Source organism: Novosphingobium sp. BL-S-32 (assembly GCF_056857055.1).
Window position 1 is genome coordinate 2,375,422 of sequence record NZ_CM166476.1, and the last position, 114,681, is coordinate 2,490,102.

Below are 114,681 nucleotides of genomic sequence, written 5' to 3' on the forward strand. Positions count from 1 at the left end.
ACGACGGCGTCGCGCTGGCGGCGGAATAACGGGATCCGGGCGGAGCCACCGCACTCCGCCCTTCCTGCCTTCCGCCCGCACGAAGAATTCACCCCAAGAGGGATTGAACCATGAACGACCTGACCAAGTTCACCAACCAGATGGCGAAGCCCGAGACCTTCGATCAGATTCAGATCGGTCTCGCGAGCCCCGAGCGTATCCGCTCCTGGTCCTTCGGCGAGATCAAGAAGCCGGAAACCATCAACTACCGTACGTTCAAGCCTGAGCGTGACGGCCTCTTCTGCGCCCGCATTTTCGGTCCCGTGAAGGACTACGAATGCCTTTGCGGCAAGTACAAGCGCATGAAGTACAAGGGCGTCGTCTGCGAAAAGTGCGGCGTCGAAGTCACTGTCACCAAGGTGCGCCGCGAGCGCATGGGCCACATCGAGCTGGCCGCACCGGTCGCGCACATCTGGTTCCTGAAGTCGCTGCCTTCGCGCATCGGCCTGCTGCTCGACATGCAGCTCAAGCTGCTTGAGCGCGTCCTCTACTTCGAGAGCTACATCGTCATCGAGCCGGGCCTGACCCCGCTTGAGAAGTATCAGCTCCTCACCGAAGACGAGATGCTCGACGCGCAGGACGAGTACGGCGAGGATTCGTTCTCGGCCGGCATCGGCGCCGAGGCGGTGAAGCACATGCTCATCAACCTCGACCTCGAACAGGAGCGTGCGGACCTTCTCCAGGAACTTGAGACGACCAAGTCGGAACTCAAGCCCAAGAAGATCATCAAGCGTCTCAAGGTCGTGGAATCGTTCATCGATTCGGGCAACCGTCCGGAGTGGATGATCCTTGACGTCGTTCCGGTCATCCCGCCAGAGCTGCGCCCGCTGGTGCCGCTGGACGGCGGCCGCTTCGCGACGTCGGACCTCAACGACCTCTATCGCCGCGTCATCAACCGCAACAACCGCCTGAAGCGCCTGATCGAGCTGCGCGCGCCGGACATCATCGTCCGCAACGAAAAGCGCATGCTTCAGGAAGCTGTCGACGCCCTGTTCGACAACGGCCGCCGTGGCCGCGTCATCACCGGCGCCAACAAGCGTCCGCTGAAGTCGCTGTCCGACATGCTGAAGGGCAAGCAGGGCCGCTTCCGTCAGAACCTTCTGGGTAAGCGCGTCGACTATTCGGGCCGTTCGGTCATCGTGACCGGTCCGGAACTCAAGCTGCACCAGTGCGGCCTGCCGAAGAAGATGGCGCTCGAGCTGTTCAAGCCGTTCATCTACGCCCGTCTGGACGCCAAGGGTCTTTCGATGACCCTGAAGCAGGCCAAGAAGTGGGTCGAGAAGGAGCGCAAGGAAGTCTGGGACATCCTCGACGAAGTCATTCGCGAGCACCCGGTCATGCTGAACCGCGCACCGACGCTTCACCGCCTCGGCATCCAGGCGTTCGAACCCGTGCTGATCGAAGGCAAGGCGATCCAGCTGCACCCGCTCGTCTGCTCGGCCTTCAACGCCGACTTCGACGGTGACCAGATGGCCGTCCACGTGCCGCTCTCGCTGGAAGCCCAGCTGGAAGCGCGCGTGCTGATGATGTCGACCAACAACATCCTCTCGCCGGCAAACGGCAAGCCGATCATCGTGCCTTCGCAGGACATGGTTCTCGGCCTGTACTACCTGTCGATGGACCGCATCGGCGAGCCGGGCGAGGGCATGAAGTTCGCTGACATGGCCGAAGTGCACCAGGCCCTGTTCACCGGCGCTGTCACGCTGCACTCGAAGATCGAGGCCCGCGTGCCGCAGACCGACGAGAACGGCGAGCAGTACATGAAGCGCTTCGAGACCACTCCGGGCCGCATGCTGCTGGGCGAATGCCTGCCGAAGTCGCACACGGTGCCCTTCGATGTCGTCAACCGCCTTCTCACCAAGAAGGAAATCGGCGACGTCATCGACCAGGTCTACCGCCACACCGGCCAGAAGGAGACGGTGCTGTTTGCTGACGCGATCATGTCGCTCGGCTTCCGCAACGCGTTCAAGGCCGGCATTTCCTTCGGCAAGGATGACATGATCATCCCGGATTCGAAGGAAGCCCTGGTGAACGAGACCAAGGAACTGGTTGCCGACTACGAGCAGCAGTACCAGGACGGCCTCATCACCCAGCAGGAAAAGTACAACAAGGTGATCGACGCCTGGAGCCGTTGCGGCGACCAGGTGGCGAACGCCATGATGGAAGAGCTGAAGGCTCAGCCGATCGATCCCGAGACGGGCCGCATGGCCCAGATCAACTCGATCTACATGATGAGCCACTCCGGTGCGCGTGGTAGCCCGGCGCAGATGAAGCAGCTTGGCGGTATGCGCGGCCTCATGGCCAAGCCGTCGGGCGAGATCATCGAAACGCCGATCATCTCGAACTTCAAGGAAGGTCTGACCGTTCTTGAATACTTCAACTCGACCCACGGCGCCCGTAAGGGTCTGGCCGACACCGCGCTCAAGACGGCAAACTCGGGTTACCTGACCCGCCGTCTGGTCGACGTGTCGCAGGACTGCGTCGTCGTGATCGAAGATTGCGGTACCGAGCGCGCGCTGGAAATGCGTTCGATCGTGCAGGGCGGTTCCACCATCGCCTCGCTCGCCGAGCGTATCCTGGGCCGTACCCTGGCCGAGGACATCGTCGACAAGGACGGCAATGTCGTTGCCGCCAAGGGTCAGCTTCTCGACGAAGCTGCCGTGGCTGCGATCGAACTGACCGGCCTTCAGGCTGCCCGTATCCGTTCGCCGCTGGTCTGCGAAGCCCAGCAGGGCGTGTGCGGCAAGTGCTACGGTCGTGACCTTGCCCGTGGTACCCCGGTCAACATCGGTGAAGCTGTCGGCGTCATCGCCGCGCAGTCGATCGGTGAACCGGGCACGCAGCTCACCATGCGTACCTTCCACATCGGCGGTGCCGCGCAGCTTAACGAAACCAGCCACCTGGAATCGATCTGCGACGGTAAGGTCGAGTATCGCGACATCCCGACGATCGTCGACAAGCGCGGTCGCCGCCTGTCGCTCGCCCGTAACGGTGAAGTCGTGCTGTTCGACAGCGAGGGTCGTGAGCGCGCAATCCACCGCGTGCCTTACGGTACCGTGCTGCTCCACACGAGCGGCGCAAGCGTCAAGGAAGGCGAACGTTTGGCTGAGTGGGATCCGTTCTCGCTGCCGATCATCACCGAATCGTCGGGTACCGTGAAGTATCAGGACCTGATCGATACCCGCACGCTGACCGAGCAGGTCGACGATGCGACCGGCATGACCAGCCGCGTCGTGACGGAAGACCGTTCGTCACGCACCGCGAAGAAGAAGGAGGACCTGCGTCCGCGCATCACCCTTCTCGACGAGGGATCGGGCGAAACCGCGCGCTACATGATGGCGCCGGGCACCACGCTCTCGGTCGAGGACGGCCAGACCGTCGAAGCCGGCGACATCATCGCCCGTGCTTCGCGCGAAGCCGCCAAGACCCGCGACATCACCGGCGGTCTGCCGCGCGTTGCCGAACTGTTCGAGGCCCGCAAGCCGAAGGACAACTCGATCATCGCCAAGGTCTCCGGCCGCATCGAGTTCGTGCGTGACTACAAGGCTAAGCGCAAGATCGCGATCATCCCGGAAGAGGGTGATCCGGTTGAGTACCTGATCCCGAAGAGCCGCGTGATCGACGTGCAGGAAGGCGACTTCGTCAAGAAGGGCGACAACCTGATCTCGGGCTCGCCCGATCCGCACGACATTCTGGAAGTCCTCGGCGTCGAGGCTCTGGCAGAATACCTCGTCGCGGAAATCCAGGAAGTCTATCGACTCCAGGGCGTGAAGATCAACGACAAGCACATCGAAACGATCGTTCGTCAGATGCTGCAGAAGGTTGAGATCACGAACGGCGGCGACACCACGCTGCTGCCGGGCGAAGAAGTCGACTACGAGGAAATGTTCGAGATCAACAGCAAGCTTCCCGAGGGCAAGATGCCCGCGGAAGGCAAGCCGATCCTTCTCGGCATCACCAAGGCCTCGCTGCAGACCCGTTCGTTCATCTCGGCCGCGTCGTTCCAGGAAACCACCCGCGTGCTCACGCAGGCGGCGGTCGAAGGCAAGAAGGACACGCTGATCGGTCTCAAGGAGAACGTGATCGTGGGCCGCCTGATCCCGGCGGGTACCGGTGCGGGCATGAACCGCATGCGCGTGGCGGCCACCAGCCGCGACGCCGCCCTGCGCGCGTCTTACCGTCGCATGCAGGAATCGCTCATCGCTGCCAATTCGGCGGCGGAAGAGCATGCGGCCGAACTGGCCCAGGGCCCGGAAGCGGCGATCGGCAACGATCCGCTCGCCGTGGTCGAGGGTGAGACCCACGGTCTCGACGCGGATGCGGGTGATTACCTGATCCAGTCGGACGAGCAGACCGAAGGCGGCGAGGAAGCATAAGCTTTCCCACCTGCTGACAGGCACACGAAAGGCCCCGCCGGAGCGATCCGGCGGGGCCTTTTGCTTGGTGCTGGCGCGGCATTTGGCATGGTTACGCGAAAGTAACCCTCGCGCCTCTAAGGGAATGTCCTGAGATACTAGCAGGGCGCCAAGCATGGCCTGGAATTTCGGACGTACGGAAAAGAAGGGGCGCGAAGCCGGCGAGGCCGCGAACGCGATCGGCGCCGAGGATGCGCGCAATTTCTGCCGGGCGGTCGAAGGGATCGACGGGCTAGGCCTCTGGGCCTCCGACGCCGAGGGCCGCATCCGCTATCTTTCGGACAAGGCCCTGTCCCGCCTGCCTGCTGCCATTCCCGTGATCGGCAGCCCGCTGGCCGACATCTTCCAGACCTTCGACGATGGCGCCGGTTCGGGCCGCAGCCTGCGTTTCGCGTTGTCCCGCCGCTCGCGGTTCGAGAAGCTGGCAGTCTGCACGGGCGAGGGCGCACAGCGGCGCTGGTGGCTGCTTTCGGGCGAGGCGCAGACCGACGAAGGCGGCCGGTTCGACGGCTTCTGCGGCCTCTGCTCCGAAATCACCGACGAGCGCCGCATTGCCGAGGAAAACTCGCGCGAGGCGATGCACGATCCGCTCACGGGCCTGCTCAACCGCCGCGAGATGGCCCGCATGCTCGACCGCACCTTGCGCGCCTACAAGGCGCAGGAACGCCCCTGCGCGACGCTGCTGATCGATCTCGACCGCTTCAAGCAGGTCAACGACACCCTCGGCCATTCGAGCGGCGACGCCCTGCTGCGTCAGGTCGCCGAACGGCTGACCACCATCGTCGGCGATGCCGAGCGGATCTGCCGCCTCGGCGGTGACGAATTTCAGATCCTCGTCCCCGATGTCGAGGATCGTGGCGATCTCGGCGCCTTGGCCGAGCGGATCATCGCCATGCTCTCGCAGCCCTATTCGGTGGAGGGCAACCGCTGCATCATCGGCGCGTCGGTGGGCATCGCTATCGCCCCGTTCGACGGGCGCGATGTGGACGAACTGGTGCGAAATGCCGATCTCGCGCTCTATGCCGCCAAGCATGGCGGGCGCGGCCGCTTTCGCTTCTTCTCGCGCGAGTTGCTGACGGCGGCCGAGGATCGCCGGATGCTGGAGGAGCATCTCCACGATGCGCTGGCAAAGGGAGAGCTGGAACTCCACTACCAGCCCATCGTCGCGGCGGGCACCGATGTCGTGACCGGCGCCGAGGCGCTGATGCGCTGGAACCACCCGGAGAAGGGCGTCATCAGCCCTTCGCAGTTCATCCCCATCGCCGAGGAATCGACGATGATCTGCCAGATCGGCGAATGGGCGCTGCGCACCGCCTGCCGCGATGCCGTGGACTGGCCGGGCGATCTGCGCGTGGCGGTCAATGTCTCGCCCCGTCAGTTCACCGATCCCGGTTTTCCCGGCATCGTCGCCAATGCGCTGGCAGCATCCGGGCTGGCGCCGGAGCGGCTCGAACTGGAAATCACCGAGGGCGTGTTCCTGGCCGAAGGCGCTGATACCGATGCACGGTTCCGGGCGCTGAAGGCATTGGGCGTAAGGCTTGCGCTGGACGATTTCGGCACCGGCTATTCCTCGCTCGGCTACTTGCGCACCGCGCCGTTCGACAAGATCAAGATCGACCAGAGCTTCGTGCGCGGCACCGCCGAGGCGGGTGCGCGCAACAAGGCGCTGATCGCCGCCATCGTCGCCATGGCCAAGGCCATCGGCATGGAGACCACGGCGGAAGGTATCGAGACGCTGGACCAGCTCGCGATGCTGCGCGAACTCGGCGTCAGCCACATCCAGGGATTCATCTACTCGCAGGCGATCCCGGCCGAGGCTTTCCTCATGGCTGCCGGACAGCCCCATTGGGGTATCGCGCCCAGCGGCCCGGCCCGTCAGCGGGACGAGCGGATCTCGATGTTCCGCTGGATCGGCGCGATTCACGAGGACCACTATTACCCGGTGGTCCTGCGCAATATTTCCTCCACCGGCGCGCTGATCGAGGGTGTGGAGGATGTGCCGCTCGGCACGCGGTTCGTCGTCTATTTCGGCGAAGGCCAGCTCGAAGTGGCGACCGTGCGCCGCGCGATGGGGGAGCAGATCGGCGTCGCCTTCGAAAAGTCACTGGTAAGCGATGGCAATGGCGGCCTCTGCACGCGCACGCGGATCTCGCCTTATGACCTGATCAACGCCGGGCTGCCGGCGGACTTCGAAGTAACCACCACCCGCACGCCGATTGCCCCGCGCGATGGCCGGATCTCGATCCCCGCCTTCACCTCGACAGTGGGCCGCAAGGCGATTCAGGGAACGCTGTAAGCTTCTCGACCGGGCGCCGACGCCTGCCGACGGGCGACATGGCCTCTCGCGGAAAGACGGGCGATAAGTTGGCCCCCCCCCGTTCCCGCAAGGCAGCACTCTATGGACACCCCTGTTTCGAAAGTCGCCCGTGCCGCGCTCGTCTCGGTCGCGGCCATGGCCGGTTTCGTCGTCTGGTGCGGCCTTGCGGGATTTGGCGGGGCGATCTAGCCGCCACTGGCTCCGAGCGTCATATGCTCGCCCTCGATCCTGACGTTGCCGACGTGGGAGAGGAACGACTGGCCGAGCAGCGAGACATCCAGTCCCGAGGGCACGATTGCGGCCTGAACGTCATGCGCTTCCAGCCCGCCCAGTTCCATGCGCCCGATGCTGACCGGCACGCCGTAGACCGTCCCGTTGGCGCCGCGCCCGATGGGCATCAGATCGCTGTCGTTCCAGTCGAGCCCGATGGCGCGCGCGTCGTTGCCGGTCAGCGCGACGATGGTGGCGCCGGTATCGACAAGGAAGTGGGTGCGGCGCTGCTCGACATCGGCGTCGGCATAGAAATGCCCGTCAGGCGCGCGGGAAAGCACGGTTTCACCGGCGAGCCACGCCTTCTTGGCTGAACTGTCGTCGTGGCGGGTGGCGACTTTTGCATGATCGCTTCCACCGGCCTTGAGACCGGGCGCGATCCAGCCGACGAAGGCGACCGTGCCGACCAGCAGGAGGATAGGGCCCATGCGCATGGGCCAAGGCTAGGCGCGAAGGCTTAAGCGGCGGTAAAGCCGGCCTCGTCGCCCTCGTGATCGGCGGCATAGCCGTGATGCAGACCCGTCGCGGCCAATGCTGCCATCTGGCCGACCAGCAGGGCATCCCACGCCATCAGCCCCCAGACCAGCCATTGCGGCCGATCCAGCGCGGCAATATGGTCGGCGCGGTGCAGCGTCTGGAGCAGCAGCCAGACCGGGCCGATGTGAAGCAGGATCCGCAGCGCCTTGGCCCAGCCGCTGCGATAGGTGGCGACCAGCCCGGTTTCACGGTCGCCGAGCAGGCCGCCCACCATCAGCACGAGCCCGGGCAGGCTGGCGAGCGTCAGCGCCATGCCAAGCGTCGCTTCCGTCGCTGGCGAGAGTCGCGGTCCAAACATGCCGGGCAGCGAAACCGCGACCTGCACGAACAGCCCGAGCAGAACCTGCTTCCAGCCGATCCCGGCAAGGCTCCAGCCCCGAATCCCGGCACTGCGGTTCGCCCAGAACCGGGCGCCGACCAGCACCGCCAGAACCAGAGCCGCGATCTTCAGCACGCCGAAATTCGTGCGCATCGGATCGAACGCGAGGCTGGCGAAAGCATCCTGGCTGGCGAACATGCCGAGCCGGATTTCCACCGCGTGCTGCGCGAATTCGGGAAGCACCGCGATCAGCGGCACCAGCGGCGCCAGGCGCCACAGACGCAGCGAATCGCGCAGCGTCACGCCGATACTGGCAAGCTCACGGCTCAGGCGGTTCATTCGGCGGCCTGAGCTTCCCCAGCCGCGTTCGCCGCCTCGATCTCGGCCGCCTTGGCTTCGACCAGCTTGACGATGTGGTCCAGCATGTCCTCGGACTGGACGACATGGTCGGTCACGCCCGAAAGGTAGACCATGTGCTTGCCGTTGCCGCCGCCGGTCAGGCCGATGTCGGTTTCGCGGGCTTCGCCGGGGCCGTTGACGACGCAGCCGAGTACCGAAAGCGAGAGCGGCGTCTTGATGTGCTGCAAGCGGTCTTCCAGCGCCTCGACCGTGCGGATCACGTCGAAGCCCTGACGGGCGCAGCTGGGGCAGGAGACGACGCGGACGCCGCGCGTGCGCAGGCCGAGCGCCTTCAGCATCTCGAAGCCGACGCGCACTTCCTCTTCCGGCTCGGCCGAGAGCGAGACGCGCAGGGTATCGCCGATGCCCGACCACAGCAGCATGCCCATGCCGATCGAGGACTTCACGGTGCCGCCGATGAGGCCGCCCGCTTCGGTGATGCCAAGGTGCAGCGGGCAGTCCACCGCGTCTGCCAGCCCCTGATAGGCGGCAACGGCGAGGAACACGTCGCTGGCCTTCACGGCCACCTTGTATTCGTGGAAATCGTGGTCCTGCAGCAGCTTGATATGGTCGAGCGCGGATTCGACGAGCGCTTCGGGGCAGGGCTCGCCGTACTTTTCCAACAGGTCCTTTTCGAGGCTGCCGGCATTGACGCCGATGCGGATCGCACAGCCGTTGGCCTTGGCTGCGCGCACCACTTCGGCCACGCGTTCGGACGAGCCTATGTTGCCCGGATTGATGCGCAGGCAGGCCGCGCCTGCGTCAGCCGCCTCAAGCGCGCGCTTGTAGTGGAAATGGATGTCCGCGATCAGCGGCACGCGGGCTTCGCGCACGATCTCGCGCATCGCCGCCGTGCTCTCCACATCGGGGCAGGAGACGCGAATCAGGTCCGCCCCGGCATCCTCGCAGCGGCGGATCTGGTCGATCGTCGCCTTGGCGTCGGACGTCAGGGTGTTGGTCATGGTCTGCACCGTGATCGGTGCATCGCCGCCGACGGGGACATTGCCGACCATGATCTGGCGGCTCTTGCGGCGCTCGATGTCGCGCCAGGGACGTACGGATGACATGGCGCTTCTATAGTCGTTCACGGTGACGGTTTGAAGCGCGATTACGGTCGGCCCGGATCTATGCGGCGCAAAACGAAGAAGGGGGCGAGACCTTGCGGTCTCGCCCCCTTCCAATTCTTCACGCCTTGGCGTGCGCTCAGGCCAGAGCGGCCTTCAGCGCATCGGCCAGATCGGTGCGCTCCCAGGGGAACAGGTCGCCCTCGGGCTTGCGGCCGAAGTGGCCGTAAGCGGCGGTCGGGCCGTAGATCGGCTTGTTGAGGCCGAGGCCGACGCGGATGCCGCGCGGGGTCAGGCCGCCCAGCTTGTCCGCCGCGACCTTGGCGATCGCCACTTCCAGATCGGCATCGGCAACCGAACCGGTGCCGTGGGTGTCGACATAGAGCGAAAGCGGGGCCGACACGCCGATGGCGTAGGACACCTGGATCGTGCAGCGCTTGGCCAGACCGGCCGCAACCACGTTCTTGGCGAGGTAGCGGGTGACGTAGGCGGCCGAACGGTCGACCTTGGTCGGATCCTTGCCCGAGAACGCACCGCCGCCGTGGGGCGAAGCGCCGCCGTAGGTGTCGACGATGATCTTGCGGCCGGTGAGGCCGGCGTCGCCGTCAGGGCCGCCGATTTCGAACTTGCCGGTCGGGTTGATGTGGAATGCGGTTTCGTCGGTCACGAAGCCCTTGGGCAGGATCTCGGCCACGACCTTCTTCACATAGGCTTTGAGTTCGGCGTCCTGGGCACCTTCGTGGTAGCCGGGCTTGTGCTGGGTCGAAACGACGACAGCGGTCGCTTCCACGGGCACGCCGTTTTCGAAGCGCAGCGTGACCTGGCTCTTGGCGTCGGGCTCCAGGAACGGTGCGGCGCCCGAGTGACGGTCGGCGGCAAGGCGCTCAAGGATCTTGTGGCTGTAGTCCAGCGTGGCCGGCATGAGGTCCGGCGTTTCGTCGCAGGCGAAACCGAACATGATGCCCTGGTCGCCCGCGCCTTCGTCCTTGTTACCGGTCGAATCGACGCCCTGCGCGATGTCCGCGCTCTGCGGGTGCAGGTGGTTTTCGAAGACGAGGTCCTGCCAGTGGAAGCCGGCCTGTTCGTAGCCGATACGCTTCACGGTTTCGCGGACGACGGTCTGGATCTCTTCCTGTGCGCCATCTTCCCAGTGGCCATCGGTATCGATCATGCCCTTGCCGCGCACTTCACCCGCCAGCACGACGCGCTGGGTGGTGGTGAGCGTTTCGCACGCGACGCGCGCTTCGGGATCCTTGGAGAGGAAAAGATCGACGATAGCGTCGGAAATCTGGTCCGAAACCTTGTCGGGATGACCTTCGGAAACGCTCTCGGAAGTAAAGACGTAGCTATTGCGCATCTGGACACCACATATAAAGAAATCTTTATGTCCCCCCGGGTCTAGCCTCCCCGGCGGCGGAGCGCAATGCCCGAAACCGCAATCGCCAACAGAACTGCGGCAAGCGCCAGCGGCAAGCGATTGCCCCAGCGCGCAAAAGGCGTGGCTTCGTGGGCGGGCGGGATCAGTCCGTCGATCCGGCCGGCCTGATGCCAGGGCACGTAGGCGCGGACCAGACCGTCCGCGTCGATCACCGCGCTGACGCCGGTGGTGGTGGACCGCATGATCGGCAGGCCTTCCTCCATCGCGCGCAGGCGGGCCTGGGCAAGGTGCTGCGGCGGGCCCCAGCGGCCGAACCAGCCATCGGTGGAAGGATTGAAGATATAGTCCGGCCGCACGCGCGGATCGACGATCTGGCCGCTGAAGATGATCTCGTAGCAGATCTGAATCCCGGCCTTGCCCCAGTCACCGAAGTCGATCGTGCGCGGACCCGGGCCGGGCCAGAAGTCCAGCGCGCCGGGCACGAGGCGGGTGGCGCCCAGCGGTTCCAGCAGCCAGCGCAGCGCAAGATATTCGCCGTAAGGCACGAGGTGCGCCTTGGAATAGGAGGCGATGAGGTTGCCGTGCCCGTCGATGGCCGAGACCGAATTGCGCGCGGCCACTTCCTCATCGTCCTTGATGACGAGGTCCACGGCGCCGGTCAGCAGCAGGCCGTAAGGGCCGATCACCCGGCCGATGCGGCGGCGCGCAAGCACCGGATCACCTGCATACGTGTAGATGCGGTAGAGGTAGGAGGGATAGCCGTCGCGAATGTAGTCGCCCAGGCCCGATTCGGGCCAGAACACCACGCGCTTCTCGCCCGGCCGCCGGGGCAGCGAGAGGCGGGCCATGGTGTCGAAATTGTTCTCGAAATTGCGAGGATCTTCGATGAATTCCTGCCGGATATCGGGCTGGATCAGGGTGAAGCGAATCGCGCCTTCCGCGCGCGCGGCCCACGGGTCCGGCCGGGTCATCAGCATCGTCAGCGGGGCATAGACCGCCAGCACCGGCAGGACCCACGCCCATCGCAGGGCGCCCCGCCCGCCCAGCGCGAGCCGGACCAGCAGGCCGGGCAGGGCGGCCAGCAGCACCAGCACGCCGGAGAGCCCGTAGGTGCCCGTCCACGGGGTTATCAGGGCCAGCCCCCGCGTGTCGAAACCGCCCAGCAGCGCCACGCCCAGCGGGTTCCAGGCGAAGCCGGTGAAAAGCCACGCCCGCAGCCATTCGGCGACGATCCAACTGCCCGCGAAGGCCAGTCCCAGCACTGCGAAAGCCCCCGAGGCGCCTTTTGCCCCGGCTTTGTCCCGGTCCAGCTTCAGCACCAGCCAGCCGCCCGCCACCGCCAGCGCGGGGAAGAGCGCGAGGTAAAGCGAGAGGAGGAAAACCGCGATCATGCCCAGCCATGCGGGCATCGCGGCCTGATAGGTGAAGGCGGTTGCGATCCAGTTGTTGCCGAGCGTGAAGTGGCCCAGCCCGAAGCACCAGCCGATGAAGAAGGCGCGTTTCCAGCTAGGTGCGCAGGCCACCAGCTCGATCAGAATGGCGATCCCCAGCAGGGTGAGCGGCCATAGCGCCAGCGGCTGGAACCCACAGGCGGCGATGGCGCCGGCCAGAATGGCGGCAGGGCCGGTCACCAGTTTGCTCACAAGGCGCGGGTGCCGGGCCAGGATGGGGCGGCCGGATTCGGCCGGTACGGATTTCACGGCTGGGCCTCGCGGCGAAGGAGTTCCTTGGGCGAGGCTATGTACGGTAGTTGCCGCGCGGCGCAAGCGATCTCCGCATACGGACTTGCGCGGCCATCGCCCGAACAGAAACGGCCCGGGATCCACCTTGGCGGAACCCGGGCCGTTTCTGTTGGCGGCAAAAGACGCGGAACTTAGGAGTTCACGGCCTCAAGCGTGCTGTCACCAGCCTCGTCCGCAGGCGGCGTGGCCTTGCGGGTGCGGCGGCGGCGGGGCTTTTCCTCGGCCTTGGCGGCTTCGGCATCGGCTTCGGCGGCTTCGTCCGTGCTCGGCTGGGCCTTCTTGCTGGCCTTGGCCGAGATGGCCGGGGGCAGCGTGGAAGGATCGAGCGCAGGCTCGACGGCGGCTTGCGGGGCAGCTTCCACGGGGGCGGCATTGCCGTCCGCTTCGGCGGCTTCACCGTCCTCGCGGCGGTCGCGGCGCGGCTTGCGCTGCTTCAGACCGCGATTGCCACGGGGTTCGCCGCGAATGTCGCGAACGAAGGGGTTTTCGGCCGGTTCGTAGACCGAACGTTCGCCTTCGCTCTCGCCTTCGTTGCCGGCGGTTTCGATGCTGTCTTCGGCCGGAGCCTCGACACGCGGCGCACGTTCCTGACGCTCAGGGCGGTCCTGACGTTCGGGACGGTCCTGGCGCTCGGGGCGTTCCTGACGCTCCTGACGTTCGGGCCGATCCTGACGCTCCGGACGGTCCTGCCGTTCGGGGCGATCCTGACGTTCCTGCCGTTCAGGGCGCGGTTGGCGGTCCTGCTGATAGCTGCGCTCGGCCGTCGATTCGAAATCGCCGTAATCGTCGCCGTACTCGTCCGAATAATCGGGCGTGCGATCGTCACGACGGGGTTGGCGCGCGTCGTCCTGACGCTGTTTCTGGTCGGCCAGCACGCGGAAATAGTGATCCGCGAACTGAAGGTAGTACTCCTCCGTCACACGATCACCGTTGAGGTGGGAATCGTGGGCGAGCTTCCTGTACTTCTCCAGCAGCTGCGGCGCGTTGCCGCGTGCCCTGCTGTCGATCCGGTTCGTTTGCTGACCGCCCTGCGGGCGATTGTTACCGCGGCCGCGCCGACGGTTATTACCACGATTATTATTCAAGGATTATTTCCTCAAAACCCTGGGTATCGGCCGGATCCCATCGGGCCGAACTGCCGTACGTCACAAGATCACGGAGCGCCCCCGCGTGCCGTGACTTCCACCTCTGCCGTGCCGTGCAGCGTTGCTGCCGCGACTGTCATGCAAATGATGGAGATGAAGCGTCCGCATGGGAAATTCCATCCATGTGCCGCTTCGCCTTAATCCTTAGGCATTCCGGCGCCGGATTCCAAGCGGAATCTCACGCGCCTGTTGAAAACTCCAGCACGCGAGGGCGATTTCCAAGGTCGCGGTGCAAACGACTGGAAAGACCGGCTTCGCGCCCGATCGCCGCGACCGACTCGGCCTGCCGATAGCCGATCTCGACCAGCGCGACGCCGCGCGGGGCGAGCAGGTGGGCCAGCTGGGGCACCAGGATTCGATAGTCGTCCAGCCCGTGTTTACCCGAATAGAGCGCGCTGGCCGGCTCATAGGCGGCGACCGAGCGATCCAGCGCGACAGTGGTCTCGACATAAGGCGGGTTGGCGAGGATCAGGTCGAACGGACCGCCCAGCGCGTGGTCCCAGCCGGCGACGTGCCAGTCGGCCAGGGCCATGCGGGCGCGTTCGGAAAGTCCCAGCACCTCGGCATTGCCCGCCGCGACCGCAAGCGCGCCCGGCGAGCTGTCTATGCCCACCCCGCGCGCCTCGGGCAGATTGGCGAGCACCGCCAGCAAGAGTGCGCCCGATCCGGTGCCGCAGTCGAGCACGGTCCGGGCATCGGGCCGGGCAGCGAGCGCGGCCTCGACCAGAACTTCCGAATCGCCGCGCGGGATCAGCACGTCCGGGCCTACCGCGAAGGGCAGGCCGAAGAATTCCTGAGAGCCGGTGATGTAGGCGACCGGCTCGTGCCCGGCGCGGCGCTCGACCAATGCCGCGAAGCCTTCGGGCGCAGGGTCGCGCATGCGGGAGAGCAGCATGGACGAGCGCGTGGTGCTCAGTGCGTGCGCCATCAGCACTTCGGCGTCGAGCCGGGCGGTGTCGCTGGTTGCCGCGAGGCGGTCCGCGGCCTCGCGGATGGCTTCGCCGACGGTGGGGCCGAGGGCAGGGGAGGGCTCAATCATCCTTCGACAGGCTCAGGATGAGCGGTGAGTGTGGTGCAGGCGAAGAAATAACCAACCATTTTCAAGCCCGCTCGCCCTGAGCTTGTCGAAGGGCCAAGCACAACGCCAGCCCGGTCAAGCATCCATGGCCGCAAGGCGCTTGGCCTCGTCCTCGGCGATCAGCGCGTCGACCAGTTCGCCCAGACCCGGACCTTCGAGGACCTCGGGCAGGCGATGGAGCGTCAGGTTGATGCGGTGGTCGGTCACGCGGCCTTGCGGGAAATTGTAGGTGCGGATGCGCTCCGAACGGTCGCCCGATCCCACCATGGCCTTGCGCGCCTCGGCCTCGGCACCCTGCGCCTCGTCGCGCATCTTCTCGTAAAGACGCGCGCGCAGGACCTGCATCGCCTTGGCCTTGTTCTTGTGCTGGCTGCGCTCGTCCTGGCAGATCACGACCAGCCCTGACGGCAGGTGGGTGATGCGCACGGCCGAATCGGTGGTGTTGACGTGCTGGCCGCCCGCGCCCGAAGCGCGGTAGATGTCGATCTTGAGGTCCTTGTCGTCGATCTGGACATCGACCTCGGTCGGTTCGGGCAGCACCGCGACGGTCGCGGCCGAGGTGTGGATGCGTCCGCCCGATTCGGTGACCGGAACGCGCTGCACGCGGTGGACGCCCGATTCGAACTTGAGCTTGGCGAAAACGCCCGAGCCCGAGACATTGGCGACCACTTCCTTGAAGCCGCCGATGTCGCTGGCGTTGACGCTGATCATCTCGACCCGCCAGCCCTGTTCGGCGGCATAGCGCTCGTACATGCGATAGAGGTCGGCGGCGAACAGCGCGGCCTCGTCGCCGCCGGTGCCGGCGCGGATTTCCAGCATGGCCGGGCGCACGTCTGCGGTATCGCGCGGGAGCATGGCGATGGCGAGTTTGCGCTCGGCTTCGGGCAGCTCGGCCTTGAGACGGTAGACCTCCTCCTCGGCCAGCGCGCGCATGTCCGGGTCGGGATCTTCGAGGGTCTGGAGTGCTTCCAGTTCGCCGCGCATCGACACGATTTCGGCAGCGATGCGGGCCACGGGTTCCAATTCCGCATAGTCGCGGCTGGCGGCGACGAAGGCGTCGCCTTCCAGTGTGCCGGACGCAAGGCGCGCCTCCAGTTCGGCGAAACGGGCGCCGAGCTGGCCGAGGCGGGCGTCGGAAATGGACATCAGGTGGCTCCCACGCCGATTTCGATCCGCACTTTATCCGTCATCCCCGCGAACGCGGGGATCCCGCTTGTTCTGGCCGCGTGGCGCAAAGGAAGCGGGGCCCCCGCATGCGCGGGGGCGACGGCATTGTATGTCGCTTTGGTGTGTGTTGCGTCAGTCGAGAGGAGGTCAGCCGAAATCACGGGTGGACCGACTGGAGAACCTGCTCGACCGCGAGATATTCGGCGGTCGGCTCGGCGGCGCGCAAGTTGGCGACCGGCTGGCCGTCCTTCGTGCCGAACGAGATGAGCACTTTCGCACCCATCTTCACGGCCTTGTCGAAGCGCTTGCGCGGGCTGCCGGTGGCGATCATCTCGGCGTCGAGGCCCTGGAAACGCAGCGCGGTGATGACCTTCTGCGCATAGGCGAGCGCGGCATCGTCCTCGACCGCCAGCACCACGGTCAGCGGCGTCTCGGCCAGCGTGCCCGCATCGGCGACCAGCATCGCCAGACGCTCGATCCCCGCCGCCCAGCCGACGGCCGGGGTAGCCGGACCGCCGAGGCTTTCCATCAGCCCGTCATAACGGCCGCCGCCGAGCACAGTGCCCTGCGCGCCAAGACGGCTGGTGACGAATTCGAACGCCGTGTGGCGATAGTAGTCGAGCCCGCGCACCAGTGCCGGGGCGCGTTCGTAGGCTACGCCCGCCGCGTCGAGGCCCTGCGTCACCGCGGCGAAGAAGTCCTGCGCCTCGGCCGAGAGGAAATCGTCGATACGCGGGGCGTCAGCCACGAAGACCTTGTCGCGCGGATCCTTGGAGTCGAGGATGCGCAGCGGATTGCGCTCAAGGCGGTCCTGCGAATCCTCGGACAGATCGGCCTTGTGGGCGCGGAAGTATTCGATCAACGCCGCGCGCCAGCTGTCGCGGCTGGCCGCATCGCCCAGCGTGTTGAGCTGGAGCGTCACGCCTTCGGAAATCCCCAGTTCCTTGAGGAGCTGGTCGGCAAGCACCAGCAGTTCCACGTCGGCGGTGGGTTCGGCCGCGCCGATCAGTTCGGCGTCGATCTGGTGGAACTGGCGATAGCGGCCCTTCTGCGGGCGCTCGTAGCGGAACAGCGGACCGTGCGTGGCGATCTTTGCCGGGGCGAATTGCTTCCAGCCGTTGGTCAGATAGGCGCGCGCGATGCCGGCGGTGAATTCGGGGCGCAGCGTGAGCGGGTCACCGCCGCGATCCTCGAACGAGTACATTTCCTTGGATACGACGTCGGTCGTCTCGCCGATCGAGCGGGAGAACACGGCGGTATCCTCGAACACCGGCATTTCCGCGCGGCGGAAGCGGTAGAGCTTGCGAATGCGCTCGAACGTCTCGACGACATGCGCGAAAGCCTCGGCGTCTGCGCCGAAGATGTCCTGGGTTCCGCGGATCGCCTGAGGCGTCTTGGTCGATGTGCTGCTCATAACGCGCGCGCTTAGCCCGATTGCGGCGGCGGGGAAAGTGGCTGCGGTGCAAGCGGGCAATTGCGCGTGGAAATAGGCGGGCCCTGTCCTCCCCGGCACGGGGAGGTGGCAGCCCGCAGGGCTGACGGAGGGGAGTCGCGCCCTCACGCGACCGTTGCGTCGTGGCATCCTTCGACAAGCTCAGGATGAGCGGGGCGTAGTTCCCCATCCCCTCGAATGGATTCCGCTCATCCTGAGCTTGTCGAAGGACCGAAAATTACCGCACCCGCTCGACCGGAACGCATGAGTGAATTGGATGGTTGCCAAATCCCGCAACAGCCGCAAAGAATGGCGAAATGAAATATCGTACCGCGGTCGTCACGCTCTTCGCCCTCCTTTCCGTCTCCACCCCGGCGCTGGCGCAAGCTTCGGCGCAGGAGTCTGCCACGCGCACGACTCCGATGGCGCCCGCGCTGCCCGATCCGCTGCCCGCGGCGCAGGACAAGCCCTATGCGGGCACGATCACGCTCGACATCGATGCCAGCGACACCGTGCGCGGCGTCTATAAGGTGACGCAGCAGGTCCCAGTCGCCCCCGGCACGCGGAACCTGATCCTGATCCAGCCGAGCTGGCTGCCCGGCAATCACTCGCCCACCGGCCCCTTCGCGCTGCTGGCGGACATCCACTTCTTCGCGGACGGCAAGGAAATCACGTGGCAGCGGGACACCGTGGCCGTGAACGCCTTCCACCTCGACCTGCCCGCCGGTACCCAGATGGTGACGGTGAAGTTCGTCCACACCTCGCCGGTGCAGGCCAAGGAAGGCCGCATCACGATGACGCAGGAAATGCTCAATCTTCAGTGGGAGAAGATGAGCCTCTATCCGGCCGGCTACTACACGCGCGGGATCACCTTCAAGCCGACCGTCAAGTTCCCGGCGGGCTGGACCGTCTACACCGCGCTCGACGGCAAGGCCCAGCAGGGCGACACGGTCACCTGGAACCCGATCGATTACGAACGCCTTGTCGATTCGCCGATCTTCGCCGGCAAATATGCGCAGAGCTGGGATCTCGGCCACGGCGTGAACATGAATGTGGTGGCGGATGAGCCCAAGCTGCTCGGCATCAAGCCCGAGAACATGCAGACTTATCGCAACCTCGTCTCGCAGGCGCTGTTCACGTTCGGCGCCCGCCACTTCGACCATTACGACTTCCTGCTGGCGCTGACCGACCGCATGGGCGGCATCGGCCTCGAACATCACCGTTCGAGCGAGAACCAGATGGAACCGCGCGTCTGGGTCGATTGGGACAAGATGGACTGGGATCGCAACGTGATCCCGCACGAGTTCACGCATAGCTGGAACGGCAAGTACCGCCGCCCGGCAGACTTGTGGACGCCGGACTTCCAGCAGCCGATGCAGAACACGCTGCTCTGGGTCTACGAAGGTCAGACGCAGTTCTGGGGCTACATCCTCGCCGCGCGTTCGGGCGTGCAGACCAAGCAAACCACGCTCGACACGCTGGCCGGTGCCGTTGCCCGCTATGCCGAGGCGACGCCGGGCCGTGGCTGGCGTTCGGTGGAGGACACCACCCACGCACCGATCATCAACGAGCGCCGCCCGCTGCCCTACACCTCGATCACGCGCACCGAGGACTACTATGTGGAAGGCGCGCTGACCTGGCTCGAAGCCGACCAGATCATCCGTCAGGGTACCAAGGGCGCCAAGGGCCTCGACGATTTCGCCAAGGCCTTCTTCGGCGTGCGCGATGGCGACTGGGGCGAGCTGACGTACAACTTCGACGATGTCGTGAAGACGCTGAACGGCGTCTACCCCTACGATTGGGCCAGCTTCCTTAAGACCCGCATCTACGCCACCAACCAGCCGGCGCCCACCAAGGGCATCGAGATGGCCGGCTACAAGCTGGTCTGGAAGGACACCCAGAACGCCTACGAAAAGGGCCTCGGCGATTCGCGCAAGTCGCTGGACCTCAGCTACTCGCTGGGCGTGTCGCTCGACAATGAAGGCACTGTCACCGCTACGGTGTGGGACAGCCTTGGCTACAATGCCGGTCTGGTGGGCGGCGTGAAGGTCGTTGCGGTCAACGGCAGGGCCTATAGCGCTGACGGGATCAAGGACGCGATCACCGCGGCCAAGACCGCGAAGGAGCCGATCAGCCTGCTGGTGAAGCGCGGCGACGCGTTCCAGACCGTCTCGCTCGATTACCACGGCGGCCTGCGCTGGCCCTGGCTGGAAAGCACGACGCCGGGCAAGGTCAACGGGCTTGACCGCCTGCTGGCGCCGCGCACGAAATAAGTAAAACCGGCTCAGGCCGGCGACCATTCGGAGCGGGGTCGGGCCATGGTCCGGCCCCGTTTCGTTTGTGTGCAGGTGGCGGAAACGCGGGGGCGGGCGGCCGATGTTGTCACATCCGCGCACGGATCCGGTCATGTTTTGTCACGGCAGCGGTTCCGCGATCCTTGCGCCGCAAGTGCGAATAGGCGGTTGCGATGCATTAACCGTCCCGCTAAGCCCCGCCGTCAAAGTTCAAGGCGGCGCACGCTCAGTAGCGCCGCTCAAATCGTGCCCGTTGAAAAGGACCAACATGCGCATCGACATGATCCCTGTCGGCAAGAATCCGCCGGAGAGCCTGAACGTCATCATCGAGGTTCCCGTTGGCGGTGAGCCGGTGAAGTACGAATTCGACAAGGATTCGGGCGCGCTCTTCGTGGACCGCATCCTGCACACGCCGATGCGTTACCCCGCCAACTACGGCTTCGTTCCGCACACCCTTTCGCCCGACGGTGACCCGCTCGACGCGCTGGTCGTCGCGCGCTCGCCCTTCGTGCCCGGCTCGGTCGTACGCGTGCGCCCGATCGCCGTGCTGAACCTGGAAGACGAGCACGGCGGCGACGAAAAGCTCGTCTGCGTGCCCGACGACAAGACCTTCCCGTACTACTCGGACGTGCAGGAAAAGGGCGATCTTCCGCCGATCGTGTTCAGCCAGATCGAGCACTTCTTCACGCACTACAAGGACCTTGAGGCCGAGAAGTGGGTGCGCGTCGGTACCTGGGGCGGCGCTGACGAAGCCCGCCAGATCGTTGTCGAGGCGATCGAGCGCTATGAGGCGGACAAGGCTGCCAAGGCCTGAGCCACTACAAGTTCACACCCCATGTGAAGGAAGGGCCGGCGGAGTGATCTGTCGGCCCTTTTCCGTTCCGGGGTCGGACTGAATTCCTCCCGTCATAAGGGGAGGATACCCGAACGTCAGGCCGGCTGGCGCAGTTCTTCCACCAGCCTCGGGACATCGGCGAGTGCGCGCAGAGCGTCGTTGAGGTGCGTGCAGCCTTCCGGACCGCGCAGCATCTCCAGCACATCCTCACGCACTTGCCCGAGGTTGCGGCCGACGAGCCGCGCGACATTGTGGACAGCACCGGGGCATTCGCGGAACGGAAGGATGCGCGCCTCGGGTTCCAGGCTCAGCACTTCCAAGGTCTCCGCATCGACGGTTGCGCCAAGATTGTATTCGTGGATGGCGACGCGGCCGCCTTCGCGCAGCTTGGCGCTGTCCTGAAAGGCCGAGGCGATGCGGATCAGGCCGCCGTCGCGCGTCACGTCGATGCGGCGGGCGCGGCGGAAGCCGGGGCCTTCGTGTTCAAGGAACTGGTGCCAGCCCTCGGGATCGGCGGCGTTGCGAAGATTTCCCGCGTCCGCATCGGCCACTTTGTCGAGCGCGGCGGTGCCGGAAACACCGCTGTTGCCCTCCTGAAGGCCCCAGCAGACATTGGCGCGCTGGGCCAGCGCGGAAGCGCCGTCTTCCGCGCCCAGCCGCTCGCGCAGAAGGTCCATGCGTTCGGGGTACCACTGGCCCCACGCGAACGAGGAGACGAGCGCGGTGCCGGAAAGGTCGTCCAGCACGAGATAGAGCGGATCGGCCTGCGCGATCAGTTCGGGCATGATTTCGCGCAGGGCCATGCGCAGATGGCCGCCGGCGCGCGCGCCGACGAGTTGGCCGATCGTCGCCGGGGCCGGGTCGGCGGCGATCCGGGTGATCGTCTTGTCCTCGGTCATGCGCAGCGAGAATTCGCCGGTGGCCAGCGTATGGCCCTTGCCGTCCGGGCCGGTCAGGTAATCGCGTGCGCGGCCGACGAAAAGGCGCTCGCCTTCGGGCCCATCGGGCCAGGCCACATCGATGCTGGACGTGCGGCGTAGCGAGTTTGCGGGGCGCACCGGGGCCGGGTTCGCCGTCTGGCGCGGAGGCGGCGGGTAGGACGCGGAAGGAATCGACGTGGTCATGGTGGCATCCTGCGATTTTTGTTTTCGCCGGTCAGCCTGACACCTTCACCAGCAGCTTGCCTAGATGGTTGTTGCCAGAAAACACCCCGGCGAAGGCTTCAGGCGCGGAATCCAGCCCCTCGACCACCGATTCCGGGCAGCGGATGCGCCCCTTGGCGATCCAGCCGGCGATATCGTCCAGCGCCTGCTGGCCACCGACGAGGAAGCCGCCAAAGCCCTTTATCTCCAATCCCTTGGACATGATCGTGCGGAAAAATCCGGGCAGACGGTCAGGCCCGGGGCCTTCGAGTCCCATGCCGTAATAGGCGATGAAACCGCAGACCGGCATGCGCGCGCCGCGCTTGAGGTGGGGGAGGACGGCCAGCATCACGTCCCCTCCGACATTGTCGATGAAGACGTCGGCGCCTTCGGGCAGCGCCTTGGCGAGTTGCTCGGCGAAGTCGGGCGCCTTGTAGTCGGCGGCGGCATCGAAGCCGAGGTCGATCAGGCCCCGGCACTTGTCCGGCCCGCCGGCGATGCCGATCACTCGCGCGCCGCGTATCTTCGCGATCTGCCCGGCAAGGCTGCCCACCGCGCCCGCTGCGGCCGAGATGACCACCGTCTCGCCCGCCGCGACGCGGCCGATGCCGATCACGCAGGCATGGGCGGTCTGCCCCGGCATCCCCAGCGCGCCCAGCGCGGTGGAGACGGGTGCCTGCGCGGGATCGAGCTTTCTTGGCGGCCCGCGCCAATCGGCCTTGTCCGGCGCGACGAGGGCATATTCGCGCCAGCCGGTGCGATCCTCCACCACGTCCCCCACCGCATAGCCGGGGTGGTTGGAGGCGACGACTTCGCTCACCGTCGGGCCGTACATGACCTCGCCGGGATGGACCTGCGTTACGCCGGAAAGGCGCTTTTCGTCGATGGCGAAGCGGATCAGCGGGTCGAGGCCCAGCCACAGCGTCCGCAGCAGCACCTCACCCTCACCCGGCGCGGGAATCGGGGCCGCTTCCACGCGGAAGTCCGAAGGCTTCGGGTTGCCTTGCGCATAGCGTGCCAGCACGACCTGCTTCATGGTGCCGCTCACCTGAGTTTCACCGTCACCGCCGACATGCCGCGATGGTCGAGGCCGCGATATTCGGGCTTCGGCTTGGCCGGGTCGAGCGTCATGTTCGGGAAGCGGTCGAGCAATCCGTTGATCGCCACCACCATCTCCTGCCGGGCGACATCCATGCCCAGACAGCGGTGCGGGCCGAAGCCGAAGCCCATGTGATGCTCCTTGCGGCGGAAGATGTCGTATTCCTCGGGCTTGTCGAACACCGCCGGATCGTGGTTCGCGGCGCCGAGGCACAAGTGGATGCGGGTGCCGGCGGGGACTTTTACGCCCTCCATCTCGGTATCCTCCATGCAGAGGCGCATGAACACTGGATCGGTGGCACGCCAGCGCAGGCCCTCTTCCACCGCAAGGTCGATCAGGCTGCGGTCTTCCTTGCACGCATCCCAGAAGTGGCGGTGCGTCATCAGCGCATCGATGGTGATGCCCAGTTGCCGCCACGTGGTGCCGCCGCCCGCGAAGATGGCGAGCTTGCAGTAGCCGAACAGCTCATCTTCGGTGAGCGGGCGCTTGGAGCCGTCCTCGTGCGTGATCTCGCAGGCGATCAGGCCGGCGATCAGATTGTCACCGGGTTCGCGGTGGTTCTCTGCGATCAGGCGGCGCAGCGTGCCATCGACCCAGGCGCGGGCCTGCGCCGCTTCCTCGGGCGGCAGGTTGCGCGCGCCGAAGGTGGCGCGATTCAGCTGGTAACGGAACTCGATCACGTCCTCCCCCTCCAGCCCGATGGCGCGGGTGACGGTGGCCATTGGCAGGCGGGCGCAAAGGTCGGTGTTGAGGTCGGTGGTCTCGCGGTCCTTGATCTGGTCGAGCAGGACATCGACCGTCTCCTCGATCCAGCGCTTGTTCCACCAGTCCAGCACCTTGGGCCGCTTGAACAGCGGCTGCGCGGCGGAGCGCAGGCGCTTGTGCGGCTTGCCGACCATCGAGAGGATGGTGGTGCCGATCGTCCGCACACCCGCACTCTCGTTATAGCCCTCGGAGGAATAGAGCTGGTTTTCGCGAAAGCCGATCTCGCAAGCGCGGTAGGAGAAGAACGTCATGTTCTCGCGCGGCGGGCCGAGCATCGAGACCATTTCCGGCACGCCCAGCAGTTCGCGCAAGGTACCCTTGTGGACCGCGCCCGCCTCGCGCAGGCGGTTCATGTCCTCGGTATAGTCGCGCGTCGGGTCGACACCGGAATTGGCATCCACTTTGTCGACATCGAACATCTCCGCATAGCGCGGATTGTCCGATAGCAGCGATGCGAGCGCGTTGGAGCGGGAATCGTTACCCGAATAGGGACAGGTCGCCATGGTCAGCCTCCTACCTTGCGACCGGCCGAGAGCCCCCCGTCTACGGGAAGATTCACGCCGGTCACGTTGCTTGCGAGATCGGAACAGAGGAACAGCGCCGCCGAAGCGGTGTCGCGCGGATCGATGGCGCGGCCGAGCGGGTGGACGCGGCCCATGCCTTCGAGAATGCGGTCGCGGTGCTCGCTGTCGGGGTCCATGCCGGCATAGTGGGTGAGCATGCCCGCCGGGCAGACCGCGTTCACGCGAATGCCCTTGTCCGCCACTTCCATGGCGAGCGCGCGGGTAAGCTGCACCACCGCGCCCTTGGTGGCGCCGTAGAACACGCCGCCATAGCCGATCAGCCCCGCGACCGAGGCGGTGGAGACGATGGCCCCGCCGCCTTGTCCGTCCTTGGCCTGCCTCTCGAACTGCCGGATCGCCGACTGGCACCCGTGGACCACGCCCATCACGTTGACCTCGGAAACGCGGCGCATGTCCTCGCCCTCGCACTCGATCAGACTGCGCAGGCCCTTGCCGGGGACCGGGCTGATCGTGATCCCGGCATTGTTATAGAGGCAATCGAGCCGCCCGAAGGCCTCGACCGCCGCCGCGACGGCATGATCAACCGAGGCAGGATCGGCCACGTCGCATTCCACGGCAATGGCCTCGCCATTCTGCGCGCGGACCATCGCTGCCGTTTCCGACGCGTTGTCCGCATTCACGTCCGCCGCGATCACCTTGGCGCCGTGTTCGGCAAAGAGCAGGCAGGCGGCACGGCCAACGCCCGATCCGGCCCCGGTAATCAGTGCAACTTTGCCTTCGAGCAGTCCCTGCATGCTGGTCCTCCCTTACCCGCCGATGTTCAGCGTGGTCATGATCTGGAATTCGCGCAGGCCTTCGACGCCGCGCTCGCGGCCAAGGCCGCTCATCTTGATGCCGCCGCTGCTGGCATGGCTGGACATCAGCGCGCCATTGACGTTGACCGTCCCGCTGCGGATTTGCCGGCCCACTTCCAGCGCCTTGACCTTGTCCTTGCCGTGGATCCAACCGGACAGGCCGAAGCGGCTGTCATTGGCCATTTCCACCGCGTGATCGAGGTCGCGGTAACCGATCACCGAAACCACCGGCCCGAAGATTTCCTCCTGCGCGGCGGGATTGGCGTTGTCCGGCAAGTCGAGCACGGTCGGCTCGAAGAAATAGCCCTTTTCCAGCCCCTCCGGCCGCTTGCCGCCGCAGACCACGCGGCCGCCCCCGGCGACGGCGGCGGTAACGAAATGCTCGCACCGCGCGCGCTGACCCGCACTGATGACGGGGCCAAGCTGGCTCGCCGGATCGCGCGCCGGGCCGATCTTCACGCCGGACAGCAATTTCGCCATCGCCTCCAGCACTTCGGCCTTGCTCTCCTGTGGCACGAAGACACGGGTGCCCAGTACGCAGCCCTGCCCGGCGTGTGAGGTGCAGACGCTCATCGCCGCCATCGCCGCGCGGTCCACCGAATCCGGCAGATAGATCTGCGCCGACTTGCCACCCAGTTCGAGCACCAGCCGCTTGAGCGTGGTCGCCGCCTGCTTCGCGACTTCGACGCCCACGGTGGAGGAACCGGTAAAGCTCACCATGTCCACGCGCGGATCGCTGGTCAGGGCCTGCGCGCCGTCCACGCCCTGCTCGATGACAAGGTTGAACACACCCTTCGGGAGGCCCGCTTCCTCAGCCGCCTCGGCAAAGACCAACGCGGACAGCGGCGTCAGCGGATTGGGCCGCAGGATCACCGTATTGCCCGCCATCAGCGCGGGCACGACTTTCCAGAGCGCGGTATAGAACGGCACATTGTAGGCCGATATCGCCGTCACCACCCCGATCGGCGACCAACGCGTCACGCTCTGCACCGCGAAATGGGCGTTCACCCGCTCGTGCAGGGGTAGCGGATTGTCCTCCACCTCGGGCAGGCGGAGGAACAGTTCGACGATCTCGCGCGCCATGCGCAGCGGCGAGGCGACTTGCGCGCCCATGACCGTGGAGGAAACCGGACAGCCTGCTTCGCGCACGGCCAGTTCCTTCAGCCGGTCTGCGCGGGCGGCCATGGCGCCGGCAAAGCGCATCATCGCCGCGCCGCGTTCCGCCATCGTGAGGCCGGACCACACACCCGAATCGAAAGCCCGCCGCGCGGCGGCAATCGCGCTCTCCACCTGATCCGGCGAAAGCCCGATAACCTGCGCGACATGGCTCTCGTCGGACGGATCGAGCACGTCGAACGCCCCGCCGTTCCCGGCAACGAATGCGCCATCGATGAAGCCTGCGTGAGTCAGCGGCTCTCTCCCAGATAATTCGTATTTGCGAATTTGTTTTCGCAAACGAGACTATCGAAGCGGAGAAGGCGCGTCAATCGCGAGGGCGCTGGCTGGAACCGGATCGTCCGCTTGCGGTTGCCTCGCTATCCGGGGCTGCCTATCTCCGGCATCAGCCCGCGGCCTCAGGAATGTGGCGCGCACGAAACGAGCGAGGAACCGCAAGACCATGGCTTTCACCGATTTCCTCCGTCAGCAGTGCTACATCGACGGCCAGTGGTGCGATGCCGATAGCGGTGCCACGTTCGAAGTCACCGATCCGGGCAGCGGCGCCGTGCTCGGCACTGTGCCGAAGATGGGCGCAATCGAGACCAACCGCGCCATCGACGCGGCCGAAAAGGCGCTCCCCGCCTGGCGGGCCAAGACCGCCGGTGAGCGTGCCAAGCTGATGCGCAAGCTGTTCGAACTGATGATCCAGCATCAGGACGACCTTGGCGAGCTGCTCACCCGCGAACAGGGCAAGCCGCTGGCCGAAGGGCGCGGCGAGATCGCCTATGGCGCCAGCTTCATCGAATGGTTCGGCGAAGAGGCCAAGCGCGCCTATGGCGACACCATCCCCGGCCATGCCGCCGACCGCCGCATCGTCGTCATCAAACAGGGTGTCGGCGTCGTCGCTGCGATCACGCCCTGGAACTTCCCCAATGCGATGATCACCCGCAAGCTGGGCCCGGCATTGGCGGCGGGCTGCACGATCGTCATCAAGCCGGCTTCGGCCACGCCCTATTCGGCGCTCGCCATTGCGCATCTGTGCGAACTGGCGGGCATTCCGGCGGGCGTCGTCAATGTCGTGACCGGCAGCGCCGGGCAGATCGGCTCTGCGCTGACCGCCAGCCCCAAGGTTGCCAAGCTGACCTTTACCGGCTCCACCGAGATCGGCCGCGACCTGCTGCGCGAATGTGCCGAAACGATCAAGAAGACCTCGATGGAACTGGGCGGCAATGCGCCGTTCCTCGTGTTCGACGATGCCGATGTCGATGCCGCGATCGACGGCGCGATGATCTCCAAGTTCCGCAACGGCGGCCAGACTTGCGTCTGCACCAACCGCTTCTACGTGCAGGACGGCGTCTATGACGAGTTCGTCGAGAAGCTCGCCAAGCGCGTCTCCGCCATGAAAGTCGGCTACGGCATGGACGCGGGCACCGAAGTCGGCCCGCTGATCGACGTGAAGGCGGTCGAGAAGGTGGAGGAACACCTTGAAGACGCCATCGCGGGCGGCGCCAAGGTTCTGGCAGGCGGCCAGCGCAACGAGCGCGGCGGTTCGTTCTTCAACCCCACCGTGGTTGCGGGCGTGAAGCCGGACATGAAGCTGGCGAAGGAAGAGACTTTCGGACCGCTGGCGGGCGTAATCCGCTTCACCGACGAGGCCGACGCCATCCGCATGGCCAACGATACCGAATTCGGCCTTGCCAGCTATTTCTACGCCCGCGACATCAGCCGTGTCTGGCGCGTGGCAGAGGCGTTGGAGGCGGGCATGGTGGGCATCAACACCGGGCTGATCTCCACCGAAGTGGCGCCGTTCGGCGGCGTGAAGCAATCCGGCCTCGGCCGCGAGGGATCGCACTATGGCCTCGATGACTACATGGAGGTGAAGTACCTCTGCATGGGGATCAAGCCGGCGGCGTAAGGCACCCACTCTTACACCAAAAACTGCCGTCATCCCCGCGCAGGCGGGGATCCCGCTTTTTCTTCAGGGTACGCAGAGACGCAGAGAGACTGTGAATCACCGCGCGATCTCTCCACGCCTCCGCGTGAACTAAAAAGGCGGGCCCCCGCCTTCGCGGGGGCGACGAATGGCAGTTGGCAGAGGCAGGACTAGCCCCCACAACGCCGCCACTGCGAAGTTTTGAACGCCCGTTCAAACTTGCTCTTCCCGACAAGCCTCTTTTCCGTCTAGCCCTAGAGGCCTGCAAGGCGTGCGAGGCGCCAAGACCCAGAAGAGAACGGGAGAACGTGATGTCCTACAAGGTTGCCATCGTCACCGGCGCCGCCGCCGGAATCGGCGCCGCCTGCGCGAAGCGGCTGGCGAAGGAAGGGGTGGCCGTAGGCGTGCTCGACCTCGATGCCGAGCGCTGCGCCGATACCGTCAAGGCCATTCGCGAAGCTGGCGGCAGCGCCATCGCCGTGGGCGCAGACGTGTCCAACCGCGCCTCGGCCAAGGCTGCGATCGAGCAAGTGCGCGAAGCGCTGGGCCCGATCTCGATTCTCGTCAACAACGCGGGCGTCACCGACTTCACCCCGTTCGAGGAACTGACCGAGGATCGCTGGGACTTCATCTACGCCGTCAACGTGCGCGGCCTGTTCATCATGACGCAGGAATGCCTGCCCGACATGAAGAACGCGGGCTGGGGCCGCATCGTCAACATCTCGTCCTCCAGCGCGCAGACCGGCGCGGTGAACATGATCCCCTATTCGTCGTCGAAGGGCGCGGTGGTGACCATGACCCGTTCGATGGCGCAGGAATTCGGCCCTTACGGCATCACCGTGAACAACATCCCGCCGGGTTCGGTGATGGGCACGATCATGTCCGAAGCCAACCGCGAGCGCTTCCAGATCCCGACCGAAGTGCTGCTGCAGACCATCCCGGTCCGCCGTATGGGCGAGCCAGACGATATCGCTAACGCCTGCGCCTGGCTCTGCGACGAGCGCAGCCAGTACGTCACTGGCCAGACCATCGGCGTGAACGGCGGCCGCGTCGTAACCTGAATTCTGCATCGACGGGTGGCAGTGCATGACGCTGCCACCCTTCCATAATTTCGGAAGCTTCGCCTTCCCGAAGCCCGAAAGCGGACCCACCCGCACCCCCAATTGACCCCCACGGCGCTCCCCGCGCTCCCCGCTTGCGCCTCCGCCCGCCATCTGAAAGGCCGCTGGAAGGACAGGAAAACCGGGGATCCGAGTGACCAAGACGGTCGTCACGCTGGAAGACAAATACACGCAAGGAGAAGGGCAAGTCATGCTCTCCGCCCTGCAAGGCGTCGTGCGCTTGCTGCTCGATCAGTCGCGGCGGGATCGCTCGGCGGGGCTGATGACGGCGGGCTATGTCACCGGCTATCGCGGCTCCCCCATCACCACGCTGGATGCGCAGTTGTGGGCGAGCGAAAAGCTGCTCACCCGGCACGCCATCCGTTTCGAGCCCGGCCTCAACGAAGAACTCGCCGCCACGTCCGTACGCGGCACCCAGCAGCTCGACTGGTACGGCAAGCCGAACGTCGATGGCGTCTTCGCGCTCTGGTACGCGAAGGGCGTGGGCGTCGAGCGTGCGGGAGAGGCGATCAAGGCGGCGAACTTCGAAGGCACCCACCCGAAAGGCGGCGCGCTGCTGCTCTGCGGGGATGACCACGCGGCCAAGTCCTCGCTGACCGCGCACCAATCCGAACATGTGCTGATGACGGCGATGGTCCCGGTGCTCTACCCGGCCACGACCGACGAGATCCTGTCCTACGGTCAGTTCGCCTGGGCCCTGTCGCGCGTCAGCGGGCTCTACGTGGCAGTGAAGGCCGTGACCGATACGCTGGACCTCACCACGACCGTAACCCTGCCGGGCCACACCTTCCCGATTGCCCTGCCGGAAATACCCGCAGGCGCCTCGCCGAACTTGCGCATCGCCATGTCGGCGCTCGAACAGGAAGCGGCGGTGATCGAGCGGCGCCTGCCGATCGTGCCGCTGTTCACCGGCCTCAACCCCATCGACCGGGTGAGCCACGAGGCGCCGGACCGGCGGCTGACCGTGGTGAGCGCGGGCAAGGCATGGCTCGATCTCTGTCAGGCGCTGGCCGATCTCGGAGTGGATGAGGCGGCATGCCGCGCGCTGGGCCTGCGCGTGGTCAAGCTCGGTCTCGTCTGGCCGCTCGATGCCGGATTCCTGCACCGGGCCTGCGGCGGCAGCGCCGAAGTCATGGTGGTCGAGGAAAAGCGCCCGGTTATCGAGGACCAGATCGCGCGCCTGTTCTATGGCCGCGCCAATGCCCCGGCGCTTTCGGGCAAGACCGCGCCGGACGGGGCCAAGCTGCTGTCCGAAGTGGGCGTGCTGGATGCCGCGACGGTGCGCCGCGCGCTGGTTTCGCGCATGGCGGTGCTGGGCATGCTGGGTGATGATCTTGCGGCGCGCGATGCCATGCTGCGCCAGCGGGAGGACTCTGCGAAGGCGCTGAACCGCACTGCCATCCGGCCCGCCTATTTCTGCTCCGGCTGCCCGCACAATACGTCGACCGTGGTACCGGAAGGCTCGGCCGCGATGGGGGCGACCGGGTGTCACGGCCTCGCCCACTACATGCCCGAACGCAACACGATGCAGACGGTGAGCATGGGGCAGGAAGGGATGCCCTGGATCGGCGCGCAGCATTTCGTCGATACGCTGCACATGTTCCAGAACCTGGGCGACGGGACTTATACGCATTCCGGCCTGCTGACGATCCGCGCGGCGGTGGCGGCGAAGAGCCGGGTGACTTACAAGATCCTCTACAACGATGCCGTCGCCATGACCGGCGGTCAGCCTGCGGAAGGTGCGCTCACGCCCGAGCAGATCGTGCGCGAACTGGTGGTGGAAGGCGTGCACCCGGTCGTACTGGTGAGCGAAGACCCCACGCGCTTTGCTGCGTCCGACCTGCCGAGCGGAACCCGCGTGCTGCACCGGGACGAACTGGACGCGGTGCAACGCGAATTGCGCGAAGTGACCGGCACGAGCGCCATCGTCTACGAACAGACCTGCGCCAATGAGAAGCGCCGCCGCCGCAAAAAAGGCGCTTACCCCGATCCCGACAAGCGGCTCTGGATCAATCCGGCGGTCTGCGAGGGCTGCGGCGATTGCTCGGTGCAGTCGAACTGCCTGTCGATCGTGCCGATCGAAACCGAATTCGGCCGCAAGCGCATGATCGACCAGTCCAGTTGCAACAAGGACATGTCCTGCATCAAGGGGTTTTGCCCCAGCTTCGTGGAAGTCTCCGGCGCGGCGTTGCGCAAGCGCGGCATGGATGACGCGGAACTCGCCAGCATGGTGGCGGCGCTCCCCGAACCGGCGGTGGCGGACCTGTCGCAAGGAGCCTCTGCGATGCTGGTGGCGGGGATCGGCGGGACCGGCGTGCTCACGGTGGGCGCGGTGCTGGCGATGGCGGCGCAGATGGAGGGCAAGGCCGCCAAAGTGCTTGACCAGACCGGCATGGCGCAGAAGGGCGGCGCGGTGGCGAGCCATGTCCGCATCGGCGCGGATGCCGACGCGATCCCCTCGGCGCGGCTGGGCGCGGGCATGGCGGACCTTGTGATCGCCTGCGATCTGGTGGTGGCATCCTCGCCCGAAGTGCTGGCGCTGGCGCGGCAGGATACGCGGGTTCTGGCGAACGAGGACGTGGTGCCCACCGGCGAATTCCAGCGCAATCCGGGCCTCGATCTGACCGCCAGCCGCTTCCTTCGCGCGATCGGCAAGCGCGTCGATCCGGCGGGGATCGCCTCGCTGCGCGCGGGATCGCTGGCGACGCGGCTACTTGGCGATTCGATCTTTACGAACCTGATGATGCTGGGCTTCGCGGCGCAGAAGGGGCTGCTGCCGGTCGCGCTGTCCTCGCTGGAAGAGGCGGTGCGATTGAACGGGGTGGCGGTGCGCGCGAACCTGGCTGCGCTGTCGCTCGGGCGGCTGGCGGCGGCGGGCGGGGAAGACCTTTTCGCGTTGGCCGATGCTGCACCTTCCGCACCCGAGGCGCCGCGCGATTTTGCAGCTATTGGCGAGAGTTACGAGCACCTGCTGACGGAGTGGCAGAACCCGGCCTATGCTGCGGACTACCGCGCGTTTCTCGACGAGATTGCGGGCGTGTTGAAGGCACGCGGGGTGGCCGGCGGGGAGCCTTTGCTGCGCGAAATCGCGCGGCAGCTCGGCCGTCTCATGGCGTACAAGGACGAGTACGAAGTCGCTCGCCTCTACAGCGCACCGGCCTTCCGGGCGGGGCTGTCCGACACGTTCGAGGGCACGCCGCGCCTCAAGATCCACCTTGCGCCGCCGCTGCTGGCGTTCCGCAAGGACCGCAAGACCGGCCGCCCGCGCAAGATCGCGTTCGGAAGCTGGATTTTCCCGGCATTCGCGTTGATCGCAAGGGCCAAGGGGCTGCGCGGGACATGGTTCGATCCGTTCGGCTACACTGCCGAACGCCGCATGGAACGCGCGCTGATCGGCGAATATCGGGATCTCGCGCGCCGGATCGCGGCGAAAGTTGAGCCCGATAAGATGGACCTTGCCGTCGAAATCGCCGCCGCTCCCGCGCTGATCGCCGGGTACGGCGCGGTGAAGGAGGCCGGAGTCGCCGCCTATAGGGAGCGAGTGGCCGAACTTTCACTCCGGCTCGAACCCAGCGCGATCACGGCCGAACTCGAACCGGCGTGACCGCCGGGGCGGTATCTGCCGCCCCGAAATTGCCGCCCGAACGCGATTGCCGCACGACCGGGGCCGTCGCTGCTGGAGGGAAGTCGGCCCATGAAGAACATCCGCATCAATGTCTCGTTCGACATGCGATCGCCCGACTGGGCGACGCCGACGCACGAGCTTTACCGCGCAGCAATCGAGATGGCGGCCTTTGTCGACCGGATCGGTGCGGACCAGATCGGGCTGATGCAGCATCACGGCTCCGACGACGGCTACTTGCCGCAGCCCTTCACGCTGGCCGGCGGCATGGCGGCGGTGACGAAGCACATCCGTTTCATGCTCGGCGCGGTGGTCTTGCCGCTGCACGATCCGCTCGAACTGGCCGAGCAGATCGCGGTGGTGGACCAGATGTCCAACGGGCGGCTCAATGTCATCTTCGGTGCCGGCTATGTACCGTTCGAGTTCGCCATGTTCCGCAAGTCCCTGAAGGACCGCGCACGGCTGATGGACGAAGGGCTGGAGATCATCCTGCGCGCCCTGAAGGGGGAGAAATTCGAGTTTGACGGCCGCCCGATCTATGTCCGCCCGCTCACCGTGCAGGCGCCGGAGGATATCATCATGGTCGGCGGCGGCGTGCCCGCTTCGGCCAAGCGCGCGGCGAAATTCGGCGTCGGTTTCGGGCCGATGAAGCCCGAACTTATCGATCTTTACCTCGCCGAATGCGAACGGCTCGGCCACGCGCCGCGCACTTATTTCCGGCCTACGCCGGGGATGCCGCTGGCGGTCCATCTTTGCGAGGATCCGGACGCCGGCTGGGAGGCGATCGCGCCGCACGCGGTCCACGTCATCACCGAATATGCCAAGTGGGCGGAGCAGGAGGGCGATGGTTCGAACTCGCCGTTCAAGGGGCTGACCGATCCGGCCGTGCTGCGTCAGGCGGGCATGTTCGCCGCATGGACGCCGGACCAGCTGGTCGAGAAAGTGCACAGCATGGGGGGCGTCGGTCATGTCGGCTTCCAGCCCTTGTTGGGCGGACTTTCGCCGGAAGAAGGGTGGAAGAGCCTCAAGCTGCTGGAAGCGACCATGCCGCGATTGAAGGCAGGAAAGTAGAAGTCCTGGGGGATGATCCCCCAGACCCGCAAAGCGTCTTCCTCGCGCCCGGCTTAGCTGTCGTGCGCTCCTTGCGGCGCAGCCAATACGTCTCCCGGCGTAGCCGTGGGCGCACGACTCAGTTGGTCCGCGTGACCTAGACGATATTGGGGGTGCAGGGGGGCTATGCTCCCCTGCTTATTCCTTTTCTTCCCGATACAGCCCCCGCAAAATCGCCAGAAACGCGCTTCCTCGCACACCCCCGGCGTGCAGCAGCCCGACCTCCCGCACGAGTTCGAAATCCCGCACCGGCACGAACCGCACCGAACCGTCGGCGAACCCCTCAGGCATCATCCCCACCCCGGCCCCGCTGCGCACAACCGAGAGAACGCGCTCGTCGCTGGTGGTCTTGAGCACGAAGCGCGGACGGACGCCGCGCTGGGTGAAGAAGCGGTTGATCTCCGGCAGCGCCTCGCAGTGGCGGCGCAGCGCCATGCGATCCTGCGCGAGCTGTTCGGCAAGGACTTCGCTCTCCCCGGCCAGCGGGTGATCGGGCGGCAAGACCATCATGTAGCGTTCGCGGGCGAGCACTTCGGGTTGGTAGCGGGCGTGGTGGGGGCGAACGACGGTCAATGCCACGTCGATCCGCCCGCGTTCCAACCGCTCAGCCAGATCGCGCTCGCTGCCGTCGAGCAGTTCGAGCGCCTCGCTGCCGTCGTATTGGGCCAAGGCGCGGCCTATCGTGCGGGTGGGGATGGTGTTGAGCACGCCCACGCGCAGCAGGCTCGGTTCGGCGGGTTCGGCCAGTTCGACCAGCGCGTGCTCATATTCGGCGGCGATGCGGCGGGCGCGGACGAGAAATCGGCTGCCCGCCGGGGTCAGGGCAACGCGCTGGCGATCCCTGTCGAACAGGCGCGCGCCCAGTTCGCGTTCGAGCTTGGCGATACCGGCCGAAAGCGTGGGCTGGGTAACGCTGACCGCCCGGGCTGCGCGGCTGAAATTGCCGGTTTCCGCCACGGCGAGGAAATAGCGCAGCAGATATTGGTCGATCATAGACAGTATCTATAACGAAGGGCGAAAAATTTCAATTTCCGCTCGCTTGCCGGCCGGTCTAGATAGGCGGGGCAAATCAATCCAGCATGGGAAGAGAGCCCGATGGCAAGCGCAGCGCAACCGGAGATCGTGGCATGAGCGCGCCGGTGCTCCATACCAGCCTGAATCTCGACAGCCCCGAGGCGCAGGCGCGCGACCGGTATAACCGGGCACTCGTGGCGGAGCTGCGCGAGAAAGTGGCGGTGGCCGCGCTCGGCGGGAACGAGAAGTCGCGCGAACGTCATGTCGCGCGCGGCAAGCTGCTGCCGCGCGAGCGCGTGGAGCGACTGCTCGATCCCGGCTCGCCGCTGCTGGAGCTGGGACAACTTGCGGCCGAGGGGCTTTACGAGGACGACATTCCCGGCGCGGGGCTGATTACGGCCATCGGCACCGTCTCTGGCCGCCAGTGCATGATCGTCTGCAACGATGCCACCGTGAAAGGCGGCACCTATTACCCGATCACCGTGAAGAAGCATGTCCGCGCGCAGGAGATCGCGCAGGAAAACAACCTGCCGTGCATCTACCTCGTCGACAGCGGCGGCGCCAATCTGCCGCATCAGGCAGAGGTCTTCCCGGACCGCGACCACTTCGGCCGTATCTTCTTCAATCAGGCGCAGATGTCCTCGAAAGGCATTCCGCAGATCGCCTGTGTCATGGGAAGCTGCACGGCAGGCGGTGCTTATGTTCCGGCGATGAGCGACGAATCGATCATCGTGAAGGAGCAGGGCACGATCTTCCTCGCCGGGCCGCCGCTGGTGCAGGCGGCGACGGGCGAAGTGATCTCGGCCGAGGACCTCGGCGGTGGAGACCTCCACAGCCGCAAGTCGGGCGTGACCGACCACCTTGCCGACAATGACGAGCACGCGCTGACCATCGTGCGCGACATCGTCAGCCATCTCGGCCCGCTGCATCATCACGACCAGCCGCTGCGCGCACCGCGTCCGCCCAAGTACGATCCGGAAGAACTCTACGCGGTCGTGCCGGAGGACGTGCGCGCGCCTTACGACGTGCACGAGGTGATCGCCCGTATCGTCGACGGCAGCGAGTTCCACGAGTTCAAGGCGCTCTACGGCACCACGCTCGTCTGCGGTTTTGCGCATATTCACGGGATGCCGGTGGCGATCCTTGCCAACAATGGCGTGCTGTTCTCGGAGTCCGCGCAGAAGGGCGCGCACTTCATCGAACTGGCCTGCCAGCGCAAGATTCCGCTGCTGTTCCTCCAGAACATCTCGGGCTTCATGGTCGGCGGCAAGTACGAGGCGGAGGGCATCGCCAAGCACGGCGCCAAGCTCGTCACCGCCGTTGCCACCGCCACGGTGCCGAAGATCACCGTGCTGATCGGCGGCTCGTTCGGCGCGGGCAACTACGGCATGTGCGGACGCGCCTACGACCCGCGTTTCCTGTTCACCTGGCCCAATGCGCGCATCTCGGTGATGGGCGGCGAGCAGGCCGCTTCGGTGCTCGCCACCGTCCACCGCGACGCTGCGAAGTGGTCGCCCGAGGAGGCTGAGGCCTTCAAGGCGCCGATCCGCCAGAAGTACGAGGACGAGGGAAATCCCTACTATGCCACCGCCCGCCTGTGGGATGACGGTGTGATCGACCCCGCGCAGACCCGCGACGTATTGGGCCTTGCGCTTGCCGCGTGCCTTGAGGCGCCGATCCCCGAAAAGCCGCAGTTCGGCGTGTTCAGGATGTGATGGCGATGGCTCGGATCGATACTCTCTTCGTGCTCGACACCGACTATGCGGATCCCGCATTTGGCGGCGAGCGTCGCTTTTACTGCAAGGATTGCGTGACGGTGGAGGGCCTGCTGGCGCTGTTCCCCGAGCGCGCAGGCAATATTGAAGTCGTTCGCGTCCGCTGGCCGCGCCCGCGTGCGGCCATGGTCGCTGCGCTGGGCGAGGAAAACCAGAACCTTCCCGCGCTCGCCTTTGCCGAGGGCGGCTTCGCCAATGATATCGAAGGCGTCCTTGCGGCGCTGCATACCCGTCACGGTTTCCCGGAGCGTCACCCATGATCCAGTCGCTGCTGATCGCCAATCGCGGCGAGATCGCCTGCCGCGTTATCCGCACCGCGCGGGAACTCGGCATTCGCACCGTTGCGGTCTATTCCGACGCCGATGCCGATGCACTGCATGTGCGCGAGGCGGATGAGGCCGTGCACATCGGCCCGTCTGCGGCGCGCGAAAGCTACCTCGTGGGCGAAAAGATCATTGCCGCCGCGAAGCAGACCGGCGCCGAGGCGATTCACCCGGGCTATGGCTTCCTGTCCGAGAATGCCGAATTTGCGCAGGCGGTGATGGATGCCGGGCTGGTCTGGGTCGGCCCGAAGCCGTCCTCGATCACGGCGATGGGCCTGAAGGACGCGGCCAAGAAGTTGATGGCCGAGGCAGGGGTGCCGGTGACGCCGGGCTACATGGGCGAGAATCAGGAGCCTGCCTTCCTGGCCGACGAGGCCGCCAAGATCGGCTATCCGGTGCTCATCAAGGCCGTCGCGGGCGGCGGCGGCAAGGGCATGCGGCTGGTCGAGGCGCCCGAGGCTTTCATCGACGCGCTGGCCTCGTGCAAGCGCGAGGCGGCGTCCTCGTTCGGCAACGACCACGTGCTGATCGAGAAGTACATCGCTTCGCCCCGCCACATCGAAGTGCAGGTCTTCGGTGACAGCCACGGCAATGTCGTCCACTTGTTCGAGCGCGATTGCTCGCTCCAGCGCCGCCACCAGAAGGTGATCGAGGAAGCCCCCGCGCCCGGCATGGACGCGGCGACGCGCGGGGCGCTCTGTGCGGCGGCGGTGCGGGCGGCCAAGGCCGTGGACTATCAGGGCGCTGGCACGATCGAGTTCATCGCGGACGGTTCGGGCAAGCTCTCCGCAGACCGCATCTGGTTCATGGAAATGAACACGCGTCTTCAGGTCGAGCACCCGGTGACCGAGGAGATCACCGGGGTCGATCTGGTCGAATGGCAACTGCGCGTGGCGAGCGGCGAACCGCTGCCGCTCTCGCAGGAAGACCTCACCATCGACGGCTGGGCCATGGAAGCCCGTCTCTATGCCGAGGATCCGGCCAAGGGCTTCCTGCCCAGCATCGGCAAGCTCGAACTGCTGGAATTCGGCGAGGCTGAGGGTGGGCGCATCGACACCGGCGTCTATGAAGGCGCGGAAGTCTCGCCCTTCTATGACCCGATGATTGCCAAGGTCATCGCCTGGGGCGAGGACCGCGACGAAGCCCGTGAGCGGCTGGGCGAGATGCTGGAGGATAGCGCCGTCTGGCCGGTGCGGACCAATGCCTCGTTTCTCGTCAAGGCCTTGCAGCATCCCGACTTCGCAGCGGGCAAGGTCGATACCGGCCTGATCGGCCGCGATGGCGAGAGCATGGCAGAAGTGCCCGTGCCTTCGGACGAGGTGCTTCAGGCTGCCGCGAACTCGCTGGTATCGACCGTGCCGATGGCAGGCTTCCGCCTCAATGCAGCGCCCGCGCGTGCGGCATGGTTCTCGCTCGACGGCGAGAAGGTCGAGATCGAGCTGACCGGTGAGGGCAGCGAGGAGCCGGACGACGGCGTGCTCGTCACCGAGCAGGGGCAGGCCTGGTTGCTCACCCTCTGGCGGCGCGACGGCGTGCATGGCGCGGCGGACGGTTCGGGCGCGATCCTTGCGCCGATGCCGGGCAAGGTCATCGCGGTGGACGTCACGCAAGGGCAGTCCGTGACCAAGGGGCAGAAGCTGCTGACGCTGGAAGCGATGAAGATGGAGCACACGCTGGCGGCGCCCTTCGATGGCGTGGTGGCGGAACTCAACGTCGTCGCGGGGGCACAAATTCAGGTGGAAGCCCTGCTGGCACGCGTCGAACCGCACGAAGATTGAGGCGAGGATCGCGGCCTGCACGAATTGTCATTTTAAGTTCGGCGGGATGGGCTTAGCCCTTTCCTGTCCGTCCTTGTCCGACGGATTCGATACGAGGAGAATTCCCTTGAAGCTTTCGTATCTTCTTGCCCTTGGCGCAGTCGCCGCCACTCCGCTTGTCGCGCTTGCCCCGGCGGAGGCCGCGCCGCCGTCGCACTGGACCACGCTCGGCACCCGGACGGTCAATCCCGGGACCACCCACAGCACGTTCACCGTCGGCAGTCGCAACGCTTTCCGGCAGGTCCAGCTCTGCACGCGCGCCGCGCCGATCCGTATGACGAGCTACACGGTGCGCCTTGATAACGGCCGGCAGCAGAACATCCGCGTGAACGCCACCATCAGGGCGAATTCTTGTACGCGGGTAACCACGCTGACCGGCGGTCCGCGCCGGATAGACCGCGTGACCGCGTCCTTCCAGCGAGTCCCGCAAGGCACTCGCCCGCAGATCCGCATCATGGCGCGTTGATACAGGCTGTCCGGCCGGACGCGGTGATCCGCGCCCGGACGGACATTTTACCAAAGGGAGACAGGATTTTGCCGGGCCGCTTTTTCGACGAATGGACCGTGGGTGACAGGATAACCCATCAGCCGGGTCGCACCGTTACCGAGACTGACAACCTGATGTTCTCGGCGATGACGCATAACATGCAGCCGCTCCATCTGGACGCGGAATTCGCCAAGCAGAGCGAGTTCGGCCAGATCCTCGTCAATTCGACTTTCACTTTCAGCCTCGCCGTGGGTCTTTCGATCGCGGACACGACTGTGGGCACTCTCGTCGCCAACCTCGGCTTCGACAAGGTGGTGACGCCCAAGCCGACCTTCATCGGCGATACGCTGACCTGCCATTCCGAAGTGGTCGAAATGCGCGAGAGCAAGTCGCGCCCCACGCAGGGCATCGTCGTGTTCAAGCACGAACTGACCAACCAGCGTGGTGAGACTGCGCTCTCGATGCTGCGCACCGTGCTCCTCAAGAAGCGCGACGCGTAACTCCAATTCAGTTGCCACAGGTGAGGCGGTCCAGAGGAAGAACCGCCTCCGGACCGCGGAATGTGGCACGGTTCGCGTTTGATCCTCGCCTTGGTCAACCGGTCGGGATGGTTACGAGCGGGGCATTGTTGTTCGCGGTACTGGAATCGTTGAGCGAGAGCAGGATCTGCGTGATCAGGAACATGCGCTTGGATTCGCTGTCCGTGCCGTCGATCCAGAACCAGCTGCCGCGATAGCGGATCGCGACATGCGGATCGGCAGGGCGATCGGGGCCGCAATGGATGCGGACAAGTGGGGGCTCCCCGGCCGCATCGGTTCCGGCAACACCAGTTTGGCCGTCCGCAACCCTGCCATCTCTATCCTTGACCGGCAGTTCGACACTTTGCGCCATTTCGGTCAATATCTCGAACATTGACCGCGAACCGATCGCAAGCTGGCCGGGTGCCGGCTGGGCAGCTCCGAAGCGGATCGCCAGTTCCTTGGCATCGCCCGGCAAATTGAGTGCACGCTTGATGAAATCGAGGTCCGCGCGATCAACGTCCGAAGGTGATCGCGACAGGACCGCCCTTGCCGTGAAATGCGATTTTTCGTCGCGCTCGATATGAAGGGCAATTCCGCCACTCCGCTGCAAGCGGCCGATGGCTCTGACGATCAGCGGAAATTGAGGATCTGCACCGCCGGCAAACAAAGGGTCGTGACTGCCCGAGCGAACGCCGTTGATCGATCGGGCCGAAAGCCGGAGCAGATATTCGGCGGACCACCCCGCCTCCATCATCGCCAGCAACGAGGCCGGAGGAATGGGCGAGAGCATGCTGCGCGAAAAGCGCTCGCCCGACAGCGGCGCATAAGTGATCGTTGGCGTTTCCCGCAGCAGGACATTGGCTCCCGCAGTTCCGTCTGCATCGTCGGGTGCGGGATGGATGCCGAAATCGGCATGGACGGACCCTTCGCGCGTATATTGGCTGATGACGGAATTGACCTCAAGAAACGCGGGGGCATCGCCGTAACGGATCGCCACGATATTGAGCAGCAATTGTTCCTTGTTGTTCTGCAGCAGCCGCATGGAATAATCGGACCGATCGATCCCCATGCGCTGCGCGCCGATGGACGTACAGCCCGTCGCGGACAGGATGAGCAGCGGCAGGACGAAAGAGAACTTCAACCGTCTCGCGCCGTCTTCCATCGCGCATCATCTCCGGCGTTTGCCTTCCTGCTGATAGAGGGGATTCGGGCCAAGACCCATTGGGAGTTCCCTGTCGTGGATCTAGGGAAAAACCTTAATGCCGAGGGGGTTTGCCCTCACGGCCACCCTATTCCGGAGCCTGTTCCGGCAGCGCGTCGGTTGGAGCGTCGGGAACCGCAGGAAACCATCGCCCCGATCCAAGTACAAATTTTTTGGGGTGGTGGAGACCGCGCGGCTTACATAGGCCTCGGGAGGTATGAACATGCCGGTGCAACACGCTTCCTGGGGCCTTACCGAGAAGGAGAAGCAGACGCTTCGCCTGATCGTGCGTGGGCACGATGCCAAGTCGATTGCCCGCAGCCTCGACCTTTCGGTCCATACCATCAACGAGCGACTGCGCGATGCGCGGCGCAAGATGGCAGTGTCCAGCAGCCGGGAGGCGGCGCGCCTGCTGCTGCAAGTGGAAGGTGACGATGCTTGTTCTCCGAACCCCCAATTGTTTGTGGACGCGGGAATCGGGGGAGACGCAGCGGCACTCCAGGCGGATCAGGCAGAGGCGCCGATCGGCGGCGCGGGGTGGTTTCATCGCCATTCCCGGATCAGCATCGGAGTTCTGTTCATGACCTTTGCCCTTGGCCTTCTGGCGCTCGTCAGCCTCACGCAAGTCGCCACACCACCATCGCCAACACCGACCAGCGCGGTCAATCAGGAGGTCGTCGATGCGGCGCGCCAGTGGTTGACGCTGGTGGATCAGGGGCGCTGGGAGGATAGCTACAAGGGGACCGGCTCCGCATTCCAGAAGCTGAACACCCTGCAAGTATGGGCGGAAACCTCCGAAAAGGTGCGTGTGCCGCTGGGGGCGGTGATTTCGCGCACGTTGCTCGGTCAGGAGAACCTGCCCGCGCCGCCTGCCGGCTATGAGGTCGTGAAGTTCCGCACCAGCTACGCCAACAAGGCGGATGCGGTGGAGACGGTTTCGCTGGCGCGCGAAAATGGTGTTTGGCGCGTGGCAGGCGTGACCATCGAGTAGGCGGAGCGAGCGTCCGAAGGATGGCCGTCGGGGTTTCCTCCTCGGATCGACCCTAGCCGGCCAGATGCTCGCTGAGCGAGCGGGCCGCACCGACCAGCGCCTGCTTCACCCGGTCCATCTCGCCGCGCAGCGTTGCGCCGATGCCTATGGCCACCAGTGCGTGGGAAGGCGCGCCGCTGCCGCGACCACCTTTCCACACCGGCGCGGCGATCACGGTGACACCGGCGATGTAGTGGCCGTCGTCCACAGCGATGCCGGTCAGCCGCGCCTCGGCGACTTGCGCGCACCATTCCGGCCATGACGGAGCGTCGTCCCAACGCAGCGTTTCGAAGCGCGGGTGCAGGGTTTCGAGGTCCTCCACACCGAAAGCGGCAATGCAGCGGCCGGTGGCGGATACGAGTGCGGGGAAGCGGCTGCCGACCTGTGTGGAGAGTTGGAATGCCTCGCCCGATTGCGCCATCGCCGTGACGATGATGTGATCGAGCCCGAAGACCTGCACGCCCAATGTGGTCAGCCCGAAGTCGCGCGAGATGCGGTCGAGTGGACCTTGCGCAAGGTCGTTGAACTGGTCCCGCTTCAACCATCCCCGGGCGAGGGTGAGCACGCCGGCGTCGAGCGCATAGCGCTTGGTGTCGGGATCGAAAGCCACGAATTCCTCGGCCACTAACGCCCTTAACACATAGAGGCAGGTGCTGGGCACGAGGCCGAGTTCGCGGGCAATGGCCTGCACCCCCATCGGCAATGCACGTTTGCCCAGCAGGCGCAGCACTGCTGCCGCCCGGGCAATGGCGGGGGCCTTGCTGGCGCGCACAGCGTCTTCGAGAGGGTCTGATCTGCCCATCATTCAATATACAGAATAACATTCAATATTTACAAATCAAGCCTGCTTCATCACATTTGTTGAACACAAGAACAAACGGCCGAGATGTGAGTCGCAGAAGCGATGCGTCCGGCGCGGAGTGGGATGAGCGATGGCGAAGTTGACCGACCTTTCGAGCTATGCCGATGCGCAGGCGCACGCCTCGTCGGCCGCGCTGTGGGAGCTGTTCGACGGCGACCGCGATGTGCTCAACATCGCGCATGAGTGCATTACCCGGCATGCCGATGGTTCGGGCCGCGCGGCGGTACGGATCGCCCATGCCGATGGCCGCGATGAAATCCTCAGCTTCGATCTGATCTCCGCCGGGGCCGCGCGGTTCGCGCACTGGCTCGATGCCGAGGGCGTGCAGCCGGGCGAGCGCATCGCCTTCATGCTGGAACCCTCGCTGCCGTTCTACGTCTGCCTGTTTGGCGCGATGCAGACCGGCGCGATCTCGGTTCCGCTGTTCACGTTGTTCGGGCCGGACGCGCTGAAGCTGCGCATCGACGACTGCAAGCCTGCGATCCTCATCACCAATGCCGAGAAGGCAGACCTCGCACGCGGAGCGGTGACGGCGGAAAACGGGCTGCGCGTGATCGTCGCGGACGATGGTCTTCTGGACGAGATCGCGAAGTATCCGGCCACCTATGAGCCGAAGACCAAGGCGGGCGACCTCGCTGTGTTCCAGTACACCAGCGGCACCACGCGCGAGCTGCCCGAAGCGGTGAAGCACACGCACAAGGCGCTCGTCACGCTGATGTTCGCGGCGCTCTACGGCACCGGAATTCGACCGGGCGACGAGTTCTTCTGCCCGTCTTCGCCCGCATGGGGCCATGGCCTGTGGCACGGCACGCTGGCGCCGCTCGGCCTCGGCGTCACCACCGGCACCTTCGCCGGGCGCTTCGATCCAGTGCGGCTGATGAAGGCGCTGGATGATTATGGCATCACCAACATGTCGGCGGCGGCAACGCACTACCGGATGATGAAGAACAGCGGCGCGGCGGGGGACTTCAAGTTCCACTTCCGCAAGCTGTCCTACACCGGTGAGCCGATCGATCCGGCGACGCTGGAATTCATCGACGGCGCATTCAAGGTGCCCGTCTGCTCGATGTACGGGACCACCGAGATCGGTGTGGTGCTGGTGAACTACCCCGGCGCGCATGACTTCACGGTGAAGCCCGGTTCGCTCGGCAAGGCGGTTCCGGGACAGAAGCTGGAAGTGCAGCGCCCTGACGGCACCCCCACCGCGCCCGGTGAGATCGGTGAACTGATGCTCTGGCGCGGCGGTAACTGGATGACCACCAAGGACCGCGCGAAGATCGACGAGGACGGCTATTTCTACCACTGCGGCCGTGCCGATGACGTGATCATCTCGGCGGGCTGGACGATGTCGGCGGTCGAGATCGAGAACACCATGCTGCGGCATGAGAACGTGCTCGAATGCGGCGTGATCGGCGTGCCGGACGAAAAGCGCGGGCAAGTGGTGAAGGCTTTCGTCGTCGCCAATCGCGCCGGAGACGATGCCTTCGTCAAGGAGCTTCAGGACTTCACCCGCGAGAAGCTCGCCCAGCACGAATTCCCGCGCATCGTCGAGTTCGTCGACGAACTGCCCAAGAACCCGGCCGGCAAGGTCCACCGCAAGATGCTGCGCGACCGCGAGGCGGCGAAAGCTGCTGAAGCGGTCGGCTAAAACTTATCTCAGGAATTCAGGAGAGTACCGAAATGGCAACCACAGCAGAATCCAAGTTCCCCAAGATCACCGAGGCCGGCCTCGACGATCTGCGCGCCCGCATCGGCGTGAAGATCGAGAACACCGTCGAGCCGTGGAACTACGAAGCCACCCGCGACGCGATCCGCCACTATGCCCACGGCATCGGCGACGACAATCCGCTGTGGTGCGATCCGGAATACGCGAAGAACACCAAGTACGGCTCGATCGTCGCGCTGCCTTCGTTCCTGTTCACCACCAGCCGCATCGTTTCGGGCTACTGCGGTGGTCTTTCGGGCGTGCACGCCATGTGGGCGGGTGCGGACTGGACCTGGCAGAAGCCGGTGCTGCGCAACGACACCATCACCACCGTCGCTTACCTCAAGGATCTGGTCGAACATCAGACCAAGTTCGCCGGTCGTTCGTTCCAGCAGATCTACCACGTCGACTTCTTCAACCAGCACGGTGAGCAGGTTGCCGGCGCGGACTCGTGGGTGTTCCGCACCGACCGTGACGAGGCCCGCGAGCGCGGCACGAAGTACACCGAAGCGCGTGGCCGCGTTGAGCCCTTCACCCAGGAACAGCTCGACGAATTCTACGACATCTACGACCAGGAAGAGATCCGCGGCGCCACCCCGCGTTACTTCGAGGACGTGAACGTCGGCGACAAGCTGCCGCCGATGATGAAGGGCCCGATGACCGTCACCGGCTTCATCTGCTATGCGCAGGGCTGGGGCGGCCTCTACATCCGCGCCAACAAGCTGGCCTACAAGATGCAGAAGGCGCACCCGGGTCTGGGCATCCGCAACCGCTTCAACGTGCCGGACTGCCCCGAGCGCGTGCACTGGGACGAAGCTTTCGCTCTCGAAGTGGGCGCGCCGGGCGCATACGACTACGGTCCGGAGCGTTGCTCGTGGCTGACGCACCACATGACCAACTGGATCGGTGACGACGGCTTCCTCACCAAGTCGGACTGCCAGATCCGCCGCCACAACCCGGACGGTGATGCCATCATCATCACCGGCGAAGTGACGCGCAAGTTCGAGGAAGGCGGCAAGAAGTTCGTCGAAGTGTCGCAGAAGGCGACCACCCATCGCGGCGAACTCTCGGCCTTCGGCACCGCTGTTGCGGAACTGCCCAGCAAGGGCTGATCGCGAGAGGCATTGCCGCCGATAGCGGCATGGCGATTTCGGCCCGGACCTTTGCGCAAGGTCCGGGCCGTGTCGTATGAATGCTGCGAAAAACAATGGGAGAGCAGGCAGTGGGACAAGATGCAGCGGCGGCGCCGCAATTCGAAGCCAATGGCGATGTGCGGGTTCCGGCCTTCGTCCTGCCCGCCTCCAGCCTGCTGAGCGAGGAAGCCGCAGCGTTCCAGCGTTCCCGCGCGGCAATGCCGGCCTTCGATGCCGCCGGAGAGCAAGAAGCAGACATCGCGGCCCGGCGCGCGCAAATCAATGCCTATGCCGCGCAGGGCGTTGCCCGCCTGCGCGAGAATTTCGCGGTGGAGATCGTCCCGAAAACCATCGGCGGCGTGGAGGTGCTCGACGTCACCCCCGCCGATGGCAGCCACGATCCCGAACGCTTGCTGATCAACCTGCACGGCGGGGCCTTCACCGTGGGGTGGGACGGCATTGCGCTGATGGAGGCGATCCCCATCGCCGCTCTCGGCAAGTTCCGCGTCGTCAGCGTCAATTACCGCATGGCGCCCGAATACCGGCACCCGGCGGGTGTGGAGGACGTTGCGGCGGTCTATGCCGCGCTGCTGGAAGATTACGCGCCGGGCCGGATCGGCATCTACGGCGGTTCTGCAGGCGGCGCTCTGACGGCGCAGGCGGCGGCATGGCTGCCAGCGCACGGACTGCCGCAAGCGGGGGCAGTCGGCATTTTCGGCGCGGGCGGGGTGCCGTTCGGGGCCGGCGAGTCCGCCTATGTCGCGGGCTATATCGACGGCTCGTTCCCGCCGCCGCCCGCCGACGGCAGCACGCCCATCGACATAACGCGCGGCTATTTCGACGGTTGCGACCCGCGCGATCCCAGCGCTTGGCCGGGCTATCATCTGGACGTGCTGGCCACCTTCCCGCCCACGCTGATCATCACCGGCACCCGCGCGATGGACCTCAGCCCGGCGATCTTCACCAACTCGCAGTTGCTCAAGGCCGGTATCCGCTCCACGCTGATCGTGGGCGAGGGCATGGGGCACTGCTACCACTACGGCCTCCACATGCCCGAAGGGCGCGATGCCGTGGCGCTGATCCTTTCCTTCTTCCGTGAGAACCTGTCCCGATGAGCGAAGACACACCTTGGGCGGGGCCCCTTGCCGGGGTGCGGGTGATCGACTTTACCCGCGTGCTGGCGGGGCCCGCCGCGAGTCTGGCGCTGGCCGATATGGGCGCCGAAGTGTTCAAGATCGAGCCGCCCGGCACCGGCGACGAGACGCGCACTTTCCCGCCCACGCGCGATGGGGAGAGCCACTATTATCTCGCGGTCAATCGCGGCAAGAAATCGATCGTCGTCGACCTCAAGAGCGAGGACGGGCTGGCGCTGGTCCGCGATCTGGCGGCCAAGTGCGATGTGTTGGTGGAGAACTACCGGCCCGGCGTGATGGACCGGCTCGGCCTTGGTTACGAGGCGATGAAGGCGATCAACCCGCGCCTGATCTATTGCTCGATCTCGGGGTATGGACAGACCGGCCCGCTGAAGGACCGGCCCAGTTTCGACATCGTGCTTCAGGCCATGTCCGGCGCGCTTTCCATGAACGGAGAGCCGGACGGGCTGCCGACCAAGCTGGGCATTCCACTGGGCGATCTGGTCGGCGGCATCAACGGGCCGATCGGCATCCTCTCCGCCCTTTACGAGCGCGAGCGGACCGGCGTGGGGCGGCATATCGACGTCAGCCTGATGGATGGGCTGATCGGCATGCTGGGCTACATCGCGCAGCTCGCCTTTTTCAACGGCACCGATCCCAGCCGGGTGGGGTCGCAGCATCCCAACCTCGTGCCTTATGGCATCTTCCCGGCGCGCGAAGGCTCCATCGTCGTTGCCTGTCTGACGCCGGGATTCTGGAGCCGCATCTGCCGCTCCATCGAGCGGCCGGAACTGACCGAAGACTCGCGCTACGACACGCTGGAAAAGCGCCGCGATGCACGGGCCGAGGTCAACGCCATCGTCAGCGCCTTTACCGAACGTCACAGTGTGGACGAACTGGTGGCGATCTTCACCGCGCACGAAGTGCCGCACGCGCCGATCCTGGGCGTGTCCGAAGCGCTGGCGCAGCCGCAGGCGGTGGAGCGCGAAATGGTGGTGGAAACGCAGCACAAGACGCTGGGGCCGATCCCCATCGTCAATCGCCCGATCCGCTTCACCGATGCCCCGCAGCCGGTGCCCAGCGCGCCGCCAGTGCTGGGCGAGCACACCGATTCCATTTTGGAGGACGTGCTCGATCTTTCGCCGGAGCGAATTGCGCAGCTTCGCCGCGCCGGAGTGGTTGCCTGAGCCCACGCTTCAGGCAAGGCTGGCGGAAAGAACCTGAGAGGATTTCCAGATGGCCGACCTGCGCTTCGATAATCGTGTCGCCGTGATCACCGGCGGCGGGCGTGGGCTCGGTCGGGCGCACGCACTGTTGCTGGCGAGCCGGGGTTGCAAGATCGTCGTCAACGATCCCGGCGTCTCGATGGCAGGCGATGCCACCGACGAAGGCCCGGCCGAGACGCTTGCCGCTGAAATCCGCGCGGCGGGCGGGGAGGCTGTCGCCAACACCGACAGCGTCGCCACGCCGGAAGGCGGCAAGGCGATCATCCGGTCCGCACTCGATGCCTTCGGGCGGATCGATATCCTGATCCACTCGGCCGGGAACGTGCGGCGCGGCAGCCTGTCCGAACTCGCGTACGAGGATTTCACCAGCGTCCTCGATGTCCACCTGAAGGGCGCCTATCACGTCGTGCGCGAGGCGTTTCCGCACATGATGGCGCAGGGCTTCGGGCGTATCGTGCTGACCAGTTCGATCAACGGGCTCTACGGCAAGTCGGACAATGTGACTTACGCGATGTGCAAGGCGGGTTTCATGGGCCTGTCCAATACCGCCGCGATCGAGGGGCAGCACAATAACGTGAAGTCCAACCTGATCGTGCCCGCTGCCGTCACCCGCATGTCCGAAGGGATCGACACCAGCCAATTCCCGCCGATGGAACCGGAACAGGTGGCGCCGATGGTCGGCTATCTCTGCCATGAAAGCTGTGAGGCTTCGGGCGAGATGTTTGTCGCCATGGGTGGCCGTCTGGCGCGGGCCAAGGTGATGGAGAACGAGGGCGCGTTCCGGCCGGACTGGTCGCTGGAGCAAGTGGCCGAGCAGATCGATACCATCCGTAACGGGGGTGAGGCGCTGGCCTTCCCGCCAGTGCCGGACGGGCAACTTGAGCATCTACTCTATGGCTTCGCGATGATCCGACGGGAAACCGTGGCGTGATCCGCTTAAATTGTTGTAAGAAGCGGGTTGATTAGGTGGGTGATCAATAAACTATTTACCGCCAAATCGTATGCAGTTGCTCGTCTATTTCGTGCGACTGGAAATATAATGCGCTTTGCTTTTGGCTTGCTTGCTGCCCTTTGTTTGTCCACCGCCTGCATTGGCCCGCGATGCTGCGCCTAATTACGTGCCGCTAAGTGGGGCATTCAGCGAAGGGTACAAGGAAAAGCTGCAAGGCGATGGCACGTACAGGATCGTCACGGAATATCATGTGCGAGATCCGCTAATGGCCTTGGATGTGGCGCTCTATCGCGCTGCAGAACTCGCTCGGCAGGCCGGCAAGCCCTATGTTCAGATACTGGGCGGCTACGGCAGCACCTCCTATGGCACTTCGTCGGGGTTCGTATACGCGCGCCCCGTCGATAGCGCTGCAGCGCCGACGGCGTGCCGGGACAAGCGTTGCTATACGGCGGATGTCGGCAAAGTTCTTGAGGCGCTCAGCGGCCCATCAGGCAATCAACCCGGCGTTGCCAAGCCATCCTACACGGATGAAAAGGGGCGTCAGGTTTCGATGCTGGGCTATGGGATCGGCGCGATTGCCTGGGCAGAGCGGTGACCTTTTCCGGGTAGTCTTCGTGGCTGAGATTGCTGCCCGGCGGGGGGGCAGTTTCAGCCGCGCAAGTCCTGCAGGCAGCGGGTAAACCAGTCGGCCACTTGGGCGCGCTCGCTTTCGCCGAAGCCGGTCAGCGGCAGGTGGCGCAGGAAGAATACGAAGCCGATCGACAGGATCGAGATTTCGAGCGCCTTCACGGCGCCGCTCTCGCCGCCAATCGCCTCCGCCATTGGCGCGATGCAGCGCCGCGCGAAGACCTGCGCGGCGATCTCGGCCGCTTCCGGCGCGCCGGAGGCCATGGCGATCATCAGCATAGGCTGCACCGATTCCGCGCTTCCCAGCAATTCCGTCGTGATGTGCCGGGCGAAGTCCTCGGGCGCGACGGCCAGCAGCGGATCGACCGCCATGGCCTGATCCAGCGCCGCCTCGAACAGCCCCGCTTTCGATCCGTAATAGCGCAGCAGCAGCGGCGAACTGATCCCGGCGCGCGCGGCGATTTCGCGGATGCCGGTATGCGAATAGCCGCTGGTCGAGAACAAGTGCTTGGCCGCATCGAGAATGCGCGCGCGCGTGGCTTCTGCGTTTCTGGCGCCATTGCGGGGAGAAGGTGCTTCCATCGCTCGCAGGCTATCGCCGGGATTGACAGAAGGGCAAGAGCAACCGAAGTTACCATTCGATAACATAACTGCGGAGAAAGCTGAGATGGCGACTTTCGTTCTCGTTCACGGCGGCGGTCATGGCGGCTGGTGCTACAAGCCGGTGGCGCAGAGGTTGCGTGCCATGGGGCATGAGGTTCACACCCCGTCGCTCAGCGGCCTTGGCGATCGCAAGCATCTGCTGAGCCCGGCGATCGACCTCGACACCCATATCGACGACGTGGCCCAGTTGCTGGAATTCGAGGATCTGACCGACGCGATCCTGGTTGGCCACAGCTATGGCGGCATGGTCATCACCGGCGCGGCGGATCGCCAGCCGGGGCGGGTGGGGCACCGTGTCTATCTGGATGCCGCCTATCCGGTCGACGGCGAATCGCTGCACGAACATGCTTTCGAGATGATCGATCAGGCGCGCCAGACGATGCGGCAAGTGGATGGGGTGGACGTGGTGCTTGAACCCATGCCGGGCTTCGCCGCTTTTTTTGGTGTGACAGACCCGGAACTGGTCGCCTGGACCGATGCGCGGCTGACGCGGCAGCCGTGGAAATGCTTCGCGCAGAAGATCGCTTTCACTGGCGAATCGGCCATGCGGGCGATTCCCGAGAGCCACCTGATCTGCACATCAACCATCCCAGGACGCGATATGCCGCTGCTGACCGAGCGTTCTGAGGGGCGTGTGTGGGATATCGACACCGGTCACGATCTCATGCTCACCGAGCCTGACTGGGTCGCCGAGCGACTGGACGCCATCGCCCGGATCTGAAAATTGCTCGGTTAAGGAGATACTTGCGGTCAAAAACGGCCGATCGCGTTCGTGAATCCATGCTTCACCAAATGCGGTGACGCTGTAGCAAGGTGATACGGGGTGAGAACCCACGTTGTTTGTGCGGATTGACAGCCGGAGCCACTTTGGGATTTTGGCTGCATCCGCTTGAACGGGCTGCAACGATGGCGAGTTCCTTGACCGAACCAGTTTCCGACACCCACGTCTGGATCGCGCGCCTGCGCGATTTTCTTCACGATTGCGCCGGCAGCGCGTCCGCGGAGGAGTACGACCGCATTCGCGAGGCCGTGTTGCTTCTGCACGATCCGGACGGGCAGAGCGGCGCGACGTTCGAGCCCACCACGATCGAGGCGATGCTCTCGTGCGGGGCGGCCGAGAGCGCGGTGTTTGCCATCGTCGGGCCCGACGTCAATTGCATGGTCTCTCGCGGGAGCGCGGGATCGTGCCTGGCGACGCTGGTCCTGCCCGATGGGTCCGAGGAAGTGATCTCCGAAGGCGCCACGTTCGGGCTGGCGCTGCTGGCGGCCTATGTCTCGATGATCCTTTCGGGTCTTGAGCGCGATGACGGGATGTCAGCGCCGCTCACTTTGCCGAATGGCGCAAGGCTGCACTGAGACAGGCAGGAAACGGGACGGCCTTAAATCGGGACGGGGCATCCGGTAGGTCGCACGAAGACTGGATCCCCCGCCAGTTAGCTTATCAAGGGTCCGCGACGGCTCCGGTCAGGAGGGGATTGTGACCGTGCCGCCACCCATTTGCACGAGCGTAGCTATCCCTGCCCGGGCCCACAGGCGATCGTCAGCAGCAGGACGACTTTGGCGATGCCCTTGGCCATCTCGATCCATCCGGTCAGCCCGAACATCCGCTTTAGGCCGGAGAGCGGATCGATCCGCGCCCCCTTGGGCAGGACATTGCTGCCCAGCCAGCGCCCCTCGCCAAAGCCGAGCTGCGAAACGAGCGCGACGAGGATCACGCCAATCCCGAGCACGAGGATCGGCGGCAGGAGCTCGACCAGAACTTGCAGCAGGCGCTGGCCCGGCATGAAGTCGTCGATATCGGCGCGGCGCCACGTGAACCCGTTGGCCACCGCGCGCAGCAGCTGGTCCAACACCCACGGCCCGGCGAGTGCCAGCCATGCTCAGCCCATCGCCACGCCCGCCGCCGTCGCCATCTCGCGCGAACGGATGACATCGCCCTTCTCAGCTGTATCTTTCTGGCGCTTGGCAGTGGGGGTGAAGCTCTCTTCGCCTTCCTGCTCGCCCATGCCATGGCCGCAGGGGGCGTCACGGCGGCGATTCCGCCCAGCACGCCCGCCGAGAGGCCTAGCGCGACGAGGTTGAGCGCGGGGGCCACGCCCGTCACCACTTGCACCAGCAGCAGGACCGGACAGCCGGGCAAGGCTATTGCCGCGCCGGTGGCGAATGTGCGCGAGGCGAAGGAGGCGACCAGCGCGAAGCGCTGCGCCGGGGGGCCCGCGCTCGAACAGGCGGGTATTTCCTACCACATCGACAATTCCTCCGGCGCGCTGACAGTTGGCGAGGGGGAATCTACCGCGTCCGCATGCTAGCCGCCGCCGATGGGACGTTGGCGACGCCGGAAACCGGCGGCCAGATGCTGGATAAACTGCCGATGGGCGCCAGCTGCACGCTCGAAGGCGAACGCCCGCGCGCTGCGCGCGAGCACGATCTCCAGCTGACCATCGCCGAAATCGACGGCGCCCGCGTCCAAATTGCGGAGGGGGAAAATCCGAGTTCGTGCGCCATAACATGCCGCCCTCGGCCTCGGTGATGATCCGCCTCAAGCGCGACGAGCATGCCGGAGGCCGTTCAGACGGAGATCGTCCATCGCATCGCTACGCTGGTCCCGCAGGCCTCCAGCGCGGGAACGACAGTGTTGGGTCAGGTCGTCTTGTGTTCGAAGGGCTTCGTTCAGCCTCAGCCCAGATAAATCCCCGCCGGATTACCCGTCACGCCCGATTCCACTTCGAACAGCGCGCCGTCGAATTCCGATTCCGGCAGGCCCTTCGCTGCCGAAGTCACGAACATGCGATCGAGGTTCTCGCCGGCAAAGGCAATGTTGGTGATGCGCCGGGCGGGCAGTTCGATCGAGCGGTCCCGCGTGCCGTCGGGCGCGAAGCGGGTGATCTTGCCGCCGTCCCAGTGAGCGACCCAGAGGAAGCCCTCGGTATCGGTGGTCATGCCGTCCGGATAGCCGTCCTCTTCCGAGAAGCGGATGAATTCCTCGCGGTCATGGGCGCTGTCCGGGGCGCCCTTTGCGTCGAGCTTGAAGCGATAGATCGTCCGCAGCGCCGAATCGGTATGGTAGAGCCACTGCCCGCAGGGCGAGAAAGCCGGGCCGTTGGGCACGGTATAGCCCGAATCGATGACCTGCCATTCGCCCTCGGAAGAGAGGCGATAGAGCGTGCCGATCGCGTTCTCTTCCGCCATTTCCAGCGTGCCGCACCAGATCGCGCCGTGGCGGTCGGCCTTGCCGTCGTTCATGCGGTTGCCGGGCAGGTGCGGTTCGGGATCGTTGCGCTCGGAGATCGTCAGCGGATCGAGCGTGATATGGGCGACGCCGTCCTGAAAACCGCCGATCAATCCGCCTTCCGCGCGCTCGGCGACCCAGCCGAGGCGGGCAGGCATGTCCCAGCGGGTGAACACGTTGTCCGAAAGGCTCAGGCGATTGAGGGCGGGGGCAAGGATGTCGACCCAGTAGAACGCATTGTCGCGTGCGCACCACAGTGCGCCTTCGCCCAGTGTGTCGCGGACATCGCGTTCGATCTTGCGCCAGAGCGTCATCGCAGGTCTCCCATCCATTGCCGGTCAGTGTCGTGATTTTCGGGGTTTCGAATACAACTTCGGCCCACTTCCCCACCAGCCCCCAGCCCGGCTTACGCCGTGCAGACTCGGTGACCGGGACCGGTGGGAGAGTGAGCCGTTATCGTGCCCAGGCCCTGAAATTCTGCGAAGTTCGGGGCCGGGCAATGCACTATCGGGGTGCCCGGAAATCGTTCCGGACCCCCCGATCGTGCAGATCAGTGCCTGTCGTTTTAGTGATTATCGCGCGGCAGGCCCATGGTCTGGGCGATACGCTGGTACTTTTCCGCGCCTTCGAGGATCGCGCCGGTGTCGAGCTGGCCGACGACCGCACGCTGGATCTCCTGCCACGGGGTCTGCGAAGCCGGGTAGGCATAGCCGCCCTTGGCTTCCAGCGCCGCGCGGCGAGCGGCCAGTTCCTCGTCCGAGATCAGCACGTCCACGCGGCCCTTCTTCAGGTCCATGCGCACGCGGTCACCGGTTTCGAGCAGGGCCAGACCGCCCATCGCCGCCGCTTCGGGGCTGGCGTTGAGGATCGAGGGGCTGCCCGAAGTGCCCGACTGGCGGCCGTCGCCGATGCACGGCAGGGCGCTGACGCCTTCGGTGATGAGGTAGGCGGGCGGACGCATGTTCACGACTTCGGCCGCGCCCGGATAACCGATCGGGCCGGCGCCGCGCATGAACATCAGCGTGTCGGGGGTGATGCCGGTGGCCGGATCGTCGATGCGGTGGTGGTAGTCTTCCGGACCGTCGAACACCACGGCCGGGCCTTCGAAGGCTTCCGGATCGTTGGGGTTCGACAGGTAGCGATTGCGGAACTCTTCCGAGATCACGCTGGTCTTCATGATCGCCGCGTCGAACAGGTTGCCCGACAGGACCAGGAAGCCCGCTTCCTCGACCAGCGGCTGGTCGAAGGTCTTGATGACGCGGTCGTCCTCGATGGTGGCATCGCGGCAGTTGTCGCCCATGGTCTTGCCATTGACGGTCATCGCGCCTTCCTTGATCAGCCCCTGGCCGATCAGCTGGGCGACGACGGCGGGCACGCCGCCTGCACGGTAGTAGTCCTCGCCAAGGTATTCGCCGGCGGGCTGGAGGTTGACCAGCAGCGGGATCTTGTGACCGTAGGTCTCCCAGTCCTTCAGCGGCAGTTCGACGCCGATGTGGCGGGCGATCGCGGCAAGGTGGATCGGGGCATTGGTCGAACCGCCGATGGCGGCGTTGACGACGATGGCGTTATGGAACGCGTCGAGCGTCAGGATGTCCGAGGGCTTGAGGTCCTCGTGCACCATGTCAACGATGCGCTTGCCGGTGTGGTAGGCGCATTCCTGGCGGTCGCGGTAAGGCGCGGGGATCGCCGCCGAACCCGGCAGCATCATGCCCAGCGCTTCGGCGAGCGAGTTCATCGTCGTCGCCGTGCCCATGGTGTTGCAGTAGCCGGTCGACGGGGCCGAGGAAGCGACGAGCTTGATGAAGCCGTCCGCATCCAGTTCGCCCGCCGCCATCATCTGGCGGCCCTTCCACACGATGGTGCCCGAGCCGGTACGCTCGCCCTTGTGCCAGCCGTTGAGCATCGGGCCGACCGAAAGCGCGATCGCCGGGATGTTCACGGTGGCTGCCGCCATCAGCAGTGCCGGGGTGGTCTTGTCGCAGCCGGTGGTCAGCACCACGCCGTCAAGCGGGTAGCCGTAGATCGCTTCGACCAGGCCGAGGTAGGCGAGGTTGCGATCAAGGCCCGCGGTCGGGCGCTTGCCGGTTTCCTGGATCGGGTGGACCGGGAACTCGATGGCGATGCCGCCGGCTTCACGGATGCCTTCGCGGATGCGCTCGGCCAGCACGAGGTGGTGGCGGTTGCAGGGCGACAGGTCGCTGCCGGTCTGGGCGATACCGATGATCGGCTTGCCCGAGCGAAGCTCTTCAAGGCTGAGGCCGAAGTTCAGGTACCGCTCCAGATAGAGCGAGGTCATGTCGACGTTGTCGGGATTGTCGAACCACGCGCGCGAGCGCAGCTTAGCGGGAGTCTTGTCGGTCATGGTGCGTTTCGTTTCGTTCGATCAGCGCGAGGCCGTGGAAAGGCGATAGATCATGACATGCTGGTAGGGCTTGCCGGGATCGACGCGGGTGGAGACGAAATTGGGGTGATTCGGGGCGTCGGGGAACTTCTGCGGTTCCAGCGCGATGCCGTCACCCATGCGGTAAACGTGGCCGTTCTTGCCGATGAAGGTGCCGTCCAGGAAGTTGCCGGAGTAGAACTGCACGCCGGGTTCGGTGGTCAGCAGTTCCAGCACGCGGCCCGAAACCGGGTCTTCGAGGCGGGCAGCCAGTTCGGGGGTCTTGGTCACGCCCTTGTCGAGCGCGAAGTTGTGATCGTAGCCGCGGCCCTTGACGATCTGGTCGTCGCGGCCATCGCGGATGCCTTCGCCGACCAGGCGGGCCTTGCGGAAGTCGAACACGGTGCCCGAAACGTCGCGCAGTTCGCCGGTCGGGATCAGCTTGTCGCTGACGGGCGTGTAGTGGCTGGCCGGGATCGTCAGGAGATCCTGGGTCGCGTCGCGCGGGCTGCCTTCACCGGCCATGTTGAAGATGGCGTGATTGGTCATGTTGAGCACGGTCGGCTTGTCGGTCGTGGCGTCGAACACGATCTTGAGGTTGCCCTGCTCGTCCAGCGAGTAGGTCACTTTGGCCTTCACGGTGCCGGGATAGCCGGCATCGCCGTCAGGGCTGACGAGCGAGAACACGGCGGTCGCCACCGGGCCCGACTTGACCGATTCGACCTTCCAGTTCTGGACATCGAAGCCCTTGCCGCCGCCATGCAGCGACTGGCCGTGGTCGTTCTGGGGAAGCTGGTAGGTCTTGCCGTCCAGCGTGAACTGGCCGTTCGCGATGCGGTTGCCATAGCGGCCGATGGTCGCGCCCCAGTAGTTGGGATGCGTCTCGAAGCTGGCAAGGTCATCGTAGGACAGCAGCACGTCGGCAACCTTGCCGTCGCGATCGGGTGCGTTCAGCTTCCAGAGCGTGGCGCCGAAGCTGAGGATCGTGGCCGAAATGCCGTTGGCGGCCTTCAGTGTCACCGCCGTGACGGCAGAGCCATTGGAAAGCGTGCCGGCAGGAGCCTGCGAGGCATCGGCGGCGAAGGCCGCGCCCGGAAGGGCGCAAGCAAGAGAAAGCGCGGAGGAAGTCACAAATACCTTGCGCAGAATCCTCATTCCCTTAGCTCCCATTTCGTTTCTGTATGTACGGACGAATCTCGGTGTGTTCCGGCGCCCTGGGCGGTGCTTTGGCCCATTGACGACGACGTTCCGCGCATATAGTCCGACAAATAGAAAGAGCGCAAGCCGGTTTGCCACAGGACCCGGCAGTTCTGTTATGAGAGGATAGACATGCCCCCAGTGGTTTCATCTGGAGATGCCCCCGTGCTTCATGCACCGCAGGCGGGCGTCCGTTACGGCCCCGCGCTTGCGCTGCTTGCCAGCCTGTTCTTCATGTGGGGCTTCATCACGGTCATCAACAACACGCTGCTGCCGCACCTGCGCGCCGTGTTCGACCTTAACTACACCCAGACGACGCTGATCGAATCGGTGTGGTTCATCGCCTATTTCTTCGCCTCGATTCCCTCGGCCAAGCTGATCGAACGGATCGGTTACCAGAAGTCGCTGGTCACCGGCCTGCTGATCATGGCGGCGGGCGCGCTGGGCATGATGCTGGCCGCCAGCATCCCGTCCTACGGCGTGACGCTGGTCATGCTCTTCGTGATCGCCAGCGGCATCACCCTGCTTCAGGTGGCGGCGAACCCTTACGTCGCCGTCGTCGGCAAGCCCGAGACCGCTTCCTCGCGCCTCAATCTGGTGCAGGCGCTGAACTCGATGGGCACCATGCTGGCGCCGATGTTCGGTGCTTACCTGATCCTCGGTCGTTCGAAGAGCGGCACGGCCGTTGCCGGCACCGTGCTGACCCCCGCCGAGCGCATTGCCGACGCGCACTCGGTGATCCTGCCTTACGCGCTTGTTGCGGTGGTGCTGGTGGTTCTGGCCGTCGTCATCGCCCGCTTCCCGCTGCCCGCGATGGGCTCGGCGAACTCGCGCGTTGCCAAGGACCAGCGCAAGAGCCTCTCGTTGTGGAGCCACCGCAACCTCGTGTTCGGCGTTCCGGCGATCTTCATCTACCTGATCGCGGAGATCGGCGTTGCTAATCTCTTCGTGAACTTCGTCAGCCAGCCCGACATCGCCAACCTCACCCATGAGCAGGCAGGCAAGTACCTGACCTTCCTGTGGGGCGGCATGATGGTCGGCCGTTTCGCCGGTTCGGCAATCATGCAGCGCTTCGACGCCTCGAAGGTCCTCGCCTTCTTCTCGGTCGGCGCGTTCCTGGTCATGATCACCACGGTCTTCGCGCATGGCCCGGTTGCCATGTGGTCGCTGATCCTCGTGGGCCTGTTCCACTCGATTATGTTCCCGACCATCTTCACGCTCGGCATCAAGGGCCTTGGCCCGCTGACCGAGGAAGGTTCGGGCCTGCTGGTCATGGCAATTGCCGGTGGCTCGCTGGTGATCGTGCAGGGCTGGCTTGCGGACACCTTCGGCTTGCAGAACTCGTTCCTGCTGACCGCCGTCTGCGAACTCTACGTGCTGTTCTATGCGCTGTGGGGCAGCAAGACGACGCATGCGGAACCGGATCTGGTTGTGCAGCCTGCCGAATAAGGCAGCGCGTTCAGCGATAAATGAAAAGGCCCCGGCGAGCGATCGCCGGGGCCTTTTGCTTTGGGTGTAAATGACCGGCTTGGCTCCGGTCCCAAACCACCTCAGAGCGCTCCAACTCCGTCATCCCCGCCTTCGCGGGCGGGGATGACGGGGTTTATGTTGTGAGCGCGTGGAATCGGGACGGAATGGTGAGGGAGGGAATCACTCCCCTCCGGCCGGAAGCTCCATCGCGCTGCGCGTATCCTCCAGCGCCAGATCGACCAGCACGTTCATCGCTTCCGCCGCGCCGGCCGCGTCGCCAGCCGCGATGGCGTCGTAGACGCGCACGTGGTCGGGGATCGGGTTGCGGGGCAGGGCGCGGGCGCGCTGCTTGAACTGGGTGGTCCAGTTCACCGCCGCCCCGATCGAGGCGCTGAGCACCAGCAGGGCGTCGTTACGGGTCGCCTGGAGAATCGCGTTGTGGAAATCGCGATCCGCCGCGCGGCCGGCCTCGGTGGTGAGCGTGTGCCGGCGCATTGCCGCCAGCGCGTCCTTCATCACCTTGAGGTCGTTCTTGTCGCGGCGCTGCGCGGCAAGGCGGGCGGCGGCGGGCTCGACGATGGCGCGCAGCTCGAACAGGCTGCGCACGAACTCGATATCCGGCTCCCCCGCGAAAGCCCAGCCCAGCACTTCGGGGTCCAGCAGGTTCCAGCGATCCCTTGGCAATACCCGCGTTCCGGCCTTGGGACGGCTTGCGACCAGACCCTTCGCCGTGAGTACCTGAATGGCTTCCCGATAGGCACTCCGCGACACCTGGAGCTCCTCGGCGAAGGCAACTTCACCAGAAAGAATATCCCCGGGCGCATATTTGCCGGACAAGATGGCCGTTCCCAGTTTATGGGCGATTGCACCGTGCAGGCGGCGGCCCGGACCCCGGGCCTCGTCGGCCGGCCTTGCACTTTCTTCATCGTTCACGAAATTGGCTTCTGACACTGTTACAGGCACCTCCCGAAAGGAACCTAACAGCCCTTTCAGCGTGAAGGAACGACAAACATTGCGTTTCCTGTGCGCTCGGAATATGTCGGAGTAAATAGGGAGACCCCAAATGACCGAATTCCGTTCCATCGTGGCCGCAACCGGTGAGCCCCAGGGCGAGCCGCTGGCCGTGAACGGCACTGCCGATGTCGCTGCCGCCTGCGCCGCAGCCGCTGCGGCTTTCGATACCTACCGTGCAACCGACCGTGAAACCCGCGCTTCGTTCCTGGAGCGAATCGCTGACGAGATCCTCGCCATCGGTGAGCCGCTGATCGAGGCCTACATGGCCGAGAGCGGCCTGCCGCGTGCGCGCGGTGAGGGCGAGCGTGGCCGCACCATGGGCCAGCTGCGCATGTTCGCCGATGTCGTCCGCAAGGGCCAGTGGCAGCAACTGCGCATCGATCCTGCCCTGCCGGACCGCGCCCCGCTGCCCCGTCCCGACCTGCGCCTGCGCATGATCCCGGTCGGCCCGGTCGCCGTATTCGGCGCATCGAACTTCCCGCTCGCCTTCTCGACCGCCGGTGGCGACACCGCTTCGGCGCTCGCCGCCGGTTGCCCGGTCGTGGTCAAGGGTCACCCCGCCCACCCGATCACCGGCAGCCTGATTGCCGCCGCGATCGCCAAGGCGGTCAAGGACGCCGGCCTTCCCGAAGGCGTGTTCCAGCACCTTGTCGGCCCGTCGAACGAACTCGGCGCCGCTCTGGTTCAGGATCCGCGTATCGCTGCGGTTGGCTTCACCGGCTCGCGCGGTGGCGGTCTCGCCCTCGCCAAGCTGGCGCAGGCCCGCGAAGTGCCGATCCCGGTCTATGCCGAAATGTCGAGCATCAACCCGGTCCTGCTGCTTCCCGAAGCGCTGAAGGCGCGCGGCGAAGCACTTGGCACAGCATTCGTCGGTTCGCTGACGATGGGCGCAGGCCAGTTCTGCACCAACCCCGGCCTGATTCTGGCCGTCGAGGGTGAAGGTCTGGACGCATTCGTCGCTGCCGCCACCGGCGGCGTGTCGGAAGCCAAGCCGCAGACCATGCTGACCACCGGAATCGCCGCCGCTTATGCCAAGGGCGTGGAAGCGCTTGAAGGCAATGCGGGCGTCGAGACCATCGCCAAGGGCGAAGAAGGCAGCAAGACCACCGGCGGTGCGATCCTGTTCCAGACCACGGCTGCACAGTTCCTCGCCGACAAGGCGATCGGCCACGAAGTGTTCGGCGCTGCGTCGATCGTCGTGCGCTGCAAGGACGAAGCCGAACTCGCCAGCCTGCTCGAAGGTCTTGAAGGCCAGCTGACCGCCACCCTGCACATGGACGAAGCCGACGAAGCCGCCGCTTCGCGCCTGCTGCCGGTGCTGGAACGCAAGGTTGGCCGTATCCTCGTCAACGGTTGGCCGACCGGCGTCGAAGTGTGCCACGCGATGGTGCACGGCGGCCCGTTCCCCTCGACCTCCGACCCGCGCACCACGTCGGTCGGCAGCCTTGCGATCGACCGCTTCCTGCGTCCGGTCAGCTACCAGAACTTCGCACAGGGCCTGCTTCCGGCAGAACTGCGCGACGCAGCCTACGGTGACGGCGCCCCGCGCCTGATCGACGGCACGCTTACCCTCTAATCAGCCCACCCAATCCCCGCGGCGCGCTCCCCCAAGAAGGCGCGCCGCGGATCGGGCTAAGACGCCCCGGGAGAGATCCATGACTTACCTTCGCCTGCTCCAGCATCGCGCGCCCGACGGCGTGCGCTCCGTTATCCTTGCCGAGGGCGATGCCGCCCACTTCCTTCAGGGCGTCACCACCACCCGCGAACTCGCCCAGCGCGCCATCGCCGAAGGCGTGACGCTGGCCGAGGCCGCCAAGGCTTGCGCTGCGGGCGAAGCGGTCGACATCAAGGCCGAATTCGCGGCCGGCACCCTGCTGGCCCCGATCGACCACGACGATTCCGCGCACCTGCTGATGACCGGCACCGGCCTGACGCACCTTGGCTCGGCCGAAGGCCGCAACAAGATGCACGCCGCCGCCGCCTCGGGTGAGCACGTCACCGATTCCATGCGCATGTTCCTTGAGGGCCTGGAAGGCGGCAAGCCCGCTGCCGGCACCGAAGGCCAGCAGCCGGAATGGTTCTACAAGGGCGACGGCCAGCTGCTCGTCGGCCCCGGCGAAGCGCTGACAATGCCTGCGTTCGCCAAGGACGGCGGCGAAGAGCCCGAACTGGCGGGCATCTATCTCGTCGGCGAAGACGGCAATGTCTACCGCCTCGGCCTCGCGCTCGCCAACGAGTTCTCGGACCATGTGACCGAGCGCCACAACTACCTCTGGCTCGCCCACTCGAAGCTGCGTCAGGCCGCGCTTGGCCCGGAACTGCTGCTCGGCACCCCGCCGGAGAAGATCGAAGGCACCAGCAAGATCGTGCGCGATGGCGAAACGATCTGGGAAAAGCCCTTCCTCTCGGGCGAGGCGAACATGTCGCACACGTTCGCCAACCTTGAGCACCACCACTTCAAGTACGACCTGTTCCGCCGTGCCGGCGACGTGCACGTCCACTTCTTCGGCACCGCCACGCTCTCGTTCAGCGACGGCGTGCAGACGCAGGAAGGCGACGTGTTCGAGATCTCGGCCGCGCCGTTCACCCTGCCGGTCGCCAACCCGCTCGCCCGCGCTGCCGCTCCGGCTGCGCCGACCATGACCGTGAAGGCGCTCTGAGCCATGGATCCGATCCGCATTGCCATCGTTGGCGTGGGCAAGATCGCCCGCGACCAGCACATCCCCGCCATCGAAGGCAACCCGAACTTCAGCCTGGGTGCCACGGTCAGCCCGCATCATCGCGGCCCCGAAGGCATCCCGCACTTCAGCAGCCTTGAAGACCTGATCGAGAACGGCCCGGCCATCGACGCGGTGGCGCTCTGCACCCCGCCGCAGGTCCGTTACGATCTGGCCGCGCTGGCGCTGTCGAAGGGCATGCACGTGTTCCTCGAAAAGCCACCGGGCGCCACGCTGGCCGAAGTGGCCGCGCTGGAAAGCCGCGCCGAGAAGGTGGGCGCGTCGCTGTTCGCATCGTGGCACTCGCGCTACGCCGCCGGTGTCGCTCCGGCCCGCGCCTGGCTGGCAGAGCGCACCATTCTCAGCGCCAAGATCATCTGGCGCGAGGACGTGCGCGTCTGGCATCCGGGTCAGGACTGGATCTGGGAGCCGGGCGGTCTTGGCGTGTTCGATCCGGGCATCAATGCCCTGTCGATCGCCACGCACATCATGCCGCGCCCGTTCTTCCTGAAGGATGCCACGCTCAGCCTGCCGGCCAACCGCGCCGCGCCGATCGCCGCCGATATCGAGTTCCGCGATACCGCCGGGGCCGAAATCCACATGGACCTCGACTGGCGCCAGACCGGCCCGCAGTCGTGGGACATCATTGTCGAGACCGACGCGGGAACGCTGAAGCTCGCCAATGGCGGTGCCGTGCTCACCCTGCCCACCGGCACCGAGCACAATGAGGACATGGAATATCCCGGCCTCTACGCGCGCTTCGCCAACCTGATCCGTGGCGGCCGCAGCGATGTGGACATCGCGCCGCTGCGCCTCGTCGCCGACGCATTCCTGCGCGGCAAGCGCGAACTCGTCGAAGAATTCCACGACTGATATTCCCGGGAGAGGACAAAAAATGTTGAAGGCGATTCGCCGCACCACTGCTGCTGGCCTGCTGAGCGCCACCTCGCTCGCAGGCACGGTCTCGACAGTGGCCCATGCCGATACCAACGGCCAGCCGACCACCGCGACGATCGAAGCCGACAAGCCCGGCCCGGTTTACCACAAGGAAGTCTTCACCCAGTTCGCCGAGCACCTTGGCACCGGGATCTACGGCGGCCTGTGGGTCGGCAAGAACAGCAAGATTCCGAACACCAACGGATTCCGCAACGACGTCGTCACGGCGCTGCGCGAGTTGCAGGTGCCGGTGATCCGCTGGCCCGGCGGCTGCTTCGCCGACGAATACCACTGGCGTGAAGGCATCGGCGCGCCGAACAAGCGTCCGGTCAAGGTCAACACCCACTGGGGCGGCGTGACCGAGCCCAATGCCGTGGGCACCCACGAATTCTTCGAACTGCTGCGCCAGGTGGGCGCGGAAGCCTATATCGCCGGCAACGTCGGTGACGGCACGCCGCGCGAAATGGCCGAATGGGTCGAATACATGACCGCGCCTGCCGGATCGCTGGCGGACGAACGTGCGCGCAACGGCCACAAGGAACCGTGGAACGTCGCCTACTTCGGCGTCGGCAACGAGCTGTGGGGTTGCGGTGGCAACATGCGCCCCGAATTCGCCGCCGACGAGACGCGCCGCTATGCGACTTTCGTGAAGGCCCCGGCCGGCACCAAGATCCTCAAGGTCGCCTCGGGCGCCAATGTCGACGACTACAACTGGACCGAGACGATGATGCGCGTCGCCGGCGGTAACGTCGACGGCCTCTCGCTCCACTATTACACGCTGCCCGAAGGCGGTTGGCCGCCCAAGGCCGATCCGGTCAATTTCGACGAGCGCGGCTGGGCCGATACGCTCAACGAAGCGCGCCGGATGGACGAACTGATCACCAAGCACTCGGCGATCATGGACAAGTACGATCCCGCGAAGAAGGTCTTCCTCGCGGTCGACGAATGGGGCGCCTGGTACGCTCAGGATCCGGGCACGCATCCGGGCTTCCTGCGCCAGCAGAACACCCTGCGCGATGCGCTGATCGCCTCGGTCCACCTGGACATCTTCGCCAAGCATGCGGACCGCGTGCGCATGACCGCCATCGCCCAGATGGTGAACGTGCTGCAGGCGATGATCCTGACCGACGGCAGCAAGATGGTGCTGACGCCGACCTACTGGGTCTTCGACATGTACAAGCCGTGGCAGGATGCGACGGTGTTGCCGATCCAGATCAAGTCGCCGTGGTATGCAAAGGACGAATTCACGATGCCGGCCGTCAGCGGCTCGGCGGTGAAGGGCAAGGACGGCAAGATCCACGTGGGTCTGTCGAACCTCGATCCGAACCAGCCCAACACCGTGACGATCAAGCTCGATGGCGTTTCGGCAGGGGCCGTCACCGGCAAGATCCTGACGGCACCGGCGATCAATTCGCATAACACCTTCGACGCACCCAGCGTGGTGAAGCCGGAGGCGTTCTCGGGCGCGAGCGTGCAGGGCGGCAATCTTGTCGTCACCCTGCCGGCCAAGTCGGTCGTGGTGCTCGAACTGCAATGAGCGTGAAGCACGTCCTTGGTGACTGGGGCACCACCCGCCTGCGGCTGTTCCGCATGGATGGTGGTGATGTGGACGCCCGGCTCGATGGGCCGGGCGCGCTCGCCGGCAATGCCGAGGGCGCGCTGGCCGAAAGGCTGGACGTCTGGAAGGCGGAAGGGGCGCTGTCCGAAGTCGTGCTTTGCGGCATGGCCGGCGCTCCGGGTGCACTCGTCGCGGCAGGCTATGCGGCCTGTCCGGCGGATGCGGTCCAGTGGCTGTCGTCGCGCACCCGGCTCGAAGTGGCCGGCATCCCGGTCTCGGTGCTGCCGGGGCTGAGCTGCAAGGATTCCGAGGGCGTGCCCGAAGTGATGCGGGGCGAGGAGGCGCAAGTCTTCGGTGCCCTCGCGCTTCACCCCGAACTTGCCGTGGGCGAGCATCTGATCGCGCTGCCGGGCACCCACTGCAAGTGGGTCTCGGTGGTAAACGGTACCATCGTCGGCTTCCGTACCCACCCGACCGGCGAACTGTTTGCGTTGCTGGCAGGCCAGTCTACGCTGACCGGGCCGGATACGCCGGGTGAGGGCAGCTTCGACGATGGCTTCGCGCGCGGTCTCGACCGCTGCGAGGAACCGCTGACCGGCGCCCTGTTCGAAGCCCGCGCCGCGCGGATGCTCGATGGACGCTCGAAAGACTGGTCGCGCGGCTATATCTCCGGTCTGCTGATCGGCGGCGAAGTTGCCGCGCAAGTGCCGACCGGCATTACGGTGGTGCTGATCGGCGACCCGGCGCTTTCCGCGCTCTATGATCGCGCGCTGGCGGCCCGTGGCTGCACTTCGCGCAAGATCGATGGCGATGCGGCAGTCCTCGCCGGGCTCGCCATCGCGAAAGGACAGAAGGCATGAAGATCGAAGACGTTCTGGCCGCAGGCCATGCACCCGTTGTGGCGATCCTGCGCGGCATTCAGACCCATGAAGCGGTCGCCATCGGCGAAGCGCTAGTGGAAGCCGGCGTGCGCATCATCGAAGTGCCGTTCAACTCGCCTGATCCGGCCGGTTCTATCGGCGCGATGGTGCAGGCGCTGGGCGAACGCGCGGCCATCGGCGGCGGCACCGTGATCGGCACCGACCTTGCCGAAACGCTGGCCGGCGTCGGCGGTACTTTCATGGTTTCGCCCAATGTCGATCCGGCCGTCATCAAGCGCTCGATCGAACTGGGCATGGACGTTCTGCCCGGCTTCCTGACCCCGACCGAGGCTTTCGCCGCCGTGGCGGCAGGCGCCAGCGACCTGAAGCTGTTCCCCGGCTCGGTGCTGGGCAGCAGCTACATCAAGGCGATCCGCGAAGTGCTGCCCAAGCACAGCCGCGTCTGGGCCGTGGGCGGCGTCGGCGCTGCCAATGTCGCGGAATACCGCGCGGCGGGCGTCTACGGCATCGGCGTGGGCGGCAGCCTCTACAAGCCGGGCTTCGATGCCGCGACGGTCGGCGCCAAGGCGGCCGAGATCATCGCCGCATGGAACGCGGCCGGGGGCTGAGCATGATCCGTAAGTTCTCGTTCCTGCTCGGCCTCGCTGCGTTGGGGCTGACCGGCAGCGTCGGTGCCCAACAGACCGACGGAGCACCGACGCTTAATTCGCAGATGACCGGCGACCTCGTGGTCCACGACCCCGTCATCATCCGCGAGGGCGACACTTACTACGTCTTCTCCACCGTGGGCCGCTATGTCGGCATCAAGACCTCGAAAGACCTGAAGCACTGGACCGACGCGGGCGCCGTCTTCGCCGAGATTCCGGCATGGGCGAAGCAGGCCGTGCCCGGCACCGAAGGCATCTGGGCGCCGGACATCTCCTATGTGAACGGCGAATACCGGCTCTATTACTCGGTTTCGACCTTCGGCTCGAACCGCTCGGCCATCGGTCTTGCGACGAGCAAGACGCTCGATCCCAAGGCCAAGGGTTATGGCTGGAAAGATCAGGGCCTTGTCGTCATGTCCACGCATGACGATGACTTCAACGCCATCGATCCGAATTTTGTGCAGGACGATCAGGGCCGTCAGTGGCTCTCGCTCGGCAGTTTCTGGAGCGGGATCAAGCTGTTCCCGCTCGATCCGAAGACCGGCAAGGTGGCCCCGGGCACCGAGCCCTATTCGATCGCCCGCCGTCCTGCCCCTGCCGGCGGCCCGGCCCCGATCGAAGCGCCGTTCATCATCCAGCATGGCGGATGGTACTACCTGATCGCGTCCTACGACTATTGCTGCAAGGGCGCGAACAGCACTTATTACACCGTCATCTCGCGCTCGAAGAAGATCACTGGGCCCTACAAGGGGCAGGACGGCAGCGACATGATGCAGGGCGGCGGCACGATCCTGCTGCGCGCCGATCTGGAGGAGAAGCACCGCTTCCGTGGCCCCGGCCATGCGGGTGCCTTCACCGACAAGGACGGCACGACCTACCTCGCCTACCACGCCTACGACAAGGACAACCAGGGCCGCCCCACGCTGCGCATCGCGCCGCTGGTCTGGGGCGCCGACGGTTGGCCCGTGGCGCAATACTGAGACCCACCAGCTGACACCCCGGCTTTCGGGCCGGGGTGTCCTTTTCCCGCCCGGGGGGTGCGACCGGGACACCGCAACGAAACGAAATCACGGAAGAGGACCCCCATGAATTTTCCCCTTTCGCGCCGCGCCTTTGCTGCCGGGGCCGCGATGCTGCCGATGGCCTGCACGTCTGCCGGCAAGAACGCGCTCGGCTCGGCCCCTGCCGCGACCGGCGCGCCCGTTCCCGTCAATCCCCTGGTAAAGCAGCGCGCCGACGCGCAAGTCTTCCGCCACGACGATGGCTACTACTACCTGACCGGCTCTGTGCCCGAGTACGATCGTCTGGTGCTCCGCCGTTCCAAGACCGTCGCCGGTCTCTCGACGGCCGAGGAACGCGTGCTGTGGCGCCATGAATCCTCCGGCCCGATGTCCGGCTTCATCTGGGCGCCCGAGCTGCACCTGATCGACGGCCGCTGGTACATGTACTTCGCAGCGGGCCCGAGCGGCGGCGGCGAGGACGTGTTCCGCATCCGCACTTTCGCTATCGTCTGCGACGGACCCGACCCGATGACCGGCAACTGGAAGATCGCCGGCCAGTTCCAGCTGCCCACGGACAGCTTCAACCTCGATTCGACGAGCTTCGTCCATCGCGGCACGCGCTACTTCGCCTGGGCCCAGCGCGAGGCGGGGATCGACACCAACTCGAACCTCTACATCGCGCCGATGTCGGGCCCGCTGACGCTGGCCGCCGCGCCGACCCGCCTGTCGGTGCCGACGCTCGACTGGGAAATCCGGGGTTACAAGGTCAACGAGGCGCCCGCCGTGATCGAACACGCGGGCAAGCTGTTCATGACCTATTCGGCCAGCGCCACCGACGCGCGCTACTGCCTTGGCCTGCTGACGATCGACGCCGAAGCGAACCTGATGGACGCGAGCCTTTGGACCAAGTCGCAGCATCCGGTCTTCACCACCAACACCGCGACCTCGGTCTACGGCCCCGGCCACAACAGCTTCACCGTGGACGAGCAAGGCCGCCCGCTGCTGGTCTATCATGGCCGCGACTACGAGGCGATCCAAGGCGACCCTCTGTTCAACCCGGACCGCCACACCCGCGTCCAGCGCCTCTACTTCGACGCCTCGGGCAATCCCGATTTCGGCGTGCCGGTCGGCAATGGCGCGATGCCCGATCGCTTCATCTCGGTCGCCCGTCCGGGCACCTACATGGCGCACGAGGGCACGCGCATGACGAGCGCCGCAGTGCCGCTGCCGCAGACGCAGTTCCGCGTGGAAGACGCGGGCGAGGGCACCGTAACGCTCTCGCCGATTCTCCTGCGGGACCATTGCCTCGTCGCCACGGCGGACGGTTCGGTTTCCATCGCCCCGCGCGGTACCGGGCCTGAGAAGTTCCGCCGGACCAGTGCCGGCGGCGGCGCCGTGCGATTCGTCTCGGCCACCGATCAGTCCAAGTCGCTGGCAGTCGCTCCGGACGGCCTGCGCCTCGCCCCCGGCAAGGACGCCGCGAGCGCCTGGAAGGTCGATTGATCTTTTAAAAGTCGGACAACGGCACCTGCGTCTGCCTGACGCGGGTGCCGTATGCGACCATTGTGCAACACCTGCCCCGGCATTTTCGAGCCATATCCGTTTTTGGACTTGCACCCGATTAGTCGGACTAATAATTAGTCTGAGTAATGTGAAGGGGCATGGTATGGGCCAGCCCCACATGGGAGGGTTGATCCATGGCACTCAAGCCATTTGCATTCTGCACCGTATCCGTATTCGCGCTCAGCCTTGCGGGCGTAGCCCAGGCTCAGGACGCCGGCGCGCAGCCCGATACGGCAGCCGAACAGCCGACCGGGGACGACATCGTCGTCACGGGTGTGCGCGCTTCGCTCGAATCGGCGCAGAACATCAAGCGTCAGTCGATCCAGATCGTCGATTCGATCGTTGCTGAAGACATCGGCAAGCTGCCCGACAACACCGTGTCCGATGCGCTTCAGCGCGTAACGGGCGTCCAGGTGACGCGCGGTGCGGGCGAGGCCGGAACGGTTCTTATCCGCGGCCTGCCCAACACGGCCACCCTGCTCAACGGTCGCGAGGCATTCACGGGCACGGCGCGCGGCGTTGCGCTTCAGGATATCCCGGCCGAACTGCTTGCCGGTGTGGACGTCTACAAGACCAGCACCCCCGACCTGGTCGAGGGTGGTGTGGCCGGCGTGATCGACGTGCGCCTGCGTCGTCCGTTCGATTTCAATGGTCTGGAAGTGGCCGGTGGCGGCCGCGCCGTCTACTCCGATCAGTCGGACAAGTGGGGCTATCTCGGTAGCGCGCTGGTCAGCGATCGCTGGGAAACCGGCGCAGGCGAAATGGGCCTGATGCTGGCAGCGTCGTACAACCGCCGTCGTTTCGAAGACAATACCGCGTTCGACTTCGTGTCGAATCCCGATCCGGCGACGGGTAGCACGCTTGCCATCCCCGACACTGTGGGTGGCCTCTACACCAACGGCGACCGCCGGCGCATGGCGTACAACGGTTCGTTCCAATGGCGTCCTGCCCCGAACCTCGAAATCTATGTCGACGGTCTCTATACCCAGTACAAGAATCGCTACGACACCGACTTCTTCGTGGGCCTGCCAAAGGCCGGCAACGTCACGTCGGTCACGGCCAATCCTGACTATCCTGCCCTTGCGGACAGCGTGACGGTCAAGGACGCCTACACGATCACCAGCAACCAGGCATATCAGGACAAGACCACCACCTATCAGGTGAACGGTGGGCTCAAGTTCGATGCCGACGATCACACGACGATCACGACTGAGCTGACGTACAGCCGCAGCAAGATCCAGAATCGTAACATGATCGTCGACACGTCGTTCAACGCACCGACGGCGGTTTACCAGTTCGACGTGGGCGGCACGCCCAACATCGACATCCAGGGCGTTGACCTGACCGATCCGGCCAACTTCACGCTGCGCACGCTGTTTGACAACCACAGCGTCGCGACCAGCAAGCAGTGGGCATGGCGCGGTGATCTTGAGCACCGGTTCGACGACGGCTTCCTGTCGAACTTCAAGATCGGTGCACGTTACACCAACCGTCGCGTCGATTCGCAGGCAACTGCCTCGGTGCCGATCGCGGCCGCCAATCCGGTTCTCGTGAGCACGCTGCCCGACGGTTTCTGGGACCTTTCGCCGAATAACCTGGTCAAGGGCCGGGCCGGCATCGGTCGCTTCCTCGATGCCGATGGCGACTATCTGCTTGGCAACAGCGATATCGTCCGCAGCCTGTTCGATCAGCCCAACGGCGATCGTCCCTATGAGCCCAACCTGGCCTTCTTCGACATCGAGAAGACTTATGCGTTCTACGGGCAGGCAGGCTATCGCTTCGACATCGGCTCGGTGCCGGTGGACGGCGTGGTCGGCGCGCGCGTGGTCAACACCGTGCAGAATCTCGCGGGCAACGGCGTCGACAGCAAGCAGAACTACGTGAACGTCCTGCCGAGCATCAACATCCGCTTCGGCCTGACCGACAAGCTCAAGCTGCGTCTGGCCGCGGGCAAGACCATCACGCGCCCGAACTTCTCCGATCTCAACCCGCTCGTCACTTACGTGCCCAGCGGCTCGACCGGCAACCAGGCCTATGCGGGCACTGGCTCGGGCGGCAATCCGAACCTGAAGCCAATTCAGTCGGATGCCTACGACGCGACGCTTGAATACTACATCAACCACAGCACGTCGGTGACGGCGGCTGCGTTCTATCGCAAGTTCGACAATTACGTCGTGGTCTCTTCGGATCCCGAGGAATACCAGGGCCAGGAGTGGCTGGTCAGCCGTCCGCGCGGCGTAAAGGGTACGCTCAAGGGTGTTGAACTTGCCTATCAGCAGTTCTTCGACTTCCTGCCGGGCGCGCTCAGCGGCCTGGGTGCCCAAATCAACGGCACCTTCATGGACGGCAACTACGACGATCCGATCTTCGGCAGTCAGCGTCTGCCGAACGTGTCGAAGTATTCGTACAACATCGTGGCCATTTACGAGAAGTACGGCATCACGGCGCGTATGGCCTACAACTGGCGTTCGAGCTTCGTGGACAGCCTCAATTCGGGCGGCAGCCAGGCGAGCACCATCGTCGCCAGCCCGACCGGCCAGCTTGACTTCTCGGCCAGCTACGACGTGACGCCGGCCATCACGCTGACCTTCGATGCCACGAACATCACGGACCGTGTCTATCACGACCGGTTCAAGGGTCTGAACTCGATCACCGGCGAATACAGCAACACGCCGCGTGACACGCGCACCTACGACCGGACGTTCGAGTTCGGCGCGCGCTTCAAGTTCTAATTGCCAAGGGCAGACTGCGAGGCATCGCTAACGACGCATCGCGGTCTGCCACGGGCGGCCGGTTCCCGGGGTTTCTCTCCCAACATCACCCCGGGGACCGGCCGCTCTTGTTTTTTCTGGATAATGACTGCCAGACGCTCGCCGGACCATGAAAGGGTAACGATGCGCGGAAATCTACGGACTGTCCTTGCCACCGCGGCGCTTCTTGCCACGGCGGCCAGTCCGCCAGCCGCCGATCGACCTCCGGTTGCCGTTGCCGCACACGCCGCGGCAAAGCTGGACATTGCCGCCATCGCCAAGGCCCGCTTCGGCAACGACGCCGCCTGGTACCAGCAGCGCATTCCCTTCTTCGAAAGCGCCGATCCGAAGATCGATGCGGTCTATTACTACCGCTGGGGTCTGTTCCGCGCGCACCAGCGCGACCTTGGCGCGCAGGGCTACATCACCACCGAATTCGCGGATGATGTGGGCTGGCAGCGCGAACCTTTCGCCAGCCTCAATGACGCCAGCGGCTTCCACATCGCCGAAGGGCGCTGGCTGAACGACCGCCGCTTCACCGACGACTACGTCAACTTCATGTACGAAGGCGGCAACGACCGTCACTTCACCGACTATATGGCGGACTCGGTCTGGGGCCGTTATCTCGTCGATGGCGACAGGCAGGCCTTGCTCGCGCATCTCAAGACGATGCGGCACGTCTACCGCCTGTGGGACGAGAAGTTCGACTTTTCCAAGGGCCTCTATTTCGTCGAGCCGCTGCTCGATGCGACCGAGTATACCGTCTCCTCGATCGATGCCTCGGGCGGCAAGGACGGGTTCCGGGGCGGGGATTCCTTCCGGCCCTCGATCAACAGCTATATGTTCGCGAATGCCCGCGCGCTGTCGAAGATGGCGGAGATGGCAGGCGATACCGCGATGGCCAAGGAATATGCCGAGCGGGCCGAAGCGCTGCGCACGCATGTCCTTCAGGACTTGTGGAACCCCTCGCTGGGCCACTTCGCCGACCGCTATCAGGTGAACACCGAATTCGCGAAATATTGGGATCCGATCCGCAATCGCGAACTGGTCGGCTACCTGCCGTGGATGTTCGACCTTGTGCCGGACGATGCCAAATATGCGTCCGCATGGTCGCATCTGCTCGATCCGAACGGACTTGCCGGCAAGGCGGGCATGCGTACGGTCGAGAAGGGCTACGAGTACTACATGCGCCAGTATCGCTATCTGGGCGATGCGCGCGAGTGCCAGTGGAACGGCCCGGTCTGGCCTTACCAGACGACGCAAGTGCTGACCGCGATGGCCAACCTGCTCGACCACTACGACGATCACGGACCGGTCACGCGCAGTGACTACATGCAGATGCTGCGCCAGTACACGCAGCTCCATTATCAGGGCGGCAGGCTCGATCTCGAGGAGGACTACGATCCCGAGACCGGCAAGCCCATCGTTGGGCTGGATCGCAGTCATCACTACTTCCACTCGGGCTATCTGGACCTGATCATGACCGGCCTCGTCGGCGTCCGCCCGCGCGCGGATGACGTGCTGGACGTGAACCCACTGCTGCCCGCCGCGACGGACGCGCAGGCGCTGGGCTGGTTCCACATCGAGCGCGTGCCCTATCATGGGCACGAGGTTTCAGTGACCTGGGACGCCGATGGCAAGCGCTATGGCCGCAAGGGGCTGACGGTTTCGGTCGACGGTACGGAACTCGCCCATCGCGATGATCTCGGCCGCATCGAGGTTCCGCTGGCCCGCAAGGCGAATGCACCCATCGCGCGCGAGACCGATCTCGCCGTGCAGCTGGTACGCGGCAACTATCCCATGGCTTCGGCGTCGTCCGGCACCGAGGCGGAAAACCTGCACGATGCCATCGACGGCCGCGCTTGGTTCTATCCGGAGCTTCCCAATGGCTGGGATTCGGCCGCCGGCAAGGCGGACCAGTGGTACGCGGTGGACTTCGGCAAGCCGGTCACGCTCGGCAGTACCGAACTCGCCTTCTTCGCGGACGGCGCCAAGTTCGCGGCCCCGCGCAAGGTGCAGTTGCAGGTATGGAAGGACGGGAAGTGGCAGCAGGTCGCCGCGCCCGTCGCGGCTCCGCTTGCAAATGGCGTGACCCGGCTTGCATGGTCGCCGGTCACTGCGGAACGCCTGCGCGTGACGATGAGCCCGGCGAACGGAAAGGCCATTCGCCTCGCCGAGCTGAAGGCCTTCGCTGACTGAAATATTTAACCTTACCAACGAGTAAACCGCAGATTTCGATCCGAAATTATCCGCGATTGAGGCCTCTATCCCTCATGTCGCACGGATATCCATTCGCTTCGCTGATCGCGGGGGTCTCTTCCTTCGTCGATCTCTCGTTGGTGATGCCCCAGTGGCTGGCAGGGGTGGCATCGGTCCACGTGGTATGCACGGTGCTGTTCATGGGACTATTCAAGCACGAGACCCGATAATGTCCGGTCTCGTGCCTGATGGCGTTCCGGATCAGCCCCCGGCGGCGTTCGCCAGCAGTTCGGGCGTCAGCACTTGCGGAAGCTGCACGGCCTTACCGTCCCGCCCATACCACATGTAAAGCGGCACGCCGGCGGCGCCTTGGGCGGTGAGGTAGCGTGTGATCTCCGGATCGCGCCGCGTCCAGTCGCCGCGCAGCACGATGACGCCGGCCTTGTCGAACGCGGCCTTGGTATCGGCGCGTTCGATGGCGACTTCCTCGTTGACCTTGCAGGTGAGGCACCAGTCGGCGGTCATCCACACGAAGACCGGCTTGCCCGAGGCGCGGGCCTCGGCAAGCGCCTTCTCGCTGAAGGGCTTTACGTCGAGCAGCGAGTTTACCGACGCGGACGGCGGGGCAGGCTGCGGCAGCACGATAAGGGCAAGGGCCGCGACCAGCACGGCAACGCTGGCGGCCGGGCGTGCGGAGCCGCCCTTGCGCTGGGTCCGGCCCATCACGAAGAGCGCCGCCAGGACCAGCACGAGGCCGAGCAGCGCAAGGCCCGTGAACAACGGCCCGCCGACTTTCCACGTCAGCCATGCCAGCGCCAGCGCGGTAAGCCCCATCGGCAGCGCCAGCCAGCGGCGGAACGTCACCATCCACTTGCCGGGACGCGGCATGCGCTTCCTCAGCGCCGGGATGAAGGCCACGGCAAGGAACGGCAGCGCGATGCCAAGGCCGAGCGCGGCGAAAAGCGCCATGGCGGGCAGTACCGGCAGCAGCAGCGCTGCGCCCATCGCGCTCGCCATGAACGGCCCGGTGCAGGGCGTTGCCACGAAAGCGGCGAGCAGGCCGGTGACGAAGGCGCCTCTTGTGAAGCTGGATGGCGACCCGCCCGAGACGAAGCCCGGCACGGTCAGTTCAAACAGCCCCAGCAGGTTGGCGGTTATCGTGGCCGCCAGCAGCAGCAACGCCACCACCACCAGAGGCTCCTGCAACTGGAACGCCCAGCCCACTTCCTGACCGCCCGCGCGCAGAGCCAGCAAGACGCCGCCGAGCGCGAGGCAGGCGAGCACGACGCCCGCCGTATAGGCCAGTCCCTCGATCCGTGCATGGGCCTCGCTCTCGCCCGCGCGGGCAAGGCTCAGCGCCTTGAGGCTGAGGATTGGGAAGACGCAGGGCATGACGTTGAGCAGCAGGCCGCCCGCCAGCGCGGCCAGCAGCAGCACGGGCAGGGGTGCCAGCGAAGGCGCGGCGCCACCTTCCGAACTGGTCGCAATCGGGGTGCCGCCGGTGGGCACGGGACCGGGCTTTGCCGCGAAGGCGATGCCGTCGCCTGCCGCGTTGAGGCGCAGCACGCCGGTCAGGGTCCCGGTGGTCTGCGGATCGAGTTTGGCGCGCGGGATAGTGACGATCAGCTGGTTGCCGTTCCACGCGAAAGTCTGCGCGGCGCCGTAGTCGACCAGCTTGTCCTCGCCGACGAAGATATGCGGTCCCTCCAGCGGCGTGGTCGCGGGCAGGGGAATGGCGATGCGGACGGTTTTCGCATCGATGGCGAAAGTGCCGGCGGCGTCGAGCGGGGCGGGCAGGCGGCGGGTCCATTCGGTGAAGCGCGGATCCTCGGGAGCCGCCTTTGCACCGATGCCGCCCACCGGCACTTCGACCGCGAGTTCGGCGCGTTCGGGCACGCAGATCTGCTCGGTACAGGCCAGCCACTGGGCGGCGAGCCGGATCGGCAGGCGGCTGCCCGGCGCGGCGTTGGCGGGCAGGGTGACCGGCACGAGCAGGGCATAGTCATGCTCGAAAACGTGATTCATCAGGCCCGAGACAACGAGCGTCTGCGGCACCGGATAACGCGGCGCGCCCGCCCTCGCGCCTTCGGGCAGCGTCCAGTCGAGCTGCATGCCGAAACCCGCATCGCCCGGATTCGACCAGTAGCCGTGCCAGCCCGCCTCGGGCTTCATGTGGATGGCGATGGTGGTCTCGCCCCCCGGCGCGGCAGTGGGACCGGCAACAAGTTCGACGGCAATATGGGTGGGCGCGGCGCCGGATTGGGCTTGAGCCGCAAAGGGCACGAGCAGCAGTACCAGCAATTGACACAGGAATGTCACGGAGAGGCGGTAGCGGCGCGTTTTCATGAAACTCCCGTAGTTGCCGAGGGTTGCGGCCGAACTTGTGTGGTTCGGGCGGTCCGGTCCTGCCAGCATCTGCGCCCAACGCCTCCAGATTTCAAGGAAGACCCCTCATGCGCCTCTTCTCCACCTCGCTCGCTTCGATGGCGATAGCCCTTGCGCTTCCGGTTTCGGCGTTGGCGGAGGAGGCGCCCGCCGCTCCGGCCATGCCGGCCGTGACAGAGCAAGTGCCACAGGGGGCGCCGAAGCTGATCGTGGCTATCGCGGTGGATCAGTTCTCCGCCGATCTCTTCGCGCAGTACCGCGAACACTACACGAAAGGCTTCGCGCGCCTGCTGCAAGGCGCGGTCTTTGCGCAGGGCTTCCAGTCGCACGCGGCGACCGAGACGTGCCCCGGCCACTCGACGATCCTGACCGGCGTGCACCCCGCGCGCACCGGGATCACTGCGAATTCGTGGTTCGTCCCCGGCATCGCGCGCGCGGCCAAGGAAGTCTACTGCGTGGAGGATGAAAACGATCCGAAGTCCACGCCCGAGGCGGTGACGGTGAGCCCCGGGCACTTGCTGGCTCCCACGCTGGGCGACCTGATGAAGCACGCCAATCCCCGGACCATCAACGCTGCCGTCTCCGCCAAGGACCGCGCGGCCGTGATGATGAGCGGGCACGATACCGATGCGGTCTACTGGATCGGCGACAGCGGCTTCACCACGTTCCCGGGGCGCCGCGCGGGCAAGGCCGCCGCAGCCGAGAACGCCGTCCTGACTCAGCGCGTGGCTGCCGGTGACGGCCCGCTGCCCGTCCCCGGCTGGTGCGGCAATGTCGACCGCGCGACCCCGATCGGGGACTTCACGATCGGCACCTACCGCTTCCCCCTCGCCGCCGGGGACTTCAAGTCCTTCGTCAACGGCCCGCGCGTCGACACCGCGACGGCCGAGATGGCCGTGCGCGTGGTGGACGAACTCGGCCTTGGCAAGGATGCGGTGCCCGATGTGCTGTCGGTCAGCTTCTCGGCCACCGACAGGGTTGGCCACGCCTACGGCACCGAGGGTGTCGAGATGTGCGTGCAGATGAACGTGCTCGATCAGGCGCTGGGCTATCTGTTCGACCAGCTCGACGCGCGCGGGATCGATTATGAGGTCGTGCTCACCGCCGACCACGGCGGCTTCGATGCGCCCGAGCGCCAGCAACTGCGCGGCAATCCCGATGCAGTGCGGATCGACACGGCGCTGACCGCCAAGGCGCTGGCCGCCGCCGTCACACAGGATACCGGCATTTCAGTCGCGAACGGCCCGCTGTTCTACGGCGCGGGGGAATCGGGCAGCGTATGGCTTTCGGCCGAACTGAACGAGGCGCAGAAGACGAAAGTCACGGCCGCGCTGGTCGCTCGGCTCAAGGCCAACCCGCAGATTGCGGCGGTCTATAGCGAGGACGAGCTAATGAAGATACCGGTGCCCAAGGGCAATCCGCAGGACTGGACGATCGAGCAGAGAGTGCGTGCCTCGTTCGTGCCCGGCCGCTCGGGCCCGGTGCAGATGCTGACCCGGCGCGGCGTCGTCCCCGGCAAGGCATCGCCGGGCAAGGTCGCCACGCACGGCAGTGTCTGGGATTACGACCGCCGCGTGCCGATGCTGTTCTGGCGCAAGGGCATGACCGGCTTCGAGCAGCCCACCCCGGTCGAAACGGTGGACATCGCGCCCACCCTTGCGGCGACTGTCGGCCTTGCCGCGCCGGCCGGCACCTGGGACGGAAGGTGTCTCGACATCGACGCGTCGGAGGCCGATAGCTGCCGTCGATGAACGACTCGGCAGCAAGGCTCGATACTGCGGCGGATCGCCGCGACCTGATTATCCTCGGCGGCGGTCTCGTCGGCATGACGCTGGCGCTCGCCGCCGCCAAGGCGGGGATCACCAGCCACGTGATCGACCGCGCCGATCCGGCGGACCTGACCGCCGAAGGCGCGGACGGTCGCGCCTCGGCAATCTCCACCGCGAGCTGGAACCTGTTCGGGAAGATCGGCCTCGCCGCCGCGCTGGAGGGGCTTGGCTGCCCGATCGCTTCGATTGCCGTGACCGACGGGATGAAGCCCGGCCGGATCGACTTCACGCCGAAGCCGGACGAAGGCTCGCTGGGCTGCATGTTCGCCAACCGCGATCTGCGCATCGCCCTGTTCGAGGCGGCGAAGAAGCAGCCGAACATCGCCTGGCACGTGAAGACCGAGGCGGTTCGCCGTGACCGTGGGCCACACGGTGTCGAGGTGGAGCTGTCCGATGGCCGCGTGCTCAAGGCGAGCCTGCTGGTCGCCGCCGAAGGCCGCCAGTCGCCCACCCGCGACGAGGCCGGCTTCGCGCTCGCCAAGTGGGACTACAAGCACCGCGCCATGGTGACCGGGCTGTTCCACGACAAGCCGCATGAGAACACGGCTTGGGAAATCTTCTATCCTGCCGGGCCCTTCGCGTTGCTGCCGCTGCTGGACGATGCCGAAGGGCGCCACCGCAGCGCGCTTGTCTGGACCGTGGCCGAGAAGGACGCGGCGGGCGTCATCGCCATGAGCGACGCCATGTTCGTCAACGAGGTTGAGAGCCGGATGCACGGTGTGTTGGGTAAGATCTCGCTTTCGGCCCCGCGCATGAGCTATCCGCTGCGCTTCCACCACGCGGGCCATGTGATCGACGAGCGCCTCGCCGTGATCGGTGATGCGGCGCACGGCATGCACCCGATTGCCGGGCAGGGCCTCAATCTTGGTCTGCGCGACGTGGGCGCGCTGGTCGAAGTGTTGACCGAGGGCATGCGTCTGGGGCTGGAGCCGGGCGATATGCAGCTGCTCAAGCGCTACGAGAAGTGGCGCAGCCTCGATGCCTTCATGGTCATGTCGGTGACCGATGGGCTCACCCGCCTGTTCGGCGTTCCCGGCCGCCTGCCCAGCGCCGTGCGACGACTCGGCATGGGCGCGGTGCAGCGCATTCCCACGCTCAAGCGCTTCTTCATGGACGAGGCGCGGGGCATGTCGGGCAAGTTGCCGGAATTGCTTCAGGGCTGAGGGCCCGGGCGTTAGCCCCTTTCACCCGCGAAATCTGGCTATCATCCGATAGCTCCGTCGCCCCCGCGCAGGCGGGGGCCCCGCTTCCTTGTCTCCACGCCTCAAGTGCGCGGAGGCGACGAGGATTTTCGTTAATTTGATTAGAGTTGAGGGCCGAAAACCCTCACTCCTCGCCGGTCGGTTCCGGATCCGGCGTGGGGCTCGCCTCCTCGCCCGGAGCTGCCAGCGGGCTCTGCTGGGTGACGGCTTGGCCCGCCGAGTCCTGCAGGCGGCGCGGTTCCAGCATGGCGGTGGTTTCCAGCAGGTCGAGCGCGTCCTGCACGTCCTGATAGCGGCGCGCGTCGGCGATCCAGGTATCGGCGGCCTGCGCATTGGGCAGGCGCTGGACTTCGCTGATGGCGTTGGGAATGCGCCGCGCGGTCAGCATCAGCCGCGCCCGATCCACCCGCGCGGTGGGCGAAAGCAGGGTCGAGGAATCGCGGTGCACGGTGAACAGGTTGGCCAGTTCGTTGCGCGCCTTCTGCCACAGGCTTTCGTCAGTCTGCTTCTCGCTCAGCTCGGGCGAGAGCGCTTCGAGACGGGCGGACAGTTCGTCGAGCGTGACCGGGTTCTTCGCGAACTCGATCACCGTATCCACTGCGCGCGGCTGCGCATTGGTGAAGCGCAGGCGCAGTTGGTCGGCCACGTAGCTGAGCGGTTCGCCGCGATCGATCATGCGGCGCGCGGCGAAGGCGATCAGCAGGCCCTCGGCCCGTGCGGCGTTGCCGGAGGCGGCGTTGGTCTCGAAATCGACCCGCGAAAGCCGGTCCTCGACAAGCGCGAGGCGGCCTTCGACCGAACTGATTGCGGCCAGATCCTGCGCCGAGGGGGCATGGCCCACGACCGGGGCAGGCGCCGCTGCGACAGGCGCGGGCGTATCGTCCTGATGGGCCTCATGCCCGGGGAGCAGACGGTCGAAATAGCCCTCCTGCGCGCCCCACAGCGCCAGCGCTCCGCCCAGTACGAAGGCGAGCAGCGCGACAAACAGCGCTCCGGCCCGCGAACGCGGCCGATCGGGCATCAGGGTAGGGGGCGAGGTCAGGTCCTGCATCACGCTCGTTTCTGTAAGATCACGATCCCGGCGTAAAGCCTTGGCACAAGTCTCGGGCCAAGGCCAGCAGCGCCGCGTCGTCGGGGTTGGGGGCAGTGGCCAGTGCGGCCCAGCCGGTTCCGGCCGCTGCGGCAATGCGCGGGGCCAGCGCGGCAAGGCGGATTTTCGCGCGGCCGATTCCGGCTCCGGCCAGGGCCTGCGCGAAATGCGCCGCCGCCTGTCCGGAATGGAGCAATATCACGGCCGGGCCCCGCAATATCGCGGACAGGGCGGTGGGAAGCGGCAGCGCCTCGCTCGCATAGACATCGCGCGTGGTGATCGAGAGGCGCGGCGGTACGTCGAGTTTCACCCGGTCGCGCCCGGCAAGGCGCAGCAGGCGGCGATGGGCGGGATCGATGCGGTCCAGCATCTCCTGCAATCCGCCGCTTCCGGTCAGGACCACCTCCAGCCCGGCTTCGCGCGCGGCTTCGGCAGTGCGCTCGCCAACGGCATAAGCGGGCAATCCGCGATAAAGATCTAGCGCCGCGCCGCCATGACGCAGGGCATTGGCGCTGCCCAGCAGCACAGCGTCGACAGTCTCGGGCGCCGGCGGCTGCCAGTCGAGCGGGCGTACCGCGAAGAGCGGGAAGGACTGGGCCTCCAGCCCCATCGCGCGGGCGGCCTCGCAAGTGGCCTGCGCACCGGGCTCGGGCCGGATGAGGATGAGGGGTAGCACGGTCTCGGTCAGGTGGCGGCTTCTGTGCCGGTGAAATGCACGGCAATGGCCGGGACCGCACGCGCCAGCAGATCGGCGGCGAGCCCGGCAGGTCCACGGGGGTCGCCGGGAGCGAAGCGGGCCTGGCCTTCCACTTTCTCGGCCCCGTCGGGGCTGTAGAGCGCGGCGCGTATCGCCAGCATGTCGCCCTCGCTGCGGGTGAGTACGGCGATCGGGCTGTGGCAATTGCCGCCGAGCCCGGCCAGCAGCGCGCGTTCTGCCTCAACCGCCGCGCGGCTGGGAGCGTGGTCTACGCCTGCGAGCAAGGCGCGCGTGCGGGCATCGTCAGCGCGGCATTCGATCATGATCGCGGCCTGTGCGGGGGCCGGCAGCCAGTCGTTCTCGTCGAGCGGATGGCCCGTGCCCGTCTCGCCCAGTCGCCTTAGCCCGGCAGCGGCCAGGAATGTGGCATCGACTTCGCCCGCCGCCAGTTTGGCCAGCCGCGTGGCGACATTGCCGCGAAACGTCACGACCTTGCAGTCGGGCCGGGCATGGAGAAGCTGCGCGGCGCGGCGCGGGGCACTGGTGCCCACGACGGCGCCTTGCGGCAGTGCGCGAATCGATTCGGCGCCAATCAGCACATCGCGCACATCCTCACGCGGGAGGATCGCGCCAATGGTGAAGATGTCGGGGCGAATGGTCTCGACATCCTTGGCCGAATGGACCGCGAAGTCGATTTCACCGGCCGCCAGCCACGCATCCAGCTCCTTGGTCCAGAGCGCCTTTCCACCGATTTCGGCAAGCGCGCGGTCCTGGATGCGATCGCCGCTGGCGGTCACGGCCACGATCTCTATATGCGCAACATCGATACCATGCGCGGCGGCAAGCCGATCGCGCGCTTCTTCGGCCTGCGCCAACGCCAGTGGCGAACGGCGGGTGCCGAGGCGGAAGTGGTGTTCATGCGTTTTGGTGAGCGTCGTCATCGGCGGGTTGTGCTACCCGCCAATGGCGGCCAGTGGAAGGGCCGTTCAGGGTAATACGAATATGAGCACGATTTTGGGCATCGAAAGCTCGTGCGACGAGACTGCGGCCGCGCTGGTTACCAGCGACCGGACCATTCTTGCGCAGCGCATCGCCTCGCAGGACGAGGCGCACCGGCCTTATGGCGGTGTCGTGCCCGAAATCGCCGCGCGCGCGCATGCCGAGCGGCTAGCTCCGCTGATCGAGGCGACCCTGGCCGATGCCGGAATGTCGCTGGACGATGTCGATGCCATTGCCGCCACGGCCGGTCCCGGTTTGATCGGCGGGGTGATGGTTGGCCTCGTTACCGCCAAGGCGCTGGCCATGGCGACGGGCAAGCCGCTGATCGCCGTCAATCATCTGGAAGGCCACGCGCTCTCGCCGCGTCTTGCCGATGCCGCGCTCGAATATCCGTATATGCTGCTGCTGGTTTCCGGTGGGCATTGTCAGATCCTGCTGGTGGAAGGCGTGGGCAAGTTCCGCCGCCTTGCCACCACGATCGACGACGCTCTGGGCGAGGCTTTCGACAAGTCGGCCAAGCTGCTCGGCCTCGGCTATCCCGGCGGGCCCGCAATGGAGCGGCTGGCGCGCGAGGGCAATCCGCGCGGGGTGCCGCTGCCACGCCCGCTGGTCGGATCGTCGGAACCGCACTTCTCCTTTGCCGGACTCAAGAGCGCAGTCATGCGGGCCAAGCAGTCCGGCCTCTATACCGATGCCGATATCGCCGCTGCCTTCCAGCAGGCGGCGATTGACTGCCTGATCGACCGCACGCGCCGCGCGTTGGCAAGCGTTGGCCCGGTCAATGCACTGGTGGTCGCGGGCGGGGTTGCCGCCAACAAGGCGATCCGCGCCTCGCTGGAAGCGCTCGCCACCGAGCACCGCCTCGATTTCGTGGCCCCGCCGCTGGCGCTCTGCACGGACAATGCGGCGATGATCGCATGGGCCGGGGTCGAGCGTTTCGCGCTGGGCCAATCCGACCCGCTCGACGTCGCCGCACGGCCGCGCTGGCCGCTCGATCCCGGCGCCGGCGCCGTGCGCGGCGCGGGGGTGAAGGCATGAGCGGGTCCGGGGCACCTGCCATCGGCGTGATCGGCGCGGGAGCCTGGGGCACCGCGCTGGCGCAGGCCGCCGCCGGGGATGGCAGCGAGGTCCTGCTCTGGGCGCGCGAGCCGGAGCTTGCCGCGCGTATCAACGAGACGCGCGGCAACGATATCTACCTTCCAAATGCCGTGCTGGCGCCGACGATCCGCGCGACTTCCGATCTGGCCGAACTGGCGGCCTTGCCGGTGCTGCTGGCCGTCGTTCCCGCGCAGTTTCTGGGGGGGGTGCTGGCGCAGCTTCCCGCGCTGGGCTTCACGGGCGGTACGCGCGATCTGGTGCTCTGCGCCAAGGGGATCGAGGCGGGGACCGGGCGGCTCATGGCCGATGTGGCGGCTGAGGCCGTGCCCGGTGCCGAGATCGCGGTGCTTTCCGGCCCCACGTTCGCGCACGAGGTCGCCGCCGGGCTGCCCACCGCCGTCACGCTCGCCTGCTCGGGCGGCGCGGCGCAGTGGCAGCGGCTTTCGCCCCTGCTCGCGCGGCCGGCACTGAGGCCTTACTACTCCGACGACGTCATAGGGGCTGAGATTGGCGGCGCGATCAAGAACGTGCTGGCGATTGCCTGCGGTGTGGTGGACGGGCTCAAGCTCGGCCAGAACGCCCGCGCGGCCCTGATCGCGCGTGGCTATGCGGAAATGCTGCGGTTCGGTCTGGCGCGTGGAAGCCGCCCGGAAACGCTTTCGGGCCTCTGCGGCCTTGGAGACCTTGTGCTGACCTGTTCCTCGACGTCCAGTCGCAACTTTTCGCTCGGCCTCGCGCTGGGGCAGGGCCAGACCGCCGAGCAGGCGCTGTCCGGCAAGAGCACCGTAGCCGAAGGCGCGGCAACCGCGCCGGTGCTGGTCGATATCGCCCGCCGCGACGGTATCGAGATGCCGATCGCCGAAGCCGTCAGCCGCCTGCTTGCAGGCTTGGCCCCCGCCGCCGAAGTGGTCAGCGGCATCCTCGCCCGTCCCCTGCGCGCCGAGCAGGAGCCGGTTCTTTGACCGACGGCATTACGGCCCGCGACGAGAACGTGCGGGAAGAACGGGAGCGCGACGATATCGCGGCGCTGGCCAAGGGCGGGCGTACCAATCTGTTCGGCTTCTTCCTGCGCCTGGCCGCGCGGATCCCGTTCCTGTTCATTGCCGGTCGCGCCTCGGTCTATGGTCCGGCGGCGCTGGGCCGCTTCGCCTCGGCGCTGGTGGTGATCGAGTTGACCTCGATGATCTGCACGATGGGCGAAAAGCGCGGGCTCGCGCTGCGCCTGTCGAACACCGAGGGCGAGGTCCGGCAGGCCAACGTGATTGCCGACGGCACGATTCTGGCGGTGATCGCGAGTGTCTGCGCGGCGCTGTTCTTCTGGTTCGTGCCCGCGCCGATGTTCCCGGGCGGGCACTATACCCAGATCGACCGGCTGATGGTGATCGCCATCCCACCGCTGACGCTCACCGAGATCTGGCTGGCTGCGCTGGCCTATCGCCTGCGGGTGACGCCCACTGTGTGGGCGCGCGCGATTGTCGAGCCTTGGACGATCTCGATTCTGGCGGGGGCGATGATCTGGATCGCGCCGGACAGCGGGCTTTCGATCGCTTATATCGGCTCGATCTTCGCTTCCGCGATCACCGCTTTCATACCCTTCATCCGCGAATATGGCGTGCCGCGTCAGTGGCGCCCGCGCCCGCACGAGATGCGCAAGCTGGCGATCCGCTCGCTGCCGATCGCGCTGGCCGATACCATCGAATGGGGCACGCGCCGCGTTGACCTGTTCCTGCTCGGCTTCCTGGCGCCGCCTTCGGCAGTCGGTGTCTATTACGCCGCGCAGCAGGTGGCGAGCCTACCGCAGAAGCTCAAGACCAGCTTCGAGCCCGTGCTGGGCCCGGTCATCACCCGCAACCTGAAGGAAAAGGACTATGCCGCGATTGCCCGGCAAGTCTGTCAGGTGGGCTTCTGGATCACTGCCGCACAGGCGGGCATCGCGCTGGCGCTCGGCCTTCCCGGCGAAGGCGTGATGGGCCTAGTCGGCCGCGAGTTCGTGGGCGGCACCGGCGCACTGGCATTCCTTCTGGCGGCCGAAGTGGTAGCGGCCACCGCCGTCGTCAGCGAGGCGGCGCTGATCTATGTCGCGCGCTTGCGCAATCTTGTCGTCTCGGTTCTGACCATCGGCTTTCAGGCGGGCATGACGTTCGGAGGCATCCTGCTCTTGCAGCACTGGGGCTACAATTCGCTCTATCAGGCTGCCTGCGCTGCGGCGGCACTGATGGTTTCGCTGGGCTTCGCCTCGATCATCAAGTCGCACATGCTGGCGAAGTTCCTTGGCCAGTCGATCAACAACTGGCGCTGGGCGCTGGTCTGGGCAGCCGTCCCGGCGGTGGTGATCGGCTACCTTGCCACCCGGTTCCTGCCCGAGTGGGCCGAGCTGGCTTTCGGCATTCCCGCGATTCTGGGCTCCTATTTCCTGGTGATCTGGAAGAAGGCGTTCGGTCCCGAAGACCGCAAATTGTTCCACAAGACCAAGCCTGCGTCTGTTTGAAAAATACGCGAAACGCGCATTTTTGTCGCGGCACCAGCACCAGTTCGTCTAGGTTAAACGCATGAACCCCCGCCGCGCCTCCATCGTCGCCGCTGGCGCCGCGCTCAGCCTTGCCTTGTCTTTCGTCTCGACGCGCGTTGTGGGGCCGGACTTCGTGAGCGGTCTTGAACGCAGCGCCATGCAAGTGCGTGACGAAGCGGGCGGGCAGGCCGTCACGCTCGCCTTTCGCGACCGCTACGGCTGGCTGACGCGCCATCCGATCCTCTCGGGCGGGCAGGGGCTGGACGATGCCACGCGCACGCGCGTCGCCGCCGCCGTTTCCGATGTGCCGGGCATTGGCGGGATCAGCTGGGCAGGGCAGGACACCGCCGTTGCCAAGCTACGCTGTCAGGACGACGTCGAGGGCATTCTCGCCACCCGTTCGATCCGCTTTACCGAGGCGAGCGCCCAGATTGACCCGGCCAGCGTGCGGTTGCTCGACGAAGTGGCGCAGGCGCTGCGGCCCTGCGTTGGCAGTATCATCGCGGTGACCGGTCATACCGATGCGGGCGGCATTCCCGAGGCCAATGTGGCGCTGTCCCGCGCGCGGGCGGAAGCGGTGCGCTGGGCATTGATCGGGCGCGGTATTCCGGCAGACGGACTGCGCGCCACCGGCGTCGGCGCCAAACAGCCGATCGAGGGGCTGGATCCACACGATCCGGCCAATCGCCGCATCGAATTCTCCGTAATCGCCTCGGCTCCCGTCAAGCCGACGCCGATCGACACGCCCGGACCCGGTTGATGTCGCGTTGCGCGCAGGAGGCAATTATGGCGGGAAATGCTATGAAAGGAGCCGCCCATGCCGCTATGGCTTGAAATGGCCGTTTCGGTGCTGCTGACCTACCTTGCTGGGTTCGGCATCGGCTGGCTCCTGTGGAACCGGAAGGGATAGTTTCGTGCTGCAAATGATAGAGGCCAACTCGCTGGTCTTCATCGCCGCCCTGTTGATCGGCATCGTCGTCGCCTTCTGGCTCTTTGCCAGAGCCTCGAAACCGGCGCCGCGCGACCGGCGGCCCGATGTGCTGGACGAAGGCGCTGCCCCCGCGCAGCGCAACCAGGCCCTGATCGACGACGCCCCGCCCGCCGCGCGCTTCACCGCGCCCGTCCATATCGATCCGCCCGCGATGGCGGGGACGATGGCCGGGATCGGCGAGGTCATCGCCGTCGCCGCGCAGGAGGAAGTCGATAACGTGGTGCCGCCGCAGACCATCGCCGCCGAGCCGGCGGAACCGGTCCCGGCCCCCGTGGTGACACCGGCAGCGGAACCGGCGCCCGCGCCCGCTTCGGCGCCTACTGGTGGAGCCGACGATCTGCGCAAGATCAAGGGGCTTGGCCCCAAGATGCAGACCTTGCTGACGACGCTGGGGATCACCCGCTTCGAGCAGATCGCTGGTTGGACCGATGCCGACCTCGATGATCTCGATGGCAAGCTGGGCGCTTTCGCGGGCCGTCCGCGCCGGGACAACTGGGTCGAACAGGCCAAGATGCTCGCGAGCGGCGATACCGGCGCTTACGAGGCAAAGTTCGGCAAGCTCTGAGGGCGACAACCTCAGGCACGTAAAAAGGGGCCGCGGATCTCTCCGCGGCCCCTTTTTTATTCCGTCAGGCGCTGGCTATCACGCCCCGGCACGGTAGCTTTCCATGATGTCGCGGCGCAGCGCGGCGCCGCTGTCGGTGCGCGAGTAGAACATGTGCCCGCCCGGGTACATGTGCAGGTGCACGCGGTCGGCGCGGCCGAACTCGGGCATCTGCGAGACGATAAGGCGCGATCCGAAGTAGGGGCACGAAAGGTCGTCCCAGCCGTGAACGATGTCCACGGTCATCTTCGGGTCGATCGAGATTGCCTGACGCAGATCCTTCACCGGGTTGTCGCTGTTGTCGCGGTCCCAGGCCTCGTTCACTTCATTGGACAGCGCGTTGTAGCGCGCGTCGACCTTCCAGCCGACCTGACGCGTCACGAAGTCGACCATGGCCGAAGTGGTGGGCGCGATAAGCGTGGTCAGCAGCGGATCGCCGTACTGCGCGCGGGCGCTGGCCGGGAACGGGTCATAGGCGGTGAAGTTCGAATCGTAGACCGAACCGACCAGTCCCTGATCGCGGCGGATTTCGCGCAGATATGTGCCGATGTCGACGCGGCCGTCCATGCGGCGGACGAGCGCGGGATCGAGGCCGGTGATCTCGGCAACCTTGGCTGACAGGCGGTCGGTCGCTGCCTTGTCCTTCGGGCCGGCGAGGAAGTCGGCCACGAACTCGGTCTTCAGATACTGCTCGATCGGCGCCATGGTCTCGGCGCTGAGCTTGCCTTCGCGCTCAAGGTGACCGGCCGCCATCGCGGGCAGGTTGATCATCCACGGCAGCGGGGAAAGCGCATCATCCTCGCCGATGGCCGGCGGGTCGAGGTAGGGCGAAACCATGGTCATGCCATTGATGCCCACGCCCATCTGCGTCTGCAGGTAGTAGGCAAGGCGCGGCACGCGGTAACCGCCATAGCTTTCGCCGGCCAGGTACTTGCGGCTGGTGAGGCGGCCGTTCGTGTTCAGCCAGTCATAGACGATGCGGCTGAGGTACTTGATGTCGTTCTCGGACGTGTAGAACGCCTTCTTCGTCGCCTCAGCATCGACGCGGCTGCGGGAGAACCCGGTCCCGATCGGGTCGATGAAGACGAGGTCGGTGAAGTCCAGCCACGAATTCGCGTTGTCGCGCAGCACTGCCGAATCGGACGGGGCATCGCCCTGCGCGCCGAACTGCACGCGCTTGGGGCCGATCGCACCGAGGTTCAGATAGACCGAAGCCGCGCCGGGGCCGCCGTTGAAGGCGAACGTCACCGGGCGCGTGGCGGGGGCGCCGGGTACGGTATAGGCGGTGTAGACCACCTCGCCGATGGTCTTGCCTTTCTCGTCCTTGACGGGAAGCGATCCGACGGTGGCGACGTAATTGACGGTCTTGCCGCCGATCACGGCCGACTGCTTGATCGACTTGGCTTCGGGGAAGGGGGCGAGCTGGCTGTCGTCCTTCTTCTCATCCTTGGCTTCGGGGGCAGGCTTGTCGGCCGCGTAAGTGGCGGCAGGGCCTGCGGCCAAGGCGAGCGAAAGCGCCAGGCAGGCGAGGGAAACGGTGCGCATCGGGAAGTACGACCCCTTGATTGAGTGCGCCCGCTTCCGGGGCGCCGATGGGGGCGATGCTTAGAACGGGCAAATAGTATACGGCAAGTGAGTCCTTGCCGAAAATGCGACACGGGCGGTGGGTTTCGTTGGCGGTGAGGTTCCTCCGCCCATCCCTCTCATTCTGAGCTTGTCGAAGGACGGCCGCGTTGCGCCACGCCACAAGGGGCTTCGACAGGCTCAGACTGAGCGGGACTGGGAAAACGGCGGGAGGATGTGGCTTCGGCTGGCCGGTGAGGTTTTCCTACCCGCTCCCGCTCATCCTGAGCTTGTCGAAGGATGGCAACCTCGCGCTACGCCCGCAGAGGCCTTCGACAAGTTCATCCTGAGCGGGATCGGTGGAACGACGACCCCCAACCGATCAGGGCAGCATTGATCCCATATCGATGAAGCGCTGATGCCAGGACAACGCCTCGCCCGGCAGCGAGGGTGACTGAAGCCCGTAAGACCCCTTCAGTGCGCGGGCGTAATAATCCTCCAGCAACAGACGATAGTCCGGATGCGCGCAGTTGCTGATGATGACCTTGGCACGCTCCCTGGGGCTGAGCCCGCGCAGATCCGCAAGGCCCTGCTCGGTGACGATCACCTGCACGTCCTGGTTGATGTGATCGACATGGCTCGCCTGCGGCACGATGGCCGAGATCTTGCCGCCCTTGGCGGTAGAAGGCGTCATGAAGATCGAGATGAAGGCATTGCGCGCGAAGTCGCCCGATCCGCCGATGCCGTTCTGGATGCGCGAGCCCATCACGTGGGTGGAGTTCACCGCGCCGTAGATATCGGCCTCGATCAATCCGTTCATGGCGATGCAGCCCAGGCGGCGGATCAGCTCGGGATGGTTGGAGATTTCCTGCGGACGCAGGATCATCTTGTCGCGGTACCGGCCCATGTCAGCATTGACGCGCGCCGCCGCCTCGGGGCTGAGCGAGAAGGCCGTGGCCGAAGCCATGCGCAGCTTGCCCGAGTCCAGCAGGTCCAGCATGCCGTCCTGGATTACCTCGGTGTAGGAAGTGAGGTTCTCGAACGGCGCGTCGACAAGGCCGGTCAGCACGGCATTGGCGATATTGCCCACGCCGGACTGGATCGGCAGCAGTTCGCGGGGCAGGCGGCCCATCTTCACTTCGTGGCGAAGGAATTCGAGAATGTGGCCGGCGATGGCGCGGGCCTTGTCATCCGGCGGGCTGAACGGTGCATTGCGGTCCGGCCGGTCGGTTTCGACTACGGCCACGACCTTGGCGGGGTCAACCTTCAGGTAGGGAGAGCCGATGCGGTCGTCCGCCTTGACCAGCGGGATCGGCACGCGGTTGGGGGGCAGGGCGGTGCCGTAATAGATGTCGTGCATGCCCTCCAGCGCCTCGTTCTGCCACGCGTTCACTTCAAGGATCACCTTGGAGGCGCGGTCGAGCCAGGTCTTGTTGTTACCCACGGAGGAGGAGGGGATCAGGCTGCCGTCGGCGCGGATGCCCGAAATTTCGATCACCGCCGTGTCCAGCGGGCCGAGGAAGCCCTGCCAGGCCATCGGTGCCACCTGGCTCAGGTGCATGTCGAAGTAGTTCATCTCGCCCTTGTTGATGCGTTCGCGGGCGATGGGGTCGGAGTTGTAGGGCAGGCGGAATTCGATGCCGTCCGCCTTGGCCAGCGCGCCGTCGAGTTCGGGGCCGGTCGAGGCGCCCGTCCACATGCGGACCTTGAAGGCGTGCCCGGCGGCATGTTCGGCTTCGATCCGGGCGGCCAACGCCAGCGGCACCGCCTTGGGGTAGCCCGATCCGGTGAAGCCGCTCATTCCCACGGTGGTGCCACTCTCGATGAGGCGGGCGGCCTCCTCGGCGGGCATGATCCGTGAACGCATTTCGGGACATTCGATCCGCATGGCTACCTCTCGCTTGTGACTTGGGACCTATGACTTGGGCATTTGACTTTCCCGGGCGGAGCCAGTCGCGCCTGCGTGCGCGCAGGTACAGTGCAAAGTCTACCGATGCGATTGCGGCCAGCGCATGACAAGTAACATGGAGGGGGCAACTGCTTCTAGCGCGGACCCATTTCCATGACGGCGCGCGCAAGTGCGACAAGTTCGGCCTCACGATTGACGCCGCACTTCTGGAAGATCGTGCGCAACTGGGCGATCACGGTCTGAACACTGACGCCGCGCAGATTCGCTGCCTCCTGCCGCGAATGGCCATGGGCAAGCAGTGCCACCACTTCGCCTTCGGCCGCGGTCAGGCCCAGCGCGGTTCCGATCGTGCGTCCCTGCGCCTGCGCGGGGCCGAGCGGCGCGCGCAAAGTGACGATCACCCTTGGCGCGAAGCCGAAGCTCCAGTCGTGCCGGGGCAGGGTGCGGACATCGATGAGCAGGAGGTCGGTGTCCGAGCGGAGCCACAGGTCGGCTGGCCCATCGGCCGCCCCGGCAAGCGCGGCGGCGATGCGCTTCTGGAGCAGCCGGTCTACATCGAGGCGCGACGCATGCAGCGTGCCGGCGCGGACCTGCAAGGTGCCGGGGCCGAGCAATGCCCGCGCCGTTTCGGTCGCGTCACACACCCGGCCCAGCGAATCGAGCAGGATGGCCGGGCTCTGGAACGCCTCCAGCGAGCCGCGCAGCAGATCGATGCCCTGATGCTCGATGGCATCCTGCATGCGGATCGCGGCAAGCACGTGGGGAGCGACGGCCTGCAATACCGCGCGCTGCGCCTCGGTGGTCAGGCCCTCGCGATGTCCGTGCAGCACCGCAAGGCCGAAGAACACACCGGGCCGCTGGCTGAGCACGATCTGCGCGCCGAACTCGGCGTCATACTTTCGGACGTGGTCCAGATAGGCTTCGTTTGTCCCATTTTGGCGCACTTCTTGATAATGCGCCTCCCAGGTCAGCTCCATCGGCGCGCGCGTGGCGGCCACGCGATAGTTTACGTCGCGCCGCAATCCGCCCGCAGCGATGAACTCTTCCTCGTAATCGGGAGGGCAGTCGGTTGCCCAGTTGAAGGACCGGAAGCGATGGCCCAAGGCGAGCAGCTGGGCATGGGAAGAGCCCGTAATGTCGCGCAAAGCCTTGAGTGCAGTATCCCACCCTCCCTGTTCGAAGGGTGCCCGCGCGAAGAGGTCTGCCACCTCTTTGCCATCGCTGAGGGATTCCCTGTTCCCGTGCACATGACCTTCATGGCGGCTGGACGTGTACTTAACAAGTACTGTTAATGAGCACTCGTGCTCAGAGTCTTTACCATGGGCGTGGTATGCCTGCAGGCGGCGTTACGTCCAGAACGGATCTGCGACCCGAGGGATCGGCGAAATGCCATCCTGAGACTATGCCCGGGCCCTGTTCCTACAGGGTCCGGGCGTCTTGTATCGGCCATCGGGAATGGGCGCGGGCGGATCACGGAAGCTGGTTAACGCTTTCTCAGTGGCCCCACTTTTTCTTCTGCACTTTGCCATACCGCGTCTTGCGCGTGCCGGGCTTGCCCTCGTTGCTGCGGCCGACGATGGGTGCTTTCTTGTGGTCGTCCGGGATGCCGAGTTCGCTGGCTTCGAGGCGGCGAATCTCGTCGCGCAGGCGGCCGGCTTCCTCGAATTCGAGATCGGCGGCGGCGTTGCGCATCTTCTTTTCGAGGTCCTCGATATAGGCCCGCAAGTTGTGGCCGACGAGGTTGTTCTCACCCTCGGCATCGATGTCGATCAGCACGCCGTCGCGGCTGGCGGTGTCCGCCACGATATCGGCGATGCGGCGCTTGATCGTCTGCGGGGTGATGCCGTGTTCGGTGTTGTATTCTTCCTGCTTGGCGCGGCGGCGGTCGGTTTCGGCGATGGCGCGTTCCATGCTGCCGGTCATGCGGTCGGCATAGAGGATCACGCGGCCATCCACGTTGCGCGCGGCGCGGCCGATGGTCTGGATCAGGGAGGTTTCGCTGCGCAGGAAGCCTTCCTTGTCGGCATCGAGGATGCAGACCAGCCCGCACTCGGGAATGTCGAGGCCCTCGCGTAGCAGGTTGATGCCTACCAGCACGTCGTACACGCCCATGCGAAGATCGCGGATCAGTTCGATGCGTTCCAGCGTCTCCACGTCGCTGTGCATGTAGCGGACGCGCACGCCGGCCTCGTGCATGAATTCGGTAAGGTCCTCAGCCATGCGCTTGGTGAGCGTAGTGACGAGCGTGCGATAGCCGCGCTCGGCGGTGGTTTTGCACTCGACGATGCAGTCCTGCACCTGATCTTCGACCGGGCGGATCTCCACCGGCGGATCGATCAGGCCGGTGGGGCGGATCACCTGTTCGGCAAAGACGCCGCCCGATTCGTCCATTTCCCAGTGACCGGGTGTCGCGGACACAGCGATGGTCTGCGGGCGCATCGCATCCCATTCGTTGAAGCGCAGAGGCCGATTGTCGATGCAGCTCGGCAGGCGGAAGCCATATTCGGCCAGCGTGATCTTGCGGCGGTGGTCGCCTTTCGACATGGCGCCGATCTGCGGCACCGTCTGGTGGCTTTCGTCCACGAACAGCAGCGCATTGTCCGGCAGGTATTCGAACAAAGTCGGCGGCGGCTCTCCCGGCAGGCGGCCGGTGAGGAAGCGCGAATAGTTCTCGATTCCCGCGCAACTTCCGGTGGCGGAAATCATCTCCAGGTCGAAATTGGTGCGCTGTTCCAGCCGCTGGGCTTCGAGCAGGCGGCCTTCGGCTTCCAGTTCCTTGAGGCGCTCGGTCAATTCGAAACGGATCGCCTCGCTCGCCTGCTTCATCGTCGGCCCCGGCGTCACGTAGTGCGAGTTCGCGTAGACCCGCACCTTTTCGAGCGCGGAGCCCTTCTTGCCGGTGAGCGGATCGAACTCGGCAATCTCCTCGATCTCGTCCCCGAAGAACGAGATGCGCCAGGCGGTGTCCTCAAGGTGGCTGGGAAACAGTTCCAGATTGTCCCCGCGCACGCGGAAGGTGCCGCGCGTGAAGGCGGCATCGTTGCGCTTGTACTGGAGGGCGACCAGCTTGCGGATGATCTCGCGCTGGTCCTGCGTATCGCCGACCTTGAGATCGAAGATCATCGCCGAATAGGTCTCGACCGAGCCGATGCCGTAGAGGCACGAGACCGAGGCGACGATGATCACGTCGTCCCGCTCCAGCAGCGCCCGCGTCGCCGAATGGCGCATGCGGTCGATCGCCTCGTTCACCGAGCTTTCCTTCTCGATGTAGGTGTCCGACCGGGCGACGTAGGCCTCGGGCTGGTAATAGTCGTAATAGGAGACGAAGTATTCGACTGCGTTTTCGGGGAAGAAGTCCTTCATCTCGGCATAGAGCTGCGCGGCGAGGATCTTGTTTGGCGCCAGGATCAGCGCCGGGCGCTGCAGTTCCTCGATCACCTTGGCCATCGTGAACGTCTTGCCCGAGCCCGTTACGCCCAGCAGCACTTGCGTCTTCTCGCCCTCTCCCGCCGTGGCGACGAGGTCGGCGATGGCCGTCGGCTGGTCTCCGTTCGGTTCGTATTCCGAAACGACCTTGAACGGCCTGCTCGGCATCGACTTGTCGGGACGCTGCGGTTTGTGAGGGACGAAAGTGCCCGAGGTGTCCGGTTCCTCAAGGCCCCGGCGGATGATCAGCTCTGCCATGCGAGAACATATGGGGTATGTCGCCGGGCCTCGCAATGAGTCATTGGCAGGGCGCGGCGGCCGGTGATACCCCTCAAGCCTTGGGACGACGCGAAGGGATAACGGTTACATGGCGCGGATGGCGACAGTTTCGATGGCGTTCCTGGGGCTGGTTCTGGTAGGGACGACGACTGGTTGCGGCTCGAAGACTGACGATTCGAAGGAGCAAGCCTCCCGGCAACCGACCCCCGGCGCAAAGTCCATGGAAGATGTGAAGCAGGAAGCGGCACAGCTCCAGCGGCCGACACCGGGCCAGTACAAGCAGACGGTCCAGGTCACCCGCATGGACGTGCCCGGCCTGCCCAGCGAGGCGGCCGAGCAGATGAAGGCGATGATGGCCAAGACCAAGGTCAGCACGTTCTGCCTGACCGCCGCCGAAGCCGAAAAAGGTTACCGCGACATGTTCGAGGGGATCGGCAAGGGCAAGGAGTGCACCTATTCGCGCTTCGAGGTTGATGGCGGCAAGCTCGATGCCCAAATGGACTGCAAGTCCGGCGATCACGGGCGAGCCGTCATGAAGCTGGCCGGAACCGTCACCGCGGAAGGTTCGGACGTGACGGTCGTCATGGACATGTCCGGCGGTCCGGGGCCAAACGGGCAAATGAATATGGCGATGCACACCACCACCCAGCGCATCGGTGACTGTAAATAGCGGTGGCTGTGAGTAACGAAGGAAAGAAGTGAACGGTTCGGCCCCGCGACAGATCGGCATGATGCGCAGCGCTATCGCGCGCCGCGCCGCCTTGGCGCGTGAGCCGCATCCCGAAGGCGTCCGCAGGCCATCGCTTCGGCTGTTCCTTGCCGAACTCGCTTCGCTGCGCCGGGGCGGGTGGAAGGCGCCCACCGTGGAAAAGGCGCTGCATCCGCAGCCGGTGATGCTGCTGCCGGGCTTCGGCGCCCATCCCAACCGGATGAAGCCGATGGCCGAGGCGCTCGCCGAGGCGGGGCACGAGGTCTACGACTGGGGGCTGGGGCTCAATCTTGGGCCCAATCCGCAGAACTTCACATTCCTGATGCGCCGCGTGGGCGCACTCGCCCGGCAGCATCGCCGGCCGGTCGCACTGGTCGGCTGGAGTCTGGGCGGACTGTTCTCGCGAGAGATCGCGCGGCGGGAGCCCGATTGTGTGTCGAAAGTCATCACCATGGGCACGCCCTTCTCGGGCGACCCGCGCGCCAACAATGCCTGGCGCGCCTATCAGGTGGTGACCGGCCATTCGGTCAATGCGCCGCCGATCGACTGCGATTTCACGGTCAAACCCACGGTGCCGACGATCGCGCTGTGGAGCCCGCGCGACGGCGTGATCCACCCGCGCTCGGCCTGCGGCTGGCCCGGAGAGCGCGACCGGGCGGTGGCGATCCGCTGCTCGCACCTTGGCTTTTCCAGCGATCCGCGCGTGATCGCGGAAGTGCTGCGCCAGCTCGACGTCGAGGAATAAGCGGGCTGTCTCAGGCCATGACGTCATCGCGGGGCCGGGACACGGGTGGCCGCGATGCCAGCGAGCATCCCGCACTGGCAGAGATCATCATCGCGACGGCCAGCCACTGTAGCCCCGTCAGCCGTTCATCCAGCACCAGATAGCCGATGATCGCACCCAATGCAGGGGCCATGCTGCTCAGCAGGCCGACGATCCGGCTGGGAAGCTGCCCCATCGCCCGCATTTCCAGCACGTAAGGCAGCGCGCTCGACAGTACCGCGACCACCCCACCCAGCGCCAGCGCGTGCAGCGGCAGGCTCGCCGGGGCAGAGGCAAGGCCGAAGGGCACGGTAACGAAGCAGGCGACTATCATGCCGATCGAGACCGCCGTGGAGCCGCCGACCTCGGACGCCCGCCGCCCGCAGAGGATGTAGAGAGCCCAGCAGGTCGCCGCCCCGAGCGCGAAGAGGATGCCGATGGGATCGAGCGCTTGGGCGTTCCCCTCCCACGGGATCAGCAGTGCCATGCCGCTGAGTGCCAGGGCCAACCACAGGAAGTCCTTCACCGAGCGCGAGGTCGCCAGAACCAGACTTAATGGCCCGCAGATCTCGATGGCGACGGCAATGCCGATGGGAATGCGCCGGATCGCCCAGTAGATCATCAGGTTCATGCCGCCGAGCACCAGCCCGTAGAGCAGCAGCCACCGTAACTGCCGCCCGGTCATCCGAGCGCGCCAAGGGCGGGCGACGGCCAGCAGGATCGCTGCCGAGATCGTCGTGCGCAGGGCCGCCACGCCCTCCGGACCGGCAAGCGGGAACAGACTCTTCGCGAAGGCTGCGCCGAGATTGATCGATGCCTGCGCGACGATGATGGAGAGGCCGGCGAGAAGGGCGGAACGGTCGGTTTTAGGGCGCGACTTCATTATGGCGCGATGCCTGCGGAGAGCGCAAAGGGCAAGGGCGGGATGGCGGTTACTCTCGGCCGAACGGGAGGCAGTGCGCGTGATGCCGGGGGAAGGGTGGTAAGCAACCGCTAACACCGTACCTCCGTCATCCTGAAACAACTTCAGGATGACGGAGGTACGGTGTTGGCAAGCGGATTTTTCCTATCCATCTCGCAATGACCTACGTTTAGGCCGAGAGTGCACAGTCCGGACGCTCAAAGCGTTCGAGATAGCGGAAGAATGTACTCCCGGGTGAGTGGAGCCAGCTGCATCACCGCCGCCTCCGCATGACCCACCCAAACCGCCTCTTCGATTTCCGATTGCGTTTCGGGGGTGTGCCGGGTGCGGATATGGAAAACCTCAGCCTCGACGATATGGCCCGCTTCATTGGCTGCCGGTGCCGAAAAACTGCCGAGGTGGCGAATTTCCTCGTCGATCACCGACAGGCCGATCTCCTCGCGCAACTCGCGCCGAAGCGCGGATAGCGCGCTCTCGCCATCCTCTATTTTGCCTCCGGCTTGCATGAACCACGCTGTGCCGGTCTTGCGAACCAGCAGAAGTCTGCCGTCCTCATCGTCGATCAAAGCTGCCGCAATGCGGATGGTGTGATGTGCGCCTTGCTCCATTCAACTGTCGTAGCAGGCAGGGAAACCGGTTCAACGGGCCTAATTCGTCGGCGGACGCCGGCGCTAGCTGAGCGCTTCGGCCACATGGACCCGCCCTACCTCCACCGCTCCGGCAAGGTCCGCGATCGTGCGTGCTACCCGCAGGATGCGTGAATAGCTGCGAGCGGACAAGTGCGTGGCCTCGGCCGCCTGCATCAGAAGCTTGCGGCCTGCCTCGTCGGGCGTGGCGTCGGCTTCGAGCAAGTCGCCGTCGATTTCGGCATTGGTGCGCCTGCCGGCGCCCTCAAGGCGCACGCCCTGCACCTGCCGCGCGCGGGCGACGCGGACGGCGAACTTCGGCGCTACCTTCCTTGGGTGGTGGCAGGTCGGGGGGGCGAGAGATTGATGGTGATGCGCTTGGATGGCAGCGCAAGACCCATTGCGGTCAGTGCCGCGCTGACGGGCTGCCTGCTTTCGCCCACTGCCTTGTCCGGCAGGCCGACCAGCGCGAACCCTGGCATTCCGGTGCCATCTGACATCGAACTTCGACCGGGCGCGCCTTTAACCCCAGGTAGGCGACGGTCGAAACAGGTGCGACCACGAAGGGCCCTTAGCTTTTGAGAGTACCGGCTCTCAGGATTAATGACGGGTGAATTGAGTACTTGTCGGGAGTGACATCGCTGACAGGCGCTGCCGATATGCAAAGCGCTACTCAGGCCAATCCTTACATCGCTTTAACCGCAAGTCTCACGGCTTGGGTAATGACTTGCGCCGCAGTCTCATCGCATGCGTATTTCCGCCGCTGCCTTGTCTGTTCCGCTGCTGGCCCTGCTGCCGCTGGCTCCCGTATCTGCGTATTCGCAGGAGGTGGGGCAGGCCATAGCCTATGAGACGGTGATCTTCGAAGAACCCGGCTATGTGCAGGAGCCGGTGGGCGGCATCGCGGTCGAATCTGTCCCTGCCGGTGGTGAGCGACTGGTCGATAGCGGCTGGCAGCAGGCGTCGCCTGCTCCGATTCCCAAGGGCATTGCCGCTTACGGTCCGTTCCGGGTCGTCGATGCGCACCATGCCGCGCTTGTGGGCGTGACCGATTCGCGCAGTCCCGAACGGTTCGCGGCGATGCTGCGCGACTGGCCGGTGATTGCCGAGCTTGAGATGATCGAGTGCCCGGGCACCGAGGACGATCTGGCCAATTTGCGGCTCGGGCGGATGATTCGCGCTCGTGGGATTGCCACGCATGTGCCGGATGGCGGCTCGGTGCGCTCGGGCGCGGTCGAACTGTTTCTGGCCGGGGCCCATCGCTATGCCGATCCCGGCGCGGAATTTGCGGTCCATTCGTGGATCGACGATTCGGGCCGCGAGGCTGGCGACTATGCGGCGGATTCGCCGGAAAACCGGCGCTATCTGGACTATTATCGCCAGATGGGCATGGATGCCGGGGAAGCCCGTGCGTTCTATGCGATGACCAATTCGGTGCCGTTCGAATCGGCGCTATGGTTCGGATCCGCCGAAATGGGGCGGTGGGTGCCGCTCGATCGCGAGGTTGCGGGACCGGGGGCATGAATCGCCTTGTTCGTTCGCGAATCCTTGACTCGCCGCCAGCGCTCCAGTAACGGCGCCGTCTGTTCTGTGGTCATCCTGTGTGGACGGCCCTTTTTATTCGAATTTTCGAGGACCGTCATGAAGCGCACTTTCCAGCCCAGCCGCCTTGTCCGCGCCCGCCGTCATGGCTTCCGCGCCCGCACGGCGACTGTCGGTGGCCGCAAGGTGCTTCGTGCGCGCCGCGCTCGCGGCCGCAAGAAGCTGTCGGCCTAAGACCACTTCCGGCCTCACGGCTGGATGCGGCACCGGCCCGTGCCGCCATCCGATTCGTCGCATGCCCCGTGCGGAGCGAGGAATCGGGTGGCGGCACGGGCCGCCGCTGTTTGTGCCCGGCCTGATCGCCGTCGGTGCATTTGCAGTCCGTCGCTCCGCTCCCTATCTGCCGGGCTGACATGACTGCTGCCTACGCCATAATGACCCGCCGGGCGGACTTCGTTGCCGCTAATGCGGGGCTGCGCGTGGCGCGGCCGGGATTCGTGCTGCTGGCCAAGCCCAACGACGGGCAGGGACAGCGCGCCGGGATCACGGTTACCAAGAAGATCGGCAATGCCGTCGTGCGCAACCGCATGAAGCGTCGCTTCCGGGCGCTGCTGCGCGAGTTGCTGCCCGAGCATGGCCTTGCCGACACCGACCATGTCCTGATCGGCCGCGAGAACGGCGTGGAGCGCGATTTCGCGCTCCTGCGCGACGAACTGATGGTGGCATTGGGGCGTGCACAGGCGGGCAAGGGCGATCCGCCCAGAAATGCACGCGGCAAGAACCGGGGCGGCAAGCGTTCCGGCAAGCCGGACAAATCTGGCCCGAATAAGACGCCGCAACCGGATAAATCTGCCCCGTGAACAAGGCGTTCTCCTTGCTCGCCCGGGTTCCCGGATTGTTGCTGATCGGCATCGCCCGGGCTTGGCAGATCGGCCCTTCGCGGGTCCTGCCGCCGTCCTGCCGCTACTCGCCGTCCTGCTCGCAGTATGCGATTGTAGCGGTCCGCAAGCACGGTGCGATTAAGGGTGGCTGGCTGGCGTTCAAGCGTCTATTGCGCTGCCAGCCTTGGGGTGGGCACGGCTACGACCCGGTGCCGGACTGAGATGAATAGAGGCAGCGCCTGCCGCTGCCACTGACGGGATTACGACAGGAAAGCCTTGGTGGAAAAGCAGCGCAACATTATTCTGGCGGTCGTCCTGACCGCGCTCGTGCTCTTCGGCTGGGAAGCCGGCGTCCGTTACTTCTATCCGAACGCCAACAAGCCCCCGGTCCAGACCGAGCAGCAGGCGGCACCGCCCGCTCCCGCCAGCGGCATCAAGCCGACCCGTGAGGGCGGCCTGCTCGACCCGACCGACGTCGCGCTGGAACGGCAGGACCTGAAGTCCGCGCTGACCACGGGCGGCCGCGTGCCGATCCAGGCGCCGGGCGTTTCGGGCTCGATCAACCTCAACGGTGCACTGCTCGATGACCTCGTGCTCAATCGCCACCGCGAAACGGTGCAGAAGGATTCGGGCCCGGTCCGCATGTTCTCGCCCTCGGGCACGCCGGCGCAGCACTACGCGCAGTTCGGCTGGCTGGGGCAGGGCGTTCCCGCGCCGAGCGCCGCCACTGTCTGGACCGCGCCTGCCGGTGCCAAGCTGACGCCGACCACGCCGGTCACGCTCACCTGGGACAACGGCCAGGGCCAGGTCTTCGCGCTGACCTTCAAGGTCGACGACAATTACATGATCACCGCCGACCAGCAGGTGATGAACAAGGGCGCCTCGGCTGTCACCGTGCAGCCCTTCGCCTTCGTCAACCGCACCAACCGCACTGCCGCCCAGTATGCCTGGACGCTGCGCACCGGCGGTATCGGCGCGTTCGACGGCTCGGTCGAATTCGGCCCCAAGTACGACGACCTGCTGAAGGCGGGCCCGCAGAGCCCGACCGGCAATGTCGACTGGATCGGCTTCACCGACGTCTACTGGATGTCGGCCGTGATCCCCGTGGGTGCCAAGGCGACCGGCTCGTTCCGCTCGCTCGGCAACCAGATCTTCCGCGCTGATGCCGTCTTCGAGCAGAGCGTGATCCAGCCCGGCCAGACCCTGACGCGCGAAACCAAGCTGTTCGCCGGCGCCAAGGAGCACGCCGTGCTCAACGCCTATGAGCAGCAGGGCGTCACCAACTTCGGCCTCGCGATCGACTGGGGCTGGTTCCGCTGGTTCGAAAAGCCGATCTTCTGGCTTCTGGTGAAGCTCTTCGCGATCACCGGCAACTTCGGCGTCGCCATCATCCTGTTGACCGCCATCGTGCGCGGCATCATGTTCCCGGTTGCCCAGCGCGGCTTCGCCTCGATGGCCGCGATGCGTGCGATCCAGCCGAAGATGAAGGCGCTGCAAGAGCGCTACAAGGACGACAAGGAAAAGCAGCAGCTTGAGATCATGAAGCTGTACAAGGAGGAGAAGGTAAACCCGCTTGCCGGCTGCCTCCCCATGTTCCTGCAGGTTCCGGTGTTCTTCGCGCTCTACAAGGTGCTCAACCTCGCGATCGAGATGCGCCACCAGCCCTTCGTGCTGTGGATCAAGGACCTTTCGGCGCCCGATCCGCTCCACATCGTCAACCTGTTCGGCCTGCTGCCGTTCACGCCCCCGGCCTTCCTTGGCATCGGCATTCTGGCACTGCTGCTGGGCGTCACCATGTACCTGCAGTTCAAGCTGAACCCGCAGCAGATGGACCCCGCGCAGCAGCAGGTCTTCGCCCTGATGCCCTGGTTCATGATGTTCATCATGGCGCCGTTCGCTTCGGGTCTGCTGGTTTACTGGATCACGTCCAACCTGCTCGCGATCGGCCAGCAGAAGCTGCTCTACGTGATGCATCCGCAGCTCAAGGCGCAGCAGGAGAAGGAAGCCCAGGACAAGGCGCGTGCTCTCGAGCGCGAGAAGAAGGCCTGATTTGATGACGGGTGAAACCGAAAATGAAGACATCGTCGAGCAGGCGCGCAAGCTCTTTTCAGGACCGGTGACGTTCCTGAAGAGCGCGCCCGCGCTCAAGTTCCTGCCCGACCCGGACGTGCCCGAGATCGCGTTCTGCGGCCGCTCGAACGTCGGCAAGTCCTCGCTGCTGAACGCGCTGACTGGCCGCAAGGCGATTGCGCGCACTTCGGTGACGCCGGGCCGCACGCAGGAACTGAACTTCTTCGATGTGGGCGAGCCGCTCCAGTTCCGGCTGGTCGATATGCCGGGCTACGGCTTCGCCAAGGCCCCGCCCTCGGTGGTCGAGACCTGGCGCCGCCTGATCCGCGATTACCTGCGCGGCCGCGTGGAGCTGAAGCGCACGCTGCTGCTGGTCGATTCGCGCCACGGCGTGAAGGCGGTCGATGCCGACATGATGAAGATGCTGGACGAGGCCGCTGTCGGCTACCGCATCGTCCTCACCAAGGCGGACAAGATCAAGGCGACCGAGTTGGACAAAGTCTATGCCGAGACCGTGGCCGAAGCGCGCAAGCACCCCGCGGCCTATCCCGAGGTGCATATTACCTCGTCCGAAAAGGGCCTCGGCATTGCCGAGCTGCGCGGGGCGGTTTTGTCCGATTCGCTGATCTGAACTGATCGGGCCGGGCCTTGTGCCCGGCCTTTTTGTTTGGCCCTTCGAGTCCGGCCTAGTCGGGACTTTTCCAATCAAGACCTTACCGTCGTCCCCGCGAAGGCGGGGACCCCGCTTGTTCTTGGCGAGCGGGGCAAAAGGAAGCGGGGCCCCCGCCTGCGCGGGGGCCCCGCGGTGTTTTGGATGATGGCGTGGTTTCACGTGAGCTTCGCGGGTATCAAGGTGCCTTAGGGACGAGGCGCTCGGTGAGGGCTGTGGGGCCGGCGTAAAGCATCAGGCCTCCACCCAACCTTTCCGTTACCCCTCAGCGGCCTGCGGCGTAACCAACCGTGCCGCACCGTCACCATACTATCGCATTCACCTGTCACCATCGGCGTTTGCGGACCGCTCCCGCCCGGCGTGATCCCGGCACACGCCGGATCGATCCCGGAAATCCATCTATGTGACGATTGCGTGACCGGCTCGCTTCCCCTAGGGGGCACGCGGTCGCGTCAAGAGAAGAAAGGAGACTCGCCATGCGCCAGATCGCCGTTCTTCCCTATCGTACCGTCGGCCCCGCCGTCGACGCGCCGATCCAGATACTGCTGATCACCTCGCGCAGTTCGCGCCGCTGGGTCATTCCCAAGGGTGGGCTGATGAAGGGCTACTTGCCCCACGCCGCCGCCGCCGCAGAGGCGGAGGAAGAGGCAGGCGTGCTCGGCGCGGCCTGTCCGATCCCGCTGGGATCCTATCGCTATCGCAAGCAGCGCGCCTCGGGCGCCTCGGTCTGGGCGGACGTGGACGTGTTCCCGTTCGCCGTCACCGAGGAACTCGATACCTGGGACGAACAACACCAGCGCGAACGCCGCTGGTTCTCTCTGGCTGAGGCGGCTAAGGCGGTCGACGAAGAGGACCTTCGCGCGCTGATCCGTTCATTTGGCGCGCGTGAGTTCCGCGCCGCCGCCAGTCCCGCACGCCTCCTGAGCGTGATGGCCGACCGGATGGCCGACAAGACAGGGGTCAATACGATGTTTGCCTGGTTCCAGAAGCTGCTTCCGCAGCAGGGCAATTTCTTCGATCTGTTCGAACAGCAGGCCGCAACGCTGGTGGCCGGGGCCGATGCCCTTGCGCGCCTGGCGCAGGGCGGCCCGGGCCGCGCCCAGCATATTCGCGAGATCAGCGAGCGCGAACACGATGCGGACAATATCACCCGCGAAGTGCTCCAGACGGTGCGCCGCACCTTCCTGACGCCGTTCGATCGTTCGTCGATCACCAGCCTGATCACGACGATGGACGATGCCATCGACGAGATGCAGCAAGTGGCCAGCGCCGTGAATCTCTACGAGGTCACCGAGTTCGAGCCCGAGATGATCGACATGGCCGCGATCATCGTCGATGCCGCGCGCCTCACCGCCGAAATCATGCCGCTGCTGCGCAAGATCGCCGACAACGGCCACCGCCTGCACGAACTGACCGAGCGCCTCGTGCGCATGGAAGGCCATGCGGACGAGATCCATGCCGCGGGTCTCAAGCGCGTGTTCAAGGCGGATTCGGGCAAGGATGCGCTGCACTTCATCGTCCGTCAGGAGATGTTCAAGCGGCTGGAGCGCGTGGTCGACCGATTCGAGGACGTGGCGAACGAGATCGATGGTCTCGTGATCGATCACGCCTAAGCTGCCCTTTCGATGGAACACACGCTTGCACTGCCGCTGCTGATCGGCCTCGTCGCGCTCGCGCTGGCGTTCGACTTCCTGAACGGGTTGCACGACGCTGCCAACGCCATCGCCACGGTCGTCGCCACGCGCCTGCTCTCGCCGGTGATGGCGGTGCTGTTCGCCGCTTTCGGCAACTTCGCCGCTTACTGGATCATGGGCCTCCATGTCGCCGAGACGGTGGGCAAGGGCATCATCAACAAGGACGCGGTGACGCCATCCGTGGTGTTCGGCGCCCTGGTGGGCGCGATGTTCTGGAACGTGCTGACCTGGATCAAGGGCATCCCTTCGTCTTCCAGCCATGCGCTGATCGGCGGACTGCTGGGCGCGGGCGTCGTCGCGGCGGGCCCGGGCGTGGTCGAGGCAGACGGCACGGTGAAGACGCTGATAGCCATCATCGCCTCGCCGCTGCTGGGCTTCGTGATCGCGATGCTGATGATGCTGCTGACTTCGTGGCTGTTCCGGGGAACGACGCCGCGCCAGTCCAACGGCATCTTCAAGACGCTGCACTTGTTCTCGTCCGCCGCCTACTCGATCAGCCACGGCGGCAACGACGCGCAGAAGACGATGGGCATCATCGCCGTGCTGCTTTACTCCACCGGGCACCTTGAGGGCGGCTTCCACGTGCCCGAATGGGTGGTGATCGGCTGCTACACGGCGATCTCGCTCGGCACGCTTTCGGGCGGTTGGAAGATCATCAAGACGATGGGTTCCAAGCTCACCAAGCTCAACCACCACTCGGGCTTTTGCGCTTCGACTGCGGGCGCCATCGTGGTGTTCGGTGCGAGCGCCATGGGCATTCCGGTTTCGACCACCCATGCGATCACCGGCGCCGTCGTAGGCACCGGCGCCGCCCGCCGCGCTAGCGCGGTGCGCTGGTCGGTCGCCAGCCGCGTGATTGTGGCATGGTTCGTGACGATCCCGGCCAGCGCCGTCGTTGGCGCGCTGTTCTACGAGATCACGCGGCTCTTTTGACGCGGGCGCCATTCGCATCCGCGAATGGCTTGCGGCGCCAGCCCACTCCCCCACCCGACCTCCCAGATTTTACCCGTAGGGAGATCGGGTGGGGAGTGGGCCGGTGCCGCAGTTACATTCTGCGACGCCGTTCATTCTCGACTTGTCGCGCCTGAACCGATAGTCCCCGGGCTTGGACTTATGGGGAATCCGCGTAAGTGAAGCTGATTATCGGCAATAAGAACTACTCCAGCTGGTCGCTGCGCGGCTGGCTGGCCTGCAAGCAGTCGGGGCTCCATTTCGAGGAGATCACCGTCCCGCTCTACGGTGACGAATGGGACGCCCAACGCAGCTCGAACGACCTTGCACCCAGCCACGGCAAAGTGCCGATCCTGTGGGATGGCGACGCCGTGGTGTGGGACAGTCTGGCGATCGTCGAGTATCTCGCCGACAAAGTCGGGCGCGACCGCTTCTGGCCCAAGGGCGACGATGCCCGCGCCATGGCGCGCTCGATGGTGGCGGAGATGCATTCCAGCTTCTTCGCGCTGCGCCGCGCCTGTCCGATGAACATCCGTATGCGCGTCGAAGGCATGGTGCCGGATGACGACGTGCGTGCGGACGTGGTGCGCATCCTCACGCTCTGGGCCGAGGCGCGCGCGCGGTTCGGGCGGGGCGGGCCGTTCCTGTTCGGCACTTTCAGCGCCGCCGACGTGTTCTACGCGCCCATCGTCAGCCGGTTCCTGACCTATGGCATTGGCGTGCCCGGCTTCGCGGTGGCCTATATGGAGGCCGTCTGGGAGCACGAGTGGATGCAGCAGTGGATCAACGCCGCGCAGACCGAGGAATGGGTGATCGAGCAATTCGAAGCGCCGATAAGGTAACCTCGACCGTCACTCTGCTTACCAAATCACACTCGGGGGCCCCGCGAAGGCGGGGGCGCCGATATTCTTGAGCCGCAGCGCGGGGATGACGGGGAATGTGATAGCAGCGGGATGAGGTGATCCCGGAGGATGCGCGCCTAGCGGATCCCGTCGGTCGGGTAAGGCGTGCCGTCCTTGTGGAAATACCCGTCGCCTTCGAACTTCATGTCGATGTCCGAATAGGCGCCGGAGCCGTCGCGATTGCCGGCGCCGATGGCGACGAACACACAGTCCGCGTCGCTCTCGTTGATCAGGTGATGGCCGTTCGCGACGCCCTTGGGCCAGGCGCAGACATCCCCCGGGCGCAGCACCGTGCGGCCGTCATCCTCCACCAGCACGGCCTCGCCGGAGAGCATCACCAGCAGCTCGTCCTCGTCGTCATGCCAGTGGCGCTGGCTGGACCACGCGCCGGGTTTCATCACCACGTGGCTCGCATCCATTTCGGTAAGCCCGCCCGCCGGCGCCAGCCGCCGCCACCAGCGGCCCTTTACCGGCTGGTCGAATGGCGCCGGATAGCCGGTGCCATTCGACGGTGCGATAGCGTCGATATCGATCTTCGGCATCTGTCCCTCCATCGCGAGCCTGTCCCCAAGCTATGGTCTTGCGCGCCGACCTGTGCAATGGCCCCGGCATGACCGAGACCGTGCAGACCTCCGCCGATGTCGTCGCGCTTGCCCAAGCGCTGATCGCCTGCCCCAGCGTCACACCCGCCACCGGCACGGTGTTCGATTGCCTGGAAGCGCAACTGACGCCGCTCGGTTTCGACGTCCATCGCGCCATCTCGGGCGAGGCGCCGGACGGCCCGGTCGAGAACCTATTCGCGATCCGCAAGGGCCCCGAAGGCTCGCGCCACTTCGCCTTTGCCGGCCACCTCGACGTGGTGCCGCCGGGCGAGGGCTGGGCCAGCGGCGCTTTCGCACCCGAGATCAGGGGCGATCTGCTCTATGGCCGCGGCGCGGTCGACATGAAGGGCTCCATCGCCGCCATGGTCGCCGCCGTCGCGGACCTCCCGGTCGAGGCGGGCACGGTCAGCTTCGTCATCACCGGCGACGAGGAAGGCCCCGCGCGCTACGGCACGCTGGCGCTGATCGACCATATGCGCGCGGTCGGCGCGATCCCCGACCTCTGCCTTGTCGGTGAGCCCACTTCGGTCAACCGGCTGGGCGACATGATGAAGATCGGCCGTCGCGGCTCGGTGAACATCTGGCTCGAAGTCGAGGGCGTGCAGGGCCATGTCGCCTATCCGCATCTGGCCGACAATCCGATCACCCGGCTGGTCGCCATGCTGACCGAACTCGATGCGCTGGTGCTGGATGAGGGGACCGACTGGTTCCAGGCGAGCAACCTCGAAGTCACCGACCTCACCGTCGGCAATCCGGCCACCAACGTGATCCCGGCCAAGGCTTCGGCGCGCATCTCGATCCGTTTCAACGACCTGCACACGGGCGAAGGCCTGTCCGCGCGCGTTACCGAGATCGCCGAGCGCCATGGCGGCACCGCCCGCCCGGTGATTTCGGGCGAGGCATTCCTCACCGCGCCGGGTCCGTTCTCGACCCTGCTGGCCGATGCCATCCGCGCCGAGACCGGCGTGGAACCCGAACTGTCCACCAGCGGCGGCACCTCGGACGCGCGCTTCCTCAAGGACCTGTCGCCGGTGATCGAGTTCGGCCTGTGCAACGCGACCATGCACAAGCGCGACGAGGCTGTGGCCATCGCCGACCTCGAAGGGCTGGTGCGCATCTATCGGCGCGTGCTGGACGCCGCCCTAAGGCGCTGACTCCCGCTGATTTCGGCGTAAAACGTCAAGAATAGGGGCGCCCCCGGCGTTGACCGGGCGGGTTACGCTGTTAGTCTCGCAAGCAATTTTATTGCGAGGTGGGAATGGGCAGGCGGCTGACGCTTTATATCGTTATCGGCATGGTGCTGGGCATCGCCGTGGGCTGGGTGCTTCATGCGAGCCTGCCGGCAGGCGATCCGCGCCTGGAGCAGTGGGCTGACTACTTCAAGCTGCTGCCGGACGTCTTCCTGAAGATGATCAAGATGATCATCGCGCCGCTGGTCTTCGCCACGATCGTCACCGGCATTTCGGGCATGGGCGACAGTTCGGCGCTGGGCCGCATCGGCGCCAAGGCGCTGGCCTGGTTCATCTCGGCCAGCCTGATCTCGCTCGCGCTCGGCCTGCTGTTGGTCAACCTGTTCAAGCCCGGCGTCGGTGTCGGCTTCGAGACGCGGGCCGACCTTGGCAAGCTGGAGACGGGCGAGCTGACGCTGCGCCACTTCATCCTCGAAATCTTCCCGAGCAGCGCCGTCGACGCGATGGCGCAGAACAACATCCTGCAAATCCTCGTCTTCTCGCTGTTCGTCGGTGTCGGCCTCACCGCCATTGGCGAAAAGGGCGCGATCATCGTCAAGGTCAGCGAGGCGCTGTCCGAACTGATGCTCCAGATCACCGACTACGTGATGCGCTTTGCGCCGTTCGCGGTGTTCGGCGCCCTTGCCAGCGTGATCGGCACGCGCGGGCTTGGCATCGTCGTGACATACGGTGTGCTGGTCAGCGAGTTCTACTTCGCGATGCTGCTGTTGTGGCTGCTGCTGTTCATTGTGGGCGCGGTGTTCCTGCGCGGGCGGGTCATCACGCTGTTCCGCTATATCCGCGAGCCGCTGCTGCTGAGCTTCTCGACTGCGTCTTCGGAGGCGAGCCTGCCCAAGCTGTTCGAACAGCTTGACCGCTTCGGTGTGCCGCGCCGGATTTCGGGCTTCATCCTGCCGATGGGGTACAGCTTCAACCTCGACGGCTCGATGATCTACATGAGCTTTGCGACGATCTTCATCGCGCAGGCCTATGGCATCCATGTGCCGATTGGCACGCAGATCCTGATGCTGCTGACCCTGATGGTCAGCTCGAAGGGCATTGCCGGGGTGCCGCGCGCCAGCCTCGTGGTCATTGCCGCCACGCTCACGCAGTTCGGCCTGCCGGTAGAAGGCATCGCGCTGCTGCTGGGCATCGACACCTTCCTCGACATGGGCCGCTCGGCCACCAATGTCGTCGGCAATGCAGTCGCCACGGCGGTGATTACCCGCAGCGAAGGCATGCTCCAGCCGCTGGTCGATCCCGAGGAAGCAATGCCCCGCGCACCGACGCGCACTTCGTCGGAAGGGCGCAAGGGGCTCAATATCGATCCCGAGCAGTACGACAGCTGATGGCTTAAATTCCTCCCCTGCAAGGGGAGGGGGACCGCCCGAAGGGTGGTGGAGGGGTGTCACCGCCAGCGTGGACACCCCTCCGTCAGCGCCCCGATATGGGATGGGCGCTGCCACCTCCCCTTGCAGGGGAGGACACCGGAACGGTTAGCGGATCAGCCGGACCGGCGTGAACGGCGCCAGCCCGCAGCCCGCGCCGCGCTGGAACCCGCTGCCCACGCGGTTGAGCGGGAAGATGATGTCCTGCCGGCAAAGCTGCGACAGCGACGTCGAATAAGTGAAGGTCCCGGCCGAGCGCAGGCCCGGGCAGCGGTTCGGCAAGGTCACGCGCCAGACGCGGTTGCCGGCACCGATGAAGTCGATGGTCCAGTCGTCGCGGATATTGGTGTTGGAGAACTGGCTGAGCGGCAGGCAGTCCTGCGCGGGGCCAACCACTTCGGCGGCCGGGCTGACCGGCGGCGGGGTCTGGGGTTCCTGCTTGGTGCAGGCCATGAGCGTGAGCGGCATGAGGGCGAAGGTGACGTTACGGCGAACCATGGACATCCTCCTGATCAGGCAGCCTTGCGAGCGGCTCCCTTCTCCATGATCTTGTCCTTGTAATCGCACAAGTCAACGACCGGGCAGCGCCAGCATTCCGGCGTGCGCGCCTTGCAGATGTAGCGGCCGTGCAGGATCATCCAGTGGTGCGATCCGACGCGGAACGGCTGCGGCACCCGCTTCTCCAGTTGCTTCTCCACCGCGAGCGGCGTCTTGCCCTTGGCAATGCCGGTGCGGTTGCCGACGCGAAAGATATGGGTGTCCACCGCGAAAGTCTCCGCCCCGAAGGCGCAGTTCATCACGACATTGGCGGTCTTGCGCCCGACGCCCGGCAGTTCGACCAGAGCATCGCGGTCTTCGGGGACTTCGCCGTCATAACGATCGACGAGAATCTGCGAGAGCGCGATGACGTTCTTGGCCTTGGAGTTGAACAGGCCGATGGTCTTGATGTGCTCTTTCAGGCCCTCTTCGCCCAGTTCGACCATCTGCGCCGGGGTCTTTACCTCCCGGAACAGCGCCCGCGTCGCCTTGTTGACGCCGACGTCGGTCGACTGCGCTGAGAGCACCACGGCGACGAGCAACTGGTAGTTATTGCCGAATTCCAGCTCCGTCTCGGGCGAGGGGTTAAGCTCGGCGAGACGGCGGAAGAATTCGAAGATTTCGGCCTTGTTCAAAGGTCCAGCACCTCGGGCATGGTGTAGCGGCCCGCGTGCTTGTCCTTCAGCCATTGCGCCGCCTTGACCGCGCCCTTGGCGAAGATCGTGCGGTTCTCGGCGAGGTGCGAGAACGAAAGGCGCTCGCCATCGGCCAGGAAGTGCACGGTGTGGTCGCCCGCCACGGAGCCGCCGCGCAGGGCCGCGAAACCGATGGTGCCCGCCTCGCGCTTGCCGGTGATGCCGTCGCGGGCGCGCACGGCAGCGTTCGACAGGCTGACCTCACGGCCCTTGGCGGCGGCTTCACCCAGCAGCAGCGCGGTGCCGGAGGGGGCGTCCACCTTCATGCGGTGGTGGGTCTCGACGATCTCGATATCCCAGTCCTCGGCCAGCTTGCTGGCGGCTTCGCGCACGAGGTGGGCAAGCAGGGTGACGCCCAGCGAGGTATTGCCGGTCTGGAGCACGGGAATGTGCTGCGCGGCCGAATCGATCAGCCAGTGGTGGCGTTCCTCAAGGCCGGTGGTGCCGACGACGATGGGAATGCCCGCATCGACCGCCGCATCGAGGTTGGCTTCCAGCGCGACCGGGCTGGAGAAATCGATCAGCACGTCGGAATGCGCGGCCAGCGCCGCCACGTCGCCGTCGCGGTCCACGCCGCCGACGAATTCCTCGCCCGCCGCCGCAATGGCCTCCGCAATCGCGCGTCCCATGCGGCCTTCGCTGCCGATAATTCCGATTCGTGCCACGTCACTGTCTCCAGGAGCCGTCATGCCGAACTTGTTTCAGCATCCATCGTGCCCCAAACACCGGGCAGCGAATGGCGCACAATGAACCCCGAAACAAGCCTGTCCCGAGCAGGGGCGGACGGTTCGGGGAGACGGGAAAGGCAAGCCGTGTCGGTACTCCGCAATATCGTCATCCTCACCGGCGCGGGCGTGTCGGCCGAAAGCGGCATCGATACCTTCCGGGACGGCGGCGGCCTGTGGGAGCAGCACCGAGTCGAGGACGTGGCGACACCGGAGGCTTTCGAGCGCGATCCCGATCTGGTGCTGCGCTTCTACGACATGCGGCGCGAGGCGATCCAGACCAAGGCGCCCAATGCCGCGCACCACGCGCTGGCCCGGCTCGACCGTGAGTGGGAGGGCGACCTGCTGATCGTCACCCAGAACATAGACGATCTTCACGAACGCGCGGGCACCTCACGCGTGCTCCACATGCACGGTGAGCATCTCAATGCTTGGTGCACCGCATGCGACGTGCGCTCGCGCTGGACGGGCACTCTGATCGACCGTCCGGCCTGCCCCGAATGCGGCAAGGCGGCGCTGCGTCCCGATGTCGTCTGGTTCGGCGAGATGCCCTACCACATGGACGCGATCTACGACGCCTTGCGGGAGGCGGACCTGTTCGTCTCGATCGGCACGTCGGGCGCGGTCTATCCGGCGGCGGGCTTCGTGCGCAATGCGCGCGATCTTGGCGCGGCGACGCTCGAACTCAATCTGGAGCCCAGCCAGGGCACCGGCTGGTTCGACGACGCCCGCCAGGGCCCGGCCACCGAAGTGGTTCCGGCATGGGTGGAAGAGATTCTCGGGCTATGACGGTGGACGCCGCTGGAAACCCGGCCGGCCATCGCGGCAGTTGCCATTGCGGCGCGGTCACGCTGGAACTGGCCGAGACGCCGCGCGAAGTCTGCGATTGCAATTGCTCGGTGTGCCGCCGGTTGGGGACGCTCTGGTCCTATCACAGTCCGTCAAACGTGCGGATCGATGGCCCGCTCAGCGGCTATCAAACGGGCGATCGGGTGCGGACGTTCTGGCACTGCCCCCAATGCGGCTGCACCACGCACTGGAGCGCAGTGGACCCGGCGCGGGACCGGATGGGCGTGAACATGCGCCTGTTCGCGCCCGAATTGCTGGAGAGCCTGTCCGTCTACGCTTACGACGGCAGATCGGCTTGAACGGGGGCCTGAACCCCGCAGGCGTGGCAGCCGGGATCCTTGGCGATCCTGAGCGGCCGCATCGAAGGCGCCAAGCCGTCGATCAGATGTAGCGTGCCGTACTGGGGATCGCCCAGCGCGGCGTGGCCGGCCATGACCACGCGCATGGCATGCATCGCCGCGAACGTGCCGACCATGCCGACCATCGCGCCCAGCACGCCGTCGGCCGCGCACGTATCGCAGTCCTGCGCATCGAAGGCATCGCCCACGAAACAGCGGTAGCAGGCATGGTCTGGCAGGTGTCCGGCGAAGTTGGCGACTTGCCCCTGAAAGCGACCAACCGCCGCGCTCGTGAGGGGAATGCCCAGTTTAATACAGCTGTCTGACACACGCAGGCGAGTCGCGAAGTTGTCACACCCGTCAAGTACCACGCTCGCGCCGAAGAGAATCTTTGCCGCGTTGTCTTCCCCGAGACGCGTTACATGCGGCACAACCTCAAGGCCAAGATCAAAGCGCCGCACCCATTCGGCTGCCGCTTCCGCCTTAGGCTTGCCGATATCCGATGGCGTATAAATCGTCTGACGTTGCAGATTGCTGACGTCCACCGTGTCGTCGTCAATCAGCGTCAGCCGTCCTATCCCGGCTGCGGCGAGATACTGGAGAGCTGGGCTGCCGATCCCGCCGCAGCCGACGAGCACCACATGCGCATCGGCCAGCGCGACCTGGCCCGTGCCGCCGACTTCGGGAAGCACGATATGCCGCGCGAAACGCGCAAGGCGATCGGGTGCCAAAGTCATTGCTGCATCATTCCTGTGTGGTTCCGGGTGTCGCCGGCAGCCGCTCCTTCACGAAGCCATGCATGCCGAACCACCACTGGGTGGCGATCACCGCGCCCTTGGCGGGCTGGAGCATGCCCAGCATCATCACCAGTGCCACCGGGACCACGATCGCGAAGATCGCCGCCGGTCCGAACTGGAAGTCGCTGGACAGTGCGATGATCAGTGGGGCCATCAGGTGGCCGGTCACCAGCATCGCGATATAGGCGGGAAAGTCGTCCGCGCGCTGGGGCGTCAGATCGGCCATGCAGGCCGGGCAGCGTTCCAGCGGTTTCAGCCACTTGCGGAACAGCCGGCCCTCGCCGCAGCGCGGGCAGCGGCAGCGTATGCCGCGCAGCGCGGCCTGCCAGTAGGAGGCGGGAAGCGTCATGGCCATGCGCCTACAGCATCGGGGCCGTGCGGGCAAAGCGCAAAAACGAAGATGCGGGGGCGTTCGGTGGGGGGTGGGGAGGGACGCCCCCGCATCAGGTAAGGGGGTGCGGATTAGCCGTTGCCGGCGATCCGTACCCGATTGCTGCCGACGCTGTGGGCGGCACTCAATGTCGATTCGGCGCGGTGCGTTGCCTCACCAAGCTGCGCGAAGCTGCGCAGCGGGGCGAGGGCGCAGGAGAAGGTGACCGAAATGGCTTCGCCTTCCGTCTCGTCGTGTTCGGAGGTGGCTAAAGTCTGGGCCAGAGTCCGGGCCAGCGCGCTGTCCAGCGCGACGCTGGCGCGCAGCCGCTCCATCACCAGTCGCGCTTCGTCGAGCTGGGTATCGGGCAGGATCACAGCGAAGGCCTCGGCGCTCCAGCGGGCCACAAGGTCGGTGCGGCGCATCCCGGCGTCGATCCGTCCGGCCACCGCGCGCAGCAGCGCGTCGCCGGCGGTGGGGCCGAACCGTCCGGAGAGCGAGGCGAAATGGTCGATGTCGATCAGGGCCAGCACGGCATTGCCCTGTCCGGCCAGCACGCGCTCCGCCGAATCGAGGAATTCGTGGCGATTGCGCAGTCCGGTCAGCCGGTCGCGCCGCGCTGCGTCGAGCGGTTGCCCGGCGCGGATAGCGGCGGTTGCGGCGGCCGTGGCGACGCTTTGGAGCAGTAGGCCCACGGTGTCGTTGCCGCCGCGCGGGATACCCGCCAGCCGCTCACCGCGCTGAGCGGCGCCGAGCAGGGCAACGGCCTCGCGCAGCGGCGTGACAAGAGCATGGATGGCGCTCAGTCCGAGTGCGGCGCCCAGCACGGTGGCGCAGAATGTGACTGCCAGCAGCACGGGATCCCACCGTCCGGTCGCTGCCGCGAAAGCCACGACGGCCAGCATGGGCACCAGCACGGCGGCCAGACATGCCAACAGCAGGCGCCATTCGTAGCGGCGCGGGAACAGAAAGGATGTGGCCCGGTAGAAGCGCATCGCATGCCCCTCTCGTGCAGCCGGGAAGCCCGGTCATGACGAAGGCTATGCGAAGACCCTTATCTAATGGTTAAG

100 protein-coding genes and 1 pseudogene (1 of these 101 only partly in view) are annotated in these 114,681 nt (G+C 65.7%); 57 read left to right on the top strand and 44 right to left on the bottom strand.

Annotated elements, in window-relative coordinates; genetic code table 11:
• The 3 genes from rpoB to AC1VVK_RS11115 all read left to right on the top strand — a co-directional run.
• Positions 1-29 carry the end of a DNA-directed RNA polymerase subunit beta gene (gene rpoB / locus AC1VVK_RS11105; RefSeq protein WP_132388096.1) on the top strand. Its footprint begins 4,129 nt before the window's first position, so 29 of the gene's 4,158 nt are visible here — the last part of the coding sequence; its start codon lies beyond the left edge, outside the window; its stop codon occupies positions 27-29.
• A gap of 81 nt (positions 30-110) precedes the next feature.
• On the top strand, positions 111-4,415 hold the full coding sequence (rpoC, locus tag AC1VVK_RS11110; protein WP_132388098.1) for a DNA-directed RNA polymerase subunit beta': 4,305 nt from the start codon (positions 111-113) through the stop codon (positions 4,413-4,415).
• A 154-nt stretch (positions 4,416-4,569) separates the two neighbouring features.
• Entirely contained in the window at positions 4,570-6,750 is a 2,181-nt protein-coding gene (locus tag AC1VVK_RS11115) for a putative bifunctional diguanylate cyclase/phosphodiesterase (protein WP_482903020.1), read from the top strand.
• A 206-nt stretch (positions 6,751-6,956) separates the two neighbouring features.
• Here AC1VVK_RS11115 and AC1VVK_RS11120 read toward each other — a convergent pair whose 3' ends face one another.
• The 9 genes from AC1VVK_RS11120 to hisS form a co-directional block, all read right to left on the bottom strand.
• Entirely contained in the window at positions 6,957-7,475 is a 519-nt protein-coding gene (locus tag AC1VVK_RS11120; RefSeq protein WP_482903021.1) for a retropepsin-like aspartic protease family protein, read from the bottom strand.
• Between the two features lie 23 nt (positions 7,476-7,498).
• Complete coding sequence (locus tag AC1VVK_RS11125) at positions 7,499-8,236, bottom strand: hypothetical protein (protein WP_482903022.1); 738 nt, start codon at positions 8,234-8,236, stop codon at positions 7,499-7,501.
• A complete protein-coding gene (gene ispG, locus AC1VVK_RS11130; RefSeq protein WP_482903023.1) occupies positions 8,233-9,363 on the bottom strand; it encodes a flavodoxin-dependent (E)-4-hydroxy-3-methylbut-2-enyl-diphosphate synthase in 1,131 nt (376 codons plus the stop codon). Before ispG ends, AC1VVK_RS11125 begins: the two co-directional genes overlap by 4 nt.
• Before the next feature lie 136 nt (positions 9,364-9,499).
• On the bottom strand, positions 9,500-10,717 hold the full coding sequence (gene metK, locus AC1VVK_RS11135; protein WP_132388108.1) for a methionine adenosyltransferase: 1,218 nt from the start codon (positions 10,715-10,717) through the stop codon (positions 9,500-9,502).
• Positions 10,718-10,758: 41 nt separating this feature from the next.
• A complete protein-coding gene (gene lnt, locus AC1VVK_RS11140) occupies positions 10,759-12,438 on the bottom strand; it encodes an apolipoprotein N-acyltransferase (RefSeq protein WP_482903024.1) in 1,680 nt (559 codons plus the stop codon).
• A 173-nt stretch (positions 12,439-12,611) separates the two neighbouring features.
• A complete protein-coding gene (locus tag AC1VVK_RS11145; protein WP_482903025.1) occupies positions 12,612-13,565 on the bottom strand; it encodes a DUF4167 domain-containing protein in 954 nt (317 codons plus the stop codon).
• Between the two features lie 238 nt (positions 13,566-13,803).
• Positions 13,804-14,664, bottom strand: a complete 861-nt coding sequence (gene prmC / locus AC1VVK_RS11150) for a peptide chain release factor N(5)-glutamine methyltransferase (protein WP_482903026.1) — start codon at positions 14,662-14,664, stop codon at positions 13,804-13,806.
• Between the two features lie 114 nt (positions 14,665-14,778).
• Positions 14,779-15,849, bottom strand: coding sequence for a peptide chain release factor 1 (prfA, locus tag AC1VVK_RS11155; RefSeq protein ID WP_482903027.1), 1,071 nt, complete (start codon positions 15,847-15,849; stop codon positions 14,779-14,781).
• A 178-nt stretch (positions 15,850-16,027) separates the two neighbouring features.
• Complete coding sequence (gene hisS / locus AC1VVK_RS11160; RefSeq protein WP_482903028.1) at positions 16,028-17,284, bottom strand: histidine--tRNA ligase; 1,257 nt, start codon at positions 17,282-17,284, stop codon at positions 16,028-16,030.
• A 335-nt stretch (positions 17,285-17,619) separates the two neighbouring features.
• Between hisS and AC1VVK_RS11165 the strand changes: the two genes are divergently transcribed.
• Positions 17,620-19,575, top strand: coding sequence for a M61 family metallopeptidase (locus tag AC1VVK_RS11165; protein WP_482903029.1), 1,956 nt, complete (start codon positions 17,620-17,622; stop codon positions 19,573-19,575).
• 289 nt (positions 19,576-19,864) lie between these two features.
• Entirely contained in the window at positions 19,865-20,410 is a 546-nt protein-coding gene (ppa, locus tag AC1VVK_RS11170) for an inorganic diphosphatase (RefSeq protein WP_132388120.1), read from the top strand.
• Between the two features lie 116 nt (positions 20,411-20,526).
• On the opposite strand, the gene AC1VVK_RS11175 is transcribed toward ppa, so the two are convergent.
• From AC1VVK_RS11175 to AC1VVK_RS11195, 5 genes are read right to left on the bottom strand one after another with little or no spacing between them, the layout of a single operon-like run.
• Complete coding sequence (locus tag AC1VVK_RS11175) at positions 20,527-21,555, bottom strand: DUF2889 domain-containing protein (protein WP_482903030.1); 1,029 nt, start codon at positions 21,553-21,555, stop codon at positions 20,527-20,529.
• 31 nt (positions 21,556-21,586) lie between these two features.
• Positions 21,587-22,621: an NADP-dependent oxidoreductase gene (locus AC1VVK_RS11180; RefSeq protein WP_482903031.1), complete on the bottom strand. Its 1,035-nt coding sequence runs from the start codon at positions 22,619-22,621 to the stop codon at positions 21,587-21,589.
• Entirely contained in the window at positions 22,618-23,940 is a 1,323-nt protein-coding gene (locus AC1VVK_RS11185; RefSeq protein WP_482903032.1) for a cytochrome P450, read from the bottom strand. Before AC1VVK_RS11185 ends, AC1VVK_RS11180 begins: the two co-directional genes overlap by 4 nt.
• A gap of 2 nt (positions 23,941-23,942) precedes the next feature.
• Positions 23,943-24,755: an SDR family NAD(P)-dependent oxidoreductase gene (locus tag AC1VVK_RS11190; RefSeq protein WP_482903033.1), complete on the bottom strand. Its 813-nt coding sequence runs from the start codon at positions 24,753-24,755 to the stop codon at positions 23,943-23,945.
• A gap of 12 nt (positions 24,756-24,767) precedes the next feature.
• Positions 24,768-26,165: an aldehyde dehydrogenase family protein gene (locus tag AC1VVK_RS11195; RefSeq protein WP_482903034.1), complete on the bottom strand. Its 1,398-nt coding sequence runs from the start codon at positions 26,163-26,165 to the stop codon at positions 24,768-24,770.
• Between the two features lie 268 nt (positions 26,166-26,433).
• Between AC1VVK_RS11195 and AC1VVK_RS11200 the strand changes: the two genes are divergently transcribed.
• The 4 genes from AC1VVK_RS11200 to AC1VVK_RS11215 all read left to right on the top strand — a co-directional run bounded on the left by AC1VVK_RS11200 (position 26,434) and on the right by AC1VVK_RS11215 (position 33,720).
• The gene (locus tag AC1VVK_RS11200) at positions 26,434-27,888 is read left to right on the top strand and encodes an NAD-dependent succinate-semialdehyde dehydrogenase (RefSeq protein ID WP_482903035.1); all 1,455 of its coding nucleotides are present in this window, start codon (positions 26,434-26,436) and stop codon (positions 27,886-27,888) included.
• A gap of 329 nt (positions 27,889-28,217) precedes the next feature.
• The gene (locus AC1VVK_RS11205; protein ID WP_482903036.1) at positions 28,218-28,967 is read left to right on the top strand and encodes an SDR family NAD(P)-dependent oxidoreductase; all 750 of its coding nucleotides are present in this window, start codon (positions 28,218-28,220) and stop codon (positions 28,965-28,967) included.
• 193 nt (positions 28,968-29,160) lie between these two features.
• Positions 29,161-32,631, top strand: a complete 3,471-nt coding sequence (locus AC1VVK_RS11210) for an indolepyruvate ferredoxin oxidoreductase family protein (RefSeq protein WP_482903037.1) — start codon at positions 29,161-29,163, stop codon at positions 32,629-32,631.
• Between the two features lie 90 nt (positions 32,632-32,721).
• Complete coding sequence (locus AC1VVK_RS11215) at positions 32,722-33,720, top strand: LLM class flavin-dependent oxidoreductase (protein ID WP_482903038.1); 999 nt, start codon at positions 32,722-32,724, stop codon at positions 33,718-33,720.
• A 177-nt stretch (positions 33,721-33,897) separates the two neighbouring features.
• Here AC1VVK_RS11215 and AC1VVK_RS11220 read toward each other — a convergent pair whose 3' ends face one another.
• Positions 33,898-34,752, bottom strand: a complete 855-nt coding sequence (locus AC1VVK_RS11220; protein WP_482903039.1) for a LysR family transcriptional regulator — start codon at positions 34,750-34,752, stop codon at positions 33,898-33,900.
• Between the two features lie 134 nt (positions 34,753-34,886).
• On the opposite strand from AC1VVK_RS11220, the gene AC1VVK_RS11225 reads away from it, so the two are divergent.
• The 5 genes from AC1VVK_RS11225 (at position 34,887) to AC1VVK_RS11245 (ending at position 39,675) form a co-directional block, all read left to right on the top strand.
• Entirely contained in the window at positions 34,887-36,488 is a 1,602-nt protein-coding gene (locus tag AC1VVK_RS11225; protein ID WP_482903040.1) for a carboxyl transferase domain-containing protein, read from the top strand.
• 5 nt (positions 36,489-36,493) lie between these two features.
• On the top strand, positions 36,494-36,808 hold the full coding sequence (locus AC1VVK_RS11230) for a DUF3088 family protein (RefSeq protein ID WP_482903041.1): 315 nt from the start codon (positions 36,494-36,496) through the stop codon (positions 36,806-36,808).
• Positions 36,805-38,649: an acetyl/propionyl/methylcrotonyl-CoA carboxylase subunit alpha gene (locus AC1VVK_RS11235; protein WP_482903042.1), complete on the top strand. Its 1,845-nt coding sequence runs from the start codon at positions 36,805-36,807 to the stop codon at positions 38,647-38,649. Before AC1VVK_RS11230 ends, AC1VVK_RS11235 begins: the two co-directional genes overlap by 4 nt.
• A 106-nt stretch (positions 38,650-38,755) precedes the next feature.
• Positions 38,756-39,154 carry a hypothetical protein gene (locus AC1VVK_RS11240; RefSeq protein WP_482903043.1) on the top strand — a complete coding sequence of 133 codons (399 nt, stop codon included), beginning with the start codon at positions 38,756-38,758 and terminating at the stop codon, positions 39,152-39,154.
• Between the two features lie 68 nt (positions 39,155-39,222).
• Entirely contained in the window at positions 39,223-39,675 is a 453-nt protein-coding gene (locus AC1VVK_RS11245; RefSeq protein WP_132388146.1) for a MaoC family dehydratase, read from the top strand.
• A 94-nt stretch (positions 39,676-39,769) separates the two neighbouring features.
• Here AC1VVK_RS11245 and AC1VVK_RS11250 read toward each other — a convergent pair whose 3' ends face one another.
• On the bottom strand, positions 39,770-40,837 hold the full coding sequence (locus tag AC1VVK_RS11250) for a hypothetical protein (protein WP_482903044.1): 1,068 nt from the start codon (positions 40,835-40,837) through the stop codon (positions 39,770-39,772).
• Between the two features lie 277 nt (positions 40,838-41,114).
• Between AC1VVK_RS11250 and AC1VVK_RS11255 the strand changes: the two genes are divergently transcribed.
• Positions 41,115-41,888, top strand: coding sequence for a DUF4019 domain-containing protein (locus AC1VVK_RS11255; protein WP_482903045.1), 774 nt, complete (start codon positions 41,115-41,117; stop codon positions 41,886-41,888).
• A gap of 52 nt (positions 41,889-41,940) precedes the next feature.
• Here AC1VVK_RS11255 and AC1VVK_RS11260 read toward each other — a convergent pair whose 3' ends face one another.
• Positions 41,941-42,732 carry an IclR family transcriptional regulator gene (locus AC1VVK_RS11260; RefSeq protein WP_482903046.1) on the bottom strand — a complete coding sequence of 264 codons (792 nt, stop codon included), beginning with the start codon at positions 42,730-42,732 and terminating at the stop codon, positions 41,941-41,943.
• Positions 42,733-42,859: 127 nt separating this feature from the next.
• On the opposite strand from AC1VVK_RS11260, the gene AC1VVK_RS11265 reads away from it, so the two are divergent.
• The 6 genes from AC1VVK_RS11265 (at position 42,860) to AC1VVK_RS11290 (ending at position 49,533) form a co-directional block, all read left to right on the top strand.
• The gene (locus AC1VVK_RS11265) at positions 42,860-44,437 is read left to right on the top strand and encodes an acetate--CoA ligase (RefSeq protein ID WP_482903047.1); all 1,578 of its coding nucleotides are present in this window, start codon (positions 42,860-42,862) and stop codon (positions 44,435-44,437) included.
• Between the two features lie 32 nt (positions 44,438-44,469).
• Complete coding sequence (locus AC1VVK_RS11270; protein ID WP_132388156.1) at positions 44,470-45,606, top strand: FAS1-like dehydratase domain-containing protein; 1,137 nt, start codon at positions 44,470-44,472, stop codon at positions 45,604-45,606.
• A gap of 110 nt (positions 45,607-45,716) precedes the next feature.
• Positions 45,717-46,742: an alpha/beta hydrolase gene (locus tag AC1VVK_RS11275; protein WP_482903048.1), complete on the top strand. Its 1,026-nt coding sequence runs from the start codon at positions 45,717-45,719 to the stop codon at positions 46,740-46,742.
• Positions 46,739-47,947 carry a CaiB/BaiF CoA transferase family protein gene (locus AC1VVK_RS11280; RefSeq protein WP_482903049.1) on the top strand — a complete coding sequence of 403 codons (1,209 nt, stop codon included), beginning with the start codon at positions 46,739-46,741 and terminating at the stop codon, positions 47,945-47,947. Before AC1VVK_RS11275 ends, AC1VVK_RS11280 begins: the two co-directional genes overlap by 4 nt.
• Before the next feature lie 49 nt (positions 47,948-47,996).
• Complete coding sequence (locus tag AC1VVK_RS11285; RefSeq protein ID WP_482903050.1) at positions 47,997-48,917, top strand: SDR family NAD(P)-dependent oxidoreductase; 921 nt, start codon at positions 47,997-47,999, stop codon at positions 48,915-48,917.
• A gap of 160 nt (positions 48,918-49,077) precedes the next feature.
• Entirely contained in the window at positions 49,078-49,533 is a 456-nt protein-coding gene (locus AC1VVK_RS11290; RefSeq protein WP_482903051.1) for a hypothetical protein, read from the top strand.
• A 53-nt stretch (positions 49,534-49,586) separates the two neighbouring features.
• Here the strand turns inward: AC1VVK_RS11290 and AC1VVK_RS11295 are convergent, their stop codons facing one another.
• On the bottom strand, positions 49,587-50,147 hold the full coding sequence (locus tag AC1VVK_RS11295; protein WP_482903052.1) for a TetR/AcrR family transcriptional regulator: 561 nt from the start codon (positions 50,145-50,147) through the stop codon (positions 49,587-49,589).
• Positions 50,148-50,232: 85 nt separating this feature from the next.
• Between AC1VVK_RS11295 and AC1VVK_RS11300 the strand changes: the two genes are divergently transcribed.
• Both AC1VVK_RS11300 and AC1VVK_RS11305 read left to right on the top strand, forming a co-directional pair.
• Positions 50,233-50,949 (top strand): alpha/beta fold hydrolase, encoded by a 717-nt coding sequence (locus tag AC1VVK_RS11300; RefSeq protein WP_482903053.1) that lies wholly within the window; start codon positions 50,233-50,235, stop codon positions 50,947-50,949.
• Between the two features lie 197 nt (positions 50,950-51,146).
• Entirely contained in the window at positions 51,147-51,584 is a 438-nt protein-coding gene (locus AC1VVK_RS11305; protein ID WP_482903054.1) for a hypothetical protein, read from the top strand.
• A 155-nt stretch (positions 51,585-51,739) separates the two neighbouring features.
• On the opposite strand, the gene AC1VVK_RS11310 is transcribed toward AC1VVK_RS11305, so the two are convergent.
• Positions 51,740-52,078, bottom strand: coding sequence for an EscU/YscU/HrcU family type III secretion system export apparatus switch protein (locus tag AC1VVK_RS11310; protein WP_482903055.1), 339 nt, complete (start codon positions 52,076-52,078; stop codon positions 51,740-51,742).
• A gap of 30 nt (positions 52,079-52,108) precedes the next feature.
• On the bottom strand, positions 52,109-52,234 hold the full coding sequence (locus AC1VVK_RS11315) for a hypothetical protein (RefSeq protein WP_482903056.1): 126 nt from the start codon (positions 52,232-52,234) through the stop codon (positions 52,109-52,111).
• A 72-nt stretch (positions 52,235-52,306) separates the two neighbouring features.
• Here AC1VVK_RS11315 and AC1VVK_RS11320 point away from each other — a divergent pair, with 72 nt between their 5' ends.
• Positions 52,307-52,537 (top strand): hypothetical protein, encoded by a 231-nt coding sequence (locus tag AC1VVK_RS11320; protein WP_482903057.1) that lies wholly within the window; start codon positions 52,307-52,309, stop codon positions 52,535-52,537.
• A gap of 367 nt (positions 52,538-52,904) precedes the next feature.
• On the opposite strand, the gene AC1VVK_RS11325 is transcribed toward AC1VVK_RS11320, so the two are convergent.
• The 3 genes from AC1VVK_RS11325 to AC1VVK_RS11335 all read right to left on the bottom strand — a co-directional run bounded on the left by AC1VVK_RS11325 (position 52,905) and on the right by AC1VVK_RS11335 (position 56,983).
• Positions 52,905-53,771, bottom strand: coding sequence for an SMP-30/gluconolactonase/LRE family protein (locus tag AC1VVK_RS11325; protein WP_482903058.1), 867 nt, complete (start codon positions 53,769-53,771; stop codon positions 52,905-52,907).
• A gap of 251 nt (positions 53,772-54,022) precedes the next feature.
• Positions 54,023-55,819, bottom strand: coding sequence for an IlvD/Edd family dehydratase (locus tag AC1VVK_RS11330; RefSeq protein ID WP_132388237.1), 1,797 nt, complete (start codon positions 55,817-55,819; stop codon positions 54,023-54,025).
• A 21-nt stretch (positions 55,820-55,840) separates the two neighbouring features.
• Complete coding sequence (locus AC1VVK_RS11335) at positions 55,841-56,983, bottom strand: aldose epimerase family protein (RefSeq protein WP_482905152.1); 1,143 nt, start codon at positions 56,981-56,983, stop codon at positions 55,841-55,843.
• Positions 56,984-57,166: 183 nt separating this feature from the next.
• Here AC1VVK_RS11335 and AC1VVK_RS11340 point away from each other — a divergent pair, with 183 nt between their 5' ends.
• Positions 57,167-58,483, top strand: coding sequence for a sugar MFS transporter (locus AC1VVK_RS11340; RefSeq protein ID WP_482903059.1), 1,317 nt, complete (start codon positions 57,167-57,169; stop codon positions 58,481-58,483).
• A gap of 201 nt (positions 58,484-58,684) precedes the next feature.
• Here the strand turns inward: AC1VVK_RS11340 and AC1VVK_RS11345 are convergent, their stop codons facing one another.
• Positions 58,685-59,455 (bottom strand): FadR/GntR family transcriptional regulator, encoded by a 771-nt coding sequence (locus AC1VVK_RS11345; RefSeq protein ID WP_482903060.1) that lies wholly within the window; start codon positions 59,453-59,455, stop codon positions 58,685-58,687.
• A 112-nt stretch (positions 59,456-59,567) separates the two neighbouring features.
• On the opposite strand from AC1VVK_RS11345, the gene AC1VVK_RS11350 reads away from it, so the two are divergent.
• The 10 genes from AC1VVK_RS11350 (at position 59,568) to AC1VVK_RS11395 (ending at position 73,770) form a co-directional block, all read left to right on the top strand.
• Positions 59,568-61,094 (top strand): aldehyde dehydrogenase (NADP(+)), encoded by a 1,527-nt coding sequence (locus tag AC1VVK_RS11350; protein ID WP_482903061.1) that lies wholly within the window; start codon positions 59,568-59,570, stop codon positions 61,092-61,094.
• Positions 61,095-61,173: 79 nt separating this feature from the next.
• The gene (araD1, locus tag AC1VVK_RS11355) at positions 61,174-62,178 is read left to right on the top strand and encodes an AraD1 family protein (protein WP_482903062.1); all 1,005 of its coding nucleotides are present in this window, start codon (positions 61,174-61,176) and stop codon (positions 62,176-62,178) included.
• A 3-nt stretch (positions 62,179-62,181) separates the two neighbouring features.
• Positions 62,182-63,108 carry a Gfo/Idh/MocA family protein gene (locus AC1VVK_RS11360; protein ID WP_482903063.1) on the top strand — a complete coding sequence of 309 codons (927 nt, stop codon included), beginning with the start codon at positions 62,182-62,184 and terminating at the stop codon, positions 63,106-63,108.
• Positions 63,109-63,130: 22 nt separating this feature from the next.
• On the top strand, positions 63,131-64,708 hold the full coding sequence (locus AC1VVK_RS11365; RefSeq protein WP_482903064.1) for an alpha-N-arabinofuranosidase: 1,578 nt from the start codon (positions 63,131-63,133) through the stop codon (positions 64,706-64,708).
• Positions 64,705-65,589, top strand: coding sequence for a 2-dehydro-3-deoxygalactonokinase (locus AC1VVK_RS11370; protein WP_482903065.1), 885 nt, complete (start codon positions 64,705-64,707; stop codon positions 65,587-65,589). Before AC1VVK_RS11365 ends, AC1VVK_RS11370 begins: the two co-directional genes overlap by 4 nt.
• Positions 65,586-66,218 carry a 2-dehydro-3-deoxy-6-phosphogalactonate aldolase gene (locus tag AC1VVK_RS11375; RefSeq protein WP_482903066.1) on the top strand — a complete coding sequence of 211 codons (633 nt, stop codon included), beginning with the start codon at positions 65,586-65,588 and terminating at the stop codon, positions 66,216-66,218. Before AC1VVK_RS11370 ends, AC1VVK_RS11375 begins: the two co-directional genes overlap by 4 nt.
• A gap of 2 nt (positions 66,219-66,220) precedes the next feature.
• On the top strand, positions 66,221-67,237 hold the full coding sequence (locus tag AC1VVK_RS11380) for an arabinan endo-1,5-alpha-L-arabinosidase (protein ID WP_482903067.1): 1,017 nt from the start codon (positions 66,221-66,223) through the stop codon (positions 67,235-67,237).
• A 105-nt stretch (positions 67,238-67,342) separates the two neighbouring features.
• Positions 67,343-68,761 carry a family 43 glycosylhydrolase gene (locus AC1VVK_RS11385; RefSeq protein ID WP_482903068.1) on the top strand — a complete coding sequence of 473 codons (1,419 nt, stop codon included), beginning with the start codon at positions 67,343-67,345 and terminating at the stop codon, positions 68,759-68,761.
• A gap of 194 nt (positions 68,762-68,955) precedes the next feature.
• Positions 68,956-71,553 carry a TonB-dependent receptor gene (locus AC1VVK_RS11390; protein WP_482903069.1) on the top strand — a complete coding sequence of 866 codons (2,598 nt, stop codon included), beginning with the start codon at positions 68,956-68,958 and terminating at the stop codon, positions 71,551-71,553.
• Positions 71,554-71,715: 162 nt separating this feature from the next.
• Positions 71,716-73,770 (top strand): MGH1-like glycoside hydrolase domain-containing protein, encoded by a 2,055-nt coding sequence (locus tag AC1VVK_RS11395; protein WP_482903070.1) that lies wholly within the window; start codon positions 71,716-71,718, stop codon positions 73,768-73,770.
• A 46-nt stretch (positions 73,771-73,816) separates the two neighbouring features.
• Here the strand turns inward: AC1VVK_RS11395 and AC1VVK_RS11400 are convergent, their stop codons facing one another.
• Positions 73,817-73,972 (bottom strand): hypothetical protein, encoded by a 156-nt coding sequence (locus AC1VVK_RS11400; protein ID WP_165912187.1) that lies wholly within the window; start codon positions 73,970-73,972, stop codon positions 73,817-73,819.
• Between the two features lie 59 nt (positions 73,973-74,031).
• Complete coding sequence (locus AC1VVK_RS11405; RefSeq protein ID WP_482903071.1) at positions 74,032-76,116, bottom strand: protein-disulfide reductase DsbD family protein; 2,085 nt, start codon at positions 76,114-76,116, stop codon at positions 74,032-74,034.
• Positions 76,117-76,223: 107 nt separating this feature from the next.
• Between AC1VVK_RS11405 and AC1VVK_RS11410 the strand changes: the two genes are divergently transcribed.
• Both AC1VVK_RS11410 and AC1VVK_RS11415 read left to right on the top strand, forming a co-directional pair.
• Entirely contained in the window at positions 76,224-77,906 is a 1,683-nt protein-coding gene (locus tag AC1VVK_RS11410; protein WP_482903072.1) for an alkaline phosphatase family protein, read from the top strand.
• Positions 77,903-79,147 carry a UbiH/UbiF/VisC/COQ6 family ubiquinone biosynthesis hydroxylase gene (locus AC1VVK_RS11415; protein WP_482903073.1) on the top strand — a complete coding sequence of 415 codons (1,245 nt, stop codon included), beginning with the start codon at positions 77,903-77,905 and terminating at the stop codon, positions 79,145-79,147. Before AC1VVK_RS11410 ends, AC1VVK_RS11415 begins: the two co-directional genes overlap by 4 nt.
• Before the next feature lie 163 nt (positions 79,148-79,310).
• Here AC1VVK_RS11415 and AC1VVK_RS11420 read toward each other — a convergent pair whose 3' ends face one another.
• Genes AC1VVK_RS11420 through hemC form a run of 3 tightly spaced genes read right to left on the bottom strand, consistent with a single transcriptional unit; the run spans position 79,311 to position 81,914 of the window.
• Positions 79,311-80,237, bottom strand: a complete 927-nt coding sequence (locus AC1VVK_RS11420) for a hypothetical protein (RefSeq protein WP_482903074.1) — start codon at positions 80,235-80,237, stop codon at positions 79,311-79,313.
• Between the two features lie 19 nt (positions 80,238-80,256).
• Positions 80,257-80,952, bottom strand: coding sequence for a uroporphyrinogen-III synthase (locus AC1VVK_RS11425; protein ID WP_482903075.1), 696 nt, complete (start codon positions 80,950-80,952; stop codon positions 80,257-80,259).
• Positions 80,953-80,960: 8 nt separating this feature from the next.
• A complete protein-coding gene (gene hemC / locus AC1VVK_RS11430) occupies positions 80,961-81,914 on the bottom strand; it encodes a hydroxymethylbilane synthase (protein WP_482903076.1) in 954 nt (317 codons plus the stop codon).
• Between the two features lie 61 nt (positions 81,915-81,975).
• Between hemC and tsaD the strand changes: the two genes are divergently transcribed.
• The 5 genes from tsaD to AC1VVK_RS11455 all read left to right on the top strand — a co-directional run bounded on the left by tsaD (position 81,976) and on the right by AC1VVK_RS11455 (position 87,135).
• Positions 81,976-83,010 (top strand): tRNA (adenosine(37)-N6)-threonylcarbamoyltransferase complex transferase subunit TsaD, encoded by a 1,035-nt coding sequence (gene tsaD / locus AC1VVK_RS11435; protein WP_482903077.1) that lies wholly within the window; start codon positions 81,976-81,978, stop codon positions 83,008-83,010.
• Positions 83,007-84,032: an NAD(P)H-dependent glycerol-3-phosphate dehydrogenase gene (locus AC1VVK_RS11440; RefSeq protein WP_482903078.1), complete on the top strand. Its 1,026-nt coding sequence runs from the start codon at positions 83,007-83,009 to the stop codon at positions 84,030-84,032. The genes tsaD and AC1VVK_RS11440 overlap by 4 nt, the downstream gene beginning before the upstream one ends.
• Complete coding sequence (locus AC1VVK_RS11445; RefSeq protein WP_482903079.1) at positions 84,029-85,558, top strand: lipopolysaccharide biosynthesis protein; 1,530 nt, start codon at positions 84,029-84,031, stop codon at positions 85,556-85,558. The genes AC1VVK_RS11440 and AC1VVK_RS11445 overlap by 4 nt, the downstream gene beginning before the upstream one ends.
• A 61-nt stretch (positions 85,559-85,619) precedes the next feature.
• Complete coding sequence (locus tag AC1VVK_RS11450) at positions 85,620-86,339, top strand: OmpA family protein (RefSeq protein WP_482903080.1); 720 nt, start codon at positions 85,620-85,622, stop codon at positions 86,337-86,339.
• Positions 86,340-86,502: 163 nt separating this feature from the next.
• Positions 86,503-87,135, top strand: coding sequence for a hypothetical protein (locus tag AC1VVK_RS11455; protein ID WP_482905153.1), 633 nt, complete (start codon positions 86,503-86,505; stop codon positions 87,133-87,135).
• Between the two features lie 78 nt (positions 87,136-87,213).
• On the opposite strand, the gene AC1VVK_RS11460 is transcribed toward AC1VVK_RS11455, so the two are convergent.
• From AC1VVK_RS11460 to uvrB, 4 genes are all read right to left on the bottom strand, one after another.
• Positions 87,214-88,719, bottom strand: a complete 1,506-nt coding sequence (locus AC1VVK_RS11460; protein WP_482903081.1) for a S10 family peptidase — start codon at positions 88,717-88,719, stop codon at positions 87,214-87,216.
• Positions 88,720-89,119: 400 nt separating this feature from the next.
• A complete protein-coding gene (locus AC1VVK_RS11465; protein ID WP_482903082.1) occupies positions 89,120-90,625 on the bottom strand; it encodes an acetyl-CoA hydrolase/transferase family protein in 1,506 nt (501 codons plus the stop codon).
• 155 nt (positions 90,626-90,780) lie between these two features.
• Entirely contained in the window at positions 90,781-91,854 is a 1,074-nt protein-coding gene (locus AC1VVK_RS11470; protein WP_482903083.1) for a helix-turn-helix transcriptional regulator, read from the bottom strand.
• 286 nt (positions 91,855-92,140) lie between these two features.
• Positions 92,141-94,330: an excinuclease ABC subunit UvrB gene (uvrB, locus tag AC1VVK_RS11475; protein ID WP_482903084.1), complete on the bottom strand. Its 2,190-nt coding sequence runs from the start codon at positions 94,328-94,330 to the stop codon at positions 92,141-92,143.
• A gap of 109 nt (positions 94,331-94,439) precedes the next feature.
• Between uvrB and AC1VVK_RS11480 the strand changes: the two genes are divergently transcribed.
• Together AC1VVK_RS11480 and AC1VVK_RS11485 are read left to right on the top strand one after the other, a co-directional pair.
• Positions 94,440-95,021 (top strand): DUF3617 domain-containing protein, encoded by a 582-nt coding sequence (locus AC1VVK_RS11480; RefSeq protein WP_482903085.1) that lies wholly within the window; start codon positions 94,440-94,442, stop codon positions 95,019-95,021.
• Positions 95,022-95,079: 58 nt separating this feature from the next.
• Positions 95,080-95,805, top strand: coding sequence for an alpha/beta fold hydrolase (locus AC1VVK_RS11485; protein ID WP_132388611.1), 726 nt, complete (start codon positions 95,080-95,082; stop codon positions 95,803-95,805).
• Between the two features lie 10 nt (positions 95,806-95,815).
• On the opposite strand, the gene AC1VVK_RS11490 is transcribed toward AC1VVK_RS11485, so the two are convergent.
• The 4 genes and pseudogenes from AC1VVK_RS11490 to AC1VVK_RS11505 all read right to left on the bottom strand — a co-directional run bounded on the left by AC1VVK_RS11490 (position 95,816) and on the right by AC1VVK_RS11505 (position 97,871).
• On the bottom strand, positions 95,816-96,706 hold the full coding sequence (locus AC1VVK_RS11490; RefSeq protein WP_482903086.1) for an EamA family transporter: 891 nt from the start codon (positions 96,704-96,706) through the stop codon (positions 95,816-95,818).
• Between the two features lie 236 nt (positions 96,707-96,942).
• Positions 96,943-97,353: an NUDIX hydrolase gene (locus tag AC1VVK_RS11495; RefSeq protein WP_482903087.1), complete on the bottom strand. Its 411-nt coding sequence runs from the start codon at positions 97,351-97,353 to the stop codon at positions 96,943-96,945.
• 63 nt (positions 97,354-97,416) lie between these two features.
• Positions 97,417-97,717, bottom strand: a pseudogene (locus AC1VVK_RS11500) (magnesium chelatase subunit ChlI family protein); the annotation flags it as partial.
• Entirely contained in the window at positions 97,695-97,871 is a 177-nt protein-coding gene (locus tag AC1VVK_RS11505; RefSeq protein ID WP_482903088.1) for a magnesium chelatase domain-containing protein, read from the bottom strand. The gene AC1VVK_RS11505 and the pseudogene AC1VVK_RS11500, both read right to left, overlap by 23 nt.
• Positions 97,872-98,118: 247 nt before the next feature.
• Between AC1VVK_RS11505 and AC1VVK_RS11510 the strand changes: the two genes are divergently transcribed.
• The 9 genes from AC1VVK_RS11510 to AC1VVK_RS11550 all read left to right on the top strand — a co-directional run bounded on the left by AC1VVK_RS11510 (position 98,119) and on the right by AC1VVK_RS11550 (position 106,021).
• Positions 98,119-98,895: an alpha/beta hydrolase gene (locus tag AC1VVK_RS11510; protein ID WP_482903089.1), complete on the top strand. Its 777-nt coding sequence runs from the start codon at positions 98,119-98,121 to the stop codon at positions 98,893-98,895.
• A 117-nt stretch (positions 98,896-99,012) separates the two neighbouring features.
• The gene (gene rpmH / locus AC1VVK_RS11515; RefSeq protein WP_039388288.1) at positions 99,013-99,147 is read left to right on the top strand and encodes a 50S ribosomal protein L34; all 135 of its coding nucleotides are present in this window, start codon (positions 99,013-99,015) and stop codon (positions 99,145-99,147) included.
• Positions 99,148-99,326: 179 nt separating this feature from the next.
• The gene (gene rnpA, locus AC1VVK_RS11520; protein ID WP_482903090.1) at positions 99,327-99,773 is read left to right on the top strand and encodes a ribonuclease P protein component; all 447 of its coding nucleotides are present in this window, start codon (positions 99,327-99,329) and stop codon (positions 99,771-99,773) included.
• Positions 99,770-100,015, top strand: a complete 246-nt coding sequence (yidD, locus tag AC1VVK_RS11525; protein ID WP_482903091.1) for a membrane protein insertion efficiency factor YidD — start codon at positions 99,770-99,772, stop codon at positions 100,013-100,015. Before rnpA ends, yidD begins: the two co-directional genes overlap by 4 nt.
• Before the next feature lie 58 nt (positions 100,016-100,073).
• Complete coding sequence (gene yidC / locus AC1VVK_RS11530; protein ID WP_482903092.1) at positions 100,074-101,843, top strand: membrane protein insertase YidC; 1,770 nt, start codon at positions 100,074-100,076, stop codon at positions 101,841-101,843.
• Between the two features lie 4 nt (positions 101,844-101,847).
• Positions 101,848-102,495 carry a ribosome biogenesis GTP-binding protein YihA/YsxC gene (gene yihA / locus AC1VVK_RS11535; RefSeq protein WP_132388302.1) on the top strand — a complete coding sequence of 216 codons (648 nt, stop codon included), beginning with the start codon at positions 101,848-101,850 and terminating at the stop codon, positions 102,493-102,495.
• Between the two features lie 515 nt (positions 102,496-103,010).
• Complete coding sequence (locus tag AC1VVK_RS11540; RefSeq protein WP_132388304.1) at positions 103,011-104,147, top strand: DUF47 family protein; 1,137 nt, start codon at positions 103,011-103,013, stop codon at positions 104,145-104,147.
• Positions 104,148-104,159: 12 nt separating this feature from the next.
• Positions 104,160-105,161 (top strand): inorganic phosphate transporter, encoded by a 1,002-nt coding sequence (locus AC1VVK_RS11545; protein ID WP_482903093.1) that lies wholly within the window; start codon positions 104,160-104,162, stop codon positions 105,159-105,161.
• A 197-nt stretch (positions 105,162-105,358) separates the two neighbouring features.
• Entirely contained in the window at positions 105,359-106,021 is a 663-nt protein-coding gene (locus tag AC1VVK_RS11550; RefSeq protein WP_132388308.1) for a glutathione S-transferase family protein, read from the top strand.
• Positions 106,022-106,158: 137 nt separating this feature from the next.
• Here the strand turns inward: AC1VVK_RS11550 and AC1VVK_RS11555 are convergent, their stop codons facing one another.
• Positions 106,159-106,623 (bottom strand): cupin domain-containing protein, encoded by a 465-nt coding sequence (locus AC1VVK_RS11555; RefSeq protein ID WP_132388310.1) that lies wholly within the window; start codon positions 106,621-106,623, stop codon positions 106,159-106,161.
• A 68-nt stretch (positions 106,624-106,691) separates the two neighbouring features.
• Between AC1VVK_RS11555 and dapE the strand changes: the two genes are divergently transcribed.
• Both dapE and AC1VVK_RS11565 read left to right on the top strand, forming a co-directional pair.
• A complete protein-coding gene (gene dapE / locus AC1VVK_RS11560; RefSeq protein WP_482905154.1) occupies positions 106,692-107,837 on the top strand; it encodes a succinyl-diaminopimelate desuccinylase in 1,146 nt (381 codons plus the stop codon).
• A 104-nt stretch (positions 107,838-107,941) separates the two neighbouring features.
• Positions 107,942-109,261 carry a dicarboxylate/amino acid:cation symporter gene (locus tag AC1VVK_RS11565; RefSeq protein WP_482903094.1) on the top strand — a complete coding sequence of 440 codons (1,320 nt, stop codon included), beginning with the start codon at positions 107,942-107,944 and terminating at the stop codon, positions 109,259-109,261.
• Positions 109,262-109,408: 147 nt separating this feature from the next.
• Here AC1VVK_RS11565 and AC1VVK_RS11570 read toward each other — a convergent pair whose 3' ends face one another.
• The 3 genes from AC1VVK_RS11570 to dapB are packed head-to-tail and all read right to left on the bottom strand — an operon-like array spanning position 109,409 to position 111,197.
• A complete protein-coding gene (locus AC1VVK_RS11570) occupies positions 109,409-109,798 on the bottom strand; it encodes a hypothetical protein (RefSeq protein WP_482903095.1) in 390 nt (129 codons plus the stop codon).
• Positions 109,799-109,812: 14 nt separating this feature from the next.
• A complete protein-coding gene (gene nth, locus AC1VVK_RS11575) occupies positions 109,813-110,472 on the bottom strand; it encodes an endonuclease III (protein ID WP_482903096.1) in 660 nt (219 codons plus the stop codon).
• Positions 110,469-111,197, bottom strand: coding sequence for a 4-hydroxy-tetrahydrodipicolinate reductase (dapB, locus tag AC1VVK_RS11580; RefSeq protein WP_482903097.1), 729 nt, complete (start codon positions 111,195-111,197; stop codon positions 110,469-110,471). Before dapB ends, nth begins: the two co-directional genes overlap by 4 nt.
• A 147-nt stretch (positions 111,198-111,344) precedes the next feature.
• Here dapB and AC1VVK_RS11585 point away from each other — a divergent pair, with 147 nt between their 5' ends.
• Positions 111,345-112,046: an NAD-dependent deacylase gene (locus tag AC1VVK_RS11585; protein WP_482903098.1), complete on the top strand. Its 702-nt coding sequence runs from the start codon at positions 111,345-111,347 to the stop codon at positions 112,044-112,046.
• Positions 112,043-112,405, top strand: coding sequence for a GFA family protein (locus tag AC1VVK_RS11590; protein ID WP_482903099.1), 363 nt, complete (start codon positions 112,043-112,045; stop codon positions 112,403-112,405). The genes AC1VVK_RS11585 and AC1VVK_RS11590 overlap by 4 nt, the downstream gene beginning before the upstream one ends.
• Here AC1VVK_RS11590 and AC1VVK_RS11595 read toward each other — a convergent pair.
• From AC1VVK_RS11595 to AC1VVK_RS11605, 3 genes are all read right to left on the bottom strand, one after another.
• Complete coding sequence (locus tag AC1VVK_RS11595) at positions 112,384-113,181, bottom strand: HesA/MoeB/ThiF family protein (RefSeq protein WP_482903100.1); 798 nt, start codon at positions 113,179-113,181, stop codon at positions 112,384-112,386. The two genes, AC1VVK_RS11590 and AC1VVK_RS11595, sit on opposite strands and share 22 nt — an antisense overlap.
• Positions 113,182-113,188: 7 nt before the next feature.
• Positions 113,189-113,590: a DUF983 domain-containing protein gene (locus AC1VVK_RS11600; RefSeq protein ID WP_482903101.1), complete on the bottom strand. Its 402-nt coding sequence runs from the start codon at positions 113,588-113,590 to the stop codon at positions 113,189-113,191.
• 113 nt (positions 113,591-113,703) lie between these two features.
• Complete coding sequence (locus AC1VVK_RS11605) at positions 113,704-114,606, bottom strand: GGDEF domain-containing protein (RefSeq protein WP_482903102.1); 903 nt, start codon at positions 114,604-114,606, stop codon at positions 113,704-113,706.
• Between the last annotated feature and the right edge of the window lie 75 nt (positions 114,607-114,681).

Excerpts from the sequence above, each read along its gene's own strand:
- rpoC (WP_132388098.1), top strand. The coding sequence starts at position 111 with ATGAACGACCTGACCAAGTTCACCAACCAGATGGCGAAGCCCGAGACC.
- AC1VVK_RS11115 (WP_482903020.1), top strand. The coding sequence starts at position 4,570 with ATGGCCTGGAATTTCGGACGTACGGAAAAGAAGGGGCGCGAAGCCGGC.
- AC1VVK_RS11120 (WP_482903021.1), bottom strand. The coding sequence starts at position 7,475 with ATGCGCATGGGCCCTATCCTCCTGCTGGTCGGCACGGTCGCCTTCGTC.
- AC1VVK_RS11125 (WP_482903022.1), bottom strand. The coding sequence starts at position 8,236 with ATGAACCGCCTGAGCCGTGAGCTTGCCAGTATCGGCGTGACGCTGCGC.
- ispG (WP_482903023.1), bottom strand. The coding sequence starts at position 9,363 with ATGTCATCCGTACGTCCCTGGCGCGACATCGAGCGCCGCAAGAGCCGC.
- metK (WP_132388108.1), bottom strand. The coding sequence starts at position 10,717 with ATGCGCAATAGCTACGTCTTTACTTCCGAGAGCGTTTCCGAAGGTCAT.
- prmC (WP_482903026.1), bottom strand. The coding sequence starts at position 14,664 with ATGATTGAGCCCTCCCCTGCCCTCGGCCCCACCGTCGGCGAAGCCATC.
- prfA (WP_482903027.1), bottom strand. The coding sequence starts at position 15,849 with ATGTCCATTTCCGACGCCCGCCTCGGCCAGCTCGGCGCCCGTTTCGCC.
- hisS (WP_482903028.1), bottom strand. The coding sequence starts at position 17,284 with ATGAGCAGCACATCGACCAAGACGCCTCAGGCGATCCGCGGAACCCAG.
- AC1VVK_RS11165 (WP_482903029.1), top strand. The coding sequence starts at position 17,620 with ATGAAATATCGTACCGCGGTCGTCACGCTCTTCGCCCTCCTTTCCGTC.
- ppa (WP_132388120.1), top strand. The coding sequence starts at position 19,865 with ATGCGCATCGACATGATCCCTGTCGGCAAGAATCCGCCGGAGAGCCTG.
- AC1VVK_RS11175 (WP_482903030.1), bottom strand. The coding sequence starts at position 21,555 with ATGACCACGTCGATTCCTTCCGCGTCCTACCCGCCGCCTCCGCGCCAG.
- AC1VVK_RS11185 (WP_482903032.1), bottom strand. The coding sequence starts at position 23,940 with ATGGCGACCTGTCCCTATTCGGGTAACGATTCCCGCTCCAACGCGCTC.
- AC1VVK_RS11190 (WP_482903033.1), bottom strand. The coding sequence starts at position 24,755 with ATGCAGGGACTGCTCGAAGGCAAAGTTGCACTGATTACCGGGGCCGGA.
- AC1VVK_RS11200 (WP_482903035.1), top strand. The coding sequence starts at position 26,434 with ATGGCTTTCACCGATTTCCTCCGTCAGCAGTGCTACATCGACGGCCAG.
- AC1VVK_RS11205 (WP_482903036.1), top strand. The coding sequence starts at position 28,218 with ATGTCCTACAAGGTTGCCATCGTCACCGGCGCCGCCGCCGGAATCGGC.
- AC1VVK_RS11215 (WP_482903038.1), top strand. The coding sequence starts at position 32,722 with ATGAAGAACATCCGCATCAATGTCTCGTTCGACATGCGATCGCCCGAC.
- AC1VVK_RS11220 (WP_482903039.1), bottom strand. The coding sequence starts at position 34,752 with ATGATCGACCAATATCTGCTGCGCTATTTCCTCGCCGTGGCGGAAACC.
- AC1VVK_RS11225 (WP_482903040.1), top strand. The coding sequence starts at position 34,887 with ATGAGCGCGCCGGTGCTCCATACCAGCCTGAATCTCGACAGCCCCGAG.
- AC1VVK_RS11230 (WP_482903041.1), top strand. The coding sequence starts at position 36,494 with ATGGCTCGGATCGATACTCTCTTCGTGCTCGACACCGACTATGCGGAT.
- AC1VVK_RS11235 (WP_482903042.1), top strand. The coding sequence starts at position 36,805 with ATGATCCAGTCGCTGCTGATCGCCAATCGCGGCGAGATCGCCTGCCGC.
- AC1VVK_RS11255 (WP_482903045.1), top strand. The coding sequence starts at position 41,115 with ATGAACATGCCGGTGCAACACGCTTCCTGGGGCCTTACCGAGAAGGAG.
- AC1VVK_RS11260 (WP_482903046.1), bottom strand. The coding sequence starts at position 42,732 with ATGATGGGCAGATCAGACCCTCTCGAAGACGCTGTGCGCGCCAGCAAG.
- AC1VVK_RS11265 (WP_482903047.1), top strand. The coding sequence starts at position 42,860 with ATGGCGAAGTTGACCGACCTTTCGAGCTATGCCGATGCGCAGGCGCAC.
- AC1VVK_RS11270 (WP_132388156.1), top strand. The coding sequence starts at position 44,470 with ATGGCAACCACAGCAGAATCCAAGTTCCCCAAGATCACCGAGGCCGGC.
- AC1VVK_RS11280 (WP_482903049.1), top strand. The coding sequence starts at position 46,739 with ATGAGCGAAGACACACCTTGGGCGGGGCCCCTTGCCGGGGTGCGGGTG.
- AC1VVK_RS11285 (WP_482903050.1), top strand. The coding sequence starts at position 47,997 with ATGGCCGACCTGCGCTTCGATAATCGTGTCGCCGTGATCACCGGCGGC.
- AC1VVK_RS11295 (WP_482903052.1), bottom strand. The coding sequence starts at position 50,147 with ATGGAAGCACCTTCTCCCCGCAATGGCGCCAGAAACGCAGAAGCCACG.
- AC1VVK_RS11300 (WP_482903053.1), top strand. The coding sequence starts at position 50,233 with ATGGCGACTTTCGTTCTCGTTCACGGCGGCGGTCATGGCGGCTGGTGC.
- AC1VVK_RS11315 (WP_482903056.1), bottom strand. The coding sequence starts at position 52,234 with ATGGGCGAGCAGGAAGGCGAAGAGAGCTTCACCCCCACTGCCAAGCGC.
- AC1VVK_RS11325 (WP_482903058.1), bottom strand. The coding sequence starts at position 53,771 with ATGACGCTCTGGCGCAAGATCGAACGCGATGTCCGCGACACACTGGGC.
- AC1VVK_RS11330 (WP_132388237.1), bottom strand. The coding sequence starts at position 55,819 with ATGACCGACAAGACTCCCGCTAAGCTGCGCTCGCGCGCGTGGTTCGAC.
- AC1VVK_RS11340 (WP_482903059.1), top strand. The coding sequence starts at position 57,167 with ATGCCCCCAGTGGTTTCATCTGGAGATGCCCCCGTGCTTCATGCACCG.
- AC1VVK_RS11350 (WP_482903061.1), top strand. The coding sequence starts at position 59,568 with ATGACCGAATTCCGTTCCATCGTGGCCGCAACCGGTGAGCCCCAGGGC.
- araD1 (WP_482903062.1), top strand. The coding sequence starts at position 61,174 with ATGACTTACCTTCGCCTGCTCCAGCATCGCGCGCCCGACGGCGTGCGC.
- AC1VVK_RS11360 (WP_482903063.1), top strand. The coding sequence starts at position 62,182 with ATGGATCCGATCCGCATTGCCATCGTTGGCGTGGGCAAGATCGCCCGC.
- AC1VVK_RS11365 (WP_482903064.1), top strand. The coding sequence starts at position 63,131 with ATGTTGAAGGCGATTCGCCGCACCACTGCTGCTGGCCTGCTGAGCGCC.
- AC1VVK_RS11370 (WP_482903065.1), top strand. The coding sequence starts at position 64,705 with ATGAGCGTGAAGCACGTCCTTGGTGACTGGGGCACCACCCGCCTGCGG.
- AC1VVK_RS11375 (WP_482903066.1), top strand. The coding sequence starts at position 65,586 with ATGAAGATCGAAGACGTTCTGGCCGCAGGCCATGCACCCGTTGTGGCG.
- AC1VVK_RS11380 (WP_482903067.1), top strand. The coding sequence starts at position 66,221 with ATGATCCGTAAGTTCTCGTTCCTGCTCGGCCTCGCTGCGTTGGGGCTG.
- AC1VVK_RS11385 (WP_482903068.1), top strand. The coding sequence starts at position 67,343 with ATGAATTTTCCCCTTTCGCGCCGCGCCTTTGCTGCCGGGGCCGCGATG.
- AC1VVK_RS11390 (WP_482903069.1), top strand. The coding sequence starts at position 68,956 with ATGGCACTCAAGCCATTTGCATTCTGCACCGTATCCGTATTCGCGCTC.
- AC1VVK_RS11395 (WP_482903070.1), top strand. The coding sequence starts at position 71,716 with ATGCGCGGAAATCTACGGACTGTCCTTGCCACCGCGGCGCTTCTTGCC.
- AC1VVK_RS11400 (WP_165912187.1), bottom strand. The coding sequence starts at position 73,972 with ATGAACAGCACCGTGCATACCACGTGGACCGATGCCACCCCTGCCAGC.
- AC1VVK_RS11405 (WP_482903071.1), bottom strand. The coding sequence starts at position 76,116 with ATGAAAACGCGCCGCTACCGCCTCTCCGTGACATTCCTGTGTCAATTG.
- AC1VVK_RS11410 (WP_482903072.1), top strand. The coding sequence starts at position 76,224 with ATGCGCCTCTTCTCCACCTCGCTCGCTTCGATGGCGATAGCCCTTGCG.
- AC1VVK_RS11415 (WP_482903073.1), top strand. The coding sequence starts at position 77,903 with ATGAACGACTCGGCAGCAAGGCTCGATACTGCGGCGGATCGCCGCGAC.
- AC1VVK_RS11420 (WP_482903074.1), bottom strand. The coding sequence starts at position 80,237 with ATGCAGGACCTGACCTCGCCCCCTACCCTGATGCCCGATCGGCCGCGT.
- hemC (WP_482903076.1), bottom strand. The coding sequence starts at position 81,914 with ATGACGACGCTCACCAAAACGCATGAACACCACTTCCGCCTCGGCACC.
- tsaD (WP_482903077.1), top strand. The coding sequence starts at position 81,976 with ATGAGCACGATTTTGGGCATCGAAAGCTCGTGCGACGAGACTGCGGCC.
- AC1VVK_RS11440 (WP_482903078.1), top strand. The coding sequence starts at position 83,007 with ATGAGCGGGTCCGGGGCACCTGCCATCGGCGTGATCGGCGCGGGAGCC.
- AC1VVK_RS11450 (WP_482903080.1), top strand. The coding sequence starts at position 85,620 with ATGAACCCCCGCCGCGCCTCCATCGTCGCCGCTGGCGCCGCGCTCAGC.
- AC1VVK_RS11455 (WP_482905153.1), top strand. The coding sequence starts at position 86,503 with ATGATAGAGGCCAACTCGCTGGTCTTCATCGCCGCCCTGTTGATCGGC.
- AC1VVK_RS11460 (WP_482903081.1), bottom strand. The coding sequence starts at position 88,719 with ATGCGCACCGTTTCCCTCGCCTGCCTGGCGCTTTCGCTCGCCTTGGCC.
- AC1VVK_RS11465 (WP_482903082.1), bottom strand. The coding sequence starts at position 90,625 with ATGCGGATCGAATGTCCCGAAATGCGTTCACGGATCATGCCCGCCGAG.
- uvrB (WP_482903084.1), bottom strand. The coding sequence starts at position 94,330 with ATGGCAGAGCTGATCATCCGCCGGGGCCTTGAGGAACCGGACACCTCG.
- AC1VVK_RS11480 (WP_482903085.1), top strand. The coding sequence starts at position 94,440 with ATGGCGCGGATGGCGACAGTTTCGATGGCGTTCCTGGGGCTGGTTCTG.
- AC1VVK_RS11485 (WP_132388611.1), top strand. The coding sequence starts at position 95,080 with ATGATGCGCAGCGCTATCGCGCGCCGCGCCGCCTTGGCGCGTGAGCCG.
- AC1VVK_RS11490 (WP_482903086.1), bottom strand. The coding sequence starts at position 96,706 with ATGAAGTCGCGCCCTAAAACCGACCGTTCCGCCCTTCTCGCCGGCCTC.
- AC1VVK_RS11495 (WP_482903087.1), bottom strand. The coding sequence starts at position 97,353 with ATGGAGCAAGGCGCACATCACACCATCCGCATTGCGGCAGCTTTGATC.
- AC1VVK_RS11505 (WP_482903088.1), bottom strand. The coding sequence starts at position 97,871 with ATGTCAGATGGCACCGGAATGCCAGGGTTCGCGCTGGTCGGCCTGCCG.
- AC1VVK_RS11510 (WP_482903089.1), top strand. The coding sequence starts at position 98,119 with ATGCGTATTTCCGCCGCTGCCTTGTCTGTTCCGCTGCTGGCCCTGCTG.
- rpmH (WP_039388288.1), top strand. The coding sequence starts at position 99,013 with ATGAAGCGCACTTTCCAGCCCAGCCGCCTTGTCCGCGCCCGCCGTCAT.
- rnpA (WP_482903090.1), top strand. The coding sequence starts at position 99,327 with ATGACTGCTGCCTACGCCATAATGACCCGCCGGGCGGACTTCGTTGCC.
- yihA (WP_132388302.1), top strand. The coding sequence starts at position 101,848 with ATGACGGGTGAAACCGAAAATGAAGACATCGTCGAGCAGGCGCGCAAG.
- AC1VVK_RS11540 (WP_132388304.1), top strand. The coding sequence starts at position 103,011 with ATGCGCCAGATCGCCGTTCTTCCCTATCGTACCGTCGGCCCCGCCGTC.
- AC1VVK_RS11545 (WP_482903093.1), top strand. The coding sequence starts at position 104,160 with ATGGAACACACGCTTGCACTGCCGCTGCTGATCGGCCTCGTCGCGCTC.
- AC1VVK_RS11555 (WP_132388310.1), bottom strand. The coding sequence starts at position 106,623 with ATGCCGAAGATCGATATCGACGCTATCGCACCGTCGAATGGCACCGGC.
- dapE (WP_482905154.1), top strand. The coding sequence starts at position 106,692 with ATGACCGAGACCGTGCAGACCTCCGCCGATGTCGTCGCGCTTGCCCAA.
- AC1VVK_RS11565 (WP_482903094.1), top strand. The coding sequence starts at position 107,942 with ATGGGCAGGCGGCTGACGCTTTATATCGTTATCGGCATGGTGCTGGGC.
- AC1VVK_RS11570 (WP_482903095.1), bottom strand. The coding sequence starts at position 109,798 with ATGGTTCGCCGTAACGTCACCTTCGCCCTCATGCCGCTCACGCTCATG.
- AC1VVK_RS11590 (WP_482903099.1), top strand. The coding sequence starts at position 112,043 with ATGACGGTGGACGCCGCTGGAAACCCGGCCGGCCATCGCGGCAGTTGC.
- AC1VVK_RS11595 (WP_482903100.1), bottom strand. The coding sequence starts at position 113,181 with ATGACTTTGGCACCCGATCGCCTTGCGCGTTTCGCGCGGCATATCGTG.
- AC1VVK_RS11600 (WP_482903101.1), bottom strand. The coding sequence starts at position 113,590 with ATGACGCTTCCCGCCTCCTACTGGCAGGCCGCGCTGCGCGGCATACGC.
- AC1VVK_RS11605 (WP_482903102.1), bottom strand. The coding sequence starts at position 114,606 with ATGCGCTTCTACCGGGCCACATCCTTTCTGTTCCCGCGCCGCTACGAA.